At 50.4% G+C, this 115343-nt stretch carries 112 protein-coding genes and 5 tRNA genes (2 of these 117 cut by a window edge); 32 read left to right on the top strand and 85 right to left on the bottom strand.

Going from position 1 to position 115343, the window contains the following annotated elements:
• From H1D31_RS05940 to H1D31_RS05820, 25 genes are all read right to left on the bottom strand, one after another.
• On the bottom strand, positions 1-462 hold the 5' portion of the coding sequence (locus tag H1D31_RS05940) for a protein phosphatase CheZ (RefSeq protein WP_008610003.1). The gene continues 288 nt to the left of window position 1, outside the view; 462 of the gene's 750 nt are visible here — the first part of the coding sequence; the start codon lies at positions 460-462; the stop codon falls past the left edge of the window.
• Between the two features lie 26 nt (positions 463-488).
• Positions 489-872, bottom strand: a complete 384-nt coding sequence (cheY, locus tag H1D31_RS05935; protein ID WP_039925588.1) for a chemotaxis response regulator CheY — start codon at positions 870-872, stop codon at positions 489-491.
• Between the two features lie 42 nt (positions 873-914).
• Entirely contained in the window at positions 915-1595 is a 681-nt protein-coding gene (locus H1D31_RS05930; RefSeq protein ID WP_008610001.1) for an RNA polymerase sigma factor FliA, read from the bottom strand.
• Positions 1596-1642: 47 nt separating this feature from the next.
• A complete protein-coding gene (locus tag H1D31_RS05925) occupies positions 1643-2509 on the bottom strand; it encodes a MinD/ParA family protein (RefSeq protein WP_039925586.1) in 867 nt (288 codons plus the stop codon).
• Positions 2502-3884 carry a flagellar biosynthesis protein FlhF gene (gene flhF / locus H1D31_RS05920; RefSeq protein WP_008609999.1) on the bottom strand — a complete coding sequence of 461 codons (1383 nt, stop codon included), beginning with the start codon at positions 3882-3884 and terminating at the stop codon, positions 2502-2504. The genes H1D31_RS05925 and flhF overlap by 8 nt, the downstream gene beginning before the upstream one ends.
• 9 nt (positions 3885-3893) lie before the next feature.
• Positions 3894-6002, bottom strand: coding sequence for a flagellar biosynthesis protein FlhA (gene flhA / locus H1D31_RS05915; RefSeq protein WP_261256909.1), 2109 nt, complete (start codon positions 6000-6002; stop codon positions 3894-3896).
• Positions 6003-6096: 94 nt separating this feature from the next.
• Positions 6097-7227, bottom strand: coding sequence for a flagellar biosynthesis protein FlhB (gene flhB, locus H1D31_RS05910; RefSeq protein ID WP_261256906.1), 1131 nt, complete (start codon positions 7225-7227; stop codon positions 6097-6099).
• 9 nt (positions 7228-7236) lie between these two features.
• Positions 7237-8010 (bottom strand): flagellar biosynthetic protein FliR, encoded by a 774-nt coding sequence (gene fliR / locus H1D31_RS05905; RefSeq protein ID WP_261256904.1) that lies wholly within the window; start codon positions 8008-8010, stop codon positions 7237-7239.
• An 8-nt stretch (positions 8011-8018) separates the two neighbouring features.
• A complete protein-coding gene (gene fliQ / locus H1D31_RS05900; RefSeq protein ID WP_008949674.1) occupies positions 8019-8288 on the bottom strand; it encodes a flagellar biosynthesis protein FliQ in 270 nt (89 codons plus the stop codon).
• Positions 8285-9031: a flagellar type III secretion system pore protein FliP gene (fliP, locus tag H1D31_RS05895; RefSeq protein WP_008949675.1), complete on the bottom strand. Its 747-nt coding sequence runs from the start codon at positions 9029-9031 to the stop codon at positions 8285-8287. The genes fliQ and fliP overlap by 4 nt, the downstream gene beginning before the upstream one ends.
• Positions 9032-9039: 8 nt before the next feature.
• Positions 9040-9657 (bottom strand): flagellar biosynthetic protein FliO, encoded by a 618-nt coding sequence (fliO, locus tag H1D31_RS05890; RefSeq protein ID WP_261256899.1) that lies wholly within the window; start codon positions 9655-9657, stop codon positions 9040-9042.
• Positions 9657-10034, bottom strand: a complete 378-nt coding sequence (fliN, locus tag H1D31_RS05885) for a flagellar motor switch protein FliN (protein WP_008609985.1) — start codon at positions 10032-10034, stop codon at positions 9657-9659. The genes fliO and fliN overlap by 1 nt, the downstream gene beginning before the upstream one ends.
• Positions 10035-10039: 5 nt before the next feature.
• Complete coding sequence (gene fliM, locus H1D31_RS05880; RefSeq protein ID WP_008609984.1) at positions 10040-11128, bottom strand: flagellar motor switch protein FliM; 1089 nt, start codon at positions 11126-11128, stop codon at positions 10040-10042.
• Between the two features lie 15 nt (positions 11129-11143).
• Entirely contained in the window at positions 11144-11659 is a 516-nt protein-coding gene (gene fliL, locus H1D31_RS05875) for a flagellar basal body-associated protein FliL (RefSeq protein ID WP_261256897.1), read from the bottom strand.
• 90 nt (positions 11660-11749) lie between these two features.
• A complete protein-coding gene (locus H1D31_RS05870; RefSeq protein WP_261256896.1) occupies positions 11750-13681 on the bottom strand; it encodes a flagellar hook-length control protein FliK in 1932 nt (643 codons plus the stop codon).
• Between the two features lie 488 nt (positions 13682-14169).
• Positions 14170-14622: a flagellar export protein FliJ gene (gene fliJ, locus H1D31_RS05865; RefSeq protein ID WP_008609981.1), complete on the bottom strand. Its 453-nt coding sequence runs from the start codon at positions 14620-14622 to the stop codon at positions 14170-14172.
• Positions 14619-15962 carry a flagellar protein export ATPase FliI gene (gene fliI, locus H1D31_RS05860; RefSeq protein WP_065954816.1) on the bottom strand — a complete coding sequence of 448 codons (1344 nt, stop codon included), beginning with the start codon at positions 15960-15962 and terminating at the stop codon, positions 14619-14621. The genes fliJ and fliI overlap by 4 nt, the downstream gene beginning before the upstream one ends.
• A 34-nt stretch (positions 15963-15996) precedes the next feature.
• Positions 15997-16800, bottom strand: a complete 804-nt coding sequence (gene fliH / locus H1D31_RS05855; RefSeq protein WP_261256891.1) for a flagellar assembly protein FliH — start codon at positions 16798-16800, stop codon at positions 15997-15999.
• Between the two features lie 10 nt (positions 16801-16810).
• On the bottom strand, positions 16811-17842 hold the full coding sequence (fliG, locus tag H1D31_RS05850) for a flagellar motor switch protein FliG (RefSeq protein WP_008609977.1): 1032 nt from the start codon (positions 17840-17842) through the stop codon (positions 16811-16813).
• On the bottom strand, positions 17835-19535 hold the full coding sequence (gene fliF, locus H1D31_RS05845) for a flagellar basal-body MS-ring/collar protein FliF (protein WP_409976775.1): 1701 nt from the start codon (positions 19533-19535) through the stop codon (positions 17835-17837). Before fliF ends, fliG begins: the two co-directional genes overlap by 8 nt.
• A 25-nt stretch (positions 19536-19560) precedes the next feature.
• Entirely contained in the window at positions 19561-19899 is a 339-nt protein-coding gene (gene fliE / locus H1D31_RS05840) for a flagellar hook-basal body complex protein FliE (protein WP_261256888.1), read from the bottom strand.
• Positions 19900-19949: 50 nt separating this feature from the next.
• A complete protein-coding gene (locus tag H1D31_RS05835) occupies positions 19950-21296 on the bottom strand; it encodes a sigma-54-dependent transcriptional regulator (RefSeq protein WP_261256886.1) in 1347 nt (448 codons plus the stop codon).
• Positions 21289-22398 (bottom strand): sensor histidine kinase, encoded by a 1110-nt coding sequence (locus H1D31_RS05830; RefSeq protein WP_261256884.1) that lies wholly within the window; start codon positions 22396-22398, stop codon positions 21289-21291. The genes H1D31_RS05835 and H1D31_RS05830 overlap by 8 nt, the downstream gene beginning before the upstream one ends.
• Positions 22399-22578: 180 nt before the next feature.
• A complete protein-coding gene (locus H1D31_RS05825) occupies positions 22579-24069 on the bottom strand; it encodes a sigma-54 dependent transcriptional regulator (RefSeq protein ID WP_261256882.1) in 1491 nt (496 codons plus the stop codon).
• A gap of 131 nt (positions 24070-24200) precedes the next feature.
• On the bottom strand, positions 24201-24995 hold the full coding sequence (locus tag H1D31_RS05820; RefSeq protein WP_008609971.1) for a flagellin: 795 nt from the start codon (positions 24993-24995) through the stop codon (positions 24201-24203).
• A 197-nt stretch (positions 24996-25192) separates the two neighbouring features.
• On the opposite strand from H1D31_RS05820, the gene pseB reads away from it, so the two are divergent.
• Genes pseB through H1D31_RS05780 form a run of 8 tightly spaced genes read left to right on the top strand, consistent with a single transcriptional unit; the run spans position 25193 to position 32681 of the window.
• Positions 25193-26194, top strand: a complete 1002-nt coding sequence (gene pseB / locus H1D31_RS05815) for a UDP-N-acetylglucosamine 4,6-dehydratase (inverting) (protein ID WP_261256880.1) — start codon at positions 25193-25195, stop codon at positions 26192-26194.
• Entirely contained in the window at positions 26191-27354 is a 1164-nt protein-coding gene (gene pseC, locus H1D31_RS05810) for a UDP-4-amino-4,6-dideoxy-N-acetyl-beta-L-altrosamine transaminase (protein WP_261256878.1), read from the top strand. Before pseB ends, pseC begins: the two co-directional genes overlap by 4 nt.
• 16 nt (positions 27355-27370) lie before the next feature.
• The gene (pseF, locus tag H1D31_RS05805) at positions 27371-28063 is read left to right on the top strand and encodes a pseudaminic acid cytidylyltransferase (RefSeq protein ID WP_261256875.1); all 693 of its coding nucleotides are present in this window, start codon (positions 27371-27373) and stop codon (positions 28061-28063) included.
• A 3-nt stretch (positions 28064-28066) separates the two neighbouring features.
• On the top strand, positions 28067-29113 hold the full coding sequence (gene pseG, locus H1D31_RS05800) for a UDP-2,4-diacetamido-2,4,6-trideoxy-beta-L-altropyranose hydrolase (RefSeq protein WP_261256874.1): 1047 nt from the start codon (positions 28067-28069) through the stop codon (positions 29111-29113).
• Positions 29106-30155 (top strand): pseudaminic acid synthase, encoded by a 1050-nt coding sequence (gene pseI, locus H1D31_RS05795; protein ID WP_261256872.1) that lies wholly within the window; start codon positions 29106-29108, stop codon positions 30153-30155. Before pseG ends, pseI begins: the two co-directional genes overlap by 8 nt.
• Positions 30155-31078 carry a nucleoside-diphosphate sugar epimerase/dehydratase gene (locus H1D31_RS05790; RefSeq protein WP_261256870.1) on the top strand — a complete coding sequence of 308 codons (924 nt, stop codon included), beginning with the start codon at positions 30155-30157 and terminating at the stop codon, positions 31076-31078. The genes pseI and H1D31_RS05790 overlap by 1 nt, the downstream gene beginning before the upstream one ends.
• A complete protein-coding gene (locus H1D31_RS05785) occupies positions 31078-32025 on the top strand; it encodes an ATP-grasp domain-containing protein (protein ID WP_261256868.1) in 948 nt (315 codons plus the stop codon). Before H1D31_RS05790 ends, H1D31_RS05785 begins: the two co-directional genes overlap by 1 nt.
• Positions 32022-32681 (top strand): HAD family hydrolase, encoded by a 660-nt coding sequence (locus H1D31_RS05780; protein ID WP_261256866.1) that lies wholly within the window; start codon positions 32022-32024, stop codon positions 32679-32681. Before H1D31_RS05785 ends, H1D31_RS05780 begins: the two co-directional genes overlap by 4 nt.
• 21 nt (positions 32682-32702) lie before the next feature.
• On the opposite strand, the gene H1D31_RS05775 is transcribed toward H1D31_RS05780, so the two are convergent.
• The 33 genes from H1D31_RS05775 to H1D31_RS05615 all read right to left on the bottom strand — a co-directional run bounded on the left by H1D31_RS05775 (position 32703) and on the right by H1D31_RS05615 (position 65606).
• Positions 32703-33851, bottom strand: coding sequence for a glycosyltransferase (locus H1D31_RS05775; RefSeq protein ID WP_261256864.1), 1149 nt, complete (start codon positions 33849-33851; stop codon positions 32703-32705).
• The gene (locus H1D31_RS05770; RefSeq protein WP_261256863.1) at positions 33848-34573 is read right to left on the bottom strand and encodes a formyltransferase family protein; all 726 of its coding nucleotides are present in this window, start codon (positions 34571-34573) and stop codon (positions 33848-33850) included. The genes H1D31_RS05775 and H1D31_RS05770 overlap by 4 nt, the downstream gene beginning before the upstream one ends.
• Positions 34570-35655, bottom strand: a complete 1086-nt coding sequence (locus tag H1D31_RS05765; RefSeq protein ID WP_261260073.1) for a DegT/DnrJ/EryC1/StrS family aminotransferase — start codon at positions 35653-35655, stop codon at positions 34570-34572. The genes H1D31_RS05770 and H1D31_RS05765 overlap by 4 nt, the downstream gene beginning before the upstream one ends.
• Positions 35656-35665: 10 nt before the next feature.
• On the bottom strand, positions 35666-36565 hold the full coding sequence (locus tag H1D31_RS05760) for a hypothetical protein (RefSeq protein WP_261256862.1): 900 nt from the start codon (positions 36563-36565) through the stop codon (positions 35666-35668).
• Between the two features lie 15 nt (positions 36566-36580).
• Complete coding sequence (locus tag H1D31_RS05755; protein ID WP_261256860.1) at positions 36581-37909, bottom strand: class I SAM-dependent methyltransferase; 1329 nt, start codon at positions 37907-37909, stop codon at positions 36581-36583.
• Positions 37910-37936: 27 nt separating this feature from the next.
• Positions 37937-38887 (bottom strand): GDP-L-fucose synthase family protein, encoded by a 951-nt coding sequence (locus tag H1D31_RS05750; RefSeq protein WP_261256858.1) that lies wholly within the window; start codon positions 38885-38887, stop codon positions 37937-37939.
• Between the two features lie 2 nt (positions 38888-38889).
• Positions 38890-40017, bottom strand: coding sequence for a GDP-mannose 4,6-dehydratase (gmd, locus tag H1D31_RS05745; RefSeq protein WP_261256856.1), 1128 nt, complete (start codon positions 40015-40017; stop codon positions 38890-38892).
• Between the two features lie 15 nt (positions 40018-40032).
• A complete protein-coding gene (locus H1D31_RS05740) occupies positions 40033-40662 on the bottom strand; it encodes a papain-like cysteine peptidase (RefSeq protein ID WP_261256855.1) in 630 nt (209 codons plus the stop codon).
• Positions 40662-41741 (bottom strand): glycosyltransferase family 2 protein, encoded by a 1080-nt coding sequence (locus tag H1D31_RS05735; protein WP_261260072.1) that lies wholly within the window; start codon positions 41739-41741, stop codon positions 40662-40664. Before H1D31_RS05735 ends, H1D31_RS05740 begins: the two co-directional genes overlap by 1 nt.
• Entirely contained in the window at positions 41738-42754 is a 1017-nt protein-coding gene (locus H1D31_RS05730) for a glycosyltransferase family 2 protein (protein ID WP_261256854.1), read from the bottom strand. The genes H1D31_RS05735 and H1D31_RS05730 overlap by 4 nt, the downstream gene beginning before the upstream one ends.
• The gene (tagD, locus tag H1D31_RS05725; protein WP_261256852.1) at positions 42754-43167 is read right to left on the bottom strand and encodes a glycerol-3-phosphate cytidylyltransferase; all 414 of its coding nucleotides are present in this window, start codon (positions 43165-43167) and stop codon (positions 42754-42756) included. Before tagD ends, H1D31_RS05730 begins: the two co-directional genes overlap by 1 nt.
• Before the next feature lie 74 nt (positions 43168-43241).
• The gene (locus H1D31_RS05720; protein ID WP_261256850.1) at positions 43242-46052 is read right to left on the bottom strand and encodes a 6-hydroxymethylpterin diphosphokinase MptE-like protein; all 2811 of its coding nucleotides are present in this window, start codon (positions 46050-46052) and stop codon (positions 43242-43244) included.
• 184 nt (positions 46053-46236) lie between these two features.
• Positions 46237-46542 (bottom strand): hypothetical protein, encoded by a 306-nt coding sequence (locus H1D31_RS05715; RefSeq protein ID WP_261256848.1) that lies wholly within the window; start codon positions 46540-46542, stop codon positions 46237-46239.
• On the bottom strand, positions 46535-46972 hold the full coding sequence (gene fliS / locus H1D31_RS05710) for a flagellar export chaperone FliS (RefSeq protein WP_261256846.1): 438 nt from the start codon (positions 46970-46972) through the stop codon (positions 46535-46537). The genes H1D31_RS05715 and fliS overlap by 8 nt, the downstream gene beginning before the upstream one ends.
• Positions 46973-46983: 11 nt before the next feature.
• On the bottom strand, positions 46984-48435 hold the full coding sequence (gene fliD / locus H1D31_RS05705) for a flagellar filament capping protein FliD (RefSeq protein ID WP_261256844.1): 1452 nt from the start codon (positions 48433-48435) through the stop codon (positions 46984-46986).
• Between the two features lie 10 nt (positions 48436-48445).
• Positions 48446-48835, bottom strand: coding sequence for a flagellar protein FlaG (locus H1D31_RS05700; protein WP_261256841.1), 390 nt, complete (start codon positions 48833-48835; stop codon positions 48446-48448).
• Between the two features lie 66 nt (positions 48836-48901).
• Positions 48902-49726 (bottom strand): flagellin, encoded by an 825-nt coding sequence (locus H1D31_RS05695; RefSeq protein WP_261256839.1) that lies wholly within the window; start codon positions 49724-49726, stop codon positions 48902-48904.
• 198 nt (positions 49727-49924) lie between these two features.
• A complete protein-coding gene (locus H1D31_RS05690; RefSeq protein ID WP_261256837.1) occupies positions 49925-50752 on the bottom strand; it encodes a flagellin in 828 nt (275 codons plus the stop codon).
• Positions 50753-50868: 116 nt separating this feature from the next.
• Entirely contained in the window at positions 50869-51693 is an 825-nt protein-coding gene (locus tag H1D31_RS05685) for a flagellin (protein ID WP_261256834.1), read from the bottom strand.
• 195 nt (positions 51694-51888) lie between these two features.
• Complete coding sequence (locus tag H1D31_RS05680; protein WP_261256833.1) at positions 51889-52716, bottom strand: flagellin; 828 nt, start codon at positions 52714-52716, stop codon at positions 51889-51891.
• A 159-nt stretch (positions 52717-52875) separates the two neighbouring features.
• Entirely contained in the window at positions 52876-54111 is a 1236-nt protein-coding gene (flgL, locus tag H1D31_RS05675) for a flagellar hook-associated protein FlgL (RefSeq protein WP_261256831.1), read from the bottom strand.
• Between the two features lie 4 nt (positions 54112-54115).
• Positions 54116-56146, bottom strand: a complete 2031-nt coding sequence (gene flgK / locus H1D31_RS05670) for a flagellar hook-associated protein FlgK (protein ID WP_261256830.1) — start codon at positions 56144-56146, stop codon at positions 54116-54118.
• A gap of 34 nt (positions 56147-56180) precedes the next feature.
• Entirely contained in the window at positions 56181-57302 is a 1122-nt protein-coding gene (flgJ, locus tag H1D31_RS05665) for a flagellar assembly peptidoglycan hydrolase FlgJ (RefSeq protein WP_261256828.1), read from the bottom strand.
• Between the two features lies 1 nt (position 57303).
• Positions 57304-58407 carry a flagellar basal body P-ring protein FlgI gene (locus tag H1D31_RS05660; protein ID WP_261256827.1) on the bottom strand — a complete coding sequence of 368 codons (1104 nt, stop codon included), beginning with the start codon at positions 58405-58407 and terminating at the stop codon, positions 57304-57306.
• A gap of 9 nt (positions 58408-58416) precedes the next feature.
• On the bottom strand, positions 58417-59097 hold the full coding sequence (flgH, locus tag H1D31_RS05655) for a flagellar basal body L-ring protein FlgH (protein ID WP_008609937.1): 681 nt from the start codon (positions 59095-59097) through the stop codon (positions 58417-58419).
• 11 nt (positions 59098-59108) lie between these two features.
• A complete protein-coding gene (gene flgG / locus H1D31_RS05650) occupies positions 59109-59897 on the bottom strand; it encodes a flagellar basal-body rod protein FlgG (RefSeq protein ID WP_008609936.1) in 789 nt (262 codons plus the stop codon).
• Positions 59898-59966: 69 nt separating this feature from the next.
• Positions 59967-60713 (bottom strand): flagellar basal-body rod protein FlgF, encoded by a 747-nt coding sequence (flgF, locus tag H1D31_RS05645; RefSeq protein WP_261256822.1) that lies wholly within the window; start codon positions 60711-60713, stop codon positions 59967-59969.
• A 170-nt stretch (positions 60714-60883) separates the two neighbouring features.
• Entirely contained in the window at positions 60884-62188 is a 1305-nt protein-coding gene (gene flgE / locus H1D31_RS05640) for a flagellar hook protein FlgE (RefSeq protein WP_261256820.1), read from the bottom strand.
• A gap of 12 nt (positions 62189-62200) precedes the next feature.
• A complete protein-coding gene (locus tag H1D31_RS05635; protein ID WP_261256818.1) occupies positions 62201-62926 on the bottom strand; it encodes a flagellar hook assembly protein FlgD in 726 nt (241 codons plus the stop codon).
• 10 nt (positions 62927-62936) lie between these two features.
• Positions 62937-63359 carry a flagellar basal body rod protein FlgC gene (flgC, locus tag H1D31_RS05630; RefSeq protein WP_008609932.1) on the bottom strand — a complete coding sequence of 141 codons (423 nt, stop codon included), beginning with the start codon at positions 63357-63359 and terminating at the stop codon, positions 62937-62939.
• A 2-nt stretch (positions 63360-63361) separates the two neighbouring features.
• Complete coding sequence (gene flgB, locus H1D31_RS05625) at positions 63362-63763, bottom strand: flagellar basal body rod protein FlgB (protein ID WP_008609931.1); 402 nt, start codon at positions 63761-63763, stop codon at positions 63362-63364.
• A gap of 63 nt (positions 63764-63826) precedes the next feature.
• Positions 63827-64660 (bottom strand): CheR family methyltransferase, encoded by an 834-nt coding sequence (locus H1D31_RS05620; RefSeq protein ID WP_261256814.1) that lies wholly within the window; start codon positions 64658-64660, stop codon positions 63827-63829.
• A gap of 16 nt (positions 64661-64676) precedes the next feature.
• The gene (locus H1D31_RS05615; protein WP_261256812.1) at positions 64677-65606 is read right to left on the bottom strand and encodes a chemotaxis protein CheV; all 930 of its coding nucleotides are present in this window, start codon (positions 65604-65606) and stop codon (positions 64677-64679) included.
• Between the two features lie 127 nt (positions 65607-65733).
• Here H1D31_RS05615 and flgA point away from each other — a divergent pair, with 127 nt between their 5' ends.
• From flgA to flgN, 3 genes are all read left to right on the top strand, one after another.
• Positions 65734-66435, top strand: coding sequence for a flagellar basal body P-ring formation chaperone FlgA (gene flgA / locus H1D31_RS05610; RefSeq protein WP_261256811.1), 702 nt, complete (start codon positions 65734-65736; stop codon positions 66433-66435).
• An 84-nt stretch (positions 66436-66519) separates the two neighbouring features.
• Positions 66520-66861, top strand: coding sequence for a flagellar biosynthesis anti-sigma factor FlgM (flgM, locus tag H1D31_RS05605; RefSeq protein WP_008609927.1), 342 nt, complete (start codon positions 66520-66522; stop codon positions 66859-66861).
• Positions 66858-67292, top strand: a complete 435-nt coding sequence (gene flgN, locus H1D31_RS05600) for a flagellar export chaperone FlgN (protein ID WP_008609926.1) — start codon at positions 66858-66860, stop codon at positions 67290-67292. Before flgM ends, flgN begins: the two co-directional genes overlap by 4 nt.
• Positions 67293-67298: 6 nt before the next feature.
• On the opposite strand, the gene H1D31_RS05595 is transcribed toward flgN, so the two are convergent.
• On the bottom strand, positions 67299-67760 hold the full coding sequence (locus tag H1D31_RS05595) for an LPP20 family lipoprotein (protein ID WP_008609925.1): 462 nt from the start codon (positions 67758-67760) through the stop codon (positions 67299-67301).
• A gap of 205 nt (positions 67761-67965) precedes the next feature.
• Here H1D31_RS05595 and H1D31_RS05590 point away from each other — a divergent pair, with 205 nt between their 5' ends.
• Both H1D31_RS05590 and H1D31_RS05585 read left to right on the top strand, forming a co-directional pair.
• Positions 67966-69093: a flagellar assembly protein FlgT gene (locus H1D31_RS05590; protein WP_261256809.1), complete on the top strand. Its 1128-nt coding sequence runs from the start codon at positions 67966-67968 to the stop codon at positions 69091-69093.
• Between the two features lie 55 nt (positions 69094-69148).
• A tRNA-Arg gene (locus H1D31_RS05585) sits at positions 69149-69223 on the top strand.
• Between the two features lie 4 nt (positions 69224-69227).
• Here H1D31_RS05585 and H1D31_RS05580 read toward each other — a convergent pair.
• From H1D31_RS05580 to rppH, 8 genes are all read right to left on the bottom strand, one after another.
• Positions 69228-69908 carry a FlgO family outer membrane protein gene (locus H1D31_RS05580; RefSeq protein WP_261256808.1) on the bottom strand — a complete coding sequence of 227 codons (681 nt, stop codon included), beginning with the start codon at positions 69906-69908 and terminating at the stop codon, positions 69228-69230.
• Positions 69909-70060: 152 nt separating this feature from the next.
• On the bottom strand, positions 70061-70720 hold the full coding sequence (locus H1D31_RS05575) for a FlgO family outer membrane protein (RefSeq protein ID WP_008609922.1): 660 nt from the start codon (positions 70718-70720) through the stop codon (positions 70061-70063).
• Complete coding sequence (locus H1D31_RS05570) at positions 70717-71340, bottom strand: FlgO family outer membrane protein (protein WP_008949738.1); 624 nt, start codon at positions 71338-71340, stop codon at positions 70717-70719. The genes H1D31_RS05575 and H1D31_RS05570 overlap by 4 nt, the downstream gene beginning before the upstream one ends.
• A gap of 69 nt (positions 71341-71409) precedes the next feature.
• Positions 71410-72258, bottom strand: coding sequence for a thymidylate synthase (locus tag H1D31_RS05565; protein ID WP_261256803.1), 849 nt, complete (start codon positions 72256-72258; stop codon positions 71410-71412).
• On the bottom strand, positions 72255-73064 hold the full coding sequence (gene lgt / locus H1D31_RS05560) for a prolipoprotein diacylglyceryl transferase (protein ID WP_261256801.1): 810 nt from the start codon (positions 73062-73064) through the stop codon (positions 72255-72257). The genes H1D31_RS05565 and lgt overlap by 4 nt, the downstream gene beginning before the upstream one ends.
• Positions 73065-73094: 30 nt before the next feature.
• Positions 73095-73889: a sulfite exporter TauE/SafE family protein gene (locus H1D31_RS05555; protein WP_261256799.1), complete on the bottom strand. Its 795-nt coding sequence runs from the start codon at positions 73887-73889 to the stop codon at positions 73095-73097.
• A gap of 149 nt (positions 73890-74038) precedes the next feature.
• A complete protein-coding gene (gene ptsP / locus H1D31_RS05550) occupies positions 74039-76297 on the bottom strand; it encodes a phosphoenolpyruvate--protein phosphotransferase (protein ID WP_008949742.1) in 2259 nt (752 codons plus the stop codon).
• A gap of 26 nt (positions 76298-76323) precedes the next feature.
• Entirely contained in the window at positions 76324-76830 is a 507-nt protein-coding gene (gene rppH / locus H1D31_RS05545) for an RNA pyrophosphohydrolase (protein WP_039925610.1), read from the bottom strand.
• A gap of 380 nt (positions 76831-77210) precedes the next feature.
• On the opposite strand from rppH, the gene mutH reads away from it, so the two are divergent.
• Complete coding sequence (gene mutH / locus H1D31_RS05540) at positions 77211-77888, top strand: DNA mismatch repair endonuclease MutH (protein ID WP_261256795.1); 678 nt, start codon at positions 77211-77213, stop codon at positions 77886-77888.
• Here mutH and cysB read toward each other — a convergent pair.
• Positions 77874-78851: an HTH-type transcriptional regulator CysB gene (gene cysB, locus H1D31_RS05535; RefSeq protein WP_065954860.1), complete on the bottom strand. Its 978-nt coding sequence runs from the start codon at positions 78849-78851 to the stop codon at positions 77874-77876. The two genes, mutH and cysB, sit on opposite strands and share 15 nt — an antisense overlap.
• 266 nt (positions 78852-79117) lie before the next feature.
• Between cysB and H1D31_RS05530 the strand changes: the two genes are divergently transcribed.
• Positions 79118-79882, top strand: a complete 765-nt coding sequence (locus tag H1D31_RS05530) for a hypothetical protein (RefSeq protein ID WP_261256791.1) — start codon at positions 79118-79120, stop codon at positions 79880-79882.
• Positions 79883-79916: 34 nt separating this feature from the next.
• Here H1D31_RS05530 and topA read toward each other — a convergent pair whose 3' ends face one another.
• Positions 79917-82502 carry a type I DNA topoisomerase gene (gene topA / locus H1D31_RS05525; RefSeq protein WP_261256789.1) on the bottom strand — a complete coding sequence of 862 codons (2586 nt, stop codon included), beginning with the start codon at positions 82500-82502 and terminating at the stop codon, positions 79917-79919.
• A 221-nt stretch (positions 82503-82723) separates the two neighbouring features.
• Here topA and astB point away from each other — a divergent pair, with 221 nt between their 5' ends.
• Positions 82724-84064 (top strand): N-succinylarginine dihydrolase, encoded by a 1341-nt coding sequence (gene astB / locus H1D31_RS05520; protein WP_261256788.1) that lies wholly within the window; start codon positions 82724-82726, stop codon positions 84062-84064.
• A gap of 84 nt (positions 84065-84148) precedes the next feature.
• On the opposite strand, the gene H1D31_RS05515 is transcribed toward astB, so the two are convergent.
• Positions 84149-86392, bottom strand: coding sequence for an Ig-like domain-containing protein (locus H1D31_RS05515; RefSeq protein ID WP_261256786.1), 2244 nt, complete (start codon positions 86390-86392; stop codon positions 84149-84151).
• 166 nt (positions 86393-86558) lie between these two features.
• On the opposite strand from H1D31_RS05515, the gene H1D31_RS05510 reads away from it, so the two are divergent.
• Positions 86559-87899: a dicarboxylate/amino acid:cation symporter gene (locus H1D31_RS05510; protein ID WP_008949749.1), complete on the top strand. Its 1341-nt coding sequence runs from the start codon at positions 86559-86561 to the stop codon at positions 87897-87899.
• A 67-nt stretch (positions 87900-87966) separates the two neighbouring features.
• Here the strand turns inward: H1D31_RS05510 and H1D31_RS05505 are convergent, their stop codons facing one another.
• From H1D31_RS05505 to H1D31_RS05495, 3 genes are all read right to left on the bottom strand, one after another.
• On the bottom strand, positions 87967-88671 hold the full coding sequence (locus H1D31_RS05505) for a thiopurine S-methyltransferase (protein WP_261256783.1): 705 nt from the start codon (positions 88669-88671) through the stop codon (positions 87967-87969).
• Positions 88638-89636 carry a protease SohB gene (sohB, locus tag H1D31_RS05500; RefSeq protein WP_261256781.1) on the bottom strand — a complete coding sequence of 333 codons (999 nt, stop codon included), beginning with the start codon at positions 89634-89636 and terminating at the stop codon, positions 88638-88640. The genes H1D31_RS05505 and sohB overlap by 34 nt, the downstream gene beginning before the upstream one ends.
• A 146-nt stretch (positions 89637-89782) precedes the next feature.
• On the bottom strand, positions 89783-92161 hold the full coding sequence (locus H1D31_RS05495; protein WP_261256779.1) for a VolA/Pla-1 family phospholipase: 2379 nt from the start codon (positions 92159-92161) through the stop codon (positions 89783-89785).
• A gap of 222 nt (positions 92162-92383) precedes the next feature.
• On the opposite strand from H1D31_RS05495, the gene H1D31_RS05490 reads away from it, so the two are divergent.
• Entirely contained in the window at positions 92384-93136 is a 753-nt protein-coding gene (locus H1D31_RS05490) for a YciK family oxidoreductase (RefSeq protein WP_261256777.1), read from the top strand.
• A 69-nt stretch (positions 93137-93205) separates the two neighbouring features.
• On the opposite strand, the gene H1D31_RS05485 is transcribed toward H1D31_RS05490, so the two are convergent.
• Complete coding sequence (locus H1D31_RS05485; protein WP_261256775.1) at positions 93206-93733, bottom strand: H-NS histone family protein; 528 nt, start codon at positions 93731-93733, stop codon at positions 93206-93208.
• Between the two features lie 251 nt (positions 93734-93984).
• Here H1D31_RS05485 and can point away from each other — a divergent pair, with 251 nt between their 5' ends.
• Positions 93985-94638: a carbonate dehydratase gene (gene can, locus H1D31_RS05480; protein WP_261256773.1), complete on the top strand. Its 654-nt coding sequence runs from the start codon at positions 93985-93987 to the stop codon at positions 94636-94638.
• Between the two features lie 53 nt (positions 94639-94691).
• Here the strand turns inward: can and purU are convergent, their stop codons facing one another.
• The gene (gene purU / locus H1D31_RS05475; RefSeq protein ID WP_261256771.1) at positions 94692-95525 is read right to left on the bottom strand and encodes a formyltetrahydrofolate deformylase; all 834 of its coding nucleotides are present in this window, start codon (positions 95523-95525) and stop codon (positions 94692-94694) included.
• A gap of 169 nt (positions 95526-95694) precedes the next feature.
• On the opposite strand from purU, the gene tsaA reads away from it, so the two are divergent.
• The 3 genes from tsaA to H1D31_RS05460 are packed head-to-tail and all read left to right on the top strand — an operon-like array spanning position 95695 to position 99216.
• Positions 95695-96423: a tRNA (N6-threonylcarbamoyladenosine(37)-N6)-methyltransferase TrmO gene (gene tsaA, locus H1D31_RS05470; protein WP_008949757.1), complete on the top strand. Its 729-nt coding sequence runs from the start codon at positions 95695-95697 to the stop codon at positions 96421-96423.
• A complete protein-coding gene (locus tag H1D31_RS05465) occupies positions 96377-97435 on the top strand; it encodes a Kelch repeat-containing protein (protein WP_261256767.1) in 1059 nt (352 codons plus the stop codon). Before tsaA ends, H1D31_RS05465 begins: the two co-directional genes overlap by 47 nt.
• A 53-nt stretch (positions 97436-97488) precedes the next feature.
• Positions 97489-99216 (top strand): proline--tRNA ligase, encoded by a 1728-nt coding sequence (locus H1D31_RS05460; protein ID WP_065956307.1) that lies wholly within the window; start codon positions 97489-97491, stop codon positions 99214-99216.
• Positions 99217-99276: 60 nt separating this feature from the next.
• On the opposite strand, the gene H1D31_RS05455 is transcribed toward H1D31_RS05460, so the two are convergent.
• The gene (locus tag H1D31_RS05455) at positions 99277-100152 is read right to left on the bottom strand and encodes an MBL fold metallo-hydrolase (RefSeq protein WP_261256765.1); all 876 of its coding nucleotides are present in this window, start codon (positions 100150-100152) and stop codon (positions 99277-99279) included.
• A 113-nt stretch (positions 100153-100265) separates the two neighbouring features.
• Here H1D31_RS05455 and H1D31_RS05450 point away from each other — a divergent pair, with 113 nt between their 5' ends.
• From H1D31_RS05450 to H1D31_RS05425, 6 genes are all read left to right on the top strand, one after another.
• Positions 100266-101018 carry a sulfite exporter TauE/SafE family protein gene (locus H1D31_RS05450; protein ID WP_065956309.1) on the top strand — a complete coding sequence of 251 codons (753 nt, stop codon included), beginning with the start codon at positions 100266-100268 and terminating at the stop codon, positions 101016-101018.
• Between the two features lie 30 nt (positions 101019-101048).
• Positions 101049-101450 (top strand): rhodanese-like domain-containing protein, encoded by a 402-nt coding sequence (locus tag H1D31_RS05445; RefSeq protein ID WP_261256761.1) that lies wholly within the window; start codon positions 101049-101051, stop codon positions 101448-101450.
• A 9-nt stretch (positions 101451-101459) separates the two neighbouring features.
• Entirely contained in the window at positions 101460-101864 is a 405-nt protein-coding gene (locus H1D31_RS05440; protein WP_065956311.1) for a YeeE/YedE family protein, read from the top strand.
• Positions 101865-101874: 10 nt separating this feature from the next.
• Positions 101875-102297, top strand: a complete 423-nt coding sequence (locus H1D31_RS05435) for a DUF6691 family protein (protein ID WP_261256758.1) — start codon at positions 101875-101877, stop codon at positions 102295-102297.
• A gap of 255 nt (positions 102298-102552) precedes the next feature.
• Entirely contained in the window at positions 102553-103755 is a 1203-nt protein-coding gene (locus H1D31_RS05430) for a methyl-accepting chemotaxis protein (RefSeq protein WP_261256756.1), read from the top strand.
• An 82-nt stretch (positions 103756-103837) separates the two neighbouring features.
• Positions 103838-105193, top strand: coding sequence for a sensor domain-containing diguanylate cyclase (locus H1D31_RS05425; protein ID WP_261256754.1), 1356 nt, complete (start codon positions 103838-103840; stop codon positions 105191-105193).
• A gap of 334 nt (positions 105194-105527) precedes the next feature.
• Here H1D31_RS05425 and H1D31_RS05420 read toward each other — a convergent pair.
• From H1D31_RS05420 to dnaQ, 6 genes are all read right to left on the bottom strand, one after another.
• Positions 105528-105604 (bottom strand) — tRNA-Asp (locus tag H1D31_RS05420).
• 41 nt (positions 105605-105645) lie between these two features.
• Positions 105646-105722 (bottom strand) — tRNA-Asp (locus H1D31_RS05415).
• 26 nt (positions 105723-105748) lie between these two features.
• Positions 105749-105825, bottom strand: a tRNA-Asp gene (locus H1D31_RS05410).
• 16 nt (positions 105826-105841) lie between these two features.
• Positions 105842-105918: transfer RNA gene (locus H1D31_RS05405), tRNA-Asp, on the bottom strand.
• A gap of 104 nt (positions 105919-106022) precedes the next feature.
• A complete protein-coding gene (locus H1D31_RS05400; RefSeq protein ID WP_261256752.1) occupies positions 106023-107375 on the bottom strand; it encodes a TIGR03503 family protein in 1353 nt (450 codons plus the stop codon).
• Positions 107363-108067, bottom strand: coding sequence for a DNA polymerase III subunit epsilon (dnaQ, locus tag H1D31_RS05395; protein WP_008609875.1), 705 nt, complete (start codon positions 108065-108067; stop codon positions 107363-107365). The genes H1D31_RS05400 and dnaQ overlap by 13 nt, the downstream gene beginning before the upstream one ends.
• Before the next feature lie 67 nt (positions 108068-108134).
• On the opposite strand from dnaQ, the gene rnhA reads away from it, so the two are divergent.
• A complete protein-coding gene (rnhA, locus tag H1D31_RS05390) occupies positions 108135-108614 on the top strand; it encodes a ribonuclease HI (RefSeq protein ID WP_261256749.1) in 480 nt (159 codons plus the stop codon).
• On the opposite strand, the gene H1D31_RS05385 is transcribed toward rnhA, so the two are convergent.
• Positions 108615-109169: a glutathione peroxidase gene (locus H1D31_RS05385; protein WP_065956316.1), complete on the bottom strand. Its 555-nt coding sequence runs from the start codon at positions 109167-109169 to the stop codon at positions 108615-108617.
• 175 nt (positions 109170-109344) lie between these two features.
• On the opposite strand from H1D31_RS05385, the gene H1D31_RS05380 reads away from it, so the two are divergent.
• Positions 109345-109527 (top strand): PA3496 family putative envelope integrity protein, encoded by a 183-nt coding sequence (locus tag H1D31_RS05380; protein ID WP_065956317.1) that lies wholly within the window; start codon positions 109345-109347, stop codon positions 109525-109527.
• 162 nt (positions 109528-109689) lie between these two features.
• A complete protein-coding gene (locus H1D31_RS05375; RefSeq protein ID WP_261256745.1) occupies positions 109690-112566 on the top strand; it encodes an EAL domain-containing protein in 2877 nt (958 codons plus the stop codon).
• 27 nt (positions 112567-112593) lie between these two features.
• On the opposite strand, the gene folE is transcribed toward H1D31_RS05375, so the two are convergent.
• Positions 112594-113235, bottom strand: a complete 642-nt coding sequence (folE, locus tag H1D31_RS05370; RefSeq protein ID WP_008949772.1) for a GTP cyclohydrolase I FolE — start codon at positions 113233-113235, stop codon at positions 112594-112596.
• A 146-nt stretch (positions 113236-113381) separates the two neighbouring features.
• The gene (locus H1D31_RS05365) at positions 113382-113735 is read right to left on the bottom strand and encodes a DUF2750 domain-containing protein (RefSeq protein ID WP_008609864.1); all 354 of its coding nucleotides are present in this window, start codon (positions 113733-113735) and stop codon (positions 113382-113384) included.
• 159 nt (positions 113736-113894) lie between these two features.
• Between H1D31_RS05365 and ettA the strand changes: the two genes are divergently transcribed.
• Positions 113895-115343 carry the 5' portion of an energy-dependent translational throttle protein EttA gene (gene ettA / locus H1D31_RS05360; protein WP_261256740.1) on the top strand. 213 nt of this gene lie beyond the right edge of the window, so 1449 of the gene's 1662 nt are visible here — the first part of the coding sequence; the start codon lies at positions 113895-113897; its stop codon lies beyond the right edge, outside the window.

The raw sequence follows: 115343 nt of genomic DNA, 5'->3' as shown, positions 1-115343 counted from the left end.
GTTTGACTCCGTCACCGTCTCTGCCAGAAAAGCATCAATGCCATGACAGAGGGTTTTGAATTCACCCAATTCCAGATCGCGCTTCATCAGTTTCTGCCATCTTGGCAACAACTGATTTAGTTGCTGACTGATTTGATCGGCAATAGGTAAGCATGACTCTACGGCATCCATAGTCCGGTTAGCCGCTTGCTCAGTCATATCAATAACGTGGTTAAGGCGCTTTTTGGCATCGGGGATATCTTCAACCAAAATATTGTTTAGCGAGGGATCAATCTGAAAGTTTTTCAATGACTCGTGTAATTGCCGGGTCAGTTTGCCAACCTCGGCAAATAATTCCGACGAGCCGGGCATACCGAGTTGCTGTACCAATTGGTTGGCGATGTCCTGCTCGCCCATCTCCAACAGTTGTACCAGCTCTCTGGCTTGGTCTAGCGTGATTAACGGAGCCGAATTGGCAGACATGGCGTCACTCCTTGGTCAGCTCCGGCTTAGCCGATCCGTTCGAATACTTTCGCCAGCTTTTCCTGTAATGTTGCTGCAGTAAAAGGTTTGACGATATAGCCATTCACGCCAGCCTGAGCGGCAGCAATAATCTGCTCTTTCTTGGCTTCGGCAGTCACCATCAATACCGGTATATGCTTAAGTTTCGCATCTGCCCGGATCGCACGTAGCAGGTCAATCCCCTGCATCCCAGGCATATTCCAGTCGGTTACCACGAAATCAAAATCGCCATTCTGCAACATCGGCAAAGCCGTGCTGCCGTCATCCGCTTCTGAAATATTGGTAAAGCCTAAATCGCGTAACAGGTTCTTGATGATCCGTCTCATGGTCGAAAAATCGTCGACTACGAGAATCTTCATATTCTTATCCAAAGTCCCCTCCGAAGAGCACGTCATCCCATTATTCAGGATACACTACAACCAAGCCTGCATTCGGGCTTTTAACCGCACTAATGCCTGACTATGAATCTGACTGACCCGGGACTCACTGACATCCAGTACAGCCCCAATTTCTTTTAAGTTTAGTTCGTCATTATAATACAGTGATAAGACTAATGCCTCTCGCTCCGGCAAACTACTGATATGTTTCACCAGTGCCGCGTTAAACGCCTCATTAGCCTGCTCATGGTACAGCTGATCGGTATCTGAATCCTCAGCCGTCACCAAAACATCTTCGGAGATACCGAGGTCTTCGATGCCGATAATCCGACCCGAACTCACATCACTAAGCATATGATGATATTCATCTAAAGAGATAGCAAGTTTTTCTGCAACTTCATAATCACGAACATCACGCCCAAGTTGAGCTTCGAGCTCAGCAATGGTATCGGCGATTAAGCGGGCATTACGATGCACCGAGCGCGGCGTCCAGTCGCCACGCCTTATTTCATCTAGCATGGCACCCCGAATACGAATGCCGGCAAAGGTTTCAAAACTGGCCCCTTTGCTACCATCAAAATTTTTGGCGGCTTCAATTAAGCCAATCATACCGGATTGGATCAGGTCATCGGCCTGTACGCTGGCCGGTAGCCGGGCTAATAAATGATAGGCGATGCGTTTGACCAGTGGTGCATGGCGCTCCACTAGTTGCTGCATGTGATCAATACCACCATATGCGGCCAACTTACTGTTCAAAGAACCCCCTACTCAGATTGTGGCTGGACAAGCTGCTCCAGAAAAAACTCCAAATGGCCGGAAGCATTTTCAGGCAAAGGCCACTTAGCTGCTTTTAGCGCCAGCGCTTTCACCGCCATACTGGCTGCGGTGGTTGGGTAAGCATCAATAAAGGCTTTTTGTTTACGCGCCGCCCGGCGGACATTTTCATCCTGCGGTACGGTTGCAACCAGCTCCAGCGTTACATCCAGAAAACGGTCTGTTACCCGGGTTAGTTTAGCAAATAATTCCAGACCTTCTTTGCTACTTCGCACCATATTGGCAACTATTTTAAATTTTTCAACACCGTGGTCGCGGCTGAGGATTTTCATTAACGCATAAGCATCAGTGATGGATGACGGTTCATCGCAAACCACCACCAACACATCCTGCGAGGCGCGGGAAAAGCTGAGCACCATGTCGGAAATTCCGGCAGCCGTGTCAACCAATAACACGTCGATCGGCGTTTCCAGCTCGCTGAAGGCACGGATTAGGCTGGCATGCTCCACCGGCGATAATTCAGTCATATCCTGATTACCCGAGGTGGCGGGGACAATTTTAATGCCAAAAGGGCCTTCTACCAGAATATCGTCCAGACTGGCTTTACCACTTAATACGTGAGAAAGATTGCGTTCAACCCGCAAACCCAGCATCACGTCACAATTTGCCAAACCCAGATCAGCATCCAGCACCAGGACTTTCTTGCCCATTTGCGCCAATGCCATCGCCAGGTTCAGCGTGATATTAGTTTTTCCGACCCCGCCCTTACCACCGGTAACGGAGATCACTTTTACTTTTTGTCTATTCATGCGTCTGAGGCCGCTGGCCTGATCTTCTGCTATTGACTTCTTATGCATATAAGGCATCCGTCTGCTCTTGCGGATACCACTGATGAGCTGGTTGGCTATGCGCCAGACGTAACTGTTCGGCATTATCGACCAGTGTCTGCGCATCAGCGATCTGTAAATCTTCCGGCACCCGTTGGCCATCGGTCAGATAGCTAATGGGTAGCGCATGCTGGATAGCGATATTTAACGCTTCTCCCAGGCTGAGACACTCGTCCAGCTTAGTAAAAATACAGCCTGCCAGTGGCAAACGTTTAAATTGCAGCACGGTTTCCTGCATCACCCGGGCCTGCGCTGTCGCTGACAATACCAGATAACTGCGAATTTTGACACGGGTGTTGTGCACCAGTGACGCCAGCTGCTCAGCCAGTCGTAGATCGCGCTGGCTCATGCCGGCAGTGTCAATCAGGATCAGTTTACGTTGTTGTAGTTGATTCAACAAGATAGATAATTCTTCACTGTCTTTAGCCTGCTTAACCGGACAGCCAATAATACGACCAAAGGTCGCTAACTGCTCAAAGGCACCAATGCGGAAACAATCGGTGGTAATTAACGCGACCTGATCGGTACCGTGACGTTTGGCAAAGGCTGCGGCCAACTTGGCTACGGTGGTAGTTTTACCTACGCCGGTAGGGCCGACCAGCGCCACCACGCCACCGCGGCGCAAAATATCGTCCTGAGTAGTACTCACCTGGCCAGCCAGTAACTCGAGCGCAGTTTGCCAGGCATCCTGCGTATTTAAATCTTCCGGCATAAAACACGCCAGTTGATCGGCGACCAGCTCTGATAAACCGAGCTGACGCAGATTTTCAATGACCAGTGCCCGCACCGGCTCACGCCGCGCCAGTTCCTGCCACATCAGGCCAGATACCTGATGCTGCAGCAATTGCCGCATCGACAACATCTCAGCCTGCATCTTGCTAAACTGCTGTTGCATCAGCTCAGCCTGTTGTTGTTGCAGTTTACTGATTTCCTGCCATTGCGGCGCTGGGGTCGCAGCGACAGGATTTTGACGTTCGAACTGACTGGCTTTTTGCAGCGTGGGTTTGGGCGCAGCGCTGGCAGCTTTTGGCGCGTCCGGCACTTGCCCTTGCTTTTGCATTTGACGCTCCAGCAAGGCACGTAGTGAATCTGCTGGCTCTGCTTCGTCGGTAATGGCCAGATTAACTCTGGGTTCATTGCGCTTAGCCGGAGGTGTAATGTCTTCGACCTGTGCAGCAGCAACTTTAGCTTTCGGGACAGCCGGCTCAGCATCAATGGCGGCAACGATTTCCACGCCTTCAGCGACTTTTTTATTGGACAGGATAATGGCGTCCGGTCCAAGGAACTCCTTAACGTCGGCTAGGGCACTGCGCATATCTTTGGCAACAAAGCGTTTAATTTTCATGAGTTACTCCTAGTTCGACTGACCGATGACACTGACAATGCGGATCTGCTTATCGTCCGGAATTTCCTGATACGACAACACCCGTAATCCTGGAATGGTGTACTTCACAAATCGTGCCATCACTGAGCGTAAAATTCCTGACGTCAGCATCACCGCACTTTCACCGGTTAATTCCTGGTTCTGATGAGCTTCCTGCAGCGACTGTTGAATGCGATCGGCCAACCCCGGTTCTATACCAGCGCCATCATTACCCGCGGCCTGCATTGATTGATGCAGCATTTGCTCCAGTTCAGGTGCAAAGGTAATAACCGGAATTTCCTGCTTGCTACCAACGACCTCTTGCACAATTAGCCGGCGCAGAGCAATCCGGCAAGCGGCGGTAAGGACGTCAATATCCTGACTCTTAGCCCCGTACTCGACCAGGGTTTGCACTATGGTACGCATATCGCGGATCGGCACCCCTTCGTGTAACAGATTCTGCAATACCTTCACCACTGCGGTCAGCGGTAGCGTATCGGGTACCAGCCCCTCGACCAGCTTCGGAGAATGCTTACCGAGCATATCCAGCAGATTTTGTACTTCCTCATGTCCCAGTAAACTGGCCGCATTATTGGTCAGGATCTGACTGAGATGGGTCGCCACTACCGTTGCGGCATCCACCACGGTGTAGCCCAGTGTCTGCGCATGTTCACGCTGATCTTTGCTGATCCAGACCGCATCCAGACCAAACGCCGGATCCCGGGTCGCAATCCCCTTCACCGTGCCAAATACCTGACCAGGGTTGATTGCCAGCTCATTATCATGACGCAGCTCCCCTTCACCATTGGTGACCCCCATCAAGGCCACCCGATAGCTGTTTGGCTCCAAATCCAGATTGTCGCGGATATGTACCGGCGGGATCAGAAACCCCAGCTCCTGGGATAACTTTTTCCTTACCCCTTTGATCCGGTTTAACAGCTCACCACCCTGCGCTTTGTCAACCAGCGGGATCAAGCGATAGCCAACTTCAAGCCCAATCACATCAACACCTTGCACGTCATCCCAGCCAATTTCTTTTACCGGCTGCACATCACTCATCGCATTGCTGGCACTGGTTGGTCGCTGCATTAACTGGGCAGCCTTAGTGGTTGCTAATTTTTTGGTGTACCAGGCCACACCACCTAAAAGCGCCGCCAGTGAAAGAAAAGCGAAATGCGGCATGCCAGGGACTATGCCCATTAACGTCATCACGCCTGCGGCGACAAAGAGCACATGGGTATTATCGCCAAGCTGACTTTGCATCTCTTTGCCAAGGTCACCTTCTTTATTCTGACGGGTAACAATGATGGCGGTACCGATTGACAACAGCAGGCCGGGGATTTGGGCCACCAGGCCATCACCGATGGTCAGCAAGGTATAGATTTCCATCGCCTGGCTAAAACTGAGGCCATGCTGCACCATACCGATAAAAATACCGCCGACCAGATTAATCACCAGAATCACAATACCGGCAATGGCATCACCCTTTACAAACTTACTGGCACCGTCCATCGAGCCATAGAAATCGGCCTCACTGGTCACTTCTTCCCGTCGCTTGCGTGCTTCTTCCTGGGTAATCAAACCTGAGTTTAGATCGGCATCAATCGCCATTTGCTTACCCGGCATCGCATCCAGGGTAAAACGGGCTGATACTTCGGCAATTCGACCAGCACCCTTGGTAACGACGACAAAGTTGATAATAATCAGGATCAGAAACACCACTATACCCACGGCATAGTTGCCGCCGATGACCACTGAACCAAAGGCTTCAATCACGGCCCCGGCTGCATCACCGCCATTATGACCCTCCAGCAGTACGACACGGGTACTGGCGACGTTCAGTGCCAGACGCAGAATAGTGGCAACCAGCAGTACGCTGGGGAAAATACCGAAATCCAGTGGTCTGCCGGTATAAATGGTGACCAGTAATACCACCAGCGCCAATGCAATATTGAAGGAAAACAGGATATCCAGCATCAGCGGTGGCAACGGCAACACGATCATTGCCAGAGCGGCCAGAATCAATAAAGGCGTCCCGATCCCTTTAAGATGTTGCAGCTGAGCTTTATCAAATTTACTGAAATACTGGGCAAATTGCATGAGCGACCTGACAAGGTATTGACACTAACCCGTGTTTCAGCAAGAACTATTCCAGTCTGTTAGTCTGCTGTACTAAGTGCTGAAAATTGCAGCGTTAGTGGCGCACCTCTGGCGGGATTGGCAACTCTTTAGCCAACGCTTTAGGTCTGCTACCCTTACCTTTGCGGTACAGGTTAAGCTGATAAACATAGGCCAGTACCTGGGCTACTGCGGCGAACAATTGCTCCGGGATTGGATGGTCAAGCTTGGTAGTGTAATAAATAGACCGCGCCAGTGCGGGTGATTCAATCACCGGGATCTTATGCTCTCTGGCGATATTACGGATATACATCGCGACCTCATCCACGCCTTTCGCAACCACGGCCGGGGCGCGGAACTTGCCTTGATCATACTTCAGCGCCACGGCATAGTGTGTCGGGTTGGTGACGATAACATCCGCTGTCGGTACTTGCTGCATCATCCGCTTCATCGACATCTGCATCTGGGTGCGGCGGATCCGGGCTTTGATCTCCGGACTACCTTCAGAGTTTTTGTGTTCGTCTTTGATTTCCTGCAACGACATTTTCAGCTGCTCGGTGTGATGCCACTTTTGATACGGGGCATCGACCAGCGCTATTACCGAGATACTGGCGCACAGCCCTAAAAACAACCAACCGAGAAAGTAGAGTGCTGATTCAATATTATTTGGCTCACTCATTAGTGACAGCGCCATAATATCCATAAAGAACAGCTTCAGTAGCAAATAGGCAATCCCGACCACTACCGCTACTTTTAAAATGCTTTTGCCAAGCTCCATTAATGCCTGCAAGCCAAACATCCGTTTAAAACCTTTTAACGGACTCATTTTACTGGCCTTAGGCGCCGCCGCCTCCCAGCTAAAGTTATAGCCACCTAACAGAATATTGCCGATAAAAGCCGCAATCAGGATCAGTAAAAAAATGCCGGCCAAAGGTGCCGCCAGCTCTCTGCCGGCGTCTCCCCAGGCGGTAAACATACTATTGGTTTCAAAGATATCTTTTTGGTCTAAACGCATCAGCCGTTGGCCGATGTTTAACATCGCCATCGCTAACATCTTACCAAAAATCAGTAAGGCGGCGGCGCTGCCAATTAAAACAAAAGCCGTGCCAAGGTCTTTTGAGCGGGCGATCTGGCCCTTTTTCGCTGCGTCTTGCAGCTTCTTGGGCGTGGGCTGTTCGGTTTTTTCGGCGCCGGAATCTTCTGCCATGTCAGCCTCCTAACAGCCTATCAGCCGGCAGCTATAGTCGATGACATGCTCCCACTGCTTTTCGTAATGAAATAGGAAGGTATCCAGCGTCAGCCATAAAATCAGTAAACCGGATAGCATGGTGATTGGAAAACCAATCGAGAAAATATTTAACTGCGGCGCGGCGCGGGTCATAATACCAAAGGACAGATTCACCACCAGCATGGCGACAATAGGTGCCAGTGCGATAGCCAGGGCGGTAGCAAACATCCAGCCACCGAATTCGATAATGGTCCAGTAACTGGTTACGTCCCACCATTGACCATTGATCGGCAGCGTCTCAAAACTGAATACCAGCATTTGGATCATAATCAGGTGGCCGTTAAAGACAAAGAACAGCAAGGTAGCCAGGATCAGATAAAACTGACCAATAGCTGGCACCGAAATCCCGCTGGCCGGATCTGCCATCGAAGCAAAAGCTAAACCAGTTTGGGTTGCCAATAACTGCCCCGCTAAAATAAAAGTATTGATAAACATCAGCGAGATAAAGCCCAGTGCAAAGCCGATGGTCAGCTGCAGCAATACCTCCAGTAACATCGCAAATGAAATGAGATCAGGATAGATAGTTTTCGGCAGCATCGGCATCATCACTAAGGTGATCAATACCACCAGCGCGGTTTTGATCCGGGTTGGAATAGTGCGCACGCCCAAACCAGCCATAATCATCAGCATGCCGGAGACCCGACACAGCGGCAGTAAAAAATCCGCTATGGTCTGCATCAGGGTTGCCATCAGAATTTCCATTGGCTGACCTAACCGACAACCTGCGGAATGCTTTGATACAGCTCAGTGGTGTAATCCATAATTACCCGCACTAACCAATGACCGCCAAAGATTAACGCCAACAGCGTAACGATTAACCGCGGTAAAAAGCTCAGCGTTTGTTCGTTAATCGAGGTCGCAGCCTGAAATACCGCCACGATCAGACCAACAAAGAGTGATGGCAGAATAATGGCACTTACCAGCAGGATCACGATAAATAACGAGTCCCGCAACACATCAACAAAGGTTTCCGGACTCATGTGCCAACTCCATAACTGGTCGCCAGGGTGCCCATCACCAGGATCCAGCCGTCAACCAGTACAAACATCATCAGTTTAAACGGCAACGAGATAATCATTGGCGATAGCATCATCATACCCATCGCCATCAGTACGCTCGCCACCACCAAATCAATAATCAGAAATGGGATAAATAACATAAAACCAATCTGAAACGCCGTTTTCAGCTCGCTGGTGACAAAGGCGGGTACCACCACGGTCATCGGGTAGTCCTGCGGATTTTCCGCAACCTCTAAACCGGCGATCTGAGCAAAGGTATCCAGATCTCTTACCCGGGTCTGATGCAGCATAAAGGCTTTTAACGGCACTATGGCTGCATCCAGTGCCTGCACCGGGTTTAGGGTTTCTTCCAGATAAGGTTGAATCGCCTGTTCATTAATAGATTTAAACACCGGCGCCATGATAAAGAACGTCAGGAATAGCGTGATACCAATTAGCACCTGGTTGGAAGGGGTTTGTTGTAAGCCTATCGCCTGACGCAGAATAGCCAGCACCACTATGATGCGGGTAAAGCTGGTCATCATAATGACCATCGCCGGAATAAAGCTCAGCGCCGTCATAATGGCCAGCACCTGCAGCGTCACGCTGTAGGACTGAGAACCATCAGGATTAGTCGTGACCGTAACGGCCGATAAGGTGCCGTTATCGGCCAGCAGTTGTGGGCTTAACAGCACCAGCAACAGAATAAACAACACTCGCAGCATGCCAACTTCTATTTTTTCAGGAATGACTGCAGCTGTGTATGAAAATCTGATGCCAACTTTTCTTCAGGAAGTGGATTTTCTAATTCAAAGAGGAAATTAACACTATGTGGAGTGACGCCAATCACCCGCTGTTTTCCTTGTATTTCAATAACTAACAGCCTTTCTCGCTGCCCCAGTGGCATAGCCGTTACCACCTTGATATGGCGTCCACCGGGCAAGCGTAGCGTCAATTTCTTGAATAACCAGCCCAAACCCAGTACCAGTAAAATAACCAGCGTCAGAGAACTGGCTATTTGCAGTATTGTCATCGGCGAACTGCGTTGCTCACTGCCCGGATTAAGCACCGCGCTGCGCTCGGTGAACTGATTCGGACCAGTAGCTGGTGTGGCGGTCTTACTGGCAGTGGCTGGCGCAGGCGCACTACTCTGCTCATCTTTTGCCGGCTCTGCCGACTCGGATGCCGGGGTTTCGACTACCGGCTCTACCGTTTCCATCTGCTGCGTTGCTGCCTGCACTACGGCTGTCGGATTACCAGTTTCAGGCGATATTGCCTGCACAGCACTAGCAGAGAGTAGCACTGCCAACAACACGCCTTTACTCAAAGATCTGCAATCAGTATTGGCCATTAACGTAACTTCTTAATACGTTCGATTTGACTGATTACATCAGTAAGACGGATACCGAATTTATCGTTAACCACCACCACCTCACCGTGCGCGATCAGGGTACCGTTTACCAATACATCCAATGGCTCACCGGCGATACGGTCCAACTCCACTACCGAGCCCTGGTTTAGCTGCAACAAATTGCGAATACTGATTTTAGAGCGTCCGACTTCCATCGAAATGGTAACCGGAATATCCAGGATTGTATCCAGCTTGCGCCTGTCCACCTCAGAACTTTTATCATCGCTCAGCTCTTCCAGCTCAACCGCTTTAGCACCGCCTTCGGCTTCCGCCATTGCGGCTGCCCATTCATCCATGGTGTCCTGATCATTTGCCATCTTCGTTACCTTCTGTCTCGTTCGCTGATATTTAAATCAGCCTCTAATTCTAAAATATCGGCATCGTTATCCAGGCGCCTGCCGCCCTTGGTAAAGACCTGCATTTCGGATTTCGCCGACTCTGGCCGCTTAATTTTCTCGGTGATCTTCAGCGCTACATTGTCCCGTGAGCGGCCAAGCTTAGCGCGGAAGGTGGGTAAGTCCTCGATTAATACCGTGATATGCTCCGGGATCTCTACCGGGATAATGTCACCGGCTTTCAGCTCCATAATGTCACGCAAGGTCAAGTCCACGTCCAGCATCTTGGTACTGAGGTCAACTTTCACATCCATAATCTCGTCACGCAGCGCTTTTGACCAGCGTAGATCCGTATCTTCCTTATCGCTCTGCACACCCGCATCCAGCAGTTCGCGGATCGGTTCCAACATCGAATACGGCAAGGTGACATGAAAATCGCCGCCACCACCGTCCAGTTCGATATGGAAGGAGCTAATCACCACCACTTCTGTCGGGCTGACGATATTCGCCATTGCCGGGTTGACTTCAGAGTCCAGATACTCGAACGAGACATCCATTACCGGTGCCCAGGCTTCTTTGTAATCTTCAAAAATCAGTTTTAACAGCATTTGAATAATACGCCGCTCTGTTGGCGTAAATTCGCGGCCTTCAATCTTGGCGTGATAACGACCATCACCACCAAAGAAGTTATCTACCAGAATGAACACCAAACGCGCTTCCATGGTGATCAGGCCGGTACCTTTTAATGGCCGGAACCGCACCATATTTAAGCTGGTCGGTACAAACAGGGTATGAACATATTCGCCGAATTTGATCATCTGCACGCCGTTGATTGACACCTCGGCAGTGCGGCGCATCATATTAAACAAACTGATCCGCATATGGCGGGCAAACCGCTCGTTTACCATTTCCAGCGTAGGCATACGACCACGAACGATACGGTCGTGGGATGAGAAGTCAAACTGCACCGTGCGCCCGCCATCGGCGCCATCGCTGCTATCTACTTCTTCTTCTTCGACTTCATCGACGCCATGTAACAGCGCATCAATTTCATCCTGCGATAGTAAGTCAGACACTGTTATTCACTCTTGTTATTGCATCACAAAACCGGTAAACAAAACTTCTGCGACGACAGCACTGCCCACCACATCCAGCATCGCGGTTTGCAAATCGATCAGCGCTTTGTTCTTTAATTGTTCTTTCCCGGTTGACGTTATTAATTCATCAGCACTGGCGGTACTAAAGGTCGCCAGTAAAGTTCCTTCAATTAATGGGATATGCCGCATCGCCAGCGCCTGATTGGCATCGCCACGGACCATCAGTTGCACCCGGATCTGTACCAACCGATCCCGGTTTGCCCCCGCAACATTAAATACGAAAGGTCGTGGCATCTGCACATAAAGCGCCGAGCCCTGCGCCACGGTTGGGCCAGCGCCAGCTTCAGTGCCAGCTTGCTCGCTAGTGACTGGGGCACTGCTATCACCGCCACTTAACAGAAAAAATGCCACCACCGCCAATACCAGCAGCAGGCCGGCAGCTGCGCCGATAATGATCAGTTTTTTCTTTTTTGCGCCCTGATCGACCAATTCCAGTTCATTTTCCGCCATACCACGGCTCCCTCAGCCCCACTGTAAAGATGTTATTATGCTCACCGGCCCGAAACTTTGTAAATGAAAAGTCAGACAGTTGGCTGTTGCTTAAGCATAGTAGTCAACCAAACGCTCAGAAAGCTTAACCTGAATTTGCTGGGTCGGCATTGCGTCATCGCCTGTATCAGCCAATTCTGTGCCTTGCTGCTGCCCCTGACTATTCTGACCGGTTTGCTGGCGCTCTTGCTGCTGCACCTGGCCTTCTCCCAATTGGATCCCTTGTTGCTGTAACATTTCCCGTAAACGGGGCATTTGCTGCTCCAATAGTTCTTTTGCTGCTTGCTGCTGCACGATAAATTGCACTGATGCTTGTTCCTGCTGCAGATTTACCCGGATCTGCATCTGACCAAGCTCGGCAGGATCAAGCCGGATTTCGGCAACCTGAATATTTTGCCTGACCATTACATGCACCCGCTCACGCAGCTGCAAAGTGGCATCCTGCTGCTGCAGATTCAGTTGCTTTAATTTCGCACTCAGCTCTGGACTGGCAACCGGAGCATCCGCTTTCTGTTGCTGTATAAGCTGCTGCTCAAACCGGTTTTGTAATTGGGTCGTCGTTTCAGCTAAGTTGCCAGCTTGCACTTGCACTGCGCTGGCGCTGTTTGCGGCTAGCACGACTTCCAACCGACTAATCGGCGGCAAGGCTTTGTCTGAGCTGGTTTCCACTGGCGGAATCGCATCTGTCAGGCTGACGTTACGACCAGCACTGCGTTCGCGTGACGCTGTTTCGCTGTCAACTTTACTATGCCGCTCCGCTGTTCCCTTTGCTGCCGGCGAGGTTCCCGCAACACGGCTAACCGCAGCTTGCAGCGGCGCCGCAGACTGGCTGACAGCCTGAGGCGCTGCCGTAACAGCCAGCGCAGCGACCTCAGCTACGTCGTTAATAACAACAACCGGCTCAACCGCCGTTTTATCCACTGGCACTGTTGGATCCGCAACGGCTTTACTGCTACTCAACGGGGCTGTCTGCTGAGCCGCTTGGGACGGCAGCATCTGTTGCATCAGTTCAACAACTTCTTGCTCCGGCGCAAGCATCGCGGCAGAGGTAGTTTCCGGAGCTATCGCTGGCTGAAGTGGCGTCTGCGGCACAGCAGAAGTCGGCGTGCTGACTATCGCTTTATCAGCCTGACCGTCGGTAACGCCTGCAGCTTTGGCACTGACCACCGGCTGCATGATCGTACGTTTTAAATCAGCCGCTGCTTGCGTGACTACGGTTCGCTCCGACTTCGCCTGAAGTTGCAGCACGGGGTCGAGGTTGGCCTGAGCCGTTTCTTGCTCAACCTCGGTGCCTGATGGCTCAGTAGCCGACGCCGCTATAGCGGGCGCAGATATTACAGGCTCTGATAATTGCTGCGCCGTGCCAACTTTAGTTGTCGGGCTGCTACTGCTCTGTTGTCTTGTGGTGTCAAACTGCTGACTGAAAATTAACTCTGCTTGCTCTGCCGGTAATAATGGCGACTCTGGTACAGGCCCGATTTGCTGTTCAATTACCTGGTGCTGCATTAACTGCTGTTGGATCGCCATAAAACGCTTTTTATCCAACTGTGCACTGGTTTGGTTTGCCTGTTCAATTAAGCCCAACCAGGAAATAGCCGCCTGCTGTGCAACCGGCTCAGGTTCAACAGGCGGTAACGAAATTTCGGACCAGACGGCAATGTCCGCATCCGACAATTCTACTGGTATTGGTTCAGCAGCTGCTGCCACTGATTGCCCGGCCGGATCCGCTGCCACAACGGCTGGTACCGGTAGCGGAGTCAGCTCAGCTTCTGCAACGGGTTCAGGGGAGGCAAGCTGGCTGGGTACAGCGGCAACAGACTGCCGCTGCGGCAACTGTTGTTGTTGTTCGTCACTGAGCAAGCGGGCAAAAGTGGTTTCGCCGTTATAGCCAGCCTCCGCCGTAGTGGCAAAACCCGGCACTTCGCTAAATGCCAGCGACTCTGCCGGGTTTAACAGCATTGATATCTGCACACCTTGCGTCATAGAGATATACCTGTAATCCGTTGCTACTTGCGCCTGCGGTCAGTATTAGCTTGTGCACTGACTGACCTTGGGCTTTATTTGTTCGCCATCTTTGCGCTGCAAAAATGCTTGTCACAGTACTGCTGACAAATTACATTCAAAATTCGCGCCAGTTTTCAGTGACCCGGGGTAATGACATCGGCGCGCCAGCTCACGCTGTCGGTTTGACCCGCTGCCTCTGCTTAGGGCGTGTTGACGTTTACTGCTTGTTTTTGCAGCCGTTTGGCTGGTGTTTATACAAGGCAGAGCTTGTGATGTGTAGTTATTCTACATGAACAAGCGATAACGCAGTAGAAACGCCAGCCAAACGCTGCCCGGAGGGTTCGCGCTGGCGGCGCTTTGCTCTTTGTCACTCGTCACTTATTTAGAATGACTAAACTGCGCTCCTCGTTTCGCGATCAAAACGCCGCCAGTGCGAACAAAATCTAAGCAGCAAACGTCAACACGCCCTAGTCACTGTTTAGCAACAGCCGCTGCTGCATAAAGCGCTGCAGGGCATAATCATCTGCCAGTTTTTGTTGCTGCCGCTCCTGCGTCAGCTGTTCACGTTCAGCTGCTAACTGCAGCAATTTCTCTAATGCCTTACGTTTGGTTTGCATCTTCAACCAGCTTTGTTTGCGTTGTTCAGCTGCGTTTCGGCTTTGCTGTACCACCCGCGCTTGCTGGCTTAATGCCTCATCTAATTTGCTGATAAAAGCCAGAAACTGGTTATACTGCCTGCCGCCCAGCCCTATTGAGCCCTGCTGCTGGCTTTGTTGGATGTAGTCAGTGCGGTATTGCGCCAGCCCCTGATATTTTTGCTCGGCTTGCTGGTACATCTGTTGTGCCCGGACAAAGTTGGCCTGTAACTGTTCTTCGCGCTCTTTTTGTACTTTGATCAACAACGCTAGCTTACTGCTCATGTTCTACCCCGTTGATTCGGCGCCAGCTGGCTTAATGCACTGAGACAATCATCGTAAGGTACGACATCCTTCATCCCCTGTTGCAAGAACTGATTGATCCGCGGTAACAATTGGATCGCCAGATCCAACTGGGGATCACTACCGCGAACATAGGCGCCGATAGCAATCAGATCTTTACTTTGCTGATAGCTGGCATAGAGTTGCTTAATGCTACGCGCCAGTAACTGATGCTCTTCACTGGTAACGGCCGGCATCACCCGGCTAATTGACTTCTCAATATCGATGGCAGGAAAGTGTCCAGCGTCAGCAAGTTGCCGCGATAACACGATATGGCCATCCAGGATCGCCCGTGACGCGTCGGCAATCGGATCCTGTAAATCATCGCCTTCAGATAATACCGTGTAAAAGGCCGTAATTGAGCCCTGATGGCCGGAGCCGTTACCGGCCCGCTCCACCAGCGCCGGTAATTTGGCAAACACCGAGGGAGGGTAACCTTTGGTTGCCGGCGGCTCGCCAACAGCCAGAGCTATCTCACGCTGCGCCTGGGCATAGCGGGTAATTGAATCAATAAGTAACAAAACATCAAGCCCTTGGTCCCGGAAGTACTCCGCAACCTGAACCGCGGTTTCACAGCCTTTTAGCCGCATCAGCGGCGAAACATCTGCCGGCGCCGCCACGACCACAGCCCGGCTTTTACCGTCTTCGCCAAGGATCTCGTCGATAAACTCTTTCACCTCGCGGCCACGCTCACCGACCAGCCCGACCACGATAACATCTGCGGCAGTGCCGCGGGTCATCATGCCGAGCAGTACGCTCTTACCGACCCCTGAGCCGGCAAACAACCCCATCCGCTGGCCTTTTCCCACTGTCAGGATGGCATTGATAGTGCGGACGCCGACATCCAGCGGCTGTTTAATCGGACGCCGGTGTAAAGGGTTTATGGCTTTACCTTTGCCACTGCTAAACTGCGTCGCCGCGATGGGGCCTTTACCGTCCAGAGGTCTGCCAACACCGTCAATCACCCGCCCCAATAAGCTCATACTTAGAGGTACCCCTTTGTACTGCAGTAACGGAGTTACCCTGGCACCCGGTACCACGCCCTCGATATCCTCTTGCGGCATTAAAAACACTTTATCCTGTGCAAAGCCAACCACTTCAGCCAGCAGATCGCCACGGGCCCCTTCGACCAGACAAGCCTGACCAATAGCCGCGCTGCAGCCGGTGGCTTCCAGGGTCAAACCGACAACCCGCACCAAGCGACCGGATACCGCAGGCTTGCTGGATTGAATAAATTGATGTTGTTGCTGCAAAAACTGCTGCAGTTTAGCGGGTTCAGCCATCTTAGCTCACTGTCACAACGGCCGGAGGGCCTGATTAGTGTTCGTTATCGGCCTGATGCAGGAAGTGTTCCAGACTGCTGTTAATGCGTTGCGTCAAACTTCTGTCAACACTGGTTTTTTCAGCTTCGACCAGGCAACTACCGCGCTCAAGCAAGGGATCGGCCAGCAGTTGCCAGTGTTGGGCTTGTATTTGCTCGTCACTGTAATGACTACGGATAATGGCGAGATCATCAGGATGTAATTTAATCCGCATCAGTTCGGTTTTCAGTGGTAATGCAGCAGTTGCTTCCTGTATAGCCAATAGGATCACCTGCGGATTGGTCTTGACCTCGACCCCAATCACCGCCTTGGCCATTGCCAGGGCTAACTCCAGCAAGCTCTGCTCTACCTGTTGGTTCAAACCGGCCAATGGTTGTTGTAGCTGGTCCAGCAGCAAGGTCAGCTGGCCCAGTTTTTCATCAATTTCCGGTTGCACTGCCATCAGGCCTTGTTTCTTACCCTCAGCCAATCCCTGCGCCGTGCCATCCTGCAGACCTTGCAAACGACCATCCTGATAACCCTGACTAAAGCCTTCTTCCTTGCCCTGAGCGACGCCTTCCTCATACGCAGCCTGTCGGATCTGTTCAATCTCATCCGCAGTAAGTGGCTTGATTTCGCTGCTGTCTTCTTCCTGTGCTACCACTGACGAGGTCGGCCGTTTCAGGTTCAGTGCATTGGTGGTCTCATCCTGCTCCACCTCGGCAGTCAGATCCAGCGTCTGCCAGGCACGCAGCAGATCTTCGACCTCTGCGTCTGGTGAGAACGGTTTCTTGTAACGAAACGCATCTTGGTTATTCATTCAACTGACCTTAGAGGAATTCTTCACCGCCACCGCCACCAAGCATAATTTCACCGGCATCAGATAAGCGACGGGCAATCGACAGAATTTCTTTTTGTGCCGTTTCCACTTCGCTGACGCGAACTGGTCCCATGGCTTCCAGATCATCCTGTAACAGCTCGGCTGCGCGTTTCGACATGTTTTTGAAGATTTTCTCTTTCAGATTCTCGTCAGTGCCCTTCAGTGCTTTCATCAGCACATCTTGCTGCACTTCCCGCAGTATCGTTTGAATACCACGATCATCAACATCAATCAGGTTTTCAAACACAAACATCAGATCCTGAATTTGTTGTGCCATTTCCTCGTCATGCTCACGGATAGCATCCATCAGCTGACCTTCCAGGTTGGTATCCAGATAGTTCAGAATATCGGCAGCCGCTTTCAGGCCACCCATCTTCGCGGTCTGGGTACCGGCCTGACCAGCAAACTGTTTCTCCATAATTTCGTTTAATTCTTGTAACGCCGCCGGTTGTACCTCTTCCAGGTTGGCGATCCGCATCGTCAGATCCAGCCGCACCTTCTCCGGGAACTGGGATAGAATTTCGGCTGACTGCTCCGGTTCCAGATAGGATAAAACAATGGTTTGGATCTGCGGGTGCTCATTGCGGATAATATTGGCAACCTGTTTTGAATCCATCCACTTCAGCGAGTCCAGACCGCGGGCGCCACCGCCTAATACGATTTGGTCTATCAGATTAGCGGCTTTTTCCTCACCCAGCGCTGCTGTCAGAGCACGCTTGATAAATTCCTCGCTTTGGAAGCCAATGGTGCTGAAGTTCTGGATCTGCTCAATAAAGCGCCGGTGCACCGCGGCAATTTTGGCCTGATTCAGATCAGTGGTTTGTGCCATCGCCAAACCCACTTTCTGTACCTGCTTCGGCTCCAGATGTTTCAGGATCTGGGCAGCATCTTCTTCTGATAAGCTCAGCAGCAGGATGGCAGCTTTCTCAACACCGTCAAGCTTGCTGATATCAAATTCTTTAACGGCTTTTTTCTCACTCATCTTCAGCTAACCAGTTCTTGACGACCAAAGAGGACAGTTCAGGTTCATTGGCAACCAGAGCCCGCACTGCGCGTAACAAATCTTCATCACCATGTAAGTCAGGTAACATTAGGGTACCGTCCGGGGCAAAGCCCACCGCTTTATCGTCAAACACCGAGGCAGTGGCATCAAAATCATCGCCCAGATCCAAGCCCTGTGATAATGAATGCTCGTCATAAGTATCGCTGGTATCTGCCGGATTCATCAGTTTTTGCAGCATAGGTCTGACAATCGCCAACATAATCACGATCACCAGCAAACCACCGACTACGACCTTCACCACTTGCAGGAACCAGTCCTCCAGATAGAAAGGTGTACTGATATCGGCATCGACCGCTTCACGTACAAAGGGTACGGCAATAACTTCGATAGTATCACCACGCTGGGCGTCAAAGCCAACCCCACCTTGCAATAAACGCCGGATATTTTCCAGTTCCGCCTGGCTGCGGGGTGTCATTGCAACCGAGCCATCCTCAGCAGTAGCGGCTCTGTAATCGACCGCCACCGAGACACTAAGCCGGCGGATCACGCCGCTTTGTTGACTGGTATGGCTGATGGTGGTGTCCAGCTCAAAATTACGGGTCGCTTCACGACTATTCCGCCCTGGTACTACGGCTTGTGATGCCGTGCCTGTTGCTTGTTCAGGAATAACGGACGGCATCGGTGGTTGATTGGACAAGGCACCGGGAATACCACTGCTACCGCCTCCGACACTGTTTTCTTCAATAATCATTTCACTGCGCACTGCCGGCAGATCCGGGTTAAAGCGTTTTTGCGTTTGCTCTACGGCAGTAAAATCCATCACCAGATCAACTTGCGCGGTGTAGTTACCTACGCCCAGTACAGGCATCAGGATAGAGTCAACCTTCTGACGGTACTCGTCTTCACGGCTACGTTGGATCTCAAGTTCGCGGCGATTGCGGGCTGCGCTGCCATCTATAGAACCGGAATTTAATAAGCGGCCATTCTGATCGGTCACGGTGACACGGCTAGGTGCCAGCCCTTGTACCGCAGAGGCCACCAGATCAACAATCGCATCCACTTCGCTGTCACGGATCACCCGCCCCCCGCGCGCTGTTACCAGCACTGTTGCCGACGGTTGCGCCTGTTGGCGGGCAAATACATTTTCTTTTGGGATCGCCAGCAATACGCGAGCCCGGGCTACGCTTTGCAGCTCTTCGATGGTGCGGGCTAACTGTTGCTCGCGACTATGCTTTAAACGCTCCATTTCCAGCCGCTGACTAACGCCAAAGCCGCTGTCCTGCAATAAAAATTCTGTGCCCAAAGAAGGTTCATTACTCATACCGGCGCGGGATAAACTCAGTCGAACCTGTTGCAGCGTATTCTCCGGAACCAGAATGACGTTACCTTCCAGTTTGTATTTAAACTTCTGCGCATCCAGATGATCCAGCGTTTGGATTAATTCCTGGGTGCTATAGGTACCCAAGGGCCGCATTTCCGGCGCTCTGGCCCACAGGATAATCAGAATGGCAATCGCCAGACAGATCGTCAGCGCGATCACCAGCGTCATTTGCCGCATCAAGTCGCCACCGCTATTGAAGGCGCCCATGATACCGGTTTTCGGCTGTGCGGCCGGCTCCGGGTTAAAGTCGGTGTTGCTCAGCGCCAGCTCTGTTGATTGATTTTCTGCCACAATACGTCTCCTAACAGGCGCCTACTTAAACCGGCATCGACATGATTTCTTTGTAAGCTTCCACCAACTTGTTGCGAACCTGCACCGTGGCTTCAAAAGCTAACGAAGATTTTTGCGAGGCAATCATGGCCTGCGCCAGGGATACCCGGGGATCGCCCATCTCTACAGCGGTTGCCATACTGCGGCTTTGCTGTTGCAACACATTAACGTTACCCAGGGCATTTTTAAACAGGGTGGTGAAATCAGACTGACTGCTGTTCACCGGTGCAATATCCTGCACCGGCTTCGCTTCGGCGGGTAAGGCTCTGGCCTGGCTGACCATGGATTGCATTTGTGCGTATAACGCCTGACCTTTGATTTGCATAATAGTGCCTGTCAAAAATTTGCTGCTTCTGACAGGGACTAAAGCAAGGGTTATGCCACCTCTATACCATGCTCGCGCATTCTGGCCAGTTTATAGCGCAGGGTACGATCACTGATACCAAGCCGGGCCGCCGCCTCTTTACGTCTGTTGTCGCAGGCACGCAGTGTTGCCAATATCAGCTTGTGCTCCTGTTGATGCAGTTCGCTTTTAAAGTTGCTGTCGCTTGCGGGCAGCTCAGTATGGTCGTCAAGCGCAATGCTAGGCACAAAGGGCAGATCTTCCAGCAGAATATCGTGCTCGGTGACTTGCGGGCCAGTTTGCAGGATCAGCGCCCGCTGCATCACATTATCCAGTTCCCGGACATTGCCCGGCCAATGATAGCTGAGCAACCGCTGCTCTGCTGCCTGACTGAAAGCCGGTGTAACCTTGCCGTGCTGTTTGGCATACCGTGCCAATAAAGAACTGGCCAGTGGCAGAATATCGCCCGGCCGGGCCGCTAACGCAGGCCAGCCAAGTGGAAAAACATTTAACCGGTAGTAGAGGTCCTCGCGCAGTACGCCTTCAGCCACCGCCTGGCGCAGCTCCCGGTTACTGGTGGCTAGGATCCGTAAATCCAGTTTTAGTACCTTGCGACCACCAAGACGCTCAACCTCGCGCTCCTGCAACACCCGTAACAGTTTAGCCTGCAGGTTAAGCGGCATTTCTGTCACTTCATCCAGTAGCAAGGTGCCACCATTGGCTTGCTCAAACTTGCCGGGACACGCCTGCACTGCCCCGGTAAAGGCGCCTTTCTCATAGCCGAATAAGGTTGCTTCCAGCATATTTTCCGGAATCGCCGCACAGTTAATCGCGATAAAAGGCGCCTGACTACGACCGGATTGCTGATGGATATAACGCGCTAACACCTCTTTACCGGAGCCACTGGGGCCGGTAATCATCACGCTGGCATCACTTTTGGCAACCTTTTGCGCCAGTTGCAACAGCGCCAGGCTTTGCGGATCGGCCACTACCGGCTGCTGTGCACTCTGCGTTGCTGGCTGCACATAACGGCTAACCATAGCAACCAGCACTTCCGGCGAAAAGGGCTTCGCCAGATAGTCGATAGCCCCCAGGCGGATGGCCTCTACCGCATCCTGCACCCTGGCATAGGCTGTCATCAACAATACCGGCAACTGCGGGTATTGCTGCCGTAGTGTTTTCAGCAAACCTAAACCTGATACCGAGCCGAGCTGAACATCAGAAATAACCAACTGCACCTGCTGTTTTTGCAGTAGCAATAACGCTTCCTCGGCACTTGCCACGCTGAGCGGCGTAAAGCCGGCCAGCAGCAGGGTGTCGGTCAGGGCTTCGCGCAAGCCGTTGTCGTCTTCAACAATCAATAGATTAAGCTCAGACATAGGCAATCTCCTGTGCAGTCGGGATGAGATCGGCAGCCAGACAAGGTAAACGCAGCTCAAAACAAGCGCCGTTGAGTGTCCCTGCCGGCCGCTGTGCCGGTTTAAGATAGCTAATCTGGCCATGATGGCTTTGCAATACCGCCTGTACCACGGCCAGGCCCAGACCTGAGCCTCCGGCTTTCTGACTGAAAAAGGGCTCAAAGATTTGCGGCAGAATCGCATCCGAGATCCCTGGCCCGTTATCGCTGAGCAGCAACGTCAGCTCGGTTCCCCGCAGCCGAGTCTCGATGCGGAACAGGCAAGGTTCAGTGCAGGCCTGCAAGCTGTTTTGTAACAGATTAAGCAGGGCTTCACACAGGGTTTGCGTATTCCCCAGCAACTGCACCTCAGTGTCTGGAGCTGTCAGCTGCAGCCTGGCATGGTGCTGCATCAATAGGGTTTCGCTACGTTCCTGAAACAGCTGTAGCAAAGCGCTCAGCTGCAACGGCTGCACCGCCTGGGCACTGCCAGAGCGGGCAAACAGCAGCATATCGTTTACCTGCTGCTCTAACTCCTGCAGCCGTAACACCAGCTTCTGCTGAAACTGGCCACGTTGTGCCGCGGCCAGTTTACTGTTAGTCAGATTTTCGGCATACAGCATTGCTGAGGATAAAGGGGTACGGATCTGGTGTGCCAACGTGGCCATCATCTTGCCGAGCGTCGATAAGCGCTGTAAATGATGCAGCCGGTGCTGCAGAGCCCGGGTCTCGGTTAAATCCGTCATAACAATAAGTTGCCCGGGCTCCGGGTGTAGTGCGCTGATGGCGATCTTTAAGCGCCGGCCATCCTTTAGCGATACCTCCAAACCATCGTCAGAGCGGGGTTGAAATACCCGACCAATCACCTGTAACCAGCTCTGCCCCAACAAGGGTTCGCCTAACATGCTACAGGCCTGAGGATTCGCTTCGGCAACCCGACCTTTGGCATCGAGGATAATGACGCCAGAGGGTAAGGCGCGCAGAATATGTTCCAGCCGGGCAGCGTTTGATATGACCAACGGCTGGGTCTGGCCAGCCGATGGCACAGCGTCTGCCTTGGCAACAGTACAAACAGGATCTGACATAACACAACATACTCTCTAGCCTTGCATAACGACTGTATATGCAGAGAGCATGCCAAGCATAAGGCATTAATTATTAATAGATATTTAGAGTCAAAAAAACGTCAGCCGTGATTTGCCTATTAGGGCGTGTTGACGTTTGCTGATTAGATTTTGTTCACACTGGACACCGGAGCTGCGGCGTTACTCCTCTTTACCGAGGTTATACTTGCGCATTTTTTCGACTAGGGTAGTACGACGCAAACCGAGAATTTCAGCAGCTCTGGCCACAATATAATCATGGCGCTCTAACGCCTGTGATATAAACCGCACCTCAAGCTCAGATAAAAACTCTTTTAAATCCAAACCGTCGGCGGGCAGATCCTGCATTACCGGCTGGGCATAACTTTGCGCAAAAATCAGTTGTAGCTCGGCGCTTTCAGTTTGCTCGGCAATGTCATGGTCAATATCAGGCTCGGGTTCAGGGCTTTGGAACAGTGAATTCAGTAAATCCCGCTCTTGCAGTGCTTCCGGATACACCGGTTGATAGGAATCGACTTCCAAATGCTGATATTTTTTCGGCAATTCAGCCACATCCACCACCTGATCCGGATACATGATCACCAGCCGCTCCAGCAGGTTGGCAAGTTCACGCACGTTACCGGGCCAGCTATGTAACTTCAGGCTTTCAATAGCACGCTCGGTAAATTTCACCCGGGCCTGATGTGCCTGATATTGCCGGTTCAATAGTTCGTTAATCAGCAGCGGCAAGTCATCAGCGCGCTCACTAAGTGCCGGTGTTTCAATCGGAAAGACATTCAGCCGATAATACAGATCTTCGCGAAAACTGCCATCACCGATCATCGTTTCCAGATCGCGGTGAGTGGCGGCAATAATTCTGACATCCGCCTTGATAGTCTGAGCGCCCCCTACCCGTTCAAAAATACGCTCCTGCAACACGCGCAGTAATTTTACCTGCATCGGCTGCGGCATATCGCCAATTTCATCTAAAAACAGGGTGCCGCCCTGCGCCAATTCGAAACGGCCTTTGCGGGTAGAAATCGCACCGGTAAAGGCCCCTTTTTCATGGCCAAACAGTTCGCTTTCTAACAACTCCGCCGGTATAGCACCACAGTTAATCGGCACAAAGGGCCCGCTGGCGCGGTTCGACAATAAATGAATATTGCGCGCTACCACTTCTTTACCGGTACCGGAGGGGCCGAGCACCAGCACATTGGCCTCGGTTTTCGCTACTTGCTGAATTAAGAACCGCACTTTTTGCATCGCGGCAGTCTGCCCCACCATGCCATCAAACTTCGCCAGTAATTCCGGTTGTTTATGGGTGGGGAGCAGGCGGTGATATTGCTGGGCATCGCGCAGTAGCTGTGTCAGGCTGCTGTAAACAAAGGGCTCGCTTAATACGCCAACCACATTGGCATGCTCGAGCAGATAAGACAGGGCGTCGCCAATCACCAGAAACGCCGAGGCCGGAAATTGCCGGACCAGCACCGCGGGTTCAACCACACCTGTCGCTCCCAATATCACTACGGACTCAGGCTGTTGCTGCAATTTATCCTGTAAAGTATCGGCGCCGAGCAACTGATGCGGTTCGGTCACAAAGCTCAGTACAGTAGATAAACGTTCAGCCCGTTGTGGCTGTAAATCAAAGATATATAGCGGTGGTGTGAGAGACATAACAGCGCGATTTTTCTGATTATTTATTTTCATTGTACAAGCTAAGCGCTGGCTTGCAAGGTAAAATGCTGGTTTTTTGACGCTTACGCTTAATCGACGTCAAAAAACCAGCAGGTAACGCGGTGCTGAAACTAGCTTAGTAAGGATAACGCTCGCTCAGAGGAAATGCGGGCTTGCATGGCCACATTGATTGAGCTTTGGGTCAGAATATTGGCTGCCGCTCTGTCACTGCTGGCGCGGGCATAATCCAGATCAGCAATCCGGCTGCGGGCAGCAGATTCGGCAACCTGCTGCCCTGATGAGTTACGGGCGGCGGCGGCAAAACGATTCGCTTCCGCTCCTGCCTCTGCCTGCAAAGCACCGATAAAATCGCGAGCCTGCTCAATGCGCCCCAGCGCCTGGGCGGCCCCCGCCGGATTAGTCAGGTCGAGATTAAAGGCATTTTGGCTTTGCAAGGCCGTGCCCAAATCAGTAGTGGTTAAACTCAATGCCCCGTTACCAGATTCGAAATTGATACTGGCATCGGCACCGAAGAGCTTTTTACCAGCAAACTCCGTGTTATCAATAATTTGTCGGGCGTTATCCAACAACCCGTTGGCTTCCTTTTGTAGCGCCTGCCGCTCCTGGGTGCCGTAAATACCGTTTCCTGCGGCGACAGCCAGCCGGCCAAGCTCGGCAAAGTTATCGTTAACCCCTTGCAATGCCTGTTCATAAACCCGGGATAACGAGATACCATCATACAGATTGCGTTCGCCCTGAGCTTTGGCGTTAATACTGCTGCTAAGCTGGTTGGCAATCTGCAAACCGGCGGCATCATCAGCCGCACTGTTTATCCGCCGACCATTAGCCAGCTTCTTTAACAAATTTTCCTGCTGCAGTTGTGCCTGATTTAGCGTATTCAGACCCGTTGAGGTATTAAGTTTCATTGGCCATGCCCCGCGCTCTGTGTTTAACCTTAAGTATAGTCAATCACCACAGCGGCGACCAGCGCTGTATGAAATATCAACGACAAAAGTAATTGCAGCTTGATTTTACTGACACTTTTATTGGTTTCGGCATAATTTATGCTATCGTTCAGTTAACAGAGGATGGCAGCGCCAACAGCCACGTTAGAGGGCGGACTATGTTTGATAATAAAACGATACTGATTACCGGCGGCACCGGTTCCTTCGGACATAAATACACTGCGACCTTGCTGGCCCGCTACAAACCGAAAAAAATCATTATTTTCTCCCGCGATGAGCTTAAGCAGTATGAAATGCAGCAAAAGTATCATGAACGCTGTATGCGCTACTTTATCGGAGATGTGCGGGATCCTGAACGTTTACGCCGCGCAATGCATGGTGTTGATTATGTGATCCATGCGGCAGCACTAAAGCAAGTACCTGCCGCGGAATATAATCCAATGGAGTGCATTAAAACTAATATTAATGGTGCGGAAAACGTGATTAATGCTGCTATCGATTGTAATGTGGATAAAGTCATTGCTTTGTCTACAGACAAAGCAGCGAATCCGGTAAATCTATATGGCGCAACCAAACTCGCCTCAGACAAATTATTTATCGCCGCAAACAACATGGTTGGTAGCAGTAAGCCCCGATTTTCGGTAGTACGCTATGGTAATGTCGTCGGTTCGCGTGGATCAGTCGTCCCGCTATTCAAACAATTGCTACAAAATGGTACTGACCATTTGCCCCTGACGCATCAGGATATGACCCGGTTTTGGATTACTCTGCAACAAGGCGTCGATTTTGTGTTGAAAAATTTCGAAAGAATGTTGGGTGGCGAGATCTTCGTACCGAAAATTCCTTCGATACGGATCAGTGATCTGGCGACTGCCATGGCTCCGGGATTACCACAAAAGATCATTGGCATTCGCCCCGGTGAAAAACTGCATGAAATGATGTGCCCAGGTGATATGTCTTACCATACGTTTGAATATGCTGATCATTTTTTGATAGCGCCGGCGATAAAATTTTTCCAGCGTAGTAACGACTTTACCATTAACGCCGTGGGTGAAAAAGGTCAACCCGTGGTACCGGGTTTTGAATATGTCTCGGATCTGAATCCTCATTTTTTGAGCGTTGAAGAAATACGCCAGTTCAATCAGGACGCTGAATTATGATCCCCTACGGCAGACAGTTGTTGGATCAGGACGACTATGACGCCGTACTGCAAGTTTTACAGTCACACTGGTTGACGCAAGGTCCTGCTGTGCCGGCGTTTGAGCAGGCTGTCGCCGCAGCTTGCCAGGCACCTTTTGCCGTTGCAATGAATAGTGCAACCTCTGCGTTACACCTGGCCTGTCTGGCTTTGGGTGTGGGTCCTGGTGACCAGGTCTGGACTTCGCCTAATTCTTTCGTCGCATCCGCCAACTGTGCCCGCTATTGCCATGCCGATGTCGATTTTGTGGATATCGAACCAGAAACCGGTAACCTTTGCACTACGGCATTAGCCATCAAATTACGCCAGGCTGCTGCACAAAATCGTCTACCCAAGGTGGTGATCCCAGTGCATTTTGCCGGTCAGCCTTGTGATATGGTACAGATCGCCGAACTAGCCGCCGAATATGGCTTTTCCGTTATCGAAGATGCCTCACATGCCATAGGTGCGCATTATCAGCAACAGGCGGTGGGTAAAGGCATGTTTTCTGATATCACAGTCTTTAGTTTTCACCCGGTAAAAATTATTACGGCTGCAGAGGGCGGCATGGCTCTAACCCGGGATCCGGTGCTGGCCCGCAAATTACAGCTGTTACGCAGTCACGGAATTACTTCTGATGCGGCGGAACTAACCGAACCCAGCCATGGCCCCTGGTACTATCAGCAGCAAATCCTGGGCTTTAATTACCGAATGACCGATCTGCAGGCTGCGCTAGGCTTGAGTCAGCTGCGCAAACTCAGTACCTTTGTTAGCGAGCGTAATCAACTCGCGACCTTTTATGATAGCCAGTTCGCCGGTCATACCAACATTGTGCCACTGCACGTCAAGTCCGACAGACACAGCAGCTATCACCTATATGTGGTCAGACTAAAAGGATTGAGTCGACAACAACATAAAGCCTGTGTTGAATTTCTCCGAGGCAAGGGGATCGTCGGACACCTGCATTATATTCCAATCTATTTACAGCCTTACTATCAGCAACTCGGTTTTCACCCCGGGTATTGTCCGAACGCCGAACATTATTACGCTGAAGCGGTGACTCTGCCACTGTTTCCCGGGCTGAAAACGAGTGAGCAGCAATATGTCGTTGCTACACTTAATGCCTTTGTTAGCTCTATTTGAATCATGCGGACACGCTATGAATATTGCAATTATCCCGGCCAGGGGCGGTAGTAAAAGGATACCCCGTAAGAATATCCGTATTTTTTGCGGTAAGCCGATGCTTGCTTATCCCATTGCAGCAGCATTAGCCAGCGGTGTTATCGATAAGGTTGTGGTATCTACGGATGATCCCGAGATCGCAGAGGTCGCACTGCAGTATGGTGCAGAGGTACCTTTTATGCGTCCGGCACAACTGGCAGATGATCTCACCGGAACCAGCCCGGTGATCCGCCACACGCTGACTAAGCTACAGCAACTGGGTTGGGAACTTGATTATTGTGCCTGTATCTATGCTACTACCCCTCTGCTAAACAGCGACATCATTCGTCGACTTCACGAGCAGCTGAGTGCCGAAGCTGTCGATTATGTATTTACTGCCGCACGCTTCTCCTTCCCGATCCAACGGGCGATTCTGCAAACGCCATCCGGTGGCATCACCCCTTTTGACCCTGTAGCTATTACGATGCGCTCACAGGATCTACCGGCAGCCTTTCACGATGCCGGTCAACTCTACTGGGCGAAAGCCAGTACCTGGTTAGACAGCAGCAAAAAAATATTCGCTGAAAACTCGCGCATGCATGTACTACCACACCATCTGGTACAGGATATCGATACGCCGGAAGACTGGACCCGCGCCGAACTCTTGTATCGTTTATTGCAAACAGGCTAGCCGATGCGAGGACTGATTCGGGTCGATGCTTCGCTGCGCCTGGGCAGCGGCCACCTCATGCGCTGTCTGACATTAGCCAAAGCTCTGCGGCAACAAGGCTTCCAGTTAGATTTTATCTGTCGTGATGCCCCCGGGGATCTGCATGCCCTGGTCCTCAACGAAGGCTTTACATTATTGCGCCTGCCGTTGCTGCCAGAACAGACAAAGATGGATGAACAGAGCGACGCGGCCCAATCTCTTGCCTTGCTCGACCAGCATTATGATTTGCTGATCGTGGATCATTATCAGCTGGCAGCCGCTTACTGTTCATTGTTGCGGCAGCGTTGTCGAGTTATTTTGCAAATTGATGATTTGGCAAACCGTCAACTGGACTGTGACCTGCTATTAGACCAAAATTTATTACCTGACAGCGCCAGTCGCTATCTGCCTTACCTGCCCCGTCATTGCCAGACCATGCTCGGCCCCGCTTTCGCGCTACTTAGAGACGAGTTTTATCTGTCATCAGAGACTAAACGAGAGCATTTGCTGATTGGGTTTGGCGGTAGCGATGAACAAAACCTGACTAGCATGGCAATTTTAGCATTAACAAGGTTAAAGCTTTCCGATTTAGCTGCCGATATTGTAATAGGTGCAAATAATCCGTGGCGCGCTGAGGTTACGCAGTTAGTCAGCAGCCTGCCCAATGCACAGCTCCACGTGCAGTGCGATTATATGGCAAAACTTATGCGCCGGGCCAGACTCATGCTCGGCAGCGGTGGTAGCAGCCATTGGGAAAGGTGTATTTGTCACTTACCGGGATTGATCGTTACCGTTGCGGAAAATCAGCAGGCCACAACGGCCTATTTGGATCAACTTGGTGCCTGTATCTGGCTGGGGCAGGCTGCTGACATGACAGTTGAGGGTTTTGCAGAACAGCTTAACGACTCCCTGTCACAGCCAGATCGGTTAACTAAAATGGCACAGATCGCGGGTAGCCTGGTGCCAGCCAACGCTGGTACACCAGCAGTGGTCCAGAAAATTATCACCCGCTTACGAGGTAAAGATGTCTGACATTGTCATTGGTAATATTGTCATAGGCCCGACGCATAAACCGCTGATTATCGCAGAAATGTCGGGGAATCATGGTCAATCGTTACAAAAGGCGCTGGCGTTAGTTGATGCCGCTGCGGCTGCTGGGGCCCAGGCGTTAAAGCTGCAAACCTACACTCCGGACACTATCACCCTGGATGTTCACGAACGGGAATTTTTCATCGCTGACTCCGACAGCCTGTGGCAGGGTAACTCGCTATATAATCTATACCAGCAGGCTATGACTCCCTGGGAGTGGCACCAACCCATTTTTGATTATGCCCGCAGCAAAGGATTGTTAGCCTTTAGTACCCCCTTTGATTTGAGTGCGGTAGATTTTCTGGAGTCACTGCATGTCCCCTGCTATAAGATTGCCTCGTTTGAGAATGTTGATCATGGTTTGTTGGCTGCAGTAGCGCGTACAGGTAAGCCTGTAATTATGTCGACCGGTATGGCGACACAAGCCGAACTTGCAGACTCCGTACAGGTATTGCGCGACCATGGCTGCCGGGACTTGATTTTGCTGAAATGTACCAGTAACTACCCTGCCCGCCCTTTGGATGCGAACTTACTCACCATTCCTCATTTGGCTGCCTTATTTGATTGTCAGGTTGGTCTTTCCGACCATACTCCCGGTGTTGGCGTTGCCGTGGCAGCGGTCGCACTGGGAGCGACAGTGGTTGAAAAACACTTTGTGCTGGATCGAAATGGTGGCGAGGTCGATGCTGAGTTTTCTCTGGAACCGGCCGAGCTGAAATTGCTGGTTGAAGAAACCGCCCGTGCTCATGATGCGCTCGGTAAAGTGCACTATGGTTGTACCGAAAACGAGGTGGCGTCGCGACGTCATCGTCGCTCCTTATATCTTGCTCAGGATCTGCCCGCAGGTACGATCCTAACTACCGAGAATTTACGCTCTGTGCGGCCGGGTCTGGGTTTAGCACCTAAATATTTGCCCTTGTTACTGGGCAAAGTGCTGAAACGTGCAGTATCCAAGGGCACACCGATGAGCTGGGAGTTAATCTGATGTCAGATCCTGCTGCAGTCATCTTGTTTGGCGCCAGTAAAGCGGGGGAATTTTTTCTGCAGCAAAATCCGGAGCTCGAAGTTATTGCCATTCTGGATAATGATCCGGCGCGTCAGGGAGGCCAGCTGCATGGTGTACCAGTGATAGCTCCAGCGCAACTACCCGGCTTGTCATATGCTAAAATTATTATTACCAGCCAGTGGATTGACGCTATCAGTGCCCAGTTAACGGCGCTGGGCGTACCGGCAGATAAGATTACGGTGCCCGCCAAACAGCAACTGAAAGCCACTAAGCCTTTTATGCATATGGCAACGTTAAAACTGGCCCACCAACTGTTACAGCGCCTGAACAGCTATCTACAGCAGCACGGGATCCGCCCCTGTCTCGATTCCGGCACCTTACTTGGTATCATCCGCGAGCAAGCCTTAATCCGTTGGGACGATGATATTGACCTGGCTATTGATGATACCGAGTTTGATGCTTTACTGCGGCTGATGCCAGATTTTTTTCCGCAGCTGCCTGAGCAGGAGCAACTGGATTGGCAAATGGTTGTCCTGACTATTGATCAGGTAGACGCCTGTATCAATCTGGAGTTTACTCCTAAAGCAGGTAGCGAACTGCTGCCATTCGATCTGAGCCTTCAGCGCCGGCAAATCAGGGGAGAAAACTCAGAGCTGCTATCGTCAGCCGGGTTATTTTTTGCACCCGCACGTCATTTTGCCCGTTATGAACAGGTGCATTTTCTGGGGCAGACATTTTATGTACCCAGTGATCCGGCTGGTTTTCTCGAATTTATGTATGGCAACTGGCAACAACCCGTACAGGAAACACGGATCACCGAATATCAAAACCGCAGATCGCAGCTACCGGTAACGCAAATGCAAGTCAGAGTTCAGAAACGTTTGCTTGGCAGGACAGCCTGATGCGGGTGATGCTGAGTAGCTCAGGCGCTAAGGTACCGCTATTACAGGCTCTGCGAAGTGCTGCCAGGCGGCTGGATGCTCAGGCGCAACTGGTTGCGGCTGATCTGGCATCACCTGTGGTCAGCCAATACTTTGCAGACACGTTCTGGCAAATGCCGCCCTGTCAGGAACACTATCTGCCAGAGATTATTGCGGGTTTACAGCAGTTTCAGATTAGCCATATCTTACCCAGCCGTGATGGCGAGCTGATGTTTTGGTCTGGTCTGAAGGCGCATCTGGCTAGTCTGGGGATCAAGGTATTGGTCGCCCCACAAAACAGTATCCAACGCTGTCTCGATAAACAGCTGTTTGCCGACTTTTTGGGTCAGTTAGCCCTGCCGGCAATCCCGGTTTATGCAAGCCTGCCCGGTACCGCCGCTGAATCAACGCTCTGGGTGGTAAAAGAGCGCTTTGGTGCCGGCAGCCAGAGTCTCGGGCTGGCGTTAGAGCCTGAAGCCGCACTACGTCACGCCGCGAGGCTGACCGCTCCCATTTTTCAACCCTATATCAGTGGCCGGGAAGTTAGTATTGATGCCTGGCTAAATAATCAAGGGCGGCTGAAGGCCCATATTTACCGTTATCGTATCAAAATCGAGCATGGTGAATCCCAAATCACTCAAACCGTGGCGTTACCACAGTACGACCAGCAGATCAGCGATGTTTTACAGGCACTGCAGTTAACAGGCCCGGTCGTACTGCAAGCCATCATCGATGAGCAGCAACAACTACACCTGATCGAATGTAACAGCCGTTTTGGCGGTGCCTCGACTTTGGGCATTGCCGCCGGAGTAGACAGCCTGTACTGGAGTCTGGCAGAAAGCTGTGGGCAAGATATCAATGCCATCCCCTTTCATCCTGCATCAGCACCTCTGACGCAGGTTCGATTTGCCGGAGATCATTATCTGTGATCTATATCTTTGATTTAGACGATACCTTGTACGACGAGCGTCAGTATGTTGATAGCGGCTTACGTGCCGTTGCGCGTTTTGTCGCTAACCGCTGGCAGCTTGACGAGGATATCAGCTACCAAACTATGCAGCAGTTATTGGACTCCAGAGGCCGTGGTCGTATTTTCGACGACTTACTAGCGGCACATGGGCTCGCTACCAAAGCAAATGTCAAAGCCTGCGTAAGTTGCTACCGTCTGCATCAGCCACAAATCACTATGCCGGCTGTACATCATCAATTATTGCAACAATTGCCCAAGCCGCTTTATCTGGTGACCGATGGCAATAAGATCGTACAGCAGAAAAAAGTCCAGGCCTTGGGAATTGCGCATTACTTTAAGCGCATTTTTATTACTCACCGTTTTGGCGTCAAACACGCCAAACCCTCAACGTACTGTTTCGAGTTGATCAAAAAAGCAGAGCAATGTGAGTGGCCAGATATGGCGTATATTGGTGATAACCCGGCGAAAGACTTCGTCAATCTGAATACACTGGGTATGTATACGCTAAGAGTCTTGACCGGAGTGCATCGTCATAGTCTCGCCAAACCAGGTTATGATGCCGGGAAACATCTGGCGTCTATCACTGAACTACTCTCCGGACTACAAAGCCGTTAAAAGCGGTGAATACTGGCCGAATTAGCGCTGTGATGTATACCGCTTGAGCGTCTGTTGAATAATGGTATAGAGCTTTTCACCCAATTGTTGCTGGTTGGCGTTGCCTCTGCGAAGCAAGGTATCAACGGCTGGGCGAGGTTTGGGATTGAGCCACGCTTGGAGCGCTGTCGTTAATGCAGCTGCATCGCCTGCTTTAAAAAAACTCAGATCTTCAGCAACCACTTCCTGATTCACTTTGATATCCGACAAAACTACCGGTACGCCAACAGAGACAGCGTCATATACAGCGCCGCCACCAGGCCCACCTTCAAACCGTGTTGGCTGTATTAATGCCAGCGCACCGCTTAGCAAGGCGATCTGGTCCCGCTTCGGAATATGCCCCAATAATACTAATTGGCTGCGAATACCAAGTTCCTCAGCTAACTGGAGTAATTCGTTAAAATAGCCAGGGCGACGATAATCATCCATCGCACCAGTACATACCAGTTGTAGATCCGGCTGTGCTAACGCAGCAAAGGCTATAAAGGCCGTTCGATGATCTTTATGCAACCAGAATTGATTACAAAGCATAAAATAGCGGGAACCTACAGAATATTGTGCCTGTGTTTGCGCCGGGTCCAGTGCCAACCACTCCGGTAATGGATGCGGTGAGTATGGTAACGAGAAAATACGTTCGGCATTAACCCAGGGATAAAACTGTAAGATATCAGCTTTGACCGCATCTGAATTGACTAGCATCGTTTTGCAGTCACGCAATCTGGCAGCAAATGCTGTTTCACGGGCAAAACATTCATGTTCCGTAAAGTGATGAAACAGGTATTTGTGTTGAAAGTCAGGGATATAGCTTACCCAGGGTAGCGGAAAGTTCGCACCAAGATCAGCATTTACCGGCAGCACTATGTCTATTTGGTGTTGGCTCAATAGTAGCGCAAGGTCAGTCTGAACAGACTGATAAACAAAGGTTGTCAGTGATAGACAACGGCTTTGCGAGAGATAGTCCCGAAACTGCAGATAACTTTCAGATTCAGCCAGTCCACGCTGAACAGCGATAGAAACTTCCAACTGATATTGAACACTAACGCTCGATAAACCATTTACAATATGCCGCAGGAAGTCAAAGCCACCGCCCCAATTAAAATGTTCAGGCAATAATGCAACGCGCAGCGTCATAATGCTTCCTTATGTTTTAAAGCTAAAAAATCTGAGTAGGTCAGAATATCCTCGCCACCATAGCGAGCAGGAGGGTATGGCGGAAAAGTCATAGCACGGATAAAGCGCTGCACCTCAGCTGCAGACCAGTCGGCCTGGATCTCACCATTATAAGGACAACCCCGGCGATAATAGCGGCCACCAGACGGTTGCGGAGTACCTTGAGCGTCTGAGAGTACGAGCCTGATTACTTCGGGCAGGAGTTTAAGGGCTTCAAACATCACCCTATAATATAAGGTTCCCTGAGTATCCCAATCGAATACCGGCATAGCTTGCTGTAACAGGATGTTACCAGTATCTATGCCATTGTCGATATAGTGGTAACTAAATCCGACCTCTGATTCATTATTTATTAGAGCCCAGGTCAGACTACTGCAGCCGCGATAATCGGGTAATAACGAGGGATGCAGGTTGATCGCTTTATGCCGGCAGCTTTGCAACACACCGGGGTTAATCAAGTAACGGTAATAAATACTGATTATTAAGTCCGGGGTAAAAGGTAGGTTACTACTATCAATGATTTCGGTGCTGTAACGGATCGCCCTTTGCTGACAAAGGGCTTTTAGACACGGAATATGGAAAGGTGCATCGTGGGTATAAACAAAGATTTCTGACGCCAGCGACAATAGCTGTTCAAGTGCATGACAGCCTGCCCAATGATAACCACAAAGTACGACTTTCATCTGTAAAACGTCCGAATTGCCGTACTGATCCGCTGTAGCATTTCATCAGTCATCCCTGGCCAACTCGGCAAATTCATCCCTCTGCCGGCGATCCACTCTGTAACCGGCAAACTCTGCTTATCAATTGCGTACATCGGCATTTGATGCACCGGATTGAACAGTGGTCTGGTTTCAACACCCTCGTTCCACAAGTGCTGGCGCAGGGCATCCCGTTCAGCTGCGTCACCAGTCAAAATAGAAAACATCCACCAACTATGAGTTATACCGGCTTTTACCTGCTGAAAAGTCAAAGGCAGATCCGCTAAAAGCTGCTGATAACGGTGTGCGAGTGCTTGTTTTTTTGAAATAAATAACGGGGCCCGCTCCAGTTGTGCCAGACCAATGGCGGCACAGATATTGGTCATCCGGTAATTATAACCAATGATGTCATGCCAATACTCCCGCCCGGACATTAGCCCCTGGCCTTTTAGATGCCGAATTTTAGCATCCAATTCAGGGCACTGGGTAACAACCATCCCACCTTCACCCGTGGTGACAGTTTTATTACCAAAGAAACTATAGGTGGCCACATCTGAAAAAGTGCCAACATGCTGGCCGTCAATTTGGGTACCAAACGCCTCTGCACAGTCTTCAATCAAATATAACCGATACTGACGAGCCAACTGCTGTAGTGCTGGCATATCGCAGGGATGCCCATAGATATGCACAGCCATAATGGCCTTGGTATTTTTATTAAACAACGCTCTAAGTTGGCTAACGTCTAGTTGCCAACTGGCAGGTTCAATATCGACAAATACCGGCGTTGCCCCGACATAACGGATGGCGTTAACCGATGCAATATAGGTAAAGCTCGGTACTATCACCTCGTCACCAGGCCCGATCCCCAGTGCTAATAACGCCAAATGTAATGCTACGGTGCCGTTCGCAACGGACGCCGCATATTTCGTTTGCGTATAGTCGGCAAAAGACTGTTCAAAATCGGTAACAAAACGTCCCTTGGAGGAAATCCATGAGCTATCGAGACACTCATTAACATAGCGTTTCTCATTGCCTGATAAATCAGGCTGATAAACCGGAATCATTGATTGCACGCTAGAACGCCTCCAACTGTTGTGTCTGAGTATTAAACACCGGCATGCCACGGATAGCTTCTATAGCGTCAACACCGCGGGTAAAGGTGAGCTGCCCCTGTTCATCACGATGCTCTCGAAATTTTGCCGCGACATAGCCTTGCTCACAGGTCAATGCAGGTAAAGAGCCGGCAAACTCATCCAGAACAAAATAGGCATTGTTGCCGGCGCTGTTACTGCCAATAAAACGATAACCTTTTTCAACGGCCAGCTGGTGCAAGGCTTTTAATGAAGCGCCAGCATACAAACCGCTTGAATGCTTCGCATGACGCACAAAATCCGCCTGATATGGAACAGTAATACTTCGCTCAACACCGAACAGACTATTATATTCGACAATCACGACCGTAGGCCGCACCGCGCTGATCGCTTGCCAAAGCCAGTAATCATTGCCATCAATGTCGATATGCAACAGACCTATTTCCCCCTGGAAACCCGCATCCAGAATCAGTTGATTGATATTCTCCGCGCTGACAAAGCTGCACACAGCAGTCAGGTCATGCCGCCAATAATTCTGACTTTGCCGGATAGCCTTCACATTGACAGGATCGGCATCGATCACCAGTCCGCTCCAGTTGTTATTTTCCAGTAGAAAACGGGTATTAGCCTCGTTGTAGTTCTCCACCCCGAACTCAATAAAGATCTGATTTTTGATATCTATTTTTTGCAACAAATACTGAATAATGCCGTCATCACCAAACTGTGAATAAACACTAAACTCGGCATCTGCAAGCCGTTCTACCTGGCGTGACTGCAAAGCCCAAGTCAGCTGTTTGCCGGTAAGTAATTTAGTGGTATTAGTTTGCTGATACAGGGCAAGTCGCAGACGCCGAATTTGCTCAACTAAAAACGGAATATCCATTACAGCTCCCCGGTTCTAATGCAATTTAGTAAAGGTGAGCATGGCACGATGTACACCATCAGTACCGAATAATCGTTGTTCGGCCAGCGTAAAACCCGCTTTCAGCAACAGATCTTGCAGATTCTGAACACTGTAATCAGCTGGCGCAACTTTCTTCCAAGGCACCACATGTATATCATCTGTGAACACATACTCGATAATGATATGTTCTGGCTGATAGCGCAGAATACTACTCAGGAAAAGGTGGAGCGGAATACCCAACCCAAGGCAAATATGGTGAATTAAACCCAGTACCAGCACTGTATCTGCGCTAAATCGCTGATAGGCATCCGGAAAGGTAAGACCGACTCCCGAGGCCGGTGTCGGATGCAGAAAATCCATCAATACTGCAGTAATGTTAAGCGACTTCTCTGCCGCCAGCGCATTACACACGTCAATGTTGAACTCTTCATTATCAAAGCAGATCACCTCTGCGCCAAGACGTGCAGCGACTTCAGAGTAAAACCCCTTGTTTCCGGCCATATCCAGTACACGCTGCGGTTTAAGGCGCTGTAACCATTCAAAAACAAACTTATGCTTTTCCGATACCGGCGCAAGCGGGTCAAATTGATCGCCGGATTGTTGATAACTAGACCACTGTTTAGGTTCGGCTTTTAAACTGTATCGATGTAACCAATACAGCACGTCATCAAGCAACTCCATAATGGCCTGTCCATCTGCACCCGATTTAACCGCTGCTGGAAAATCCATATTAGGTAACAGATGACTGGTCACAAACAACTGCCCGAATCCCTTCAAATGCTCCCGCCGATATTCCTGGGCCAGACGTTCACCATAGTGATGATGCAACCATAAGGGTATCAGGTAGAATCGTTTCAACTCCTCGTACCAACCTGTGCAAAAGCGGTCGTGCCACGCAATCACAGAACCAAAATCAACATAGACCGGATGTCCGTGATTCAACATCAGATTCCAGGGATGACAATCTTTCAATTGTAACTGCATTCCGAGCAGCGCCTGTTGTAATGTGACCAACATCCTGGCGGCGTCGCTAATCGCCGCAATAGTCAGCTCAGCGGGATGTACGGCAAACGGTAGTCTCTGATGTTCCAGTACTAGCTCTGCATCTGTAACCTGCAGCCCATCCGCAATCCAGGTTCTCACTAACCCCAGCTCAAACAGCGCCTCAAGACCAGCAGTTTCCAGTAAGCTACGATAAAGTTGCGCAGCATCTCTATCCGTAATAAGGCGAAAGATCCTGTTCTGGTAGCGAAATACCCGCCCCACTGGATCAATTAGAGAGGTCGCTTCAAACTGTAAGTCGTGTGACGTGAGAGTATTCAATAGTCGCGCTCCTTTAAATCGGTGTCGCTATAAACAATTAGCCTGATACCAGGCAACGGTTTGCCGCAGCCCATCGGCTAAAGACGTGCTCGCCTGCCACCCAAGGGCATGAAGTTTTGTTACATTAAGCTTTTTGACCGGTGTCCCCTCAGGCTGAGTGGTATCATAATCAAGCATGCCGGCATAGCCGGTTAACTGCGCCAACATTTCAGCCAGCTCCCGAATCGAGCAATCAATACCTGTGCCAACATTAATGTGGGAGCATCGCGATTCAAGCTGAGCCCAGTATTCCATTGTCGGTATGGCCATCAAATAAGTTAGTGCACTGGCTAAATCATCGACATGCATAAACTCGCGCCGTGCCAGACCACTACCCCAGATATTGATATTCGGGGTTTGCTGTTTTATCGCTAGATGAAAACGGGTAATTAAGGCCGGAATAACATGACCATGCAGAGGGTCAAAATTGTCATAGGGCCCATATAAATTGGTTGGCATTGCTGAACGATAATCGCGCTGATACTGTCGGTTATAACTCTCACACAATTTAATACCAGCAATTTTGGCAATGGCGTAAGGCTCATTGGTCGGCTCTAATAACCCAGTCAATAAAGCCGTTTCATCGATAGGTTGCGGTGCAAATTTCGGGTAGATACAGCTCGAGCCGAGAAACAGCAGTTTTTGAACGTCGGCGAGGTGAGCGGCATGTATTACGTTTGTTTGAATCATCAGGTTCTGATAGATAAAATCCGCAGGGTGCCGATCATTAGCGTAGATACCACCCACTTTAGCTGCGGCAAGGTAGACCTCGTCAATTTTGTGGCGTCTGAAAAAAGCTACTACGGCAGCCTGTTCCGTTAAATCCAGTTCACTACGACTGGCGGTGATCAGCTCGCCATCAGTTTTCTGCAACTGCCGGCACAGTGCTCTGCCAACCATCCCCTGGTGACCAGCGACAAATATCCTTTTAGTGGACATCGTTATCCCTCTTTACTCGCATCATAATGGTAACCATGCCGCTTTAAAAAAGCCTGCCTCTTGGCCTCTGCCAGATCGTATTGCGTCATTTCCCGACACAAGGCCCTGGCATCTGTTTGCGGTTGCCAGCCCAGTTGCTGCCGAGCCTTACTGGCATCTCCCAACAAGGTTTCTACCTCAGCAGGACGGAAATACTTAGGGTCAATGCGCATCACAATATCACCAATCTGCACAGCCGGAGCATCGCTCCCCGTAACGGCCGTGACAACGGCTACCTCTTCTAGTTCGTTACCGCGAAACTCGAGAGTGATCCCCAGTTCCGCGGCACTCCATGTTATAAAGTCCCGCACTGCGTACTGCTGGCCAGTAGCAATTACATAGTCCTCTGGTTTCGCCTGCTGCAACATTAGCCATTGCATATAAACATAATCTTTGGCGTGCCCCCAATCCCGCAGCGCGTCAATATTCCCCATATACAAACATTGCTCCAAACCCTGAGCAATATTTGCCAACCCTCGGGTAATTTTCCGGGTTACAAAGGTTTCACCACGACGAGGTGACTCATGGTTAAATAGGATACCGTTACAAGCATAGATACCATAGGCTTCACGATAGTTAACTGTAATCCAGTATGCATATAGCTTGGCTACCGCATAAGGTGAGCGCGGGTAAAAAGGGGTACTTTCCCGTTGTGGTGTCTCTTGCACCAAGCCATAAAGCTCGGAGGTTGATGCCTGGTAAAATCGGGTTTTGTGCTCCAAACCAAGCAGTCTTATTGCCTCTAGCAAACGCAAGGTACCCATCGCATCAACATCAGCAGTATACTCAGGCGATTCAAAACTAACGGCTACGTGGCTTTGGGCGCCCAGGTTGTAAATTTCATCAGGTTGGATTTGTTGAACCAACCGGATCAGATTGGAGCTGTCGGACAGATCACCATAATGCAGGATAAAGTTGCGGTTATCTGTATGTGGTCCCTGATAGATATGGTCAACGCGCTGTGTGTTAAACAGTGATGAGCGGCGCTTTATACCATGTACCTGATAACCTTTTTCAAGCAAGAGTTCCGCAAGGTAAGATCCATCCTGACCTGTCACTCCGGTGATTAACGCAACTTTCTGAGCACTCATAGTTCCGACCCCATATTAATTTTGTGATACAAAACGAAAATGCTGCTCTGCAATTGCAAATGCTCTGTCCCAGGAAACATTATCACCTTTCCAGGAATCTCTATCTCGAACTCGTAATTCTGCCAATGAAAGGAACGCATAACGTTCATTGATAAACTCTTGTACAAGCTGAGTAGATAACACCAGAAAATTTATTCTCTCATTTAGTTGCCAGAAGACTTGCTTTAAGGATTCGTACTCCAAACGAGCATCATCTAATGTCACAATATCAGGGTTAGCTCTCACTACCACCGGCCTGACTGAGCTTTTTAATGCATATATTAATTTTTCTTTCATATAAATAAATTTTTCAGATGCTTTTTTAAGTTGCTGTGGCACCTGTTCGGTTAATATCCGACCATTAATCGTTTTAAATTCATGTTGAAAAGCCAAACCAGAGTACGTATCCAGCAAACGCAGATCGTCATCAATAAGTTGCCAACCACTGTGCTTCAAAAACTCAGCGTTGTCCTTCAATAAAAAATCGTAAGCCTGGCCCTTAGTGATCAACCAATCGAAGAAATACGCTTCCTCATTTGCCGTTACCCGTCTTATCTGATGGGCAGTAGCACACCAAGCGCCACAGCTAAAGTATTGATTTTGCATTAATTCCCCTGGTTTGACACCTGAGCAACCTGAGCAAACTGTTGCCAATTAATAACCTGCATTGTCGGTGCTACGGTCTGTATTTTGGCGGATATGTCATTTTGATGCGCACCTTCAATACAATTTATAACGATATCCAGCCCGAAATTTGGCAATTCATCCAGACCAACTACCGGGATATGCATGCTATGCGTGTGCTCAGTTACCACAGAAACAACAAAGCAACTGACCGTGATCTGGGATCGCGACAAGCTGAGCCAGAAGATTTGCGATAGCTCACGAACCCCAAAGATCCCGATCCGCTTGCTACGAAACCCGTCCAGGTAACGCTGATCGCTCAATAAGTTCAACATTAGCTGTTTCAGATCCCGGCTATTTTGGATCTGTAATGCCAACTTATCTGCTTCCGTCAGCTGCGTTTTCGCTCCCAGCAAATGATCTATCATATTATGCTGTTGGAGTAATACGCGGTAGTTATCTTTGTCACTGCTTAGTCCCTGTAAACTAAAGCGAGCAATTACCCTTTGTGTAATCAATCCTTTAAAGCGCTTCATCACACTTTGCATAAAGTACATATCTGCTGCGATGTTGAAACACTCATTAAAGTTACCTAATTGCTCGAACAGTTCGCGCCGGCAAAAAAAAGCTTGATGGCAAGGGCGAGATGTCGCTTGCGAGGAGTGATGATGCATATTCATAAAACTCTGCCCAGAGTTAGTATCCTCACATAACACCGCCCCCAGATAATACTGATGTTCGGCATGAACTGCGCTTAACACATCGGAGATCACCGCGGTATCTATCAAACTATCGTCGGAATTTAAAAAATAAACCAGGTCGCCGCTGGCTAACGACAAACCGCGGTTAAAAGCGTGATAAATACCGCGATCGCGCTGTGATACTACCTGGCTAATATGCGGATAGTCAGCAAGGATCGCCAGAGTACTGTCTGTAGAACGCCCATCCACGATAATATGCTCAATCTGCGAAATAGCCTGTTGAGCAGCGACACTATCAAGGCAGACTCTAAGTGTGTTTGCACTGTTATAGGTTGCGGTAATGATTGAAACTTTTATCATGCTATCACCATAAAATCCTGCCATTCCCGCCAACCGGCGGCGCGTAATTCGTCGCTCACCTGCTGACGAACTGGCTGTGCCGCAATCACCACCCCCCTTTGCTGTATGGCCTCCAGCGATAAAACCGGCCACGCGCGCCCGGATACCTGAATGGGTTCAGAGCTTACCCGAGCAGCAAAGCCTGCAAATGGTAAGCCATGTTCTATCAGCCTGGCGGCAACAGCAATAGCCAAACCGCCGGTACCGTAAAGAGTTAAAGCGCCGTGGTGCCGTATCAAGGCCAAAAGCTTATCGTGTTTTAGTTGCACCAGGGTGCCGGCGAAATGTCCGGCTGCATCGGCAGCCGTGGTAACTGAACTACTAGTTATGCGCATCTGCAGTAAGTACTCCGGAACACAACCGATAGTAAAACCTGCCTGGACGGCACGATAGAACAAGCTGTAGTCCTCTCCGACCCGTAGCGGAAAATAGTCCAGTTTTTTAATCACTCGCGTTTTAGCAAAATAGCAACTGTGAATCATACAGTTCCAGCGTTGCAGCTCCTGCTGAATTAATTCAGGGTGATTGATATTGTTATGCTCCGCCTCTTTTACTGCCTTGAAATACTGATAACGCTCACTGGCCTCAACCTGAGCATCTTCAGTAAAATAGCTAAAATAGCACTTCACAATATCCAATTCAGGATGCGCTTGCATAAATGCTAGCTGTTTGGCAAAGCGCTCTGGTAAACAGAGGTCATCTGAGTCAATCTTAGCGATAAAGGGGGACTCAATATATTGCAATGCCCGGGCAAGAGTTGCTCCCACCCCCAGATTTTGCGGCTGACGAATTAAACAGATACGTGGATCACGATAATTTTCAATTAGTTGGCAAGTGCTATCTGTCGAAGCATCATCCACAATCAATAACTGAAAATTCTGGTAGGTTTGTGCAAGTACACTGTCAATAGCCTGACAAACATAATCACTACTGTTGAACGTCGTCATCAATGCCGTGATCATCGGAGACGTCATTAGCGAAGCTCCTTATCCAGCTGCGCTAAAACCTGCATCGCTTGCTTAATAGAACTCGATGAAATATTACGGGTTCTTGGCAAATACAGTACCTCGCAAAAAGCCTTTAAATCGTCAAACTTACCCTGCCAGTCGTCACCGATGACAAAAACATCAACACCAAATTGCCGGATATCCTTTTCTTTCTGCTCCCAACTGACTTCCGCAATAACCTGGTCGACATAACGGCAACTGGCAACAACAGCAGCCCGATGCTCAAACGGGACCAGAGTCGTTTTACCTTTTTGCAGGTTAAATTCATCGGTGGAAACCGCGACAATCAAACGGTCTCCCAACGCTTTCGCCCGGCTTAGCAAATTAACGTGGCCGATATGAAACAAATCAAAGGTACCGTAAGTAATAATAGTTTTCATGGCCGTCGGTGCTTATTTATAGAACTACTCTTATTATCGGCTGCGCTAAGCTAAAACTTTATCTTTGTCCGACATCACTTATTACTCTCGTGCGCCTGAAACAACTTGTGCAACGTAACCTGATCTGCAGCTAACGGAGCGGTAAGAAACTGTTCAGTAGCCAGTTGCAAATATTCTCGCCAAACAGCCAACACTTCATTAAATACGTCAATCTGATTGCGCTCATCGGTTGCATCTGTCACTGCCAGCTTAAGTAAAATGGCAGAAAAATAGTTAGTACTGCCGTTAAACAACATAAAAGCCGGATTTGTCTTTTGACTGTTCGCCTTTAACAAAAATAACCACTGGCGCTCTATCAGTGCCTTTGCCTCCGGCTCTGAATTAACTTCCGCAGCCAGCAATGCTTGCCAATCAAGCATGGTTTTTTCAAATAAGCCCAGATCATAACTGGCGGGCACGTACTCCACCAATTCAGGTGGTAGCGTCAGATAGGCGTCGGCGATAAAGCTATCCAGTATGGCTTCTTTACTACAGCTAAGCGGCTGTAACAAAATATTATCTGGATGCAAAGCTACAGCGCCGCGGATCTGTGCACCATCACTACAGTTATAGACATCACATTTACCTTTAGCATTTTTTATGGCTACTTCCTGTAACTTGCGCGAAACGTTGAACTCGGGCTTGGTATAAACAAATGGCCGGAAATTACCCAGCACTGGTAAACCACCACCATGAATTTTCTGGTAATCATATAACTGCTGTTGCCCTTTTACATAGTAAGCCGAGCTTTTCGAGTGATGATGATTAATATCGACAAAACCCAAATCAACACCAAACAAATACAGGTTGTGAAATCCGATCTTAAGCAGTAGATTCAGTACAAAATTAGTGACAGTAGGGTAAGCATAAGCTAAAGATTCACCAACTAAGCCATGTTGATTAAACAGCGGCTCGTATAACTGAGTTGATGATTCGCCATCTTTAAAACATAACAATACTTCGGCAAATAATGCCGCCGTATCCGGATGCACACCATTAATACTCAGCATGCGGATTTGTTTAAGGTAGTCAAGATCCTTAACCTGCATCACCCATTCGTAACTGGCGCGGTTTTGCTCCAACTCCGCATGAAAATCAGGCCTGATCCCCTGATTATGCAAGGCCCTTAGTGCTGTACCACAACTGATGATAATAGCTTGCTGCTGATAGTGTCGCAGATAATCAAAACACTGATCCAAGCTCGGGCCATTACCCACTATAAAGACCGGTACCTGCTGTACCGGGTGTGACTTGGCCGCCAAGCCCCGCTTAAGTAGCTTTGCGCCAGCTTTGAATACCTGATAGGCATGGGCCAGATTAAAACGAGCATGATCAAAATACTCACCAATAGCTAATACGACCCTCAGTTCACTACGCAAATCGTGAATCGCATTGTTCATCCGCTGATTAAAGTAACTGGTGAGCATATAAGTGTTAGCAATAGAGTAAGCACCAACCTGGTAGAACTGCCGCATCAAATCTGCAAAATATTCGCTACCATCGCCCCCCAGATTCAGGTAAATCCGGCACTCTTCCTGCTGCGCTTGCTGAAACAGCGCTGCCCAGTCTGTGACGAATAAACTGGCGTAGAAAAAGTCAAGATTAGGCTCGCAGATATACCAGTTTTTGATTTGGTGCTGCTGCCGGAGTTGACCGAGATGTACACCAAGCCCGATACCAAACACGATTAAGGAGTCAATCCGCTGTGGCAGGACGGTATTCTTCTTCAGGTTCCGTTCCAGTATTGGCAATAGTTTTTGTACCTGTTGATTATGCAGGTAAGAACGGAGTTTGAACGTTGGCCGGTGTCCGATTAACACATCGTCCTGAAACGGATGCTGGCAAAATTCATCTATTAATCGCTGACTGTCGTGCTCGACATCCTGATAAAACAGTGCCCTGCGCTCCGCATGCCACAAATTGTGTCGCCCTAAATGATCGCACACCAATTGCCAGTGCTTGGGTTGGTGTTCCCGAATCACCTCATAGATCTGGGGATAAAACTGCTTTAAAGCGGCAAGGTTTTGCTGGAATTGTTGTTCCGGATGATCAGGAACCGGCATTGACAGCACACTCGCAGTGCTGGCATGTCGTATTTCAACTTCGTCATACTGGCTGTTATAGGCAACAAAGTGTTGTCTGGTATTTAGCAGCGCAGCACGATCACCACTCTGTAGCTGGCAATAATGCCAAACCTTGTCCATCACCGGATGACTGTAATGGCGGTAAACAAACACCTGCTCTACAGCTTGCAGTTGCAACAGCTCACTGAGATCTTCCGGTAAGCCACTGGCATCTTTACCAATCTGCAAAAACAAGTTGGTACCTTTGGTTGCGGCAGTCTGCAAAATACCAAGCCAATCAGCTAGTTGTGCGGAGCAGACAAACAAATCTGCGCTCGGCTCATAGACAATCACTGAGCGGATCTGATGCTGCTCAAGCAGATATTCCAGCTGATAACCCGCCCCTAAACCCAACATAACCAGTAAATCAACCCGGGGTGGCAAAACCTGCTGCCCTGCAGCCTGCTGTTCTTGCAAACTAAAAAATGGCGCAGCCAGCTGGAATTGCTGATACTCCCATTGACTCTCTGCCTTGGCTGACTGACGATACATCGCCATACCATTGGCGAAGTCGGCAATATTGGCCAGCCCCCATTTATTACAGAAAACAGCATACTGCTGAGCCGTGTGGCGTTCTAATAATGCTATTAAAGATGGGATATGATGGCGAAACGCCGCCAGATTTTGCTGTAAACGACGTTTTAGCTCGGGCGCAAATTGCCGTTCCTGCTTGGCCTGAAGCTCAGGATCCTTATCAATTTGATAAGCAACTTTATTATACATAACTGGCTGAATGCCTTATTTAAACTGACTAATCGCTCAAAACAAGCAATATCCATACCGTTGTACGATAAGCATTATAGCCTGATGGCCATGACCGACATACCTAGCCCAATTAACTGACTGGGTTCAGGGTGTTTGAAATTAACATAAGGGAAATGATAGGGATTAGCCAGTGATATTAATATTACTGGCTATTTTCCTGATAGGAGCGGCTGGCATGTCGTCGTTGCTGTACTTCATTCAGCACCTTACCCAACTCCGCTTTTTCTGCGTCCAGCCGGTTTTGTTGCTGACTCAACCAGCTCAAGGTGTCATTCAGACACTCAGCAGCGCTCTCCGGGCTGAGCTGTTGTGTTGCCAGCTTGCTTATTGCGGTTTCCAACTGCGACAACAAAGTGGCTACCTCAGTAAGATCAGCAGCAGGCTCTGCCAGCAGAGCCGACATCTGTGACTGTAATTCGTAAATTTTATTCAGGCTCTGCTCAGGCACCAACCACCATCCCCTGCGTTTGCCCCTGGCGGATTTGGTAGGCCTCATCCCGCGCCGATACCGGGATCTGATCCCAGGCACCTTTGATGGTCAGCATCAACTCCATCACCTCGTCGACTTTGGCAACACTATTCTCGCGACTGGCCAGTGCCAGATGATTGACCATAAAATCATACAAAGCCCACAGGTTTTCAGAAATATCTTTGCCGAGCTCCATATCCAATGATCCCTGCAAAGCATTAATAATGGTCATGGCTCTGGAGATACTGGCAGACTTGCCAGCGAAATCCTTGCGCTCCATACAACCTTTGGCCAGGGCCATTTTTTCAAGTGCACCCTGCATTAGTAACTGAATAACCCGGTGTGGATCGGCGACGGCTAGATCGTCTTTCACACCAACGGCTTTGTAAGCTTTAATACCATAACTCATGCTGCACTCCGTTATCTGGATTTTTTAAGCGTAAACCCTGGTAAGTTCGTTAGCTGGGCGGTGACAGTCGATGCCAGGTTCTGCATCGAGCCCAACAAACTGTCCAGAGCGGTATAGCGTGCTCTGAGGGTTTGTTCGTAACTATCTATATATCGGTTCGCTGCGGCTAAATCTTTAGTGCTTTTATCGATCTGGGAGCGTAAAGTTTGCTCACGCGAGGCAATAATGCCGCCAGACTGGGTAAATTCTGAAATAAAGCTGTCGAGTTTTTTGCTTATGCCATTATCACCGCCAAATAGATTGGCGACGCTGTCAAAATTCTGACTAAGCGCTTTATCAAAGCGTTGCTTGCCAGAGTCCGCGCCAAAGGCTGTTGACGTCGAGATCTCGAGTTTACCGCTTTTGTCAAAGGTAACGCCCATCGCGTATAACGTCGAAAAGCCCTCATCCGCGTCGGTAAAATTGGCTCCTAAAATACCGCGCAGTTGCGACATAATGTTTCTTGGCAGCGAATCACCCGTTAAGGCGCCCCCCTCGTTTGTGACGGTTTTACCATCAGAGCCTAGGGTGCGTGGCCGCGTCAGAGCGGTAACCTGATCAACGAGCTCATTGTATTTCTTGATGAAGTTTTCAACTTTCTCTTTGGTTCCGGCCGAATCCATTTCAATATTCAACCTGGCATTATTGCCAGCCGGCGTAACCTCGAGCACCTTTAATTCAATTTCCTGGATCACATTAGTAAAGGTGTTGGTCGCGCTGGTCGCGGTAATACCGTCAACCTCAATGACCGCATTCTGCGCCGGAGTGACCACCGTTAAACCTGAGGCTCCGGATGACAAAGGATCCAGCTCAGCGTTATTATTGGTAATAACTAAATCATTACCATCGCCGCTGATATTCGACGTCAGTACCAGTTTACTACCAACCGCGCCTCCGGCATTGATAATATTGGCGTTAACGCCAAAGTTATCACCGTTACTATTAATGGCTTGCCGCAGCTGGTTCAGTGTCATACCGGCGGTTACCGCTACCTCAAATGTCTTATCACCGGCCGCAAAGGTCAGAGTACCGTCTGAAGTGGCAATAACGTCATTGGCAGAACTAAAAGCACCATCAGCGCTTTCCAGGCGACTGCCGGATGCCAGTTGTTGTACCCGGATATCAAAATTCGCGACCACTGCCCGACTGGAGGCGGAAGCTTCAAGATAGGTCTTATTGTCTGTGGGTTGAATAACCGTTGCTTTACGGGCATTAAGATTATTGGTACTTAACTGTGTTACAGCATCCCGAAAGCCGGACAGGGCAGATTTTAATCTGCCCACCCCGGACAGTGAGGACTCCAGTTTGCTACGGGTGCTGGTAATTCTTGATAACTTCGCATCACGCTCCGTTTTAACCAGGGTATTTACCAACTCGTTAAGCGGCAGGCCGGAAGCCGAACCAAGAAAATTTACACCCGTCATACTCTGAACCTCACACTCTATTGTCGATCAGCAGGCCTATCGATTGCCCCATTTCTTCCTGTAGCCGTTTAATATCCTGAGCAACACGCAACAATTCTTCAGATGGGATCTGCTTAATCAATTCGTCCGTTTTAAAGTCAAAGACTTTTATCACTGAACGGCCTGAATCCTCATCAATTGAAAAGTTCAATGCGCGCTTTTCAAGAAGCAGCGCTTGATTGACAACGTCAACTGCCTGCTGCAGCTGAGCTCTGTCCGGTTCCGCCGCAACGACCTGCGTCACCGGTTGCACAGCACTTAATCTGCTACTAACAGCCTCCTGCTGCTCTTTTGGCATAGTATCACGATTAGGGGGCAGCGATGTCGCAAGCGGCGAACCAGTCAAACTGATGCTGCTCATAGTACACCTCCTTTATCGGAACGCGTGATAGAAACTTGAACAGTTTCTATCACCACGCTATCGATTTTAGCCTAATAATGACAAGGCTGCCTGCGGCCGCTGATTCGCCTGCGCCAATACTGTAGTACTGGTCTGCTGCAGGATCTGCTGCCGGGTCAACTCTGCGGTTTCTCTGGCAAAATCTGTATCGCGGATCCGGCTACGCGCACCGGCAACGTTCTCAGAAATATTTGTCAGGTTACGGATCGTCGCCTGGAAGCGGTTTTGAATCGCACCCAATTCTGCGCGGGCACCATCAATTACACCCAGCGCGCTATCAATTTTAGCCAGCGCTTCTGAGGCACTTGCGTAACTGGAAATAGACAGCGTACCTAAACCCAGTGCAGTAGTACCATAACCGTCGGTATTGTTAAGAACAACTGCAATTTCCTGATTTGCGTTGGCGCCTACCAGGAAAGTCGCAGACAGGTTACCATCCAACAGTTTTTGCGTACCAAACTGCGTGGTATCGGCAATCCGTGACATCTCTTTTTTCAGCGCTGTGACTTCCTGCTGCAGTGCCTTACGGTCTGACGTGGTATTGATACCGTTCTGTGACTGAATCGCCAGCGTCCGGATCCGTTGCAGGGCGTTGGTAATTTCGTCCATCGCGCCTTCAGCTACCTGAGCCATTGAGATACCGTCGTTTGCATTACGGGCAGCTTGATCTAAACCATTGATCTGACTGGTCAGACGGTTACTGATCTGTAAGCCCGCCGCATCGTCAGCTGCACTGTTAATGCGGAAACCTGATGACAGACGTTTGAACGCCACATCCAGGTTGTTACCTGAGTTAAACAACTGCCGCTGAGCATTCAGCGACGAGGTGTTGGTGTTTACATATAAAGCCATGAGTCACTCCTTAGTTAGCTGCAGCAAAACTACAGTTAACTGATATTAAACAACGGTTGTCCCGTGAGTTGAGCCAAGCTGCAACTTGGCTTAACTAAGTTATCGGCCACTGTCTGAAGAACTTTAGACTTTTTTTTAAAAATCTTTAAAATTTAAAATGACTAAAAATCAATAACTTAATGCAGCCGTCAATTTTTATTAGCCACTTAATACAAAAATTGCCGCCTGCGGACGCTGATTCGCCTGCGATAATACCGTCGTACTACTTTGTTGCAGGATCTGCGTTCGGGTTAGCTCTGCCGTTGTTTTCGCATATTCAGTATCCCGGATCCGCCCTCGCGATGCCGCCACATTCTCCGTTACGTTTCCCAGGTTTCTGATAGTGCTAAATAGCGCGCTTTGTGTCGATCCTAACTCCGTCCTACCTTCATCTGTAATTTTGATCGCAGCATCCAGCGCCGCCAAAACTTCGCCCGTGTCTGTGCTGCCTAAAGCAACCCCAGCAAGATTTAACCCGGTACTGTCAGTCGTAAACCTGCGGCTTAACTCCACATCGGAATACTGTAACGGATTGGCCCCGGTCTGAAACTGCAGCGTGCCCAAAGAGCCATCCAACAGTTTCTTACCATTGAACTCCGTAGTCAGCGCAATTCTGTCAATGACTTCCGCCATCTGTGTGAATTCTTGCTGTAAGGCCGCAATATCCTGGTCACTATTAATGCCATTAGCGGATTGGATCGTCAGTACCCGCATCCGCTGCAGGGCATTGAAAATCTCATCCATTGCCCCCTCAGCAACCTGGGTAACCGAAATCGCGTCGTTAGCATTACGCCGCGACTGCTCCAAACCATCGATCTGACTGGTCAAGCGTTGCGATATAACCAGCCCCGCTGCATCGTCAGCTGCCCTGTTGATCCGCAACCCCGAAGCCAGGCGCTCGAAACTTGTTTCAAGACCTGCTCCAGCGTTTTGCAACATACGCTGCGATGTCAACGACGAGCTATTCGTGTTGACTATGATAGCCATAATAAAATTCCTGTCGTTACGACATTGCCGAATCCTTTTGCATAAAAAGCAAATTCACAAAACGCCCCAGATCCGTCCACACTAGCTGAACAGACCCGGGCTGAGTTCTGCTATGTTTACTGCAGCAAACTTAACGCCGCCTGCGGACGCTGATTTGCCTGAGCTAACACTGTGGTGCTGGTCTGCTGCAAAATCTGGGTCCGGGTTAGTTCAGCCGTTTCTTTAGCAAAGTCGGTATCCCGGATCCGGCTGCGAGCGCCAGAAACGTTTTCTGAAATGTTGGTCAGGTTGCGGATCGTTGCCTGGAAGCGATTCTGGATCGCACCCAAATCGGCACGGGCGCCGTCGATCAAGGCAATGGCTGAGTCGATCGCCGCCAGCGCAGCAGAGGCATTGGCATAACTGGAGACACTCAGGCTGCCTAAACCCAGAGCTGTGGTGCCATAACCATCAGTATTCTTTAATGACACCAGGATTTCCTGATTGGCATTGGCACCCACCAGAAAAGTTGCCGATAAATTACCATCCAACAACAACTGAGTACCAAACTGCGTGGTCTCAGCGATGCGGGAAATTTCCTTTTTCAGTGCGGTTACTTCCTGCTGCAATGCTTTGCGATCAGCCGTGGTATTGATACCATTTTGTGACTGAATGGCCAGGGTACGGATCCGTTGCAGCGAATTGGTAATTTCGTCCATCGCTCCTTCTGCAACCTGAGCCAGCGAAATACCGTCATTAGCATTACGGGCAGCTTGGTCCAAACCGTTGATCTGACTGGTCAGGCGGTTACTGATCTGCAGACCCGCCGCATCATCAGCAGCACTATTGATCCGAAAACCGGACGACAAACGCTTAAAGGCGACGTCCAGAGAATTACCTGAATTAAACAGCTGACGCTGCGCATTTAATGAAGATGTATTGGTATTAACGTAAAGTGACATGATATCTCTCCTCAGAGCATAGCAGAACAGATAAAGCAGCGATAATTTGCCGCTTTAATTTACTTTTACTATCAACTATGTATCGGAAAAATATAAGAAAACTTTAGATATTTTATAAAAATAATGGGTTATAAACAGAATTTAACCCAAACAAAAAAGCTGCCATATAGGCAGCCTTTTCCGACTGGGAAACCCTTAACCTTGCAGTAAGCTCAGCGCTGCCTGTGGCCGCTGGTTGGCCTGAGCTAACACTGTGGTGCTGGTCTGCTGCAGGATCTGGGTCCGGGTCAGTTCAGCCGTTTCTTTAGCGAAATCAGTATCGCGGATCCGGCTCCGTGCACCGGCAACATTCTCAGAGATGTTGGTCAGGTTGCGGATCGTTGCCTGGAAGCGGTTCTGAATCGCACCTAAATCAGCCCGGGCGCCGTCAATCAGTGCAATCGCTGAGTCTAGCGCAGCTAATGCAGCTGACGCATTAGCATAGCTGGACACGCTCAGGTTACCCAGGCCCAATGCTGTGGTACCGTAACCATCAGTATTCTTCAGACTGACCACGATATCCTGATTTGCATTGGCGCCAACCAGGAAAGTGGCTGACAGGTTACCGTCTAACAAGAACTGGGAACCAAACTGTGTAGTCTTAGCGATCCGTGAGATCTCATCTTTTAACGCTGTCACTTCTTGTTGCAGCGCCTTGCGGTCGGACGTCGTGTTAATGCCGTTTTGAGACTGGATGGCCAGGGTGCGGATCCGTTGCAGCGAATTGGTGATTTCATCCATCGCACCCTCAGCAACCTGAGCCAGCGAAATACCGTCATTAGCATTCCGGGCGGCCTGATCTAAACCATTGATTTGGCTGGTCAGACGGTTACTGATTTGTAAGCCGGCAGCATCATCAGCGGCGCTGTTGATGCGGAAACCGGAAGATAAACGCTTGAACGCCACATCCAGAGAGTTACCTGAATTGAACAGCTGGCGCTGTGCATTTAATGATGAAGTATTGGTATTGACGTAAAGTGACATGGCTAGTTCCTCACAGTTTATCCGGTCTCGCAAGTTGTGTTTTACAATCTTGCCCAGTTACTTATTTATCGGATTGACGATGGGAAACTTGAATTTATTTTTGCGGATTTTTTAGAGCTTGCGTGACTCACCTAAAAAGTCACGCTATTAATCAATTACTTACCGAATAAAATCGAATAAGGTGGTGGCTGCTATCTTGGTAAAAACGGTTGATGCGGCCTGCAGCGCTATCTCCTGACGTTTGATTTCCGTTAAGGCGGCAGCAAAATCAACCTCAGAGATATCCGCTTTATAGCTCTTATTATTGATAATCAAATCTTCGTTACTGCCAAAGATGCTATCCAACACATTTACCCGACCACCAATACTGGATAATGAGTTATCAACTTTCCTGGCGCTGTTCTCTGTTTGTACCAGGACATCGGCAATTGACTCTAACAAGCCATCGTTTGACAACGCTGGGTTTTCCAAAGCCGCAATAAATTCCTGCAGCGTATCGAGAATATTTTTCTTTTCTGGTGCGGGTAAGGAAAAGTCGATTTGGCCAGGTGCAGCCGCGGCACCTTCAATTCGAATTGCAACACCATTAAAGTTAATCGGTTCGCCGGGCACAAAGGTACCGGTTACCGGTGGCGTTAGGGGGGCGCCATTACGTAGGATCTGATAGTTATTGCCTGCGTCGATCGTGACATTAAACACGTTATTCGCCGGCGTCTGATTATCATAGTTAGCCTGAAAAAACTGATCAAAACGGGCCTGATCCCTTACTTTCAAGGCTACGCTATCCGGCGCACCGGCAACCACTGTTGGGCTGCTGGGCTTAAATCTGGCAAAGGTATCATCAAAAATTCCTTTGCCACTATCCCGCCCAGACATACTGATTGAAGGCGAAATCTGTAAGGCCCGATTGCCATCATCACCTTTAAACTCGTAACGGCCAGTAGCCTGGTTAAACTCGTAGGCCGGCGATTTATCCTGATAACCCGCGAAAATATAGCCACCATCGGCGTCGCGGGTATTCATTAGATCAAAAAATTCACTCTGGATATTACGCAGCTCAAGAGCAATGGCCGCCCGCTCGGTATCGGTGTAGGTGCCGTTACCCGACGCCGTGGCTAGCACGGTAATACGATCAAAGTTGGTACGCATATTGGTCAGGATAGTTTCCTGCAGCGCCAAACCGTTCTTCAACAATACACTGTTGGTTTGAAACTGTTCCAGCTGTGACAGGTTCTGGTCTAAACCCAGTACTTTTGCTGAGGCTGCAGGATCATCCGCCGGACTTAAAATGCGGGTCTGCTTGGTTAATTGCTGCTCAGCAATAGACATCTTTTTCTGGGTGTTGAGGATCCCATTCAGACTCTGCGCGAACTGCATATTAAAGGTTAACCGCATACTCTTACCTCACTGCCTGTAACAGGGTATCAAAAATGGTTTGCGACGTTGATAAGATCCGGGCTGCCGCGGCATAGGTTTGCTGGAAGCGCACCAGATTGGCGGCCTCCTCGTCCAAACTAACCCCTGACAAAGATTCATACCACAGCGTCGTTTGCTCCAGAATAGCCGCATTAGCCTCTTCCAGCGTGCGCCCCTGCCGGGTGCGTTCACCGATACTGCCAACCATAGTGCCATAAGATTGGTTAAAGCTATATTCATTAACAGCGTTGGCAACCGATACGGCGTTACGCCGGGTGGTTTCTGCAGTTTGTAACCCTACCAGCGCCAAGCCGTTACGGTTGTCACTAAAGCCGTTCTGGTTGAACTCCAGCGTAAAACGATCGCCGGGCCGTGGTACGCCACTGATATTGAAATCAAAACCGTAAGTACCTGCCAAACCCGCTTGAGCCAACACATTATTGTAATTATTATTGCTAAAACTGGCCGTGCCTAACAGGTTAGGCACTGGCAATGTATTATCATATATCTCAAAGGTATCACTGCCAGTAAACACCAGATTTAGCGGTAAATTACCAATAAAAGGGCTGGCCGTATCGGTATTGGTTACGATTAGCTGGTCAACGCGACCATTACCCAGGTTTGCGACATCAAAACCGCCCCGTACCGGACTGGCCAGTGCAATATCTTCACCTCTGTTGGTTGCTAGTTGCAGCTGACTGGCCGATTCCTGTAATGGTTTTAACAAAAACCGATCACCCACTGCTGCACCGCCGGCACCAATAAAAATATTGATTTCAAGACCGTAGAGATCATCACCAGGCGGCATACTGGCGGAATTAAGCGTCAGGTTTGCGGTTAAATCCAGACCACCGATAACCTTATCTGAGCCCGGAATCACCTGCCCTCTGCTATCAACGGCTTGCACGGTAATTTCGTTAGCGCCGGTAACAGTAACCAAAAAGTCATTGGGCGGCAGTTTTTTACCTTGCCCGGCTTCTAAACCAACCCGGATCGCCATCTCACCAGTGTTATTGCGATAGGCTAAACCATTGGATACCGGCAGTCGGAATAAGTCACCGCCGAGGGTGCCGTTTAGCGTCATGCCAAGCTTGTTTTGATTATTTAGCGCATCCCCCAAAGAGAGAGCAAGCTGACCCAGTTGGATCTGGGTTGGGTCAAGAATTTCTTCCCGAAACGCCACCAGAGCGCCGAGCTTGCCGCCTATGGCTTTGGAATTAACATCGCGAACAACGTTACTGTTAGAGTTTAACTGTAACTGTAGTTCTTTACGCAATGGATCAGGATCACCGCGCAAGGATAGCAATCGAAACTCGCCCTGCTCTACCACCAACGACTGGCCGTCATTCATAAATACCAGTTTTTCGCCGTTTGCCGCGTCCAGCACGTTAATTTCGACCATTTCCGATAACTTCAGGATTGCCAGGTCGCGCTTGTCGAGCAGTTCCAGCGGCAGCTGCCGGGTAGTACCATTGCCGTAAGAAGCAATATCTTTGTTGTAAATCGCAATTTGTTTAATCAGATCATTGGCTTCATTAACGTAAATATCGAACTGGTCATTAATAAAGGTTTCTTGATCCTTTAATAGCTTGGACATGCCTTCAAAGCGATTGAGTAGTGATTGCGCACTACCAATCACCAGCTGACGACTGGCCGGTTGTACCGGATCGTTGTTAGCACTCTGCAACTGAGCAAACAAATCGTTCATGCCAGTGGCAATACTATTGGCGGGATTAGAAAATAAGGCATCAATCCGGTTTGCTTCAGACACATATTGCTGTGCAAAGGAGTACTGCGAGGTATCCCGGCGCAGTTGTTTGACGGTGAACTCACTAATCAGTCGCTCAGTCGTGCCACGACCCACACCGATCCCCAGTGGATCAGGCGCAAATTCGGTGCGTTGGCGCACATAGCCCTGCGTATTAATATTGGCAATGTTGTTACTGGTGGTGTTTAGCAGCAGGCTGCTGGCCCGGATCGCTGAACTACCAATTTTTAACAGATTGTCTGACATTCTCTCTCCACAGCGTCTTGACTAAGCCGCTAGCTTATTCATCGGCCGCAGCCGGAACTTCTTGAGCCGTTTCCAATTCAGCGCGAATTTGCTCAAATGCCGAACTGCGGTAAACCGCCATAATTTTTTGTGCATAGTTCGGATCAGTGGCATAACCGGCAGCTTGTAACTCACTGAAATAGGCAGCCGGCTCAGCTGCGACGGCAACCGCCTGCTGATAACGGACACTGTTACTGATAAAATCAGTATAGTCCTTTAAGCTCTGCTCCGGTGAGCTGTAGGCGCGGAATTTTGCCTGCTCTTTACGGGCCACCCCCTGCCGGTACTCCAGAGTATCGACGACAGCAGTATCGCCCTGCCAGTTGCGACTGGCTTTAATGCCAAACAGGTTAAAGCTATTTTCGCCATCATTGGTACGGATCATTCGCTTTCCCCAACCGGTTTCCAGCGCGGCCTGCGCAATCAGCGCCAGAGGATCCAGGCCCAGGGCGCCGGCTGCTTTGCGGGCTGCCGGTAACAAGGCACGGATAAAGTCGGTGGGCGATTCAATCTGCCAGTGGTTGGTCGGCGCCACCTCGCTATTTGCCTGATTAGCTGCCGCTTTTTGTGCTTGCTGTTTTGCGCGCTCAGCGCGCTGCAATTCCAGCTTTTCCAGTAACGGTGCCAGTACCGACTCATCCCGCCGCCCCGGCTGTAGTACGCCACTTTGTGTTAGCTGTGCCGCAGCCTGAGCTTGTAACAATCCCAAATCTGAGCTGTCCTGATACTGTTGCGCCTGTGGCATGCTAAGGCTTTCCGCACGCTGCCCAGGCATCAGTAACTCGACAGCTTTTCGCTGCTTGGCTGCCGCAGCCGGATCTAACTGTTGCACTAACAGCTCGGCCAGCCCCAGCCCGCCTTTTTGTGCCAGATCAGTGGCCAGCTGGTTATCGTGCATATCGCGGTAAAACTCGGTGGTCTGACTGTTCATCAGCCCCTCGGCTTCAAACGCTTTATTTGCCTGGCGCATACTTTTCAGCAGCATATTAAAGAAAATGGCTTCAAACTGTTCGGCAGCCTGACGCAGCGCCCCCTGTTCATCACTGCGGGACGCGGTGCGGATCTGCTGCAAACTTTGCAGATCATGATAGGAGTGCTGAAGCTTGCCGCTGTCCATCTTAGATCACCACCAATTCACCATGAATGGCACCGGCTTCTTTTAAGGCTTCCAGAATCGCCATCAGATCGCCAGGCGCCGCCCCTACCGCATTGACGGTACGCACTAACTCATCCAGCGTCACGCCGGGATCAAACTTAAACATCCGGGAGTTTTGCGGATTAACATTAATAATGCTGTCTTCTACCACTACCGTTTCACCATCGCTAAAGGGATTGGGTTGAGAAACTTGCGGATTTTCTTCAATGGTGACGGTTAAACCACCATGGGTCACTGCCGCCGGGAACAAGCGCACATCTTTGCCAATCACAATGGTACCAGTGCGGGAGTTAATAATGATCTTGGCTGCCTGATCCGCCGGTTGAAAGGTCAGATTTTCCAGGGTCGCTAAATAGGATACGCGCTGGCTAATATCCCGTGGCGCCCGCACCCTTACCGAAGAGGCGTCCAGTGAAAACGCCGTTTCCGGTCCCATAAAGCCATTAATGGTCTCAGCCAGCCGCTTAGCGGTAGTGAAATCGGGACGTTTCAGATTAAAGGTAATAAAATCGCCATTGCCAAAGGGCGACTCCACTTCGCGCTCTACCACGGCACCATTCGGAATACGCCCTACTGTCGGAGTATTGACGACGATACGTGAACCATCCAGCCCTTCCGCTCCCAGGCCGCTGACTATCAGACTACCCTGTGCTACCGCATAAACATTGCCGTCCAGACCGGTTAAAAAGGTTTGCAGCAAGGTGCCGCCACGTAAGCTCTTGGCACTGCCCACCGACGAAACGGTAATATCAATACTCTGTCCTGGTTTGGCAAAGGGGGGTAATTCGGCGTGTACCGCAACGGCAGCCACGTTCTTGATTTGCGTGCGGCCTCCGGCCGGCAAATTAATGCCGAAATTTGCCAACATGGTACGAAAACTTTGTTCAGTAAAGGGGCTTTGCTCACCGGTGCCAGGCAACCCCACTACCAGTCCGTATCCGACTAGTTGGTTTGAACGCACACCCTCGATATCGGCGACATCTTTGATTCTGGCACTCTGTGCCGCCAGCGGCAAACAACTGGCTAGCAGCAACAAACAGACAGTGACAATATTAGCGCTACGCATGTGCTGCTCCTAGAACGGCCACAGCGGGCCATTGAAAAACCGACTTAACCAACCAGGAGACTGGCCATGATGATGTGCGCCCGTGCCGCTATATTCAATGCGGGCATTAGCGATCTTGGTAGACTCAACCGTGTTATTCACATCGACATCCTGTGGCCGGATCACACCGGTCAGCCGGATGTACTCTTTACCGGTATTTAAGGTTAACCACTTTTCGCCACGGATCACCAGATTACCATTGGCCAGCACCTGCAACACATTGACCGAGATATCCCCTACCAGGCTGTTACTTTGATTGGCTTTGGCATCGCCTTTAAAATCCTGATTACTACTGGAACCAAACTGCAACACGTTACCACCGATTGAGGCATTGCGACCCGCGATATTGATCGGCTCAAAAGCGACGTTACTGTCTTTTTTACTCTCGGTCTTGGCATTCTTTGAAGCCTGGGTCCGTTCGCGCAGCACCACGGTAATAATATCGCCTTCATGCCGCGCACGATTATCGGTATACAGACTATTCGAATGACTTTGCGTAAACAGCGAACCATTACGCAGCACCGGCCGCGGCGCTGGCTCAGGTGGCAAGGGCGCAAAAAAAGGATCGTCAGGTTTGGCTTCCTGTGTTGCCGCACACCCGGTTAGCAATAACAGCAAACTGAGCCCTATCAAGTAAGCAACGTTACGCATCTTAGCCCCCGTTATAATTGCTGAATAACATAACCAAGCATCTGGTCGACGGTAGAAATGACTTTCGAGTTCATCTCATACACTCGCTGACTTTCAATCAAGCTCACCAGCTCTTCCGTGACATTGACGTTGGAGGTTTCCAGCGCGCCTTGCACAATGATGCCAAGCCCCTCCAGACCCGGAATGCCCTGCACCGGATCTCCGCTGGCCGGAGTTTCCTTAAACAGGTTTTGGCCAATCGGCTCTAAGCCTGCCGGATTAATAAAATTAGTGACCGTCAACTGCCCTAATACCGCATTTTCTACCTGGCCAGCCAACCGCACCGACACCTCACCGTCCTGTGATACCATGATGGCAGTCGCGTCCGGCGGGATTACAATATTCGGCTGCACCTGATAACCGGCACCTGAGGTCACCATATTGCCATCACCGTCTACAGTAAACTGACCATTACGGCTGTACGAAATAGTGCCATCCGGCATCAGTACCTCAAAAAAACCATGACCTTGGATCATCAAGTCCAGGCTGTTTTCCGTGGTAATCATATTGCCCTGAGTAAAACTCTTTTGGGTCGCCACTACCTTGGTACCGGCGCCAATCATTAAGCCATTTGGCAGCTCAGAGTTTTGCGACGAGCGCCCGCCCGGCTGATTAATATTCTGATATAGCAAGTCTTCAAAAATCGCCCGGCTTTTCTTAAAGCCGACAGTACTGGCATTCGCCAGGTTGTTAGAAATAACCGAGATATCGCGCTGTTTTGCGTCGAGACCGGTTTTACTGATCCACAAAGCCGGATGCATTTGTACCTCCCGGGCCTAAACCCTGTTAACGGCAACGACAGCTGTAACAGCGGCCGTTGTGAAAAATAATTAGCCGATGATCCGCATTAGCTGATTCTGCTGCTGGTCCATCTGTTCCGCTTTTTTCATCATTTTCACCTGCAGCTCAAATTGGCGCTGCAAACTGATCATGGTAGTCATTTCGGATACCGCATTAACATTGCTGCCTTCATAAGCACCGTGTAGTAGCGTTACTGCGGCACTCTCTTGTGCCAACTCGCCATCTTTACGCCGGAACAGACCATCATTGCCTTTTTCTACTGCCCGGTATTCGGTATCAACCAGCTTGATCCGGCCCACAACTTCCAACACATTCGCGGGTGCTCCCTGGGCTCTGGCACTTACTGTACCGTCCTGACCAATTTCCATTTTGGCTAGGGGTACGGGCAGCAGAATAGGCCCGTCTTCTCCTAACACTGGATGACCATTGGCGGTGCGCAGCATGCCGTCCGGAGTTAACTGCAAGTTACCGGCACGGGTGTAGGCTTCGTTACCGTTTTTGTCCTGTACCGCAAACCAGCCCTCGCCCTGAATCGCAATATCCAGCTCGCGCTCAGTGATAATCAGGGGGCCGCTGTCAAAGTTTTGACCGGGGCTCTCGGTCATTGAAAATACCCGGGTTGGTAAACCGGCACCAAAGGCCTGCATCGAGCGGGCCTGCTCAAAATCAGCTTTAAAGCCAACGGTCCCGGTATTGGCCAGGTTATTCGCCCGCACACTGATGCCATGCATATTTTCTTTGGCACCGCTCATGGCGATATAGAGCAAACGATCCATAACAGACTCCGTATAGCAACTGTCGAGGGGTTAATGTGATATCTGAAGCAATAACAATGCCAACTGGAAATAGAACTAGCCAGGCCGGCCAATATAGGGAATAAAAAAACACCCCGGCACGATGCCGGGGTGTTGCTTGACGGGTATCTGATACCCTGGCGACTAGAAACTTACCGGATCTGCAGGATATTCTGCTGCAACTGGCTGTTCACTTCCAACGCCCTCGAGTTAGCCTGGAAGTTACGCTGCGCCGTAATCAGATCAACAAGCTCAGTCGTCAGGTTAACGTTCGACTGCTCCAGCGCGGAGGCATTCACGGCGCCGAAGGTGCCAATATTCGCCTGTCCGGCAATGGGTTCACCCGAGGTGATAGACTGCTTCCATGATGTATTACCAACCTGCTTTAAGCCCTGCACATTAGCAAAACGCACCAGCGTTACTTGCGCCAGGTAGGACGAGTCACCGTTACTGTAACTGGCCAGTACCCGGCCAAAGGCATCGATATCCACCCCGGTCAGGAAACCAACAGTCGTGCCGTCCTGACTCAGGTTGGTGACATCGAAAGCTGCAGCATACTGTGTAGGCAGTCGCACGCCAGACGCATCCCGGAAATTGACCACAACATCAGCGGCAAATTGTGCGCCGTTGGTCAGATAACCGAGCAAAGGATCATTCAACTGTGCCGCAGGTAACGTTATGGTCGGCACTGGTGGCGTGACAAAATTACCGCTGGAGTCAAAAACAACGTTATCCCCTTGGAACGGAGTTGCCGTAATACCATCCCACACCACAAAAGTTTCCCACTCGGCATTCGCTGGTGGTGTGGTTGGTGTTTTTCTGAAGTAAGTCGTTACCGTATGAGCTTCACCCAGACTGTCATAAACAGTTACCGACGTCGAATGGTTATAGGTAGAGCGGTCAGTGGCATTAAAGGGCACCAGCGGATCTTTAGCTATTTCCCGGGAGTCAACATTCATACTCAGGAAAATATTGTTGGTCGCTCTTGGCGCTCCGGCTGACGTCGGGATCGAAATCGGCGCTGTTGTACTAAGGCTTACCGATTGATTTTCACCTGTTACTGGTTCCACCGAAAATCCCTGTAAAAAGTTACCTTTATTATCAACAATAAAGTTATCCTTATTCAGCTTAAAGGCGCCCGCCCGGGTATAGGTCATATCACGGGAAATACGGTCTGGCGTTGTCGCAAAAAAACCTTCACCGGTGATCGCCAGATCCAGCGAATTGTTAGTAAACTGCAGAGCGCCCTGGTTAAACTGCTGCGCAACGACAGCTGTCGTTACACCGTCACCAACCTTGGTGCGCCCGGAAGCAAAAATAGAAGTGGCATAAACATCAGCAAACTCTGCACGGGACTCTTTAAAACCCGTGGTATTTACGTTAGCAATATTGTTAGCCGTAACGTCCAGATCTTTTTGCGCGGCAGCCAGGCCGCTGAGTGCAATATTAAAACTCATAGTAAACCTCGCTTAACCGTAAGATACTTCTAACACATCGCTTAATTTCACTGCGCCCAGACCCAGTAGATTCAGCATGATGCCTTTACCATTACTATTCATACTGACACTGCCCACCGGCGTATAGACATTTGCCGGGACACTGGCGCGGGTGCCATCGCTATAACTCGCTTCGACTTTTAACTTGTAAGTACCCGCTCTGACGCGCTCCGATAGCTCACCATCGATCAGGTCGGCACTGCTTTCTCCCGAGGGTAAATAGGTGCCATCCCAGATAAAGCTATTACGGCCCATTTTCGGGTTTTCCACACTGAAACTCTGAATCAGCTCGCCTTTTTCGTTTTCAATCATCACTCGTAGTGAGCTGGCTGGCCGCTCCAAATCAATAACACCGCGCGCCAGACTATCACCGGTAAACACGAGCTGGTCAGACTGTGTCAGTACTGAGCGTCCCACCAAAGAAGAGGCTTGCAGTGCCTGATTAGACGTCATACTTTGCGCCAGGCTGGAAAAGTTCTCATTTAACTTCCCGATACCATCGGCAGTAGTAAAGTTGGTCATTTGCGCAATCATCTGATCATTTTCAACTGGTTTGGTTGGATCCTGATAAGCCAGTTGCTGCGTTAACAACGCAAAAAAATCTGCCTGGGTTAGCGCACCGTTATTTCTATCCTGGACTTTAGGCTTTTCTTCCCAGTACAGGTTATTCAGTGCCGAATTATTACTTACGCTACTCATCCGTTACTCCTTAGCCAGACTGGCCCATACGCAAGGTGCGCATTAGCATTTGCTTAGCAGCGTCTGCCGTCTGTACGTTCGTTTCATAGGAGCGGGAGGCCGAAATCATATTCGCCATCTCTTCCATAATGTTCACGTTCGGCTTGTATACATAACCATTTTCGTCTGCCATCGGATGATTAGGCGCATATTCCATTACCGGTGGCGCGTCAGACTCGACGATACCCAGTACTTTTACACCGCTACCGGCATCTTGTTGCCGTTTTGCCTCCGACAGCTCCGCGGCAAACACCGGATGCCGGCCTTTATAAACCTGATCAATACTGCTACTGACACTGTTGGCATTTGCCATATTGCTGGCCGTGGTATTCATCCGTACTGACTGCGCGGTCATACCGGAACTGGCAATATCGAAAACTTTAAATAAGCTCATGATTATTGTCCCGTACCTGTGATAGCCTTTTTCAGGCCACTGATTCTGCTGTTTAAAAACTGCAAACTGGTTTGATACTGAATAGCGTTTTGCATCATCGCATTCCGCTCGTGATGCACGTCGACACTATTACCATCGCCGGTATCCGGTTGATCCGGGTTACGGAATTTAACTTCCTGTCGGCTCTGGGTAGAGATGGCAAAATGCCCTTCGTGCGTGCGACTCACCGGCCGGCTCTGCCGCGACTGCGCATTGTTCAGCGCCTGCTGAAAATCCAGATCTTTCGCCTTATAACCCGGCGTATCTGCATTAGCGATATTTTCTGAAAGCACCTGCGCGCGCCGATCCCGGGTTAATAATGCATCCGGGTGCATGCCAAAGGCTTTGTCAAAGCTGATAGCCATTTTCTTGCCACCTCTTGTTACACGTTAAATATGAGGAAGCAAAAAGCAGGCCAAATTGAAAAGTCAGGTTTTCTTGCGGTAAATAATGCCTGGATTACAGCGTAACATTTCAAAGTCCTCGTTCAGGCTGGACAAGGACTCTGAGGCGCCAAGGATCAAATGGCCGCGACTGTTTAATGCCTGCGAAAACTGGCGGATAATTTTTGCTTTAACTTCAGGAGAGAAATAAATCAGCACGTTACGACAAAATATAATATCGAATTTACCTAACAAGGTATAACTATCTAACAGGTTAAGGTGCCGGAAACTCACGTTTTTCTTCACCTGATCCTTGATCCGCATCATACCTTTGCCGCTATCTTCAAAAAAGCGGCTGCGCCGCTCAGGTGATAAACCACGAGCTAAAGCCAATCCATCATATTCGGCGCGCTGGCAGTGTTCTAACATAGTATTGGAGATATCCGTGCCTAAAATACTCACTCCGGCAGGAAACGCATTGGGCCGGCCTTGCTGGTATTCCAGAACTGTCATGGAAATAGAATACGGCTCCTGACCGGAAGAACTGGCAGCTGACCAAATTTTGACGCTGCGGCAAGTTTTTTCCAGCTCCGGAAAAATTTGGTTCTTTAACAACTCGTATGGGTAGGTATCACGAAACCACAGGGTTTCGTTAGTGGTCATCGCGTCAATTACTGCTGAACGTAACTGCCGTTCAAACGGATTCATCGTTTTAGTAAGCAGCTCAGACAGCGTAGCGATGCTAAAACGCTGCATAAGTGGCGCCAGCCGGCTTTTGACCAGATATTGCTTATTATCACCCAGCACGATGCCACACTGCTGTTCCAGAAAATCCCGGAATTGCCGGTACTCTGCGTCCTGTAATTGCTTATCTGACACGCGACGTCCTCAGCCTTTAATCAACATGTAGCCATTTTTGCACCGATTGTGCGAGCTCGTCCGGGTTAAACTTGGCGATAAAGTCTTCCGCCCCCACTTTCTGTACCATCTGCTGATTAAAAACCCCACTTAGCGAGGTATGTAGAATAACGTGCAGACGGCGCAGTTTAGGGTCGGCCTTTACTTCTGCGGTCAAGGTGTAGCCGTCCATTTCCGGCATCTCGATATCAGAGATCAGCAAACCTACTTTTTCAGTAATAGACTCCTGACACTCTTTCGCCTGTTGCTGTAAATAAGTCAGGGCCTCACGACCGTTATTTACCAAATGCATCCTGACACCCAGTGGTTCTAATGACCGTTTTACCTGATTTCGGGCGACAGCCGAATCATCGGCAATTAAAATCACCCGACCGCCAAGATCAGTAGTAATACTCTGGGTAACGGCCTCATCATGAATCATCGTCGGCGAAGGGGAAATCTCTTCGAGGATTTTTTCAACGTCCAGGATCTCAACCAACTCTTTATCAATTTCGGTCACCGCGGTCAGGTAACTTTGCTTACCGCTGGTGCCCTTGGGTGGTGGCATAATAGATTCCCAGTTGGTATTAACAATACGCTCTACCCCACTGACCAGAAACCCCTGCACTGAGCGGTTATACTCAGAAATGATAATAAAGGCAGTCGATAAATCGGCGATTGTCTTACCACCTGTGGCCAGACTTAAATCAATCACGGAAATCGTTTGGCCACGGATATGGGCAATGCCCCGCACAAAAGGATTTCGCTTCGGCATCGCCGTCAGCTTTGGACATTGCAATACTTCCCGCACTTTAAACACGTTAATGCCGTAACGTTGGCGGCCATTGAGCTTAAAAAGTAATAATTCCAAGCGGTTCTGCCCAACCAGCTGCGTACGTTGGTTAACGGAATCGAGAATACTGGACATCAAGCTCTCCTTAGGCAGCCAAACGGCTTGGTATTTGCATACTGTCGTGGAGCCGTAGTCAAAACTACGGCACTGTCTATCTTCAGGCATGTTATAACCCTTTATTCGTAAAGCATAGCCAAACTATATGAAAAAGTACGAAAATTTTATCCGCAGCTGCATACTGCTACTCGCCTTCACCATCAGTCCCTGGTGTCAGGCGCAAGTGCAACAATTTAGTCCATCGCAACTGACTTATGCGGTAAAGGACTGGCTGCAAACGGCATGGGCAGTCGATGAGCTGGAGAGCGAAATCCACGTCACGGCACTTGATAGCCGGATTGGCAGTAAAGACTGCGCCCATCAGCCACAAATCAGTCTGCCGGCCAATGCTAACCCGCGTCAGACGACGGTGCAGATTAGTTGTAGTGCGCCAACCAGCTGGCAGCTATTTGTACCGGCCCGACTTACTGAATGGTTGGCCCTGGTGGTGAGCAGGCAAAATATCGCTCCAGGAACCATCATCACTGCCGATATGTTAGAAGTGCAGCGCCGGGAACGTCGGTTGGTACGTGGTAATATTGTGCAGGACATCGCGACGGTTGCTGGCAGCCGGAATAAACGCAGCCTGAGTGCAGGCCAAATCCTTAGTTTGCAGGATCTTTGTCTTGTATGCCGGGGAGATATTGTTACAATAGAAATCAGCCAGGGTGGCCTTGCCGTATCCGCCACAGGCGTTGCACAACAGGATGGTACCCTGGGTGAAGTCATCCAGGTGCGTAATCAACAATCTGGCCGTGCCATTAGCACCGAAGTGACCGGTGTCAATCAGGTAAAGGTCCGGTTTTAAATTCTGAAAAAAGTGCTAAAGTTTAGAGGCAAACTGCCGTTAACCTAAGCATAAGGACTGTGTTTAAGGTGATGAGGTTCTACTATGGCTATAAATATCAATAACCTGCAGCAAAATGCACCGCAGGTCAAAACTGACAAAGCCGGCAATGCCGGTAGCACTGAGCAATTAGTGCAACGCCAACAAACGGCGGTGCAGCAAAATGCCAGCAATCAGGCAGTACAAAAGCAGGATTCGGTATCCATTACCCCGCAAGCGCAGCAATTTTCCAAATTACAGGAAAAGGCCGCCAATAGCTCAGGTATTGATCAGGAGCGGGTGAACAAAATCAAGCAAGCTATTGCTGAAGGCAAATACAAAGTGAATGTTGAGATGCTGGCAAAACGCATTATGCAATTTGAAGGCGATTTGTTCGACCGTAAATGAATAGCAGCCACGATCTCATCATCACTGTCCTGACCAAGCAAGCAGCGCAATTGGATGCGCTGTTGCTATTGTTGAAAAATGAACTCTCTGCCCTCGCTGAAAGACAGGTGGAAACCTTAGAGCAGGTTATTGCCGAGAAAACGGCGCTGTTAACACAAATCAGTGCCACTGACGCTGAACTTGCCGCACAGCCACAGTTGGCAGCGGTAAAAGCTGAAGCCTGGTTTGTTGAACAACGCGCACTGCTGGAACAAAAACTGGCTGACTGCAAAGCTCAAACCGCCGTTAACCAGCAAGCACTGGAACAAAGTCAGCTTATTTTACAACGCTTTAAGAACGAATTATTGGGCGCTAAGGGCAAATCCGGCCTGACCTATACCAGTAAAGGCCAACCGGCTGTTGAGAATAAAGGGCCAGGCATTAAAGCCTGACCGGCGCTACCACAGGTAGCGCACACTCCTGATGCTTTGTTTTGGTTGGGTATGTTGCAAGGTGGCATACACTTCAGCGAAATTCAGCTCCAACTCCGTCACGTAAGTATCATCCACAGCATAGCTTTTCACTACTCTGGCGCCACGGATCAAGCCCTGCACCGACGCTTCGAGCACATCATTCTTTGCCACCATTGCACTGACGGTGTTCTGGCTGTCAATTCTTTGACCATATACCCGCTCCGCCAACTCGCGATAGGCTTCCAACTTCGACGCCCGCATCGCTAATAGCATACGTTGCGTCTCATTACTGCCTTGTTGTAACGATATGGGCGCGGCACCCAAAGCAGTGATCACCGGAAAACTGACAGGTGTTTCATGCTGGTATTCAATATGCCGATCCGCGAATTGGCTACAGCCTGAGATCATCAGGCCGCTACCAAGCAATACGAAACCTATAACTTTCATAGTACTTACCCTTAGCAAAGTGACTGTGCTCACTGTAATACTGCCATGCTGTTGTTGCCAGTTGCCGACAACTCGACAAGCCCGGCGACAAAACCTATTGCTACTGTTTTTGTTTAGCAAAAAAAATGCCAGTTAGGCATAAACTTTGCTTTATTAAACACAGCACTCTTTTGACACGAGCGAAAGCGGGATGACGATTAAACCTATGACAAAAGCGCTTCTGACAGCGCTGAGCGGCCTGAGCCTGCTGTTCAGCCCATTACTGCACGCCAACTGGTATGAAGCCACCGGGCAGGCGGCGATTGAACGGGGCGACCTGAACAGCGCACGCAAAGCCGCAATTGAAGATGCATTGCAACGGGCCAGCTTATTTGCCGGCGCCAGATTACAAAGCCAGCAACAGGTGATCCAAGGCATTATGCAGCACAGTCAGATCACCTTAAGCAGCGCTGCGGAATTAAAAGAAGTACAGCTGCTGTCAGAGGTTCAGAGTAAAAACCAGGTGACGATCACGCTCAAAGCCCATATTGTCGCTGAAGGCAAGGCCTGCCAGGCCCAGTACCGCACACCGCTACTGGTAAGCGAAATTCAGCTTCAGGCCCGGCAGGATGCGATTTCAGGCCAGCTGTTTCAACTGGGTAGCGATAGTAGCCGGCAATTAAACCGGCATCTGCGTGACTTTGCTCCGGCACTGCTGGTGGAGCCATCGCCTCAGCCAATCCCGTTACAGATGCTGGACCAGGCAACCGCAGATGCCCTGTTTAACCGCGGCCATCAGTTTATTCTAATAGCCAGTATTAATGACCTGTCGCTTGGTAAAAAATTGAACAAGTTCTGGCAAAGCAGTCAACATGAGCGCTTCTTCGCCTTCGAACTCTGGTTATATGATACCTTTGAGCGGCGGGTCCGCTACCAGCAGGAATATCGTACCGGAAGTTACTGGCCTACCTCTGACGCTACGCCAGCCAGTCACAGCATGGCATTCTGGCAAATGCCTTATGGTCAGAAAATTGACCAGGTGCTGCGTACTGCGGCCCAGGATATTGGCCAGCAGCTGCAGTGTCAGCCCTTGCTGACCCAGATCCGTCAGGTTCGCCAACAACAGCTGCAAATTCCTTTGGGTAGTAATCACGGTCTGCGGGTCGGTGATCAGATCCAAATCATCCAGTTGCAGCGGGATCCACAAGATAATCAAATCCGGCGCCTGCTACACAGCCCGTTACAGTTGCTACTCACGGAAGTTACCCCTGATGGTGCCTGGGCTGCCTCACCGTCACAGCAATTACTTAATCATATTCAGCCTGGTGATATCGTCAGTCTGGCAGCAAACTAACCACAGACTGAAAAGATTCACAGAATCTTTTCAGTCTGTTAGACTCTGCGCCGCCCGCCCCATAGTTAAATGGATATAACGGCCCCCTCCTAAGGGGCAGTTACAGGTTCGATTCCTGTTGGGGCGGCCATCTCCTAGCGCAGTATTTGCGGATACAGCGAGCTGACCACAAAATGTGGGATCAACTGCTGTGAACTGGCAGCAACTACTTTAGTGCGAAAGTTAATCACTCTGGCATTCACCATAATACCTCTTGGGGTAAATACCATAGTTCCTGATAACACATAATCAATTTGCTGCATCATATCAAGCTGGTTGTGCTGCCGGCTAAAGACAAAATCACCGCTCGGTGTCACCTGAATATCGCGGGTGGTTTTAAAATCGACAACCTGGATACCGAACTGCTGGAACTGATGAATAAAGGCTTCAGCCAGTTGGTTACCAATAATATTGGTGCGGTTTAACTCACTGTCTAAATCAACAAAGGATGCCACGGCCACGCGGGATTCGACCGGGAAATAATGAAAGGTTTCAACCAGCTGCATCGCCATCTGCGCCACATAGTCATTAAGCTGCTTATTGGCATTTAAACTGGTGACATACTGGTGTGGCACCATCCAGCCATTCTGCCGCAGCGGGCTGGCGGCCTGACCAGAAGATACCGGCATAACCCGGTCGGCAGGCGCCTGGTCCTGTACCTGGCGGCGGACCTCAGTCCGGCAATTGCCTTTGCTATCACACTCCGTTCTTTGGTAACTGTAACAGCCGCTTAGCAAGACGGCACCGGCAAGCAATGCCAGATATTTGCTTTTCATCATACGCTCCTGACCCCAGATTTAGGCTAACCTCTACTTGTCGGCGGCCTTGGCTTAAACTTTAGCAAAGCCTCAGAAAAATAACGAGGTTTGTACGGAGCATATTGATGTTAACCGCTAAGATTGTGTATTGCCGGGTACAACACCGGCAATCAACCCTGTTTCAGTTTTAGACTGTTATCCTGGCGTTGTTGCAGAATAGCGTTATAAACCGCCGCCGGCACAAAGGTACGAGCCGCCGATACCACCCTTTTATTGTCGATCTGGATTAATCTGGCGTTTAACATCACTCCAGCCTGATGCCGCGTTACAGTACCGGTAACCACGTATTTGATCGGTAACTCTGCCGATAACTCGCTAAAATCACGACTCAGTACAAAGTCACCTTTCTCCGTCACCCGGATATAATCGGTGACTTTAAAATCCAGTACCGGCACGCCAAACAGATGCAAGTCATAGATAATGGCTTCGCTCAGGTGATTGGTAAATACCGAGCCGTGCTGCAGATCTGAGTCCAGAAATGCCAGATCCGTCACTGCAACCATGGCTTGCTCTTCTACCCGGTGATGATTTGCCATCAAATCATGCACCAGATTACGAGCATAATGGTCCAGCGTGATAACCGGGGTTTGTCGCTGCTGCGTCGGGGCTGACTCAACCGCGAACGCCTGCTGCTGTAAAATACGCTCTTGCCGTGCCAGGTCGCCGCGCATCGACACCGCATTTTCCGGTACTACCTTGGGTTGTGCCGTTTGCTGGGCGCAACCGCTCAATGCCAGCAAGATAGCGACACTGATAGCTGATTTGTTCATGGGCGCTCTCCAATTCGATCGCTACGATATAAAAAATTGCCTCTTTTCAGCATCTTCTCCGCACTCCACAACACATTATCCGGCACATAGTCGGTGGCCGCAGCCAGCACCTGCTGACTTTGGATATCAATCAGTCTGGCATTGACAATCCAGCCATCCTCCTGCGGTACAAAGGTACCACTGAGTAATACCCGGGCTTGCTGTTGTTGCTGTAGCTCGTGCAATAAGCGGGAAAAGGCTTGTTCATGATCCTGTTGCAGTAGTACTGCAGCACGTAACCGGATATCGACGACTTCATAGCCGCGCTGTACCGCTTCGGTGAGTAAGCTTTCCGCCAGCTGATTGGCTAAATCCGTTTGCTCTGTACCAGCATTGACCAGTGACAATTGCCGCACCGGTACAAAACTACTGATGGCAATTTTATGCCGCAACTGCGGTTGTTGTCCGGCAGGCGTTTGAAAAAGCTGTTCCGCCAGACGCTGAGTATAAAATCCCAGTGGCTGTGGGCTTAAGCCAACGGCAGAGACCTGACGAACCGGCATCGACACTGTCGGTTCAGGTTGCTGATGCGCGCAGCTGGCAAGCAATGCCACTAGCGGCAGGCCAAGACACTTGTTCATAATCACCTCTTGCTGGTTATCAACTTGCTTCAAGCAAAAAGCAGGCCACAACAAGAGATGATTTTTTGACTAGACGCTAAAAGGGTATTTAATTGGCGGGTGGCACTGATAATCGTGTAGCACAAAATCATCCGGTGTTACCCAGGTTTCCAGATCGGCTAAGCTTCGGATTTGTGGGTTGATGGTCAACCGCGGTGAAGGGTAAGGCTCACGCTGCAGCTGCATTTTCATCAGCTCCAGTTGATTCTCATAAATATGCGCATTAACGATCTTATGATACACCTTGCCCGGCTTAAGGCCTGTGATCTGTGCCATCAGCGCCAGCAATACAAAGCATTGCACCTGATTAAAATTCAGGCCAAGCGGCACATCACAGCTGCGCTGGTAGGACGTCAGATACAGGGTATCGCCAAGCAGGCTGAAGGTATGGGTGTGCATACAAGGCCGCAGACAACCCAGCTCGAACTCTCCCGGATTATAAAAGGTCAGGATTTCCGCCCGGTCATCAATGCCCTGACTAAGATTAGTCACCACCTTTTGTAGCTGATCCAGGGTGGTACCATCTGGTTTCTGCCAACGCCGGCCCTGCACACCGTACACCCGCCCCATATCATCTTCACCTTTACGATGCGGATTAGCCAGCCAGGCGCGATTTTCGTTCGCATTGGCATTCCAGGTATTGCAACCGAGGGCGCGAAACTGTGCCGCACTGTCGTAGCCGCGTAAATAACCCAGCAACTCGGCAATCGCCGCCTTGTAATAGCTTTTGCGGGTCGTCAGCAGTGGAAACTGATTATTCGCCACATCATATTCCAGATCGGCATTAACCACGGTTAAGCAGCGGGTACCGGTGCGGGCATTCTCCACCCAGGTTCCCTGCTCAATGATCCGCTGACATAATTGAAGATACTGCTTCATGCTTTAGCTCCGGCAGTTGCGGCACGGGAGCGGGCGAAAACAATAATCGCCAGGCCGGCAATTATCATCGGCAAGCATAGCCACTGCCCCATCGTCATGCCCAAGGATAAAACGCCAAGATGTGCATCCGGCTCACGGAAAAACTCGACGCTAAAGCGCGCCATGCCATAACCGGCCAGAAAGACGCCGCCCAGGGTACCGGTTGCCGGTTTAGCGCGGCGCACCAGCATAATGATCGCGAACAGCAACAGCCCTTCCAGCGCCACATGATAGAGTTGTGACGGGTGGCGGCCGATGTCACCACCGGTAGGGAACACCATTGCCCAGGACACATCGGTCGGCCGGCCCCATAATTCACCATTAATAAAATTACCGATCCGCCCCGCAGCCAACCCCAGCGGGATCAGTGGCGCAACAAAATCGCCCAGAGCCAGGTAAGACTTGCGATACTTACGGGTAAACAGCGCCATTGCCGCCAGTACCCCAAGTAAGCCACCATGGAACGACATGCCCCCTTCCCAGATCCGCACCAGATAAAGCGGGTCCTGCAGCATATAGCTAAACTGGTAGAACAGAATATAACCCAGGCGGCCACCCAGCAGCACCCCGAGAAAGCCGTAGAACAACAGATCGCTGACTTGCTCCTTGTCCCAGCCGGAACCGGGTTCCGCCGCCTGACGATTCGCCAGCCACCAGGCGATAGCAAAGGCCACCAGATACATCACACCATACCAGTGAATTTTCAAAAACCCGAGGTCCAGTGCCACCGGATTAATTGCATGGGTGTAAAAAACTTCAGTTGTCATAATGTCCCTACTTTAATGCTGTTGACGCTCTCAGCTCAGAATCATCCGCGCCGCCACCAGTAACAAAAATACGCCAAATACCCGCTTAATGGTCAACACCGGCAACCGCTGCGTCAACGTGGCTCCAACAGAGGTGGTAAACACCGAAGTACTGATTACCCCCAGTAATGCAGGTAAATAGATATAACCAATAAAGCCCTGCTGCAAGCTGTAATGCTGCCAGCCTGCGCTGACGTAGCCGAGGGTACCAAATACTGCTATCGCAATACCACTGGCCGCCGCACAACCGATAGCCCGGCGCATGTCGACACTAAAGTAGTTCAGCATAGGCACAATCAGCGCACCACCGCCAATCCCCAGTAAGGCGGCGAAACTGCCCAGTAATGCCGACAGCACGGCCAACAGCGGCCTTGCCGGCAGTGGTAGCTTGCCGGAGGCACTTTGCGCACTTAACATTCTAAGCGCCAATAAACCGACAGCGACACCAAAAATAAGTTGCAGCGTCTTACCACTCAAATTGTGCGCCAGATAGCCGACCAATAAGGCACCGCTCCCAGCTCCCAGCATCACCGGCACGGCGATATGCCAGCTGACGTTATTCCGTTTGTGATGCGCCCGCACTGACGACAAGGAGGTAATAATGATCGAAGCGAGCGAGGTTGCAATGGCCACCAACATCGCATGTTCAGCCGGCACTACTGCAAAAGCTGGCAGCATCACCACCAGCACCGGCACTATGACCAAACCGCCACCGATACCCAGCAAACCGGCCAATAACCCGACCAGTGCGCCCAACAAGGCAGTTAACAGGAAAATGGATAGCAAAATGACAACTCAGTTAGAAAAGTGCGCCCAGTGTAGCAGAGGCAACAGCGCTTGTTGAGTCTTGGCTGCGGTCTTTGTCGGTATTCCTGGCGTAGGAAACTGTGAACTGGTCTGGGCTATCAGCGCCTGGGCCATTAGCACCTGACCTGTCAGGTTCTGACCTGGGTTAGCAACTGCTTATGCTCGAGGAAACGCTGAACCTGCAATCGCACCTGTTTTGGCGAATGGCAACACAGCACTTCAGGCAACAACAAGGCCAGTTCAGACAGCTCTACCCGGCGCAGTAACCATTTGATCCGCGCCAGGTTGCTGCTGTTCATACTAAAGCGCCGGAACCCCATCGCCGCCAAGAGTAAGACCCCGGCCGGTTCACCGCCAAGTTCACCACAAATACTGATTGGAAACTGCAGCGCCTGTGCCTGTTGCCCTAATTGGTGCAAGGCACGTAATACTGCCGGATGCAGCGCATCATACAGGTTTGCCACCCGGGCGTTATTACGGTCAACGGCTAACAAGTATTGGGTTAAATCGTTGGTACCCACGGAGCAAAAATCGACCCGGGCTGCCAACTCAGGCAACAGATAAAGTACCGACGGCACTTCAATCATCACCCCCACTTTCGGCCGGGGTACCGCAATGCCTAACTCGTCACCAACCTCGAAGCAGGCTTGGCGGATCAGCCGGATGGCTTCATCAACTTCCGCCAGATCCGACACCATCGGCAATAAAATATGTAGATTATCTTGTCCGACATTGGCTTTTACCATCGCCCGGATCTGCACCAGGAAAATTTCCGGATGATCCAGCGTCAAACGGATCCCCCGCCAACCCAGAAACGGATTTTCCTCAATGATACTGAAATAAGGTAAAGCTTTGTCGCCCCCAACATCCAGAGTGCGCATCACTACCGTTTTCTGCGGGTAGCTGCTTAATACCTTGGCATAGAGTTCGATTTGCTCTTGCTCAGTCGGGAAGCGGCTGCGGATAATAAAAGGAAATTCGGTTCGATACAGGCCAACGCCATCGGTGTACTGCGCATGCTGATTCTCCAGCTCAACCGCCAGACCAGAGTTGACCATTAACTTAAAACGTTCGCCACATTGTGATTGTGACGGCAGCGCGATTTCTTGCTGATAGCGGGCATGCATGGCCTGATCTTCACTGATCAGGCGTAAATATTCATTGCTCAACGCCTCAGTTGGCGACAACAGGATCAGCCCCTGATAACCATCGACAATCAGTTTCTGCTCATGCCAATGCAACAGCGGCAGCTCACTGACGCCCATTACCGCCGGGATCCCGAGGGCTCTGGCCATAATAGCAGCATGTGAGTTAACCGAACCACGCAAAGACACTACTGCAACCAGTTGTTCACGCGGGATTTCTGCCAGCATGGTTGCGGTGACTTCATCAGCGACCAGCACCACCTGCTCGGGTAGTTTCGCACGCCGCTGTTCCGTATCCAGTAAATTATTCAGTACCCGCTGCCCCAGATCGCGGATATCCAGGCCACGCTCGCGCAGATAGGGATCTTCCATATCATCAAACTGGCGGGCAAAGCGCTCTACCACGCGTTTTAACGCGCTTTTTGCACACCAGCCTTCTGCGATCTGCGCTTCAATTTCCCGCCCCAGGCTGGCAGCATCAAGCAACTGATGATACACATCAAAAATGGCCAGTGCATCTTCAGGTAAATGCTGCGACATGCGTTCGGCCAGCCGGTTAAATTCCGCTTTAGTGATTTTGACAGCACGGTAAAAGTGCGCCAGCTCTTTTTCCGGGTCCTCGGCTTTTTTCAGCGAGATCGCCGCAAAATCACTGGCTGGTTGCAACACATAGGCCTGACCAATCGCCATGCCGGGCGCGCCGGGTAAGCCAGCCAGCTGAGAAACCTGTTGCTGATAACCGGAACTGCGACTGGCAGCGTCGCGCATCTCGGCGTTAGCCAGCACCGACGCCAGCTGTACCCCCAGGGTAACCAGAAAAGACTCTTCATCTTCGCTAAATACCCGCTCGGCTGATTGCTGAATTGTTAGTACGCCTAATACTTTGCGGTGGTGGATAATCGGACACCCAAGAAAAGCTGAAAAGCGATCCTCGCTGACCTCGGGGGTGACTTTAAAACGCGGATGCAGGTGAGCCTGCGCCAGGTTGATCGGCTCTTCACGCTGGCCAACCCAGCCAATCAAGCCTTCAGAAAAACCAATGGAGACTTTGCCGACCGCATCCTGATTCAAACCATCGGTTGCCATCAGCATAAAGTGCTGTTGCTGATAATCAGCCAGATAAACCGAACAACATTCGGTTGCCAATGCATGCTTGACACTACTTACCAAGCCAGCGAGCGCCTTGTTAAGTATCGGCTCCTGTGCCACATCCTGAACAATTCGCCGCAACTGGCCTAGCATGCTAACCTCTTCACATTAAAGGTTGTTTATACTTTACGTTTACTGCTGTCCCGACGAACAAAAGGCAAAGCGACCGGAGCGAATTCTTTCATAACCTTGCGATAGACTTCCCGTTTAAAGGAAACCACCTGTCTAACCGGATACCAGTAACTGACCCAACGCCAGCTATCGAACTCCGGGTGACTGGTTTTCGCCAGATTGACGTCTTCTTCCCGACAGGTCAGCCGCAGTAAAAACCACTTCTGCTTCTGCCCGATACACACAGGGTTACTATCTTTACGAATCAGTCGTTTGGGTAACTTATAGCGTAGCCAGTGTTTGGTTGTCGCTATAATTTCCACATCTTCAGGCCTGAGCCCAACTTCTTCGTGCAGTTCGCGGTACATGGCCTGTTCCGGCGTTTCGCCATCATCAATGCCACCCTGTGGATATTGCCAGGAATTCTGACCGTATCGTTTCGCCCAAAACACCTGTCCAAAGGTGTTACAAATCACTATGCCGACATTGGGCCGGAAACCCTCGGCATCGATCACACAAACCTCAAGCATCTAAATTTCTGCTATACAAGGATTCTTTCATAAAGTTGTCGTGGCGGCAAACGGTATTTTCAGCCAAACATCACACAACTTATCCACAATGAGCAGAAGATAAGCAAGGGTACTGTGAGTTTTTTCACAGCTGCTGTGCATAACACTCTGGATAAGCCTAAGTTAATCACTGAATAACTTTAGGCACTTTAACAACCCGCATCAAAATAAATGCTTTTTTACCATTAAATTCATAACATTAAGTGAATCAATCAAGGTGTGATTATAAATTCTGACTGTGCATAAGTTAGTTTGTTGGCTTTTTAAGCAGCCGACAACATAAAAAAATGCTAGGGTAATCATTCATTAAGTCAAAGAATTGTCATATGCCCACCTCGCCTGCTTCTGTTACAGAGTTATTAGAGCGCTGCGCGCTGATTGCCGGTTTAACCCTGGGTCAGTTAGCGGCGCAATTGCAGGTACCCGTGCCGGCCGATTTACGCCGTGAAAAAGGCTGGACCGGACAACTGCTGGAAATGGCGCTGGGGGCAACTGCAGGTTCGCAGGCGGTACAGGATTTTCCCGAGTTGGCAGTCGAACTGAAAACCCTGCCGATTAACCAATATGGTAAACCACTGGAAAGTACTTATGTCTGCGTGGCGCCATTAACGGGTGCTACCGGTCAACAATGGCAGGAGTCGTGGGTCTGTCGCAAACTAAGCCAGGTGCTCTGGTTACCGATCCTGGCTGAACGGCATATCGCGCCGGCAGAGCGCATTATCGGGCAGGGCTTTTTATGGCAGCCGAGCCCCAGTGAGGCGGCGCTGCTGCAGCAAGACTGGGAAGAGTTAATGGAGTTGATTGCGTTCGGGCGCCTGGACCAGATTAAGGGCGCCCATGGCAAGGTGCTGCAGTTAAGACCTAAAGCCGCCGACAGTAAAGCCCTGACAGCGGCCATCGGCCCGGACGGTAGCCCGATACAGAGTCTGCCGCGGGGTTTCTATCTGAAAACTCAGTTTACCGCGGCGATTTTACAGCAGCAGTTTGCGCTAGCGCACCGGTAATTCAAACTTACTGAACATCCGATCTATTTCTTCCTGGCTACGCAGTGCATTGGCCCGCTCTACCACATCTTTGGTCAGATGCGGCGCAAAACGCTCAATAAAGTCATACATATAACTGCGCAGGAAGGCGCCTTTGCGAAAACCAATCTTAGTCGTCGAGGCTTCAAATAAATGGCTGGCATCGATGGCTACCAGGTCCTGATCCAGCTGCGGGTCGATCGCCATAGACGCAATCACCCCTACCCCTAAGCCCAGCCTGACATAGGTTTTAATCACATCCGCATCGGTTGCGGTAAAAACAATCTGCGGCTCCAGCTGATGGGCGGCAAAAGCCCGGTCCAGCTCGGAGCGACCGGTAAAGCCAAATACATAGGTGACGATAGGAAAACGCGCCACATCTTCAATCTGTACCTTGGCGGTCAGTTGGGTCAGCGGATGGTCTTTGCGGACAATAATGCTACGGTTCCAGTGGTAGCAAGGCAACATCACCAGATCACCATACAGATGTAATGCCTCAGTGGCGATGGCAAAATCCGCATCACCACGCGATGCGGCTTCAGAAATCTGCTGCGGCGAGCCCTGATGCATATGCAATGATACCCGTGGAAACTTTTGCATAAAGGTACGGATCACCGGCGGTAACGCATAGCGGGCCTGAGTATGTGTGGTAGCGATATTCAGCTTGCCCTGATCCGGTAAGGTGTGTTCACGGGCGATGGCTTTGATATTTTCCACCTTGGCCAGGATCTGCTGCGCAATATCAATCACCTCCCGGCCGGCTGGCGTAATATGAGTCAGGTGCTTGCCACTGCGGCCGAACACCTGGATCCCCAGCTCATCTTCCAGCATACGGATTTGCTTACTGATCCCCGGTTGCGAGGTGTATAAACTTTCTGCTGTCGATGACACATTTAAATTGTGATTCATCACTTCAACAATGTAGCGCAATTGCTGTAACTTCATCGATAAGGATCCTTTCAAACGCAGCAATCTACTATACCGGATAGCTGAGATATTCCAATAATTTTCTATAATAGCAGCACCTAGAACAAAATGTTGTTAGACAAAAGTGCTACTGGCGTCAGAAAAATATAGTGGATTCTGGTGCGGATTTTGCTAGTCTGACAGCTAACTAGCTGACAATACCGCACACTGCGTGGCAGAGCATCTGTTCAGCTGTAGGGTTTCCGATTAAGATACTGCTTATGCAGAATAAGACAGAGGTATAAATGGTCTTACCCCTGATCATCACGCTAACGATAGCTCTGGTGATTATTGCCGTTACCGTTAACGTGGTGCAACAGCACCGCGAGCGGATCCGGGCATTGAAGCGTGCGGAATATACCAAGCTGCGTCATGCCCTGGAAGAAACTGAAGAAATTCTGTTTAACGCAGCAAATGTCCCATTATCGACTGGCCTGTCCCTGATGTTACTGCGCCGCAATGCTTACCTGCTGCGGGCCATGGTGGAGTTAGAACCAGACGTAAAGGATATCCGGCAACGACTGGAAGACACCGAAAATCGCATCAACGAACTCAGTAAAGCAACGCCTAGCGTGGCTGAAGTACCGCCACTGCCAGATAATGATCAGCAGTTGCTGGCGATGATCAAAGGTATTAAGAAGCTACGTACCATGTTACGGGCAGAGCACGCCAGAGGTAATGTGGAGACGCAGCTGGTGATCGACGAAGACAAGCGACTTGATTTGCTGCAGTTAAGAATCAACGTTGAGAGCCAGTTAAAACGTGGCCGCACCGCACAGTCCAACAATATGCTTGGCTCAGCCCGGCAGTATTTTGAAAAAGCACTGGCGTTTTTACGCAATACTAATCACCAGCATGACTATATAACCAACCGCATTTCAGAAGCCGAGATGGCTTTGGAAGAAATTACTCAGGCGCTAAAACAGGGTAATGCCAAAGATATTGAAAAACGCGGTGAAAAAGACAACAAAGATATTGACGAGTTATTTGCGCCGAAGCGTAAATGGTAACAGGGGCCTTAGCCCCTGTTACTGTTAGTTAGTCTTACTTACTGCTGACCACCCAACGCCCATTTTCATACCAGGCCGACCAGGCTGTGGCTTTACCATTTTGCTCCGTCATCACATATTGTTGTTTGGTCTTACGGCTATAACGCACAATCGCCGGGTTACCCTGTGGATCCTGCTCCGGCGCTTCGGCCAAATAATGGAACTTCGGCGATAGCCGGTCCTTAAAGCGTTTTAACTCGCTGACCAGAGGTGCCCGGGTTTCGCGGGATTTCGGAAAATTCGCCGCCGCCAGAAACACCCCTGAGGCGCCATCACGCAACACAAAGTAGGTATCTGACTTTTCACATTTCAGTTCCGGCAGATGCACCGGATCTTCCTTTGGCGGTGCCGCTTCGCCGCTACGTAACAGCTTACGGGTATTTTTACACTCGCTGTTGGTGCAACCAAAATACTTACCAAAGCGGCCGGATTTCAGCTGCATCTGAGCACCACATTTATCACACTCGATCTCTGGCCCTTCATAACCTTTCAGTTTAAAGGCCCCTTGTTCGACCTGATAACCATCACACTGCGGGTTATTACCACAGACGTGTAGCTTCCGGTGCTCATCCAGCAGATAAGAATCCATTGCGGTGCCACATTTTTGACAACGTTTTTTCTGCCGCAGCGCTTCGGTTTCCAGCTCGTCATCAGCCACCAACACCGCCTCTTCACCCGACACCAGGTTCATGGTGGTGGTACAGCGCTCTTTTGGCGGTAAGTTATAGCCTGAGCAACCGAGAAATACCCCGGTAGAGGCGGTACGGATCCCCATCTGCCGGCCACAGGTTGGACAGGCAATATCGGTTAATACAAACTGATTCACCCGCATACCACCGAGCTCAGGCTCCTGCTCGGCGGTTTTCAATTTTGCGTTAAAACCCTGATAGAACTGGTCCAGTTCTTTACGCCAATTTAATTGCCCTTTTGCAATATCATCGAGCTTCAGCTCCATATTGGCGGTAAAATCATAGTTCATCAGATCATCAAAGTTTTCTACCAGACGGTCGGTAACGATTTCTCCCATTTTCTCGGCGTAGAAACGCTTGTTGTCAACCCGCACATAGCCGCGCTCCTGAATGGTAGAGATGATAGCAGCATAGGTCGACGGCCGGCCGATGCCCCGTTTCTCTAACTCTTTAACCAGACTGGCTTCGCTAAAACGGGCCGGCGGCTTGGTAAAATGTTGTGCCGCATGCAAATCAACCAGCGCCAGACTCTCTCCGGCTTTAACATCCGGCAATTCCAGCTCTTCTTCGCCTTTGCGCTTTACCGCCGGTTGCACCCGGGTCCAACCGTCGAAGCGCAATACCCGGCCTTTGGCTTTTAACTCAAAATCCGCGGCTGCGACAGTGATATTGGTGACATCGTACTGCGCTGCTGGCATCTGACAGGCAACAAATTGACGCCAAATGAGCTCATAGAGCTTTTTCGCATCGGCTTCCATATCGCCAAGTGCTGAAGCCAGAACAGACACATCTGATGGCCTTACGGCTTCGTGAGCTTCCTGCGCATTGGCTTTGCTACCATAACTTACCGGCTCTGCCGGCAGATAGGCGGCGCCAAATTGTTTTGCAATATAATCACGGCAGCTGGATACCGCTTCCGCACTTAAATTGGTGGAGTCAGTACGCATATAGGTAATGTGGCCAGCTTCATATAAACGCTGCGCCAACATCATGGTTTTCTTCACGCCATAACCCAAACGTGTACTGGCTGCCTGCTGTAGCGTCGAGGTAATAAAGGGCGCCTGCGGTTTGCTGCTACTGGGCTTATCTTCCCGTTCCAGCACCTGATAGCTGGCCTGCCGTAATATGCCAAGTGCGGCATCGGCCTGGGCTTTATTAACCGGATTAAACGCTTTGCCGCCTTGTTTCACTACTTCCAGCGGCAGTGCATGCTTTGCCTGGGTCAGTGTATCGGCATCAATACTCCAATACTCTTCGGGCACAAAGGCTTTAATTTCCCGCTCCCGCTCGACTACCAGGCGTACCGCTACAGACTGCACCCGCCCCGCAGACAGACCCCGGGCGACTTTTTTCCACAGCAGCGGCGACACCATAAAGCCAACAACCCGGTCCAGAAAACGTCGCGCTTGCTGCGCATCAACCTGATCTAGGTTCAACTCACCCGGCTGTTCAAACGCCTGGGTAATGGCATTTTTGGTGATTTCGTTAAATACCACCCGCTTAAATTTTTCAGGCGTACCGCCGATCACTTCGCGTAAATGCCAGGCAATGGCTTCCCCTTCACGGTCTAAGTCGGTTGCCAGATAAACGGTATCCGCCTTTTCTGCCAACGCCTTGAGCTCTTTAACGACTTTTTCTTTACCCGCTAGAATTTCATAACGCGCTTTCCAACCGTGCTCGGGATCAATGCCCATCCGATCAACCAGCGCCTGATATTCTTTCTCGGCTTTACTTAAGCTTTTATCTGAGCTTTTGGCCTTGTCTTTACTGCTGCTACTGGGTAAATCCCGGATATGCCCGACACTGGATTTCACGACAAAGTCGTTACCCAGATACTTATTTATCGTTTTTGCCTTAGCCGGTGATTCAACTATTACCAGTGATTTTGCCATTTTTAATCCAAAGATCCTTAGCATTTGGCCGTAAACGGCGCCCCTTTTTAAACGTATATCCGCAAACCGCTGTTGTGACAAGTGCTCAAACTGATTATTATGCCTGTTGGCTGGTTTTTTCGCTGAATCGACCAGTCTCTGACCATAACAAAATGAAGCACATGATCCCGCGACCGTAAAAAAAACAAAAACAGCGTCGCCACAAATAAGGATAAAACTTAATGCAAGCTTATGAAGCCAATTTCGACGGCCTGGTTGGGCCGACGCACAACTATGCCGGTTTATCAGTAGGCAATGTTGCCTCACTGAACAATGCCCGTAATACCTCCAGCCCCAAGCAAGCCGCCAAACAAGGACTGCAGAAAATGAAAGCCCTGTATGACCTTGGCATGGTACAAGGCGTGTTAGCGCCGCAGGAGCGGCCTGACATTGCCGCGCTGCGCCGGCTGGGTTTTACTGGCTCTGATAACGAGGTTATTACCCAGGCGGCCAAACAGGCGCCGGAAGTTTACCGGGCGGTCTGCTCGGCGTCCAGTATGTGGACCGCCAATGCAGCGACAGTCTCACCCAGTGCCGATACCGCTGACGGTAAAGTACACTTTACTCCGGCTAACCTGACCAATAAATTTCACCGCTCGTTAGAGCCGGAAACAACGGGCCGGATTTTGCGTGCCATGTTCAGTGATCAGCGCCACTTCGCCCATCACCAACACTTGCCAGATAACGATCACTTTGGCGATGAAGGCGCTGCTAACCATACCCGCCTGTGCAGTGATTACGCCAAAGCCGGCGTCGAAATCTTTGTTTATGGCCGTCACGCCTTTGATAGCAGTAAGCCGGCACCGTCGAAATATCCAGCGCGGCAAACCCTGGAAGCCTGTCAGGCCGTCGCCCGCTTACATGGCTTAAGTGAGCATGGCACCGTCTATTTACAACAAAATCCAGCGGTAATTGATCAGGGCGTGTTCCACAACGATGTTATCGCTGTGGGCAACCGCAACGTGCTGTTTTACCATCAACAGGCGTTTTTGGATACGACACAAAAACTGTCTGAGATCCGGCGTAAATTTGGCGACGACAGCAGCCTGCACTTTATTGAAGTGCCGGATCAGCAAGTGTCGGTTGCCGATGCGGTTAATACCTACTTATTTAATACCCAGCTGATCAATTTACCCAACGGCGAGATGGTGATTATCGCGCCAACCGAATGTCAGGAACATGCCGGTGTACACCGTTATCTGACCGAGTTATGCCAACAGGATACCCCCATTCGCCAGGTAAAATACTTTGATGTTAAACAAAGCATGCGTAATGGCGGTGGTCCAGCCTGTCTGCGGTTAAGAGTGGTCCTGAACGAGCAGGAGCGCCAGGCCGTTAACCCTGCCGTGCTGATGAATGAGCAGCTATTTGCCACGCTAAATAGCTGGGTTGATAAGCATTATCGCGACCAGTTAAGCGAAGCGGATTTGGCGGACCCACAGTTAATGATTGAGTCCCGCACCGCTTTAGATGAGCTGACGCAAATTCTGAAACTGGGGTCGGTATATAGCTTCCAGCGTTAAGCATAATTACCGCCGACATTAACTCGTCGGTGTATTGATACAAAAAAGGAGCCAAACGGCTCCTTTTGTTTTTTCGGGCTTACATTAACCCGGGTTAGCACAGTTAGCAGCTACACCAAACGGATTGCTTGGTGGGGCCACATTTTCCTGAGAAATATCGGCTGCAGCCACATCAAGCTGATACTCGCGGAAGCTGATATTTTCAGTGCCAGAAGCAAAGCCTGATACCTGCAGTCTGACATCTAACCAGGGTGCAACATCACGTGGGTAGGTTACCTGGAATACGGCAATACCCTCGTTATTTGACGTCACTGTGCGTGGTACCGTGGCCAGATTGCCCGGTGTTAACTGGCCGTCGTTATTAAAGTCTTCTCCGGCATCCAAAATACCATTGAAATTAACATCTTCAGTAACGCAGTTAGCTGTCACTTGCGGTTCCCAGATCTTAAAGCTTTCCGGTGGCGGTGGTGATTTCACCCAGAAACCTTTGCGATAGCGCAGTGATACCGCAGCAATATTTAATTGCTGGTTAATCACCGGATTGCCAGAAGCGTCAGTTACCACAACTGAAAACTCTTTCCGATACAGACTGGCACTGGGGGATTCCACCACATTACCGGTGCCAAAGCGGAAGAATAAGGTACGGCCACCAACACTGATATCTGTCGAGTCAGACACTGCGTTATTATTCGCCAAGGAAGCTTTTACCACCAGGTTACGCTGTTGTACGCCGGCACCAGTGCTCTGATCAGCGGTGAAAGACGTGGTCGCGACCCCCTGTGAGTTGGTTACTGCCGTACCCGCAGTGATAGAGCCACCGGCACTGTTATCCAGTGAAAATGCGACTTGCTGATTCTTAACCGGGTTATTGTTGGCATCGCGTACAATAGCGCGGATTGCACTACTATCACCAGGAACCACCTGTGCCGGAAACGCCTGCACTTCGATCTTGGTGGGGTTGGTCGCGACAAACTCAATCACTCGCTGGGTATTAACCTCGTTGTCACCACCGCGAGCTGAAATGGTCGCTAGACCAGCAAAGGCAGACTGAACAAAGACCTCCGCCCGACCATTTGTTCCCGTGGTGTTCTCGGTCACGACCTGATTAGTGGCCAGACCGGCAGCCGTGTTGGCAATAAAACCGCGCGTGGTAGAAAACAGTACATTACGATTGGCATTGGGAATATTGTCGGTTAACCATTCCAGAATCATCGATGTTGGCGTGTTTAGTGGAAACTCCGGGATTTCTGGCTGCCCCGCCTGCGGTAAAAACACAAAGCTGTCAGCTTTAACGCTGATGGCAAACTGCTGATTAATACCCAGTGCCGACACAGTTAAAGTATCATTGCCGCTGGTAGCCGCATCATACTGCACAGTCACCTGACCATTCGCTCCCGTTACCGGGTTGGTGACACTCAGCGGGTTACCGAGCGCTGAACTTACCGTTAATTGTTGATTGGGGATCCCCTGCCCTGCAGCATCCTGCAGCGAAAAGTTCAGTGACACTTTATCACCTAACACTACAGCTGATGGCGCTACGGCTTCTAAGGTTGTACCTACCACTCTGACCGTAACACGGTCTTCAATGGTGCCGACCCGGGCGGTAAGATTAATATCGCGTAAAGATTTATCAATCTGACTGGTTAATCGGGCTTTCGCGACGCCATCCTGCTCTGTTTCTGCGGCAACAACGATTAGCTCACCGGAGTCTGCAGAGAAAGTCACTGGAACGCCGGCAAGTAACACATTATTGCGATCACGTACCAAGGCAGATAACTGGATGCCATCGGCGGCACCTGAGCCTAACTGAGTGCGATCGACGAGCAGGCGCACACTGGCGATATTCACGCCGGTTTCACCGCCGCCATCACCGGCTGACGTAAAACCAACAGCACGACTGGCACGCACGGTGCTACCCTCGTTTGCACTCTCAGAGTAGCTGGCGACCAGGCTACCAGCACCACTGGCGCTACCAACTGCCAGGGTAATGGTCGCCACCCCACTGGCATCGGTCAGGGCCGTGCCGGTCGACGTCGACAAGTTAGCTAAACCTGGAGGGTCAATCGCAAAAGCAATAACTTTACCGGCAACCACCGCATTCTGTGTCGCCGTAAGGGTCGCCCGTACCGTAAGCGGTTGACTGGCTGACAAACTGGTAGCGGCTGCCCCACTACTATTTAATAGTTCCAGCTGTAACTGATAGACTGGCGCTGTACCGCTGCCGCCGCCTCCCCCGCTACCACCGCCGCCATCTAAGGTTCCTCCCCCACCACAGGCGGTAAGGGCAAACATAACAAACACAACCCAGAGTTGCCGGATCTTCAGCATGAAAACTCTCCCTAGCACTTTCTTATATAGTTTTGTTAATTCTGTATCTTAAACTAATAAATATCCAGCCGGCAGCGATATTTAAAAAAAATTATTCACTGACTGCAAAGCTGCCTGACAACCTGCTACCCTAGGAACCTTTGCGAACAAACTGATTTTCAGCCTTATGACAACCAAAAAAAAACTTAGTCTCACCAGCCGCATCGTAATAGGTATGCTTGCGGGTATCGCTGTCGGTATCTTCTTTCAGTTTATTCTGGCCGGTGCTGAAGAGCGCCAGCTATCTCTGTTGGGACTGTCGATACCGCTGCGCGCCTTCTTTGTCGATGGTATCTTTCATATTGGTGGTGAAATCTTTATCGCCAGCTTACGGATGCTGGTAGTGCCGCTGGTGTTTGTATCACTGGTCTGCGGTACCTGTTCTTTATCCGATACCAGTAAACTGGGGCGGCTTGGCGGTAAATCGATTGGGCTTTATCTGATCACGACCGCGCTGGCAATCAGCCTGGCGATGGCCTTGGCACTGCTTACCGGGCCTGGCGTGGGGGTTGAGCTGCAGGCTGAGTCGACCTTTGATGTCAGTGCCGCACCGTCACTGGCGCAGGTGTTTATCAATATCTTCCCAACCAATCCTATCCAGTCGATGGCCTCTGGCAATATGCTACAGATTATTGTCTTTGCATTACTCTTTGGTATTGCCATGGCGCTTACCGGTAAAGCGGGAGAGCGTCTGGCGGGGATCTTTAACGATTTAAATGAAGTGATACTGCGCCTGGTCACCATACTGATGAATCTGGCACCCTATGGTGTGTTTTTCCTGTTAGCCAAACTCTTTACCTTTATCCGCTACGAGACCATCCTCAACCTCTTTATGTATTTTATGGTGGTTTTAACGGTGCTGCTGGTGCATGGCTTATTGGTTTATCCGGTCATTTTAAAAGCGCTGACCGGCTTAAACCCGATTATCTTTTTAAAGAAAATGCGCGAAGCCGCACTTTTTGGCTTTAGCACTTCCAGCAGCAGCGCCACCTTACCCATCACGATGGAAACCGTAACCAAAAAGCTCGGTGTAAAAAATACCATCAGCTCTTTTACTGTGCCTCTTGGTGCCACCATCAATATGGACGGCACGGCCATTATGCAGGGTGTTGCCACCGTCTTTATTGCACAGCTATTTGGCGTCGACCTTAGCTTTTCTGACTTTTTAATGGTGATCCTCACGGCAACACTGGCGTCAATTGGCACTGCCGGGGTACCGGGTGCGGGTTTAATTATGTTAGCCATGGTACTGCAACAGGTGGGGCTGCCGGTTGAGGGTATCGCGCTGATTATCGGAGTGGATCGCCTGCTCGATATGACACGCACTGCGGTCAATATTACCGGCGATGCCATGGTGTCAGTCGTCGTCGGTAAAAGCGAGGGCGAGTTTGATGAAAGTGTCTTTAACGATCCGCGCGCTGGCTTAAAAGAAGAAAGTATCGACTTTCATCACCTGCGCGATTCCTGAGCGTAACAACGCAGGAATAGCAATGGCAGCTCGCCATTGCCAGCGCGTGTTGACACGTCAACACGCGCTATTCTATTAACCAAATTTTTTCCCATAGTTGACTGGTCGCCAAGCGTCGGCGGCCAAATCCCTGACCGGTAATATCCTGGCTTTGCAGCAACGTTAGCTGATAGCCTGAAAATAGTTGCGCTAATTCATCCGGCAATACCGCAAAAGGTGGCCCCTGACGCTCTGCCTCCGGATATTCAAGACTAATCAACAACAGCGAGGCGCCCAGCGCCAACCACTGCTTTAATTTATCTGCATAGGCCCGGCGCATCGGTGCGGGTAAGGCAATCAGCGCAGCACGATCGTACAGCAGCACCGAGCGCTGAATTAATGCCGCCGGCACCTGAAAAAAATCGCCCTGCCACAGCGCTATGTCCGGGCTTTGATAATGCACAAAGCCCGGCGCAGCAGCGGGTGACCTATCCACTGTAACGCTAAGCCCCTGTTCGCTGAAGAAGTCGTGACAGGCAATAGGTGATAATTCAAAACCTGTTACCGGCAAAAACTGGCGACAAAACATCAGATCCGGACTTTTACCGCATAATGGCAGCACTATGCTGTTTAGTGCACCCGCTTTGCTGGCAAGCACCTCTGCCAGATGTGCCTGTAATAACGGATGGGGTTCTGCGAGCTGAAAACCAAGTTGCTGCTGCTGCCAGCATTGATGCCAAAATGCCTGCTCCATTGTGCTTAGTGCCAACGCCACTGCTGCAGCTTCTGCCACAATGCGGCGCCAAAACTGGCCCCCGCTGTACCCAGTTTTTCTGACAAGCGCTTTTTCTGGCTGTACTTCACCTGCAGCACCTGTCGCTGCTGACAAGCCTGACTTAAGTAACTATCACTGGTGCTCAGCTCATCAATCAATCCCAGCTCCAGCGCCTGATAGCCAAACCAGTGCTCACCGGTCGCCACCTTGTCCAGCGCTAAGGCAGGTCGGTGCCGGGCGACGAAGGCTTTAAATAGCTGATGGGTCTCTTCTAATTCTTGCTGGAATTTTTGCCGGCCTTTATCGGTATTCTCACCGAACAGTGTGACGGTGCGTTTAAATTCACCGGCAGTGAATTGTTCAAAATCCACATCATGCTTTTTCAGTAAGCGGTTAAAATTAGGCAACTGCGCAATGACACCGATGGAGCCGATAATCGCAAAGGGCGCGGCGAGGATCTTATCGGCAACACAAGCCATCATATAGCCGCCACTGGCAGCCACCTTGTCAACAGCTATGGTAAGCGGGATCTGTTGTTGTTTCAGCCGGTCCAGCTGCGAGGCCGCAAGGCCATAACCATGCACTACACCACCGCCACTCTCCAACTTCAACAAGACTTCATCCTCAGCGGTAGCAACCGACAGGATCGCCGATACCTCTTCACGTAAGGCTTCAGCCTCATGCGCGTCGATACTGCCATTAAATTCCACCACAAACAGGCGTTTAGGTTGTTCAGTTAACTGGTCATAGCTTTTCTGCGCGTTCTTCTGCCATTTTTTAAAGGCCTTTTTTGGCAATAAATAGTGCTGTAACAACTCTTGCTGTTGCAGATAGGCTTCATTCAGGTCATGGATTTCAAGCTGGCCCTTACGGGGGCGCTGTTTCAGCGCCACCCCGGCGATCAGCACAATAATAATAGCGACGGCAACAACCAGCGTTGCCGCCTTAGCCAAAAACAAACCATATTCATAGATAAATGCCAAAGTATTCTCCTGCAGCGCCGCTGATGCTATTCCAGCGCGACTTAACGATGGGGGGTTGAGCATCTATTATGCTTAACTGCTAAATCATAAAGCAACAGCCCGGCGCATTCTGCAGCCGGGCTGTTAGGGGTAAGGTCACTCAGACCTTAATTACCGGCAATAACCGCCGGATTCTGTACACCAATCTGCTTACCGCGATTCAGGAAGAAAGTTACAGTCTGGAACTGCATCTCACCGGTCGCTGCTGCGCTGGATGCCGGGTTCAGAATAGAACTATGGTCACCCGCTTTAAAGCGCGTCAGCGCATTACCTGTCAGCGCTACACCCGGTGCCTGTGCAGGTACAGCAGAGGCATTCAGTAACCGCGCCAAAGGCTCAGTACCGGCCAGCGCCATACGGCCCTGAGCCAGAGCGGTCAGCGGGTTAAAGAAACCATTAGGAATAACCTGATCTGGCTTATTATCCGCCCCGTCGCCAACAACCTCAATAATATAGGTTGGAGTACCACCGGCAACCAGCATTTGCGCGTAGTTATTCGGATCACCACTGTCTGTGACTGTTTGCGCAGCAAAGGCAAACTGCGTCAGGGTCGCAGTGATACGGTTTAACTGCGCGGTATTACCGGTCTGCTGCAAACTGGCAAGATACTGGTTGACGATTGGCGCTGCACAAGCTGGCCAGGTCGCCAGATTTGCCGCGGAAGGCGTACCACAACCTGTATTAGTGGCGACATAGGTTACAAACTGACTGGTCAGTTCACCACCGGCACCTAACATCACGCTGGCTTTAATCAGCGGACCAAAGGATGGCGAATCTAACAGGAAGTTAGCAACAGCACCGCCTGGCATTGCCAGCACAGCGGTTTCCACCTTAAAGGCGGCATCTAAAGTTGCATTACCCGTTGGTGCATTCGCTAATGCCACCATACCAGTGCCGGTAATACCACCTAATGAATGCCCCAGAAACTGAATGCGGCTCTTGTCGATGGTCACACCGCTGATATTATTCAGCGCAAACCGCAGTGCCAGCATATCGGCAATACTCTGCCGCAGGTTATCCCGCGTCACCAGCAGGTTTGACAGGTTCATATAGTCGGTAGCGGCATTAGTCGACGCATTAAAGTTAAAGGTGCGATCGGCCGTTGAGAAGCTAAAACCACGGCTGCCGTGTAACGGATGGTCAATAGCAACAGTGGCGAAACCCTGTGAAGCCAGCGTGCCGGTAATTGCCAGCATATCCTCTTTGCGGGAGGTGATACCGTGCTGCAAAATCACCACCGGCCAGCCTGCTGCCGGCATCGGGATCACATTGCTATCAGGCACTGTCATCTGCACTGGAACAGTCTGGTAGCTATTAATCTTCGGAATAATATTAAATTTCGTCAGATGACGGGCACTGTCTACGCCCAAATCACGTAAGGCGCCATTACTGACCGCCTGACAGAAGCCATCATTTTCTGACACTGGTGTCGATGGTTTCATGCTTGGTGGTAAGGCAGCGATAATGGCACCACTATCACAACGCGCCAACCAGCGTGTATTTAACGGTGCTGTTACATTCTCAGCAGAGGGTACGCCGAGGAAGTATGGCAGCGTCAGACTACCCTGATATAAACGGGTGATCTGGAAAGCCTGGGATGATGCAAAAGCCGGGTTAACCTGAGATACTGTTAATCCGGTGTTCTGCACCACTAAAGCGCCAGGTGCGTAACCGGTCGGGGTTGGCGAAGCCATCAGTTGTTTCAGATTAGCCAGTACCGCCCCGGTAGACTGGGTCGTAATGGCGGCAGAATAGATAATACTCTCGGATGGCAAGCCCTGACCGCGCATCGTATTTTCGAAGCTGTTGATCACCGCTTGCAAACCGCGCTGGGATTCTGTTGCCAAAGGCAAGGTTGCCAGATCTTGTTTCACCAACTCATAGGTTGTTGAAGGCTTAATTGCCGCGCCTGTGCTGTCTTTTAAGCCATTTGTCAGCGCCAGCAAATAGGTAGTCGCCGCTTCCAGCGGTTTTAACGGAATCACCGCAACACTGTTACCACTGCCAGCAGAAACGAAATCAACACCGTATTGTAATTCAGACACGATCTTACACGCCAGGCCACGTGGTACCGCACGGCAAGCGGTATCCGGAGACGCAGGATCACCCATCAGCGCTTTAAATAACCGCACTGAACCCGGAGCTCTGGCGGAGTCCATATTCAAACTCACACCAGCAGGGAAGCTTAAAGCGATACTGAACGGGTTCTGCGTTGACCAGCCATCTAATGCGCCAAGCGCGACCTGTGGGTTAGTGTAATCGGGTGCGGCACCGGCATCCAGAGTCAGAGTACCATCGGTAGTACCCTGAAATAATAAATCGTTCGGAACTGAGACTTGCCCGGCGGTAGGATCAAAAACAACCCGGGCACTTGGAATAACATTACCACCTTGCCCGACATCCTGTTTGATGTCGTCTAACGAATCACCACAAGCTGCTAAACCGAGCGCCGCGGTGACAGCAATACTGATTGCCAGCTTCTTCATAATTTCTCCCCTGTCCATCACTGGTATTTTTTTATTGCAAAGCAAAATCTTACTTTACTTATTCTGAATTTGGCGACTGTTAGCGACTAACAGCTACGACCAGTTAAAGTTAACCCAAAGTTTTCAAGATCGCTAGAGTAAAAACACAGATATCGTGAAGAAAGGTGCAAAATAGTGTTATTGGGCGTATCCTGTCGCCATTTTTTACACGACGAGTCTGTTATGCAAATACCTCAACACTACAGCGCAGTGCCTGGCGTGCTGCAAGATAAAGTGATTCTGGTTACCGGTGCCGGCGATGGTATCGGTAAAACCGCCGCTATGACTTATGCCCAGTATGGTGCGACCGTCATTTTACTGGGTAAAACTACCAACAAACTCACTGCAGTTTATGATGAGATTGTCGCGGCAGGTTATCCGGAGCCAGCGATAGTGCCGCTGGATATGAAAGGCGCGACCAAGAAACATTATCAGGATATGGCCGCTACCATTCAGGCAGAATTTGGGCGCTTAGATGGCCTGTTACACAATGCGGGCTTACTGGGCGTGCTAACCCCTTTTGAACATATCGACCTGCCAACCTGGCAGGATATTATGCAGGTTAATGTTACGGCACCGATGCTGATGACACAGGCATTATTGCCGGTACTAAAGCAAAGCGCACACCCCTCTGTCGTCTTTACCTCTTCCGGTGTTGGCCGCAAAGGTCGTGCTTTCTGGGGCCCTTACGCGGTATCAAAGTTTGCTACCGAAGGCTTAATGCAAATTCTGGCTGATGAACTGGATCAAACCAGTTTACGGGTTAACTGCATTAATCCGGGCGCCACCCGCACCAGTATGCGCGCCAAGGCCTATCCGGGTGAAGACGCACAGCAGTTGAAAACGCCGGCTGATCTGATGTGGCTGTATCTCTATTTGATGAGTGATGACAGTATCGGCGTGACCGGGCAGTCGCTCGATGCCCAACCGAAATAACACTGCGTTAAAAAACAAAAACCCGGCCTAGCCGGGTTTTTGTTTCTGAATACTGCTGTAAAAATAAACTTAGCGGCTTTGCAGGATCTCGCCACCATTGGCTGCAGCCCAGGCATTCCAGATGACAACTTTCTGATTAAAATTGGCTACCGCTTGCTCTGTGGCTTCAGTAAGTAAACGCTCAATATCTTTGGCGAATTTTTTATCAACCTTGGCCGCTGGTACGACATCAATACCGCGCTCTTGCAAACCTTTCTTCATGGTATGAGTGCGCAATAATTGCAACTTGCCATTCTCAACATAAAAATACTGACTGTCTTTGTTCAGTGTTTTGAATTTTGGTTTAACTGGCTTTTTATCTGAATTCTTTTCTGTTTCAACAGACACCGGCACAACATCCTGTACCTGTTTGTAACCTAACTGCTCCAGTGTAAATCCTTTTTCACGGGCGAAGCGCTCAATCTCGTTGATGGCATCGATCTCTGACTGGCGCTCCGCCAGTACAGTTTGCAGTGTTTCCAGAACATCATTTAACTTAGCTAACGTAAGTTCCTTGGCTGCTTTTTTTAATTCGCGCTTATCAAGTAATATCGACATCTTTGACTCCCGTTTAATAATCCACTTAATCATAACTGATGCACATAATATTGAGAAGCCTTATTATTAAATGACAGCAAGGCATAATTAAACGTCAGGATGTTATTGCATTGATATTCTATTTAATTGCAGTATCGTTAAGTTGCCATGATTTCACTGACTGGTAGATCCCGGCATTAATTGGCTGGTCGGGCTTGTGCTTTAACAGGAATCCGCTATCGTGACGCCAATTTCGTGCTTTGGTTAGACAAATGGCAAATTTTGCAGAACTCTTTAGCAATAATAAAAACTGGGCAGACCGCATAGAGCGTGAACAGCCCGGTTTCTTTAAACAATTATCGGAACAACAAGCGCCAGAGTATCTGTGGATCGGTTGCTCTGATAGCCGGGTTCCGGCTAATGAAATTGTTGGACTAATGCCAGGCGAACTCTTTGTGCATCGTAACGTGGCCAACCTGGTGGTGCACTCCGATATGAACTGCCTGTCAGTATTGCAGTACGCCATTGATATTCTTAAAGTAAAGCATATTCTGGTGGTCGGTCATTATGGCTGTGGTGGCGTTAAGGCTGCTTTGCTGAATCAGCGGGTCGGCTTTGTCGATAACTGGCTACGTAATGTCAAAGATGTGTATGCCCTGCACCGCCAGCAAATTGATTGCCTGGAAACCGAAGACCAACGTGTTAACCGCTTGATTGAGCTAAATGTGGTCGAGCAGGTTAAGAATCTTTGCCATACCAGTTTTGTGCAGGAAGCCTGGGAGCGGGGTCAGCAACTGTCGGTGCATGGCTGGGTCTATAGTTTACGCAATGGCCGGGTCAAAGATCTTAAAGTCAGCCACTCCAGTCTGGAACAAATCGATAAGATCTACGCCCTGGACCCGCAGGAGCTGCCTGATACGTACTAAAGCGGCACGCGCCAGCACGTACCTTTTACCGCTGACACAGGCAGGATGTCAGCTTACAGGATTACAGTTTTGTTGCCATGTACAAAGACCCTATCTTCAGTAATAAAGGCTAAGGCTTCACTTAACGCCGCTTTCTCGACATCGCGACCCGCTTTCTCCATATCCTCTGCACTGTAACTGTGATCCACCGGTAACACTTTTTGCTGAATAATGGGCCCCTCATCCAAATGATTATTCACAAAATGGGCGGTGGCACCAATAATTTTTACCCCACGTTCAAAAGCCTGCTGGTAGGGTTTAGCCCCGATAAAGGCCGGTAAAAAGCTGTGATGGATATTGATAATCCGGTTTGGGTAACGGGCAACAAAGGCCGGGGTCAGGATACGCATAAATTTGGCCAGGATCAGATATTGCGGCTGATAAGGCGTAATGACTTCCAGCAGCGCCTGCTCGTGCGCCTCGCGACTCAATCCTTGGTGACTGACAAAATGATAGGGAATTTCAAAACGCTTTGCTAACTGCGCCAACTCTGGATGATTGCCGACAATAGCGGCTATCTCCAGCTGCAGCGAGCCGTCGTAGACTTTCATCAGGATATCGCCCAGACAGTGCGCTTCCTTGGTAATCATGATGACGACCCGCTTTGCCTGTCGGCTTAGCAAACTACGGCTGCTACCTGCTGGCAAAGCCCGATCCAGATCGGCCAGTAAGGTCGTTTCATTAAAGATGCCGTCCAGCTCGGTGCGCATATAAAACTGCCCGCTGACCGGATCAACGTACTCGGTATTACGGCTGATATTCAATTGGTGCTTGTAGCAAATATTGGTGATCTGCGCGATCAGCCCCTTGGAGTCGGGACATTCGGTTAATAGGATGCGCTGTTCCATAAAGTCATTCCACTGCATGCTTGGCTTATCATCATAGTCCGCATTCTGACAACATATCCATCTGGCGTCAAAACCATTTAGATGGCCAAACCGACTTTGCTTGTTGTTTGCCGCCCCGGCTTGCATAATAAAGTCTGAATAAAAACGCTGACTTAACCAAGCGAGCAGGATGACAGAGCAGTATCAGATGCAGGTGATCGGTTATATTGAATCACCTTATAAACAAAAGTTTGCGATCCCACGCCAGCCAGGCCTGATTGCGGCAGCACATGGCAAACTGGTGCTGCGAGCTCCCTTTGCAGACGAAACCTTTGTCCGGGGTATTGAGGCCTTCAGCCATTTGTGGTTGCTGTTTGTGTTTCATGAAACCGCGGATAAGGGTTGGTCACCATTGGTACGCCCACCTCGCTTAGGCGGCAACGTCCGTAAAGGCGTCTTCGCCACCCGGGCGACATTTCGCCCCAACCCGATAGGTATGTCGGTGGTGAAGCTGGAAGGCGTGAGCCAGAAAAAGGGACAAATCGAGTTGCTAATCAGTGGGCTGGACTTACTACACGGTACGCCCATCCTTGATATCAAGCCTTATCTGCCTTACTCAGACGCCCTGCCGCATGCCAGCGGCGGCTTTGCGGATGCGGCACCAGAAACCACTATGACCGTCAGTTTTTCAGAGGATGCGGCCGGCTTTTGTCAGCGCCAGCGTGCTTATCCGGATCTGCAGAATCTGATCGAACAAGTGTTAAAACAGGATCCGCGGCCGTCTTATAAAAAGCAGCGCCAGAGTGAACAACATTACGGTATGACACTGTATAACTTTAATATTAAGTGGACTGTTAATGGAGAACATAACCATGTTACTGAAATCCTTCAGTTGCCTGAGCCTGATTGCCAGCAGTAGTCTGGCACTGGCGATCCCGGCGTTACCCGAACCGGTCAGTAACAATGCCGTTGCTGCAACCAGTATCCGGGATAAAACCTATATTTTATCGGTTGGCGGCCTGGGGCCCGGTAAACAAATCAGTGATCAGCACAATAAAGTCTGGCTGCATACGCTGGGAGAATTTAGCTGGAGCACTTTACCTGCCCTACCCAGCCAGCAGCGACTGGCTGGCCGTATCGGTAGCAGTGCGGTGGCACTGAATAACAACTTCTTTATCTTTGGCGGCGCCCTGGTGCAGGCCGATGGTTCAGCCATTACTGCGAGCGATAGCTACCGCTTGGATCCGGTCACGCGGCGCTTTACCCGTCTGAATGATATGCCAGTGCCGGTTGACCATGCTGCGGCAGTGCCACACCAGAACCGTTATATTTATCTGGTCAGCGGCTGGAGCGACCATGGCACCGTCAATCTGGTGCAGGTATTTGATAACTTTACCCAGCGCTGGGCGCAGGCCACACCTTTTCCCGGTGCGCCGGTATTCGGCCATGCTGCCACCATCGCCGCCAATCAGTTAGTTGTCTGTGATGGCGTCACCCTGCATTACGCCAAAGACCAGGCGCCAGCGTTACAAAAGTCGCCGGCTTGCTGGGCCGGTACTCTGGGTAGTGAGCCGCTTAAAATCAGTTGGCGCCAGATCCCGCATCCCGATCAACAAGGACGGTATCGTTTAGCCGCCAGCACAGTGCGCTTCAATGGTGAAGAATTCGCAGCCTTTGTTGGCGGCAGTAATACCCCCTATCGCTTAAATGGTGTCGGTTATCAGGGCGAGGCCGCAGAACCCTCGGCTGCGGTATGGCTATATTCCCCAAAGCAGCAACGCTGGTTTAAAGGCGAGGCCGCCACCGCAGTGATGGATCTGCGGGCTATGGTAGAAATCAACGGCAGTCTTTACAGCCTGGGCGGGATGCTCGCGCAGCAGCAAGTGACCAATCAGGTAATTAATCAGCAGATTAAACTTCTGCCCGAGTAAAACCGTTGCTAGAATAGCCGCCACTTAAGAATCAGCTTTTTACAGAGAATCGCATGCGCACCAGTCAGTATTTATTATCGACCATGAAAGAGACCCCGGCCGATGCCGAGGTGATCAGCCATAAACTTATGCTGCGCGCCGGAATGATCCGTCGTCTGGCCTCGGGGATGTACACCTATCTGCCGTCTGGTGTGCGGGTGCTGCGTAAAGTTGAGCAAATTGTCCGCGAAGAAATGAATAAAGCCGGCGCCATTGAGGTATTAATGCCGTTGGTACAACCGGCTGAGCTGTGGCAGGAATCGGGGCGCTGGGAAAAAATGGACGCTGAGCTGCTGCGCTTTGTTGACCGCCACCAGCGCGACTTTGTGCTGGGGCCAACCCATGAAGAAGTCATTACCGATCTGGTACGCCGCGAAATCACCAGCTATAAACAGCTGCCGCTGAATCTGTATCAGATCCAAACTAAATTCCGTGATGAGCGCCGGCCACGCTTTGGCGTAATGCGCGCGCGTGAATTCCTGATGAAAGACGCCTACTCTTTCCACTTAAGTCAGGAATCGCTGCAGCAAACCTATGATGCGATGTATAGCGCCTACTGCAATATTTTTAACCGCTTAGGTCTGGACTACCGGCCAGTGCTGGCTGATACCGGCGCTATCGGCGGCAGTGTCTCGCACGAGTTCCATGTCCTTGCTGCCTCAGGTGAAGATGCGATTGCCTTTTCAGATACCAGCGATTACGCCGCAAACATCGAAATGGCGGAAGCCAAGGCACCGGCAGGCCCCCGCCCTGCCCCGACGCAGCAGCTGACACAGGTAGCAACCCCTGACGCGAAAACGGTCGCTGAAGTTGCCGCGCTGTTACAGCAGCCGGCCAGTCAAATCAGCAAAACGCTGATTGTCTATGCCGCCAAAGCCAGTGACGATGCGCCACAGACATTGGTTGCCCTGGTACTGCGTGGCGATCACGAATTAAACGAAATTAAAGCCGAAAAGCTGCCACAAGTTGCCAGCCCGCTGGTGTTTGCTTCGGAAGAAGAAATCCGCGCCGTGATGGGTGCCGGCCCGGGTTCATTAGGCCCGGTAAAGTGCCCGCTGCCGCTGATTGTCGATCGCAGCGCGGCGCATCTGGCCGATTTTAGCTGTGGTGCTAATCAGGATGGCTTCCATCTGACCGGTGTTAACTGGGACCGCGATGTCACCGATTATCAGGTTGCCGACCTGCGCAATGTGGTGGAAGGCGATGCCAGCCCCTGTGGCTTTGGTAAGCTGGTGATCAAGCGCGGTATTGAAGTGGGCCATATCTTCCAACTGGGTGACAAATACTCACAGGCGATGAAAGCCGGCGTACTGAACGAAGAAGGTAAGCACCAGATCATGACCATGGGCTGCTATGGCGTTGGCGTGTCCCGTATCGTGGCTGCAGCCATCGAGCAAAACCATGACGAGCGCGGTATTATCTGGCCTGACGCGATAGCGCCATTTCAGGTGGTGTTAATTCCGATGAATATGCACAAATCAGTACGGATCGCCGAAGCCACTGAACTGCTGTACCAACAGCTTACTGCTGCCGGTATTGAAGTCCTGTTTGATGATCGCAAAGAGCGCCCGGGTGTGATGTTTGCCGATATGGAGCTGGTCGGTATTCCGCATCATATTGTCATCGGCGAGCGTAACTTAGATAACCGTCAGGTGGAATATAAAAACCGCCGCAGCGGTGCCACCGAGTTGCTGGCTATCGATGAGGTGCTGGCCTTTGTTAATCAGCAGCTAAAACGCTGAGTGACCGCTTGATAGGATAAAGGCAGCCGAGGCTGCCTTTATTTTTTTCGTTTTTAAATGTCAGAGCGCGCCTTTTAGCGGGATCTTAATATAACGGCTGCCGTTTGCCTCCGCCTGCGGTAACTGCCCGCCGCGAATGTTCACCTGCACCGAAGGATAAATCAGCCGTGGCACCGCCAGGGTTCTATCGCGCGCTTCACGTCTGGCGACAAAATCTGCCTCAACCGTATCGGCTTTGACATGGATATTCTGCTGTTTTTGCTCGGCGACGGTGGTTTTATATAACAGCTCGCGGCCATTTGGTTGGTAATCGTGGCACATATAGATCACGGTTTCCTCCGGCAGCTGATAGATACGCTGGATCGAGCGATACAGAATATGGGCATCGCCGCCCGGGAAATCACAGCGCGCTGTACCTGCGTCAGGCATAAACAAGGAGTCACCCACAAACAAATTACCGGCTATCAGATAACTGACGCTGTCGTTGGTATGGCCAGGCGTATTGATCACCTTAGCCTTAATGGTACCAATCTGAAATTCCTCATTATCAGCAAATAACTTATCAAAATAATCGCCCTTGGCCAGCAGCTCTTGATCACTGATATTAAATACCACCTTAAAGGTTTGCTGCACCTTACGGATCCCCTCGCCAATGGCAATACAGGCACCGGTTTGTTGCTTTAAATAATGCGCTGCTGATAAATGATCGGCATGGGCATGGGTTTCCAGCACCCATTGCAGCGTCAGGTTGTTAGCCTTTAAAAACGCCAGCATCTTATCGGCATCAATGGTGCTTACCGCGCCAGCTGCTGCATCATAGTTTAATACCGGATCGATAATCGCAGCCTGGCCCGTTGCTTTATCTGCTACCACATAGCTAAAGGTGCAGCTGTCGTGATCAAAGAACATTTCAATCAGCAAATTTTGTTGTGACATCGCATTCACCCTCTAAAATTAGTTAAAGCTAAATTTTAGTTGCAGCTTAGCGAAAAGGCGCCTAGAATGCAAACAAGTTATAAGCATATTCCAAAATAGAATATGGAGTCCAAATGTTCGTATTACTTGGCGCACTTATTATCGGTATCAGTTTAGGTCTGTTCGGCTCGGGCGGTTCTATTCTGACGGTGCCGGTGCTGTTGTATTTACTGCAGATGCCGGCGGAGCTGGCCATCGCCTCGTCGCTGCTGATTGTGGCCGGTATTAGTTTGCTCGGTTCCGCACAAAATGCCTGGCAAAAGCGCATTAGCTGGCGCCATCTGTGGTGGTTTGGTGTTCCTGGTATGTTTGGTACTTACGGTGGCGCCTGGATAGGAACCCTGGTCGATAGCCGCTGGCAGCTACTCGTCTTCGCAATCCTGATGGTGGTTGCTGCCATTTTTATGTGGCGCAACCACCAGCAGGAAACAGCAAATCAACGACCATTTCAACCGGCCAAAGTGGTGGCCGACGGTTTAGTTGTTGGCGCCATTACCGGCTTTGTCGGTGTTGGTGGCGGCTTTTTAATTGTGCCAGCGCTGGTACTGATGGGCGGCTTGCCTTTGGGTATCGCCGTGGCGACCAGCCTTGGCATTATTGCGATGAAGTCATTTGCTGGTTTTACCAAATATTATCTGGCTTTTAGTGCGGCCGGCATGAGCTTTAACTGGCAGGTGATTGCGATAATGGTACTGGCGGGCTTTGTTGGCAGTTTCGCCGGTAACTGGCTGGGTCAAAAATTGCCAAAAGCAAAATTACAGAAAGGCTTTGCCCTCTTCCTGGCAGTAATGGCGGTAGTGGTGATTAGCCAATCAGTACTGAAATAACTTAATGCTTGCAACTTAACGGAGATCCCTATGAAAACCTCACAACAGCTGGTCGCCGAAGCTAAAGCGGCAATTAAAGAAGTCGATGTTGTTCAGCTGGCTGCTTACCTGCAGCAGCAAAGCGAACCCTTACTGATTGATGTGCGTGAACCGGCTGAGTTTACCCAGGCCCATATCGTTGGCGCGATAAATTACCCGCGTGGCGTGTTAGAAATGCAATTACCTAATCATCCACTGGTCGCCGCCAGTGGCTGCGCCGCTGAAGTGGCGTTAGCGCAACTAGCGGAGCGACCGCTCTATCTGATTTGCCGCTCCGGTGCCCGCTCAGCCCTGGCAGCAGAATCATTACTGCGCATGGGCTTTAGCGATGTCTATTCGGTTGCCGGCGGTATGCAGGCCTGGCAAGACGCCGGTTATCCTGTTAAAGCGTAGGAGGTTTAAATGGAAAACTTTACCCCGGTATCTGCACTATTAGGCGGTGCGTTAATCGGCTTGGGCACCTTATTATTATTGGTTGGCCTAGGCCGAATTGCCGGTATCTCTGGCATTACCAGCGCCCTGTTATTTCAGAAAGACGACAAGCTCTGGCGGCTTGCCTTTGTGCTCGGCTTAGTTGCAGGACCACTGTTAACAGCCCTGTTTTATCAGGACTTTAGCTATAGCACACCTGAGCTTAGTCCCTTTACGCTGGCCGCGGGTTTGTTGGTTGGCCTGGGCACCGCCTGGGGCTCAGGTTGCACTTCTGGCCATGGCGTGTGCGGGATTGGCCGCTTTTCGCCACGGTCCTTAGCGGCCACCCTGGTTTTTATGCTGTTTGGCGTGCTGGCCGCCAGCCTGCTGTTTTAAGGAGTCAACCATGAAACTCTTAATCGCTTTTCTCGCCGGTTTACTGATGTCAGTGGGCATGGCCATCTCGAAAATGATTGACCCACAGAAAGTGCTGGCTTTTCTTGATCTGAGTGGCGACTGGGACCCGAGTTTAGCACTGGTTATGGCCGGCGCTCTGGCGGTGTATTCTGTCGGCTACCGGTTATTTATCCATAAGCCGGCGCCATTGTTTGATAAACAGTTTTATCTGCCCACAGCCCGTTATATCGATAACCCCTTATTGATTGGTGCTGCCGTCTTTGGTTTAGGCTGGGGCATGGTCGGTTACTGTCCGGGACCGGCAATCAGTGCTTTATCCTCAGGCAGTAGCGGTACCCTGGGTTTTGTTTTGGCGATGACCGCAGGCTGGTTTATTGCCCGAAAAATCAAACTGCCGTTTTCACAGGCATAACCTTCTTTGTCTGACTCCCGGCTAAACCACCGGGAGTATCTCTTCTTATCGTAACGCTATCTTGGCGCCAGCGAAAAACTAGGCTATTGTCTGTAGCAACAGTCTGAAACCAGCGTTTTGGTCCGGGTATACTATTTGTTTTGTCGCCACAAGACGTTAAACAACAGCGAACCCCGCCGAGATCAAAGTTTCGCTTATCCTTTATGTTATGCTGCTTGAAAAACAGAAGAGGTCTCAGTCGTAATGGAGAGATTCATGGCCCTGTACAGCTTTATTGAGCGTAGTTTTTTCTTTACCCTTAACCGAAAAATTGCCGGCAATATGCTGTTTATTGGTATTTTCTTTGGTTTGGCATTATGGATGGCGTATCCGGCCAATGGCGATGCGACACTTTGGTGGTTGTTATTGTTAAGTGGCACAGCCGCTTTTTTGTTTACCGGGTTTTATCTGCGGCACCTGATTGTACGGCCGGTACAGGCGCTGGTTGGCACCCTACATGAAAGCAATCGTCAGGGCGCAGATCTCAGTCAGCGCTTGCCCGCCTTCACCTTTGACGAATTCCGCACCCTGTCGGAAGAGTTTAATCATTTTGTTGGCCAGCTTAGTGAGGTATTAACAAAAGTTCACGTACAAGCCAGTGACAACCATCAGATCAATGAAAAAGTCTCTGATGCGGTTAAGCAGACCCGCCGTAATTTACAGGATACTGAACATCGGAATCAGCAGATCCGTAAAGATAGTGATGAAGTGATCGAGTACCTGGCCAGGATCGTGCAAAGCAGTGACCAAATGGGCCAGGTTACTAATCTGGCAGCGGATAAAGCCAAAATCGCCAGTGGCCAGATGCAGCAGTTGAATCGCCAGTTAGCCGCTATCGCTGGCTTACTTGATTCCTTTGGCGCCACCATCAATGGCCTGCAGAAAAACTCGGAAAACGTGCGACAAATCCTGGTAATGGTCGAGGGCTTTTCTGATCAGACCAATCTATTAGCGCTAAATGCCGCCATTGAAGCGGCCAGAGCCGGTGATGCCGGCCGTGGCTTTGCCGTGGTTGCAGATGAAGTCCGCACGCTGGCCGCCAAAGTTAATGATGCCACGAAACAAATTTCAGGCTTCCTTAATGATATGGAACGGCTGGTCAAGGAAACCAAGCAGGAATCAGATAGTCTGAATCAACAGGCGAAAGATGCCAGCAGCCAGATCCATGACACCAATCACGAATTTTCATTGCTGCAAACCGAGTTACAGTCAGCTCAGGGTGGCATGAAAAATATCAGTGGCAGCGTATCCAGTCTGGAACAAAAGTATCAGCAAACGCAGGGACATTTGAGCGCCATCGAACAGATGACCAATCAGGCCTATCAACAAATGGCTGCTATTGACGAGGCTGCCCGCAACTTACTGAGTGGCACAGCGGCAACGCAGGCGCAATTAGCGCGCTTTGCCCGCAAGAGTTAGTTATGGGCTTGCCAGGGCAAATGCAACGTCCCTGTAGCCCGGACCATATTGGTACCGCCTCGATAGTCAGGCGGTGCTGACCATGCTAGTAAGATTGCTCAGCCGTCGCCATCGTTGGTTACTTGGTTCACTTAGTGCGCTGCTGTTTGCTGGCAGCATTATGCTGGTTGAATTTTTTCACCAGAACCTATTACAGAAACTGACGCTTGAGCAACAGCAAAGCCTGAGCCGGCAGTTATCCTTGGTCAGAGCTAATATTGAGTCTGAACTTAATGCCAATATTTTTCTGGCCGATAGTCTGGCCACCATTATCAGCGTTAACCCCTCTTCTGGCCCTGACGACTGGGAGCTATTAGCACAGGCCCTGATGCGAAAAGCAACCAGTATCCGTAATATCGCCGTGGCTCCCGATAATATCATTCGCTTTATTTACCCAATAGAGGGTAATCAGGCTGCGCTCGGTCTGGATTACCGTACTGTCCCGGCACAATTTCGCACAGTGGAGCTGGCTCGGCAGCGTCAGGATATTATGATCGCCGGCCCCCTGACCTTGGTGCAGGGGGGAACAGCGGTGATCGCCCGGATGCCGATTTTTAATGATGCGCCAACTAATCAGCAATATTGGGGCACCTGTAGTGTCGTTATCGATATCGACAAACTGTTCCAAAGCACAGGATTGTTCGCACTGGCAAATCAGGGCCAGTTGGCGATGCGTGGCGTGGATGGCACTGGTGCTGAAGGAGAGCTGTTTTGGGGGGATGCCGCCGTCTTTAGCAATGCTTTTGCCATCGAGAATATTCGTCTGTTAAGTGGCAGCTGGCAAATTGCTCTTGCCTTACCTCAGGACCAACAAGGGCGGTTTGGCTTAAGTAGTCTGTTAGTCAGGCTGGTGGGTTACAGCCTGTGTATCTTGCTCTTTCTGGCACTATTTAGTCTTTACTACGCCTATCGACAAGCTCGCTTAAATGCATTGCAAGACCCGCTTACCTTGCTGCCGAATCGTCGCTTTGCCATGCAATTACTGGAAAGGCTGGTTAATGAAAAGGCGGAGTTTAGTATTCTTAGCCTGGATCTGGATAAATTTAAAGAAGTGAATGACAACTATGGTCATGCTGTGGGAGATGCTCTGCTACAAGAGGTCGCCAAACGACTGCAGGCCGGCTTGCGGGCTTCAGATCACGCCTGTCGCTTATCTGGTGATGAATTTCTGGTAATCTTACCTCGCGTACATCGCGAGAAAGACTTGCAGCACATTATCAACAAGGTATCGGCACGGCTTAGCGACACCGTTTTCGTATTTAACGACAAGCAGTTTCAGATCCAATACAGCCTGGGTTATGCCAGCTTTCCAATTCATGCGACTGAGCTTGATAAACTACTACATTTTGCCGATCTGGCGATGTACCAGCAAAAAGCCGCACATAAAGCCAATGCTTAACTGACTAGCCAGTTGATTTTTAACAGAGAGCAACCGACTGAACTACCGCTTGGCGGCTGTAAATTGCATGGAACGTAAAGTGGCGGAGCGGACGGGACTCGAACCCGTGAACATTTTGGCGCTGGCGTGACAGGCCGGCTGATTTTTAACAGAGAGCAACCGACTGAACTACCGCTCAGGCTTACTAAATTGCTTGTGGAATTAAAGTGGCGGAGCGGACGGGACTCGAACCCGCGAACATTTTGGCGCTGGCATGACAGGCCGGCTGATTTTTAACAGAGAGCAACCGACTGAACTACCGCTCAGGCTTACTAAATTGCTTGTGGAATTAAAGTGGCGGAGCGGACGGGACTCGAACCCGCGACCCCCGGCGTGACAGGCCGGTATTCTAACCGACTGAACTACCGCTCCGCGCTGGAGTGAGCTACTGCTCAGGTGAAAACTTACTGAAGTGGCGGAGCGGACGGGACTCGAACCCGCGACCCCCGGCGTGACAGGCCGGTATTCTAACCGACTGAACTACCGCTCCGGATCAGGAAGCTGTTTCGATGCTAGTGGCGGAGCGGACGGGACTCGAACCCGCGACCCCCGGCGTGACAGGCCGGTATTCTAACCGACTGAACTACCGCTCCGGAAAGCATCGAAAATTGGCGGAGCGGACGGGACTCGAACCCGCGACCCCCGGCGTGACAGGCCGGTATTCTAACCGACTGAACTACCGCTCCGCGCAGTGCACCAAACTATCAGATGGGTATCGTCTGGTGCGGCGGGAATGATACGGATATGCCCCAAAGCCGTCAACATCTTTTTTGTCGCTTTTGCCTATTCCTTAATCATCCGGTAAAGAAAGGTCCAGAATATCGTCTTTTTGTGGCGGCTTACTGGTAGTTGCCGTGGTTTTCTTCGCCGCGACCGGAGGTTCTGGCTTGGCTTTGCGCCAGAACAACAGTGCGTTCAACCCCTTACCAGTCATCACCAACCAGAACAATACGCCCCCCAGGGTAACAATAATCAGATTTGACAGAATTACCAATAACCAGGGAAAGCCAGCTTCTGGCGCGGCGGGAGGAGTATCAGCAGCCTGGTTGACCGGCGTCTCAGTTACAGGCTCAATTGCCAGTGCTTCCTGAGCCTGCTGTATAACCAAAAACCGCTCTTCCGGCAGATTAAGCACAAATTCACGACCGTCCTGCATATTACCAAATACCGACAGATTCAACAGATAGCTACCATGACCACGATTTTCTACTGTGACCTCCCGCGCCTGCTCAGGCTCGGTTATTGCAAACTGAAAACTGTCACCGTCCGGATAACGGATCAGCCCCTGAAACAACAATGTATCCGCATCGACCAGTTCAGAGGTTTTGGTCAGTCGCAGCAGATGCGGTTTTGTCATCTCCCGGGAATTAACAAACTCGATTGCCACCGGAGCTGGCGCCACCCGCACCGGGGCTTGCTCCAACTCACGGCTATATAGTGGCGTACGGACAATAAAACGCGGGATCCATTCCCCGGCACCGAAGTTAAGATTAACCTCACCGGTAAAAATACCGTCCCGCGCACTGGCATCGTAACCACGACCATCATCACGAAAGGTCGCAACCTCCGCCAAGCCACGGCCATAGTTCTCCATATCCGGATTATTGGTGCTGACAAATAACACCTGCATGGTCAGGATTTCACGAAAATCCCTGGCATTCACTAACTGGTCGCCGTCCATCAACCGGGCGGTCAATTTAAAGGTTTCACCCACCATTAAGGCGCTGGGAAGAGGGTCAACGTCCAATTCAATATCAGTGAGGACCAGTACCCGGCTTTCTGGCAAAATCCGCCCTACTGCCTGCCAGGGACCTGGCATAGGTTCATTGATCTCAATCAGATCGTAACTGGCTGCATCATGCCAGCGCATATTGTGATCTTTCGCTGTATTGTAGAAGACTTTACTGCCGTCAGGACGCACTAATACGATAGACGCGGTGCCCGGGCGACGGAAAAATACTAATGTAATGCTCTTTACACCATCATCAATCCGAAAGCGGTTATCAAGCAGCGGGATCTGATTACGGGTTGGCAGTTGCTCCAATATCGTCAGACCAGGTTCATCCCGTTTTGGCGCGGTATCGTCCTGAGCCTGAACCGGCAGCAGTAAAGATAAAAATAGACACAGTACTAGACGCGCCACAGGCAGGTTCCCCCTTTTTTCTGCACCAAATCCAAACGGCTCTCATGTGCAGCGACTTCCGACTCTGACGCCCGGATCACCTTTAAACGCCCCTGGCGCTGAATATGCAGTGGACTTTGTTGCTCGAGCTGTTCGGCTTGCTCTTCGGCCGCCAGATTAAGGCTGACCTGACCACCGGTCATCAGCAGATACACATCTGCCAGAATTTCCGCATCCAATAAAGCGCCGTGCAAGGTACGATGGCTATTATTAATATCGTAGCGTCTGCACAGCGCATCCAGATTATTTTTTTGCCCCGGGTGCAGTTCACGAGCTAACAGCAAGGTATCAACGATTGTGCAATACTGGGCGACCGGCGGCAGCGCCGGCCGGAGCAAAGCAAATTCATGATCAATAAAGCCGACGTCGAAGGCCGCATTGTGGATCACTAACTCGGCACCCTGAATGTACTGGTAAAAACTCTGCGCTATTTCCCGGAACTTCGGCTCAGCAGCCAGACGCTCATTGGTGATACCGTGTACCGCTATCGCCTCTGCATCAATTTCCCGCTCCGGATTGATATATACATGGAAGTTGTTACCGGTGAAACGGCGGTTTACTAGCTCGACGCAACCGATCTCAATAATACGGTGGCCTTCTTTTGGACTGATGCCGGTGGTTTCAGTGTCGAGAATAATTTGTCGCTTTGCCATCTACTGTTTCGCTTTTTCACTGGATTTACGCTAGATTATACGCCGTTTTCAGCTTAGGAAAGGCCAAATGCAGAAAAGTGTTGCAATCTATACCGATGGATCCTGTCTCGGCAATCCCGGACCCGGCGGCTATGGTACCATTCTGTGCTACCAGCAACATCGCAAAGAGCTGAGTGCAGGCTTTCGACTGACGACCAACAACCGGATGGAACTGCTGGCCGCAATCGTCGGCCTTGAAGCATTAAAAAGTCCTTGCCGCGTCGATTTAACTACCGATAGTCAATATGTCAGGTTGGGTATCACGCAGTGGCTGGCAGGCTGGAAACGCAATAACTGGAAAACCAGTCAGAAGCAAGCGGTGAAAAATCAGGACTTATGGCGACGCCTGGATGCAGCCTGTCAGGGTCATCAGATAAGCTGGCACTGGGTAAAGGGTCACAATGGTCATCCGGAAAACGAACGCTGTGATGAATTAGCCCGCAATGCCGCCAGTGCGACACCGGCGGCCATTGATAGCGGCTTTGAAGCGAGTCAGGCCGCTATTTAGCTATTCGGCTTGTAGCAGCTGTTCCAGTTCCGCGATAAATTTCGGATCCGTTGGATTCACCCGGCTGCCAAAATGCAGCACTTTCTGCTCGTCTTTGCTGACCAGATATTTGTTAAAATTCCAGGACGGAGCTTCACCCGTTTTGGCAATCAGCGCTTTGAATACCGGATTAGCCTTATCACCACGCACACTGGTAGTAGAAAACATCGGAAACTCTACACCATAAGTCAGATAACAGACTTCGGCAGTCTTTTCTTCGTCACTGTGTTCTTGCCGAAAATCGTTAGATGGAAAACCTAACACCACCAGCCCCTGTTCTTTATAACGCTGGTACAGCTGCTCCAGTGCTTCAAACTGCGGCGTAAAACCACACTTGCTGGCTGTGTTGACGACCAGTAAGGTTTTGCCCTGAAATTGCTCACACAGATCAACGGTTTCCCGGGTTTTTAACTGCTGGACTGAATGGCCGAGAATATCACCACACTGCGCCGCCTCAGCGGTCGCAGGTAACAGACTTAAGGTGATTAAACCTAAGCCGAATGCCAAAACTTTCATGCTGCTCTCCAAATTTTATTATTACGGACAGTCTCTACGGCTCTAAGCTTAGCTTAGATCGCTTTTGATCCGTGATCCTTTTCACCAAAAATCTTTATCGAACCGGAAAAAAATTTTCACTGTTACTGGCGCCAGTTTGGCGCTAAATAAGCAATAGCGAAAGAGGTATCACGCGATGACGACAATACAGCCAACTGAATTTGAAGAATTTAATGAAGACGCTGAACTGATTGAGCCAAGCGGTGTGAAAGACACTAAAGCCCGGCAAAAATATCAGGCGCGGCGCCGGATTGATGAACTGCTGGAACAGAAACGACTGCGTGAGCTAATTGATGATTGGGAGTTATTGGAAGATTAGCAGCGATTGCTATCGATAAGTGCCAGATAATGCTAATATATTTATCAGGTATCTCGACCAGAAATTAACAGGCCAGCGCCAGTGCTCAGCTTCCGCTCATTCAGACTTACGACTCTGCTCCCCTTGTTGGTGTTAATTTGCAGCGGTTCACTGAGCATCAGCTTGCTGCATTATCTTGCCGAGCAACGACAGCTGCAACAGCAGTTGCGGCTAAATGATCAGGCTCAATCCTACGCAGGAGCTATCCAGCAAGAACTGGTCCGTACGACGACAGCAGCCTATGCTGTAGCGGCATGGCTTAGATTACGGCAAGGTGATCTTAGTGAGTTTCCAGTCTTCGCCCAATCTATCTACCCCTATTATCCTTTTCTCACCGCCATCTCTGTCGCACCAGAGGGCGTGATCCGGGCGGCCTATCCGGCTGAACCAAACCAGGCATTACTTGGCTTTGATGTGTTTAAAGATCCGCTACAGGCCGATGCCGCCAGACGTAGTCTGAATCAAAGTCTGGTTTATCTCAGTGGCCCCTACCAGCTGAAGCAAGGTGGTGTCGGCATTATTGGCCGCTTACCGGTAACACTGCCGCAGGCTGATGGCGAACAGCGGTTTTGGGGCTTTGTTAATGTCACCTTTAAACTGGACGAACTCGCCAGCCTGCAGCGGATGGCGCAGCTCCCTACTCAGGGCATTCACTATCAGCTCTGGCTGGATCAGACCGAACAGCCGACGCTGATTTTATCAAGCAATAGCAATGCATTTCAGCCGACAGCGGAAGCACAGATCCAAACGGGTACCGTTAACTGGCGCTTACAGCTGGCCACACCGACCAGCCAGTTCAGTACAGTGCAAATATGGCAAGTTGCGCTGGCGGTAATCTTCAATCTGTTGTTAGTCAGTTTAAGTTACCTGTTAATGCACAATTTAGTGCGCAAAAAGGAGCTGCGCCAACTGGTTAACGAGCGCACCGCTGATTTGCAAACGCAGCTGGCCCGTCACCGCAGTTTTATTGTCGCCAGCAATACCGGCAGTTGGGAATATGACCCTGAGCATCAGCAACTCAACTGTAGCCCGGAATACTTTTCGATGCTTGGTTATCAGGCATCGGAGTTTGCCGCTTATACCGAACACAACCTGCAACAGCTCTGGGCTGAATTACTGCATCCGGCAGATCGCGACAAAGCCAAAGCCGTATTTGAGCAGTATCAGGCATCAGAGCAGAGCGGGCTCTATGAAAATCATTTCCGGATGCGCCATAAGCATGGCCACTGGGTATGGATATTATCCCGCGGTCGCAGCATTGTCACAGAGCAGGGTAAAAAGCTGACTGTCGGCACCCATATTGATATTAGCGACCGTAAAGAATCAGAATTAAAACTACAGCTATTAGCCCGGCTGTTTGAGCAAAGTTCAGAGGGGTTACTTATCACCAATGCTCAGCAACAGGTCGTGATGGTAAATCAGGCCTTTTGTAGTATCAGCGGCTATCAGGCAGAGGAGGTGATCGGTAAAGATCCACGACTCCTATCCTCAGGTAAGCATGATAAAAACTTTTATCAGCAAATGTGGCATGCTATTGCTGAACATGGCGTCTGGAAAGGTGAGATCTGGAATAAGCGGAAAGATGGTAGTCTATATCCGGAATGGTTGTCGATCAGCAAAATTGAAGGGCCTGAGCCCGGCGAAATCTACTATGTCGGTCTATTCCGCGATATCAGCCAGTATAAAGAAGATGAAGCACAAATCCGTTTTCTGGCCCAGTATGACCCGCTAACTGAACTACCTAATCGGGCGTTATTGCTGGACCGCACTGAGCAAGCACTGGCCGTTGCCAAAGACCAGCAACAGCAACTGGCGCTGCTCTTTATTGATGTTGATCGCTTTAAACAGATCAATGACTCGCTGGGCCATCAGACTGGCGACCAGCTACTGATCCAAATCGCCCGGCGTTTAACTTCCTTATGCCGACCAGAAGATACCCTTTGCCGACTCAGCAGTGACGAATTTGTGTTATTAAGGCCCAATACCAATGCGGAAATGGCTGCAGAATTAGCTGAGCGGATCCTACCGCTAATGCTTACGCCTTATCAGGTCAGCGGTCATGAGCTGGTGCTATCTGCATCGATTGGGATAGCGGTGTTCCCTCAGGACGGCCAAAGTTTCCATGAGCTGTACCGGCACGCCGATATCGCTATGTATCGCGCCAAAGAGAATGGCCGTAATACCTACTGTTTCTTTACCAGTGAGATGCAGCGCTACCATGCCCGCCATCTGCTACTGGAAAATGCCCTGCGCCGGGCCATTGAAAATAACGAGCTAAGCCTGGTTTATCAGCCACAATATTCGCTGCAGCAACAAAAGCTAACTGGCTTTGAGGCGCTGTTGCGTTGGCAGCATCCGGAATTAGGCTTTATTTCCCCCGGCGAATTTATTCCGCTGGCTGAACGCAGCGGCCTGGTGATCCCGCTGGGTGAGTGGGTACTAAAAACCGCATTAGCAGAGCGGGCCTCTTGGCAACAGCTTACGCCGGCGCCATTAACGGTAGCCATCAACCTGTCCCCCATCCAATTTCGACAACCTGGCCTGCTGACGTTAATTGATAGTCTGCTGCACGCCTCGCAGTTGCCCGCAGAGATGCTGGAGTTGGAAATTACCGAAAGTGCCATGGTCGAAGATCCGGCGCATGCTGCCAGCTTGTTGGATGCCTTCCGGCAACGCGGCTTGCGGATCGCGGTAGATGATTTTGGCACCGGTTATTCTTCGCTGAGCTATCTAAAGCGCTTTGCGCTGCATAAACTGAAAATTGACCAGTCGTTTGTGCGGGATTTACTGAGTGATGCCGATGACAGGGCCATAGTGCAGGCCATTATCAGTATGGCACATAGCCTGGAATTGGACACCATTGCCGAAGGGGTAGAGACCGCAGCACAACAAGCCTTACTGCAACAATTAGGCTGTCAGGCAATTCAGGGCTATCACTACGGTAAGCCATTGCCGGCAGAACAGGCAAGAGCCTTTATTCAACAACAACTGCAGACCTGACTAGCGATCTGCAGTGTCTGCCCTCAATCAGCGCGCTAAAAACTCTGCCCGGGTACGGGCGTCTTCTTTAAAGATGCCACCCAGCGCTGTGGTTTGCGTTTTAGAATTGACGTCCATTACCCCACGCGACTTGACACAATAATGCACTGCATCCATGGTCACAGCCACATTATCGGTTTCCAGCAAGGCCTGTAGTGCGATTAGCACCTGTTGCGTCAAACGCTCCTGCACCTGCGGCCGCTGCGCAAAAAAGCGTACGATACGGTTAATTTTTGATAAGCCAATGATTTTCTTGCCAGGAATATAAGCCACTGTCGCGCTGCCATCAATGGTAACAAAATGATGCTCACAGGTACTGGTAAAGCTGATATCTTTTACTTTTACCATTTCACTGACTTGCATCTTATTTTCAATCAGGGCAATTTTTGGGAAGTTGCTATAAACCAGACCGCTAAATACCTCGTCAACGTACATCTTGGCGATACGGTGTGGCGTCTCACTTAAACTGTCGTCGGTTAAATCCAATCCCAGCGTCTCAACAATCTCGGTCATCAGCTGACTGATTTTTTGATACTTCTGATCGCGGGATAAGCCGTTATCGCGCATAGGAGTTTCCAGACCTCTGGCTTCCAGGGCACTACGCACTAACATTGCTTCTTCAGTTAACATACTTTTTTCCAACACCTGACTCTGATGCAGCTTCTACGCCCTAACCCGGCATCCAGTTTAGTGGCTATTGCACAATAACTGCTATTTTACACCCATAAAACACGAAAGCCCAGCAAAGCCGGGCTTGGGTAGGCTAACCGACAGGCTTACTGCACGCGGGCTAAGGCTTCCAGCAGCTCACGCGGCTCAACTTCAGGGCCATTTAACGACTCATCCCAGTTAGTCCCAATCAACACACCGTCGTCGTACATTTCTTTTAACCAACCTTCACAAAACACATCCAGCGGGATGGCTTCCGGCTTATAATTTTCCCATTCGTCTGAGCAATGGGCCTGAGCGTCCGCTTTATTCGACCAGAACGGCATCACGTCAGTTTCTTCAAATTCTACCGATTCCACTACCAGTAAATCTTCACCATCCGCCAGGGTCCAGACCACCCCTTCGGTTTTAGCTTCTTCGACAAAACGCTGAAAACTTGGATCATGTGCAAACTCAGACATACCTAACCTGCTTTAAAAGAAATTCACCCTGCTATTAAAGCAGAGATCGGCAACGAAAAGCCAACTTTATTAGCAGTAATGCCCCTTGCCTACCCCCTGGCATGAAAATGACGTACAATCAGCCCGATGTATCAATCCATCTAAACGGTAATTGAAACCATGGCGCAATATATTTTTTCAATGTATCGGGTATCGAAAGTTGTACCCCCGAAACGAACCATCTTAAAAGATATCTCCCTGTCGTTTTTCCCCGGCGCGAAAATTGGCGTCTTAGGTTTAAACGGCTCGGGTAAATCCACGCTGTTACGCATTATGGCCGGCGTAGATAAAGAATTTGAAGGCGAAGCCCGGGCACTTAGCGGCACCAAGATTGGTTACCTGCCTCAAGAGCCGGAGCTGGATGCCAATAAAACCGTAAAAGAAATCGTCGAAGAAGCGGTAGCTGATGTGAAGCAAGCCTTCGCCCGTCTGGACGAAGTCTATGCCGCTTACGCCGATGAAAATGCCGACTTTGATGCGCTGGCGCGTGAGCAAGGTGAACTCGAAGCCTTAATTCAGGCTAAAGATGGCCATAACCTGGAGAATACGCTGGAGCGCGCCGCAGATTCACTGCGTTTGCCGCCCTGGGATGCCAAAATCGAACATCTGTCGGGTGGTGAGCGCCGCCGGGTGGCGATTTGCCGGCTGGTGCTGGAACGCCCGGATATGCTGTTACTGGACGAGCCAACTAACCACCTGGATGCCGAATCCGTTGCCTGGTTAGAGCGCTTCCTGCACGACTACCCGGGGACAGTCGTGGCCATTACCCACGACCGTTATTTCCTCGATAACGTCGCCGGTTGGATCCTGGAGCTGGACCGCGGTGAAGGTATTCCATGGCAGGGTAACTATTCCAGTTGGCTGGAGCAAAAAGAAGCCCGGCTGGCACAGGAAGAAAAATCAGAGAATGCCCGCCAGCGCTCTATTAAGCAGGAATTGGAATGGGTACGCACTAACCCGAAAGGCCGCCATGCCAAGAGCAAGGCGCGGATGGCCCGCTTTGAAGAGCTGCAAAGCCAGGAATTTCAAAAGCGTAACGAAACCAATGAGCTATTTATTCCGCCGGGGCCGCGCCTGGGTGATAAGGTGCTGGAAGTTAGTCATTTGCGTAAAACCTTTGGCGATCGGGTGCTGATTGATGATTTAAGCTTTAGTATTCCGAAAGGCGCTATCGTCGGTATTATCGGTCCGAACGGCGCCGGTAAATCGACGTTGTTTAAAATGATCACCGGCACCGAACAAGCGGATGGCGGCAAGATTGAAGTGGGTGAAACGGTACAGATCGCCAGCGTGGATCAGTTCCGCGATAAGATGAACCCGAAAAACACGGTTTGGCAGGAAATTTCCAACGGTCAGGATATGCTGCAAATCGGTAACTTCCAGATCCCAAGCCGGGCTTATGTCGGTCGCTTTAACTTTAAAGGCAATGACCAGCAGAAATTTATCGGTGAGTTATCCGGCGGTGAACGTAACCGGGTGCATTTAGCGGCGCTGCTCAAAGCCGGCGGCAATATGCTGCTGCTGGACGAACCGACCAACGATCTGGACGTGGAAACGCTGCGGGCGCTG

The organism is Alishewanella sp. BS5-314, assembly GCF_025377695.1.
GTDB classification, from domain to species: Bacteria; Pseudomonadota; Gammaproteobacteria; order Enterobacterales; family Alteromonadaceae; genus Alishewanella; species Alishewanella aestuarii.
Note: the sequence above shows the minus strand (reverse complement) of the source record. Positions and strands in the feature narration are given on the sequence as shown.

Coding starts and splice junctions, on each gene's coding strand:
- H1D31_RS05930 (WP_008610001.1), bottom strand. CDS start 1,595: ATGCAGCAACTAGTGGAGCGCCATGCACCACTGGTCAAACGCATCGCC.
- H1D31_RS05925 (WP_039925586.1), bottom strand. CDS start 2,509: ATGCATAAGAAGTCAATAGCAGAAGATCAGGCCAGCGGCCTCAGACGC.
- flhF (WP_008609999.1), bottom strand. CDS start 3,884: ATGAAAATTAAACGCTTTGTTGCCAAAGATATGCGCAGTGCCCTAGCC.
- flhA (WP_261256909.1), bottom strand. CDS start 6,002: ATGCAATTTGCCCAGTATTTCAGTAAATTTGATAAAGCTCAGCTGCAA.
- flhB (WP_261256906.1), bottom strand. CDS start 7,227: ATGGCAGAAGATTCCGGCGCCGAAAAAACCGAACAGCCCACGCCCAAG.
- fliR (WP_261256904.1), bottom strand. CDS start 8,010: ATGGAAATTCTGATGGCAACCCTGATGCAGACCATAGCGGATTTTTTA.
- fliQ (WP_008949674.1), bottom strand. CDS start 8,288: ATGAGTCCGGAAACCTTTGTTGATGTGTTGCGGGACTCGTTATTTATC.
- fliP (WP_008949675.1), bottom strand. CDS start 9,031: ATGCTGCGAGTGTTGTTTATTCTGTTGCTGGTGCTGTTAAGCCCACAA.
- fliO (WP_261256899.1), bottom strand. CDS start 9,657: ATGGCCAATACTGATTGCAGATCTTTGAGTAAAGGCGTGTTGTTGGCA.
- fliN (WP_008609985.1), bottom strand. CDS start 10,034: ATGGCAAATGATCAGGACACCATGGATGAATGGGCAGCCGCAATGGCG.
- fliL (WP_261256897.1), bottom strand. CDS start 11,659: ATGGCGGAAAATGAACTGGAATTGGTCGATCAGGGCGCAAAAAAGAAA.
- H1D31_RS05870 (WP_261256896.1), bottom strand. CDS start 13,681: ATGACGCAAGGTGTGCAGATATCAATGCTGTTAAACCCGGCAGAGTCG.
- fliJ (WP_008609981.1), bottom strand. CDS start 14,622: ATGAGCAGTAAGCTAGCGTTGTTGATCAAAGTACAAAAAGAGCGCGAA.
- fliI (WP_065954816.1), bottom strand. CDS start 15,962: ATGGCTGAACCCGCTAAACTGCAGCAGTTTTTGCAGCAACAACATCAA.
- fliH (WP_261256891.1), bottom strand. CDS start 16,800: ATGAATAACCAAGATGCGTTTCGTTACAAGAAACCGTTCTCACCAGAC.
- fliG (WP_008609977.1), bottom strand. CDS start 17,842: ATGAGTGAGAAAAAAGCCGTTAAAGAATTTGATATCAGCAAGCTTGAC.
- fliE (WP_261256888.1), bottom strand. CDS start 19,899: ATGCAAATCAAAGGTCAGGCGTTATACGCACAAATGCAATCCATGGTC.
- H1D31_RS05835 (WP_261256886.1), bottom strand. CDS start 21,296: ATGTCTGAGCTTAATCTATTGATTGTTGAAGACGACAACGGCTTGCGC.
- H1D31_RS05830 (WP_261256884.1), bottom strand. CDS start 22,398: ATGTCAGATCCTGTTTGTACTGTTGCCAAGGCAGACGCTGTGCCATCG.
- H1D31_RS05825 (WP_261256882.1), bottom strand. CDS start 24,069: ATGTCTCTCACACCACCGCTATATATCTTTGATTTACAGCCACAACGG.
- H1D31_RS05820 (WP_008609971.1), bottom strand. CDS start 24,995: ATGAAACTTAATACCTCAACGGGTCTGAATACGCTAAATCAGGCACAA.
- pseB (WP_261256880.1), top strand. CDS start 25,193: ATGTTTGATAATAAAACGATACTGATTACCGGCGGCACCGGTTCCTTC.
- pseC (WP_261256878.1), top strand. CDS start 26,191: ATGATCCCCTACGGCAGACAGTTGTTGGATCAGGACGACTATGACGCC.
- pseF (WP_261256875.1), top strand. CDS start 27,371: ATGAATATTGCAATTATCCCGGCCAGGGGCGGTAGTAAAAGGATACCC.
- pseG (WP_261256874.1), top strand. CDS start 28,067: ATGCGAGGACTGATTCGGGTCGATGCTTCGCTGCGCCTGGGCAGCGGC.
- pseI (WP_261256872.1), top strand. CDS start 29,106: ATGTCTGACATTGTCATTGGTAATATTGTCATAGGCCCGACGCATAAA.
- H1D31_RS05790 (WP_261256870.1), top strand. CDS start 30,155: ATGTCAGATCCTGCTGCAGTCATCTTGTTTGGCGCCAGTAAAGCGGGG.
- H1D31_RS05785 (WP_261256868.1), top strand. CDS start 31,078: ATGCGGGTGATGCTGAGTAGCTCAGGCGCTAAGGTACCGCTATTACAG.
- H1D31_RS05775 (WP_261256864.1), bottom strand. CDS start 33,851: ATGACGCTGCGCGTTGCATTATTGCCTGAACATTTTAATTGGGGCGGT.
- H1D31_RS05770 (WP_261256863.1), bottom strand. CDS start 34,573: ATGAAAGTCGTACTTTGTGGTTATCATTGGGCAGGCTGTCATGCACTT.
- H1D31_RS05765 (WP_261260073.1), bottom strand. CDS start 35,655: ATGATTCCGGTTTATCAGCCTGATTTATCAGGCAATGAGAAACGCTAT.
- H1D31_RS05760 (WP_261256862.1), bottom strand. CDS start 36,565: ATGGATATTCCGTTTTTAGTTGAGCAAATTCGGCGTCTGCGACTTGCC.
- H1D31_RS05750 (WP_261256858.1), bottom strand. CDS start 38,887: ATGTCCACTAAAAGGATATTTGTCGCTGGTCACCAGGGGATGGTTGGC.
- gmd (WP_261256856.1), bottom strand. CDS start 40,017: ATGAGTGCTCAGAAAGTTGCGTTAATCACCGGAGTGACAGGTCAGGAT.
- H1D31_RS05740 (WP_261256855.1), bottom strand. CDS start 40,662: ATGCAAAATCAATACTTTAGCTGTGGCGCTTGGTGTGCTACTGCCCAT.
- H1D31_RS05735 (WP_261260072.1), bottom strand. CDS start 41,741: ATGATAAAAGTTTCAATCATTACCGCAACCTATAACAGTGCAAACACA.
- H1D31_RS05730 (WP_261256854.1), bottom strand. CDS start 42,754: ATGACGTCTCCGATGATCACGGCATTGATGACGACGTTCAACAGTAGT.
- tagD (WP_261256852.1), bottom strand. CDS start 43,167: ATGAAAACTATTATTACTTACGGTACCTTTGATTTGTTTCATATCGGC.
- H1D31_RS05720 (WP_261256850.1), bottom strand. CDS start 46,052: ATGTATAATAAAGTTGCTTATCAAATTGATAAGGATCCTGAGCTTCAG.
- fliS (WP_261256846.1), bottom strand. CDS start 46,972: ATGAGTTATGGTATTAAAGCTTACAAAGCCGTTGGTGTGAAAGACGAT.
- fliD (WP_261256844.1), bottom strand. CDS start 48,435: ATGACGGGTGTAAATTTTCTTGGTTCGGCTTCCGGCCTGCCGCTTAAC.
- H1D31_RS05700 (WP_261256841.1), bottom strand. CDS start 48,835: ATGAGCAGCATCAGTTTGACTGGTTCGCCGCTTGCGACATCGCTGCCC.
- H1D31_RS05695 (WP_261256839.1), bottom strand. CDS start 49,726: ATGGCTTTATATGTAAACACCAACACCTCGTCGCTGAATGCTCAGCGG.
- H1D31_RS05690 (WP_261256837.1), bottom strand. CDS start 50,752: ATGGCTATCATAGTCAACACGAATAGCTCGTCGTTGACATCGCAGCGT.
- H1D31_RS05685 (WP_261256834.1), bottom strand. CDS start 51,693: ATGTCACTTTACGTTAATACCAATACATCTTCATTAAATGCGCAGCGT.
- H1D31_RS05680 (WP_261256833.1), bottom strand. CDS start 52,716: ATGTCACTTTACGTCAATACCAATACTTCATCATTAAATGCACAGCGC.
- flgL (WP_261256831.1), bottom strand. CDS start 54,111: ATGCGGTTAACCTTTAATATGCAGTTCGCGCAGAGTCTGAATGGGATC.
- flgK (WP_261256830.1), bottom strand. CDS start 56,146: ATGTCAGACAATCTGTTAAAAATTGGTAGTTCAGCGATCCGGGCCAGC.
- flgJ (WP_261256828.1), bottom strand. CDS start 57,302: ATGGACAGCGGCAAGCTTCAGCACTCCTATCATGATCTGCAAAGTTTG.
- H1D31_RS05660 (WP_261256827.1), bottom strand. CDS start 58,407: ATGCGTAGCGCTAATATTGTCACTGTCTGTTTGTTGCTGCTAGCCAGT.
- flgH (WP_008609937.1), bottom strand. CDS start 59,097: ATGCGTAACGTTGCTTACTTGATAGGGCTCAGTTTGCTGTTATTGCTA.
- flgG (WP_008609936.1), bottom strand. CDS start 59,897: ATGCATCCGGCTTTGTGGATCAGTAAAACCGGTCTCGACGCAAAACAG.
- flgF (WP_261256822.1), bottom strand. CDS start 60,713: ATGGATCGTTTGCTCTATATCGCCATGAGCGGTGCCAAAGAAAATATG.
- flgE (WP_261256820.1), bottom strand. CDS start 62,188: ATGAGTTTTAATATTGCACTCAGCGGCCTGGCTGCCGCGCAAAAAGAT.
- H1D31_RS05635 (WP_261256818.1), bottom strand. CDS start 62,926: ATGAGTAGCGTAAGTAATAATTCGGCACTGAATAACCTGTACTGGGAA.
- flgC (WP_008609932.1), bottom strand. CDS start 63,359: ATGAGCTTATTTAAAGTTTTCGATATTGCCAGTTCCGGTATGACCGCG.
- flgB (WP_008609931.1), bottom strand. CDS start 63,763: ATGGCTATCAGCTTTGACAAAGCCTTTGGCATGCACCCGGATGCATTA.
- H1D31_RS05615 (WP_261256812.1), bottom strand. CDS start 65,606: ATGTCCAGTATTCTCGATTCCGTTAACCAACGTACGCAGCTGGTTGGG.
- flgA (WP_261256811.1), top strand. CDS start 65,734: ATGAAAAAGTACGAAAATTTTATCCGCAGCTGCATACTGCTACTCGCC.
- flgM (WP_008609927.1), top strand. CDS start 66,520: ATGGCTATAAATATCAATAACCTGCAGCAAAATGCACCGCAGGTCAAA.
- flgN (WP_008609926.1), top strand. CDS start 66,858: ATGAATAGCAGCCACGATCTCATCATCACTGTCCTGACCAAGCAAGCA.
- H1D31_RS05595 (WP_008609925.1), bottom strand. CDS start 67,760: ATGAAAGTTATAGGTTTCGTATTGCTTGGTAGCGGCCTGATGATCTCA.
- H1D31_RS05590 (WP_261256809.1), top strand. CDS start 67,966: ATGACAAAAGCGCTTCTGACAGCGCTGAGCGGCCTGAGCCTGCTGTTC.
- H1D31_RS05580 (WP_261256808.1), bottom strand. CDS start 69,908: ATGAAAAGCAAATATCTGGCATTGCTTGCCGGTGCCGTCTTGCTAAGC.
- H1D31_RS05575 (WP_008609922.1), bottom strand. CDS start 70,720: ATGAACAAATCAGCTATCAGTGTCGCTATCTTGCTGGCATTGAGCGGT.
- H1D31_RS05570 (WP_008949738.1), bottom strand. CDS start 71,340: ATGAACAAGTGTCTTGGCCTGCCGCTAGTGGCATTGCTTGCCAGCTGC.
- H1D31_RS05565 (WP_261256803.1), bottom strand. CDS start 72,258: ATGAAGCAGTATCTTCAATTATGTCAGCGGATCATTGAGCAGGGAACC.
- lgt (WP_261256801.1), bottom strand. CDS start 73,064: ATGACAACTGAAGTTTTTTACACCCATGCAATTAATCCGGTGGCACTG.
- ptsP (WP_008949742.1), bottom strand. CDS start 76,297: ATGCTAGGCCAGTTGCGGCGAATTGTTCAGGATGTGGCACAGGAGCCG.
- mutH (WP_261256795.1), top strand. CDS start 77,211: ATGCCCACCTCGCCTGCTTCTGTTACAGAGTTATTAGAGCGCTGCGCG.
- cysB (WP_065954860.1), bottom strand. CDS start 78,851: ATGAAGTTACAGCAATTGCGCTACATTGTTGAAGTGATGAATCACAAT.
- H1D31_RS05530 (WP_261256791.1), top strand. CDS start 79,118: ATGGTCTTACCCCTGATCATCACGCTAACGATAGCTCTGGTGATTATT.
- topA (WP_261256789.1), bottom strand. CDS start 82,502: ATGGCAAAATCACTGGTAATAGTTGAATCACCGGCTAAGGCAAAAACG.
- astB (WP_261256788.1), top strand. CDS start 82,724: ATGCAAGCTTATGAAGCCAATTTCGACGGCCTGGTTGGGCCGACGCAC.
- H1D31_RS05515 (WP_261256786.1), bottom strand. CDS start 86,392: ATGCTGAAGATCCGGCAACTCTGGGTTGTGTTTGTTATGTTTGCCCTT.
- H1D31_RS05510 (WP_008949749.1), top strand. CDS start 86,559: ATGACAACCAAAAAAAAACTTAGTCTCACCAGCCGCATCGTAATAGGT.
- H1D31_RS05495 (WP_261256779.1), bottom strand. CDS start 92,161: ATGAAGAAGCTGGCAATCAGTATTGCTGTCACCGCGGCGCTCGGTTTA.
- H1D31_RS05490 (WP_261256777.1), top strand. CDS start 92,384: ATGCAAATACCTCAACACTACAGCGCAGTGCCTGGCGTGCTGCAAGAT.
- H1D31_RS05485 (WP_261256775.1), bottom strand. CDS start 93,733: ATGTCGATATTACTTGATAAGCGCGAATTAAAAAAAGCAGCCAAGGAA.
- can (WP_261256773.1), top strand. CDS start 93,985: ATGGCAAATTTTGCAGAACTCTTTAGCAATAATAAAAACTGGGCAGAC.
- purU (WP_261256771.1), bottom strand. CDS start 95,525: ATGGAACAGCGCATCCTATTAACCGAATGTCCCGACTCCAAGGGGCTG.
- tsaA (WP_008949757.1), top strand. CDS start 95,695: ATGACAGAGCAGTATCAGATGCAGGTGATCGGTTATATTGAATCACCT.
- H1D31_RS05465 (WP_261256767.1), top strand. CDS start 96,377: ATGTTACTGAAATCCTTCAGTTGCCTGAGCCTGATTGCCAGCAGTAGT.
- H1D31_RS05460 (WP_065956307.1), top strand. CDS start 97,489: ATGCGCACCAGTCAGTATTTATTATCGACCATGAAAGAGACCCCGGCC.
- H1D31_RS05455 (WP_261256765.1), bottom strand. CDS start 100,152: ATGTCACAACAAAATTTGCTGATTGAAATGTTCTTTGATCACGACAGC.
- H1D31_RS05450 (WP_065956309.1), top strand. CDS start 100,266: ATGTTCGTATTACTTGGCGCACTTATTATCGGTATCAGTTTAGGTCTG.
- H1D31_RS05445 (WP_261256761.1), top strand. CDS start 101,049: ATGAAAACCTCACAACAGCTGGTCGCCGAAGCTAAAGCGGCAATTAAA.
- H1D31_RS05440 (WP_065956311.1), top strand. CDS start 101,460: ATGGAAAACTTTACCCCGGTATCTGCACTATTAGGCGGTGCGTTAATC.
- H1D31_RS05435 (WP_261256758.1), top strand. CDS start 101,875: ATGAAACTCTTAATCGCTTTTCTCGCCGGTTTACTGATGTCAGTGGGC.
- H1D31_RS05430 (WP_261256756.1), top strand. CDS start 102,553: ATGGCCCTGTACAGCTTTATTGAGCGTAGTTTTTTCTTTACCCTTAAC.
- H1D31_RS05425 (WP_261256754.1), top strand. CDS start 103,838: ATGCTAGTAAGATTGCTCAGCCGTCGCCATCGTTGGTTACTTGGTTCA.
- dnaQ (WP_008609875.1), bottom strand. CDS start 108,067: ATGGCAAAGCGACAAATTATTCTCGACACTGAAACCACCGGCATCAGT.
- rnhA (WP_261256749.1), top strand. CDS start 108,135: ATGCAGAAAAGTGTTGCAATCTATACCGATGGATCCTGTCTCGGCAAT.
- H1D31_RS05385 (WP_065956316.1), bottom strand. CDS start 109,169: ATGAAAGTTTTGGCATTCGGCTTAGGTTTAATCACCTTAAGTCTGTTA.
- H1D31_RS05380 (WP_065956317.1), top strand. CDS start 109,345: ATGACGACAATACAGCCAACTGAATTTGAAGAATTTAATGAAGACGCT.
- folE (WP_008949772.1), bottom strand. CDS start 113,235: ATGTTAACTGAAGAAGCAATGTTAGTGCGTAGTGCCCTGGAAGCCAGA.
- H1D31_RS05365 (WP_008609864.1), bottom strand. CDS start 113,735: ATGTCTGAGTTTGCACATGATCCAAGTTTTCAGCGTTTTGTCGAAGAA.